This is a genomic window from Micromonospora sp. NPDC005254, from assembly GCF_042872525.1.
Lineage (GTDB): Bacteria > Actinomycetota > Actinomycetes > Mycobacteriales > Micromonosporaceae > Micromonospora.
Map to the genome: position 1 here is coordinate 410059 of NZ_JBIAKM010000004.1, position 115343 is coordinate 525401.

98 protein-coding genes, 2 tRNA genes and 1 pseudogene (2 of these 101 only partly in view) are annotated in these 115343 nt (G+C 71.0%); 41 read left to right on the forward strand and 60 right to left on the reverse strand.

Annotated features, from left to right (window positions below; all coding sequences use genetic code 11):
- Positions 1-765, reverse strand: the 5' portion of a protein-coding gene (locus ACFYPR_RS15140) for a helix-turn-helix transcriptional regulator (RefSeq protein ID WP_354854929.1). 111 nt of this gene lie to the left of the window's left edge; the window shows 765 of its 876 coding nt (coding positions 1-765); it begins with the start codon at positions 763-765; the stop codon falls past the left edge of the window.
- A 625-nt stretch (positions 766-1390) separates the two neighbouring features.
- Here ACFYPR_RS15140 and ACFYPR_RS15145 point away from each other — a divergent pair.
- Positions 1391-1675 (forward strand): hypothetical protein, encoded by a 285-nt coding sequence (locus ACFYPR_RS15145; RefSeq protein ID WP_354854927.1) that lies wholly within the window; start codon positions 1391-1393, stop codon positions 1673-1675.
- Positions 1676-1771: 96 nt separating this feature from the next.
- The gene (locus ACFYPR_RS15150; protein WP_355063280.1) at positions 1772-2212 is read left to right on the forward strand and encodes a hypothetical protein; all 441 of its coding nucleotides are present in this window, start codon (positions 1772-1774) and stop codon (positions 2210-2212) included.
- A 7-nt stretch (positions 2213-2219) separates the two neighbouring features.
- Here the strand turns inward: ACFYPR_RS15150 and ACFYPR_RS15155 are convergent, their stop codons facing one another.
- Both ACFYPR_RS15155 and ACFYPR_RS15160 read right to left on the reverse strand, forming a co-directional pair.
- Positions 2220-3038 (reverse strand): PASTA domain-containing protein, encoded by an 819-nt coding sequence (locus ACFYPR_RS15155; RefSeq protein WP_387180883.1) that lies wholly within the window; start codon positions 3036-3038, stop codon positions 2220-2222.
- Between the two features lie 165 nt (positions 3039-3203).
- Positions 3204-3905 carry a PASTA domain-containing protein gene (locus tag ACFYPR_RS15160; protein WP_355063284.1) on the reverse strand — a complete coding sequence of 234 codons (702 nt, stop codon included), beginning with the start codon at positions 3903-3905 and terminating at the stop codon, positions 3204-3206.
- A gap of 122 nt (positions 3906-4027) precedes the next feature.
- On the opposite strand from ACFYPR_RS15160, the gene ACFYPR_RS15165 reads away from it, so the two are divergent.
- Positions 4028-5497 carry a hypothetical protein gene (locus ACFYPR_RS15165; RefSeq protein ID WP_387260432.1) on the forward strand — a complete coding sequence of 490 codons (1470 nt, stop codon included), beginning with the start codon at positions 4028-4030 and terminating at the stop codon, positions 5495-5497.
- A gap of 31 nt (positions 5498-5528) precedes the next feature.
- Here the strand turns inward: ACFYPR_RS15165 and ACFYPR_RS15170 are convergent, their stop codons facing one another.
- On the reverse strand, positions 5529-7007 hold the full coding sequence (locus tag ACFYPR_RS15170; RefSeq protein ID WP_354854917.1) for a glutamate--cysteine ligase: 1479 nt from the start codon (positions 7005-7007) through the stop codon (positions 5529-5531).
- A gap of 285 nt (positions 7008-7292) precedes the next feature.
- Positions 7293-7874, reverse strand: a complete 582-nt coding sequence (locus ACFYPR_RS15175) for a YceI family protein (RefSeq protein WP_354854915.1) — start codon at positions 7872-7874, stop codon at positions 7293-7295.
- Between the two features lie 99 nt (positions 7875-7973).
- Between ACFYPR_RS15175 and ACFYPR_RS15180 the strand changes: the two genes are divergently transcribed.
- A complete protein-coding gene (locus ACFYPR_RS15180) occupies positions 7974-8474 on the forward strand; it encodes a MarR family transcriptional regulator (RefSeq protein WP_354854913.1) in 501 nt (166 codons plus the stop codon).
- 340 nt (positions 8475-8814) lie between these two features.
- On the opposite strand, the gene ACFYPR_RS15185 is transcribed toward ACFYPR_RS15180, so the two are convergent.
- The 3 genes from ACFYPR_RS15185 to ACFYPR_RS15195 form a co-directional block, all read right to left on the reverse strand.
- Positions 8815-11508, reverse strand: coding sequence for an ATP-binding protein (locus ACFYPR_RS15185; protein WP_387180876.1), 2694 nt, complete (start codon positions 11506-11508; stop codon positions 8815-8817).
- 228 nt (positions 11509-11736) lie between these two features.
- A complete protein-coding gene (locus tag ACFYPR_RS15190; protein ID WP_387260434.1) occupies positions 11737-12885 on the reverse strand; it encodes an acyl-CoA dehydrogenase family protein in 1149 nt (382 codons plus the stop codon).
- 75 nt (positions 12886-12960) lie between these two features.
- Entirely contained in the window at positions 12961-14493 is a 1533-nt protein-coding gene (locus ACFYPR_RS15195; protein ID WP_354854908.1) for an acyl-CoA carboxylase subunit beta, read from the reverse strand.
- A gap of 163 nt (positions 14494-14656) precedes the next feature.
- Between ACFYPR_RS15195 and ACFYPR_RS15200 the strand changes: the two genes are divergently transcribed.
- Positions 14657-15229, forward strand: coding sequence for a snapalysin family zinc-dependent metalloprotease (locus ACFYPR_RS15200; protein ID WP_387180872.1), 573 nt, complete (start codon positions 14657-14659; stop codon positions 15227-15229).
- 55 nt (positions 15230-15284) lie between these two features.
- Here ACFYPR_RS15200 and ACFYPR_RS15205 read toward each other — a convergent pair whose 3' ends face one another.
- The 5 genes from ACFYPR_RS15205 to ACFYPR_RS15225 all read right to left on the reverse strand — a co-directional run bounded on the left by ACFYPR_RS15205 (position 15285) and on the right by ACFYPR_RS15225 (position 23150).
- Positions 15285-16196, reverse strand: a complete 912-nt coding sequence (locus ACFYPR_RS15205; protein WP_387181466.1) for a hydroxymethylglutaryl-CoA lyase — start codon at positions 16194-16196, stop codon at positions 15285-15287.
- Positions 16197-16337: 141 nt separating this feature from the next.
- Positions 16338-17675, reverse strand: coding sequence for a biotin carboxylase N-terminal domain-containing protein (locus tag ACFYPR_RS15210; protein WP_355063296.1), 1338 nt, complete (start codon positions 17673-17675; stop codon positions 16338-16340).
- A gap of 97 nt (positions 17676-17772) precedes the next feature.
- On the reverse strand, positions 17773-18372 hold the full coding sequence (locus ACFYPR_RS15215) for a TetR/AcrR family transcriptional regulator (protein WP_355063298.1): 600 nt from the start codon (positions 18370-18372) through the stop codon (positions 17773-17775).
- Positions 18373-18489: 117 nt separating this feature from the next.
- The gene (locus ACFYPR_RS15220; RefSeq protein ID WP_355063300.1) at positions 18490-21360 is read right to left on the reverse strand and encodes a hypothetical protein; all 2871 of its coding nucleotides are present in this window, start codon (positions 21358-21360) and stop codon (positions 18490-18492) included.
- 2 nt (positions 21361-21362) lie between these two features.
- Positions 21363-23150 (reverse strand): HSP90 family protein, encoded by a 1788-nt coding sequence (locus tag ACFYPR_RS15225; RefSeq protein WP_355063302.1) that lies wholly within the window; start codon positions 23148-23150, stop codon positions 21363-21365.
- 121 nt (positions 23151-23271) lie between these two features.
- On the opposite strand from ACFYPR_RS15225, the gene ACFYPR_RS15230 reads away from it, so the two are divergent.
- Positions 23272-24528, forward strand: coding sequence for an MFS transporter (locus ACFYPR_RS15230; RefSeq protein WP_355063304.1), 1257 nt, complete (start codon positions 23272-23274; stop codon positions 24526-24528).
- A 17-nt stretch (positions 24529-24545) separates the two neighbouring features.
- Here ACFYPR_RS15230 and ACFYPR_RS15235 read toward each other — a convergent pair whose 3' ends face one another.
- Complete coding sequence (locus tag ACFYPR_RS15235; RefSeq protein ID WP_355063306.1) at positions 24546-25703, reverse strand: FAD-dependent oxidoreductase; 1158 nt, start codon at positions 25701-25703, stop codon at positions 24546-24548.
- Positions 25704-25810: 107 nt separating this feature from the next.
- Between ACFYPR_RS15235 and ACFYPR_RS15240 the strand changes: the two genes are divergently transcribed.
- From ACFYPR_RS15240 to ACFYPR_RS15250, 3 genes are all read left to right on the forward strand, one after another.
- Positions 25811-26392 (forward strand): TetR family transcriptional regulator, encoded by a 582-nt coding sequence (locus tag ACFYPR_RS15240; protein WP_354854890.1) that lies wholly within the window; start codon positions 25811-25813, stop codon positions 26390-26392.
- Between the two features lie 68 nt (positions 26393-26460).
- Positions 26461-27018 carry a SigE family RNA polymerase sigma factor gene (locus ACFYPR_RS15245; RefSeq protein ID WP_355063308.1) on the forward strand — a complete coding sequence of 186 codons (558 nt, stop codon included), beginning with the start codon at positions 26461-26463 and terminating at the stop codon, positions 27016-27018.
- The gene (locus ACFYPR_RS15250; RefSeq protein WP_354854886.1) at positions 27015-28196 is read left to right on the forward strand and encodes a hypothetical protein; all 1182 of its coding nucleotides are present in this window, start codon (positions 27015-27017) and stop codon (positions 28194-28196) included. Before ACFYPR_RS15245 ends, ACFYPR_RS15250 begins: the two co-directional genes overlap by 4 nt.
- A 40-nt stretch (positions 28197-28236) precedes the next feature.
- Here the strand turns inward: ACFYPR_RS15250 and ACFYPR_RS15255 are convergent, their stop codons facing one another.
- The 4 genes from ACFYPR_RS15255 to ACFYPR_RS15270 all read right to left on the reverse strand — a co-directional run bounded on the left by ACFYPR_RS15255 (position 28237) and on the right by ACFYPR_RS15270 (position 30908).
- Positions 28237-29139 carry a sulfurtransferase gene (locus tag ACFYPR_RS15255; protein ID WP_363935644.1) on the reverse strand — a complete coding sequence of 301 codons (903 nt, stop codon included), beginning with the start codon at positions 29137-29139 and terminating at the stop codon, positions 28237-28239.
- Between the two features lie 72 nt (positions 29140-29211).
- Entirely contained in the window at positions 29212-29658 is a 447-nt protein-coding gene (locus ACFYPR_RS15260; protein ID WP_354854884.1) for a hypothetical protein, read from the reverse strand.
- A gap of 2 nt (positions 29659-29660) precedes the next feature.
- Complete coding sequence (locus ACFYPR_RS15265) at positions 29661-30428, reverse strand: SGNH/GDSL hydrolase family protein (protein WP_354854882.1); 768 nt, start codon at positions 30426-30428, stop codon at positions 29661-29663.
- 249 nt (positions 30429-30677) lie between these two features.
- Positions 30678-30908 carry a winged helix-turn-helix domain-containing protein gene (locus ACFYPR_RS15270; protein WP_355063311.1) on the reverse strand — a complete coding sequence of 77 codons (231 nt, stop codon included), beginning with the start codon at positions 30906-30908 and terminating at the stop codon, positions 30678-30680.
- Positions 30909-31395: 487 nt separating this feature from the next.
- Between ACFYPR_RS15270 and ACFYPR_RS15275 the strand changes: the two genes are divergently transcribed.
- The 6 genes from ACFYPR_RS15275 to ACFYPR_RS15300 are packed head-to-tail and all read left to right on the forward strand — an operon-like array spanning position 31396 to position 37042.
- Positions 31396-32538 carry a transporter substrate-binding domain-containing protein gene (locus ACFYPR_RS15275; protein ID WP_387260441.1) on the forward strand — a complete coding sequence of 381 codons (1143 nt, stop codon included), beginning with the start codon at positions 31396-31398 and terminating at the stop codon, positions 32536-32538.
- The gene (locus ACFYPR_RS15280; RefSeq protein ID WP_354854878.1) at positions 32424-33623 is read left to right on the forward strand and encodes a hypothetical protein; all 1200 of its coding nucleotides are present in this window, start codon (positions 32424-32426) and stop codon (positions 33621-33623) included. The genes ACFYPR_RS15275 and ACFYPR_RS15280 overlap by 115 nt, the downstream gene beginning before the upstream one ends.
- 53 nt (positions 33624-33676) lie before the next feature.
- On the forward strand, positions 33677-35446 hold the full coding sequence (locus tag ACFYPR_RS15285; protein WP_387260444.1) for a proline--tRNA ligase: 1770 nt from the start codon (positions 33677-33679) through the stop codon (positions 35444-35446).
- A 56-nt stretch (positions 35447-35502) separates the two neighbouring features.
- On the forward strand, positions 35503-35928 hold the full coding sequence (locus ACFYPR_RS15290) for a CBS domain-containing protein (protein WP_354854874.1): 426 nt from the start codon (positions 35503-35505) through the stop codon (positions 35926-35928).
- 29 nt (positions 35929-35957) lie between these two features.
- Complete coding sequence (locus tag ACFYPR_RS15295; protein WP_387260447.1) at positions 35958-36386, forward strand: SufE family protein; 429 nt, start codon at positions 35958-35960, stop codon at positions 36384-36386.
- A gap of 20 nt (positions 36387-36406) precedes the next feature.
- Positions 36407-37042 (forward strand): DsbA family oxidoreductase, encoded by a 636-nt coding sequence (locus ACFYPR_RS15300; protein WP_387260450.1) that lies wholly within the window; start codon positions 36407-36409, stop codon positions 37040-37042.
- A 52-nt stretch (positions 37043-37094) separates the two neighbouring features.
- On the opposite strand, the gene ACFYPR_RS15305 is transcribed toward ACFYPR_RS15300, so the two are convergent.
- From ACFYPR_RS15305 to ACFYPR_RS15330, 6 genes are all read right to left on the reverse strand, one after another.
- Entirely contained in the window at positions 37095-37643 is a 549-nt protein-coding gene (locus ACFYPR_RS15305) for a YbaK/EbsC family protein (protein ID WP_354855012.1), read from the reverse strand.
- An 83-nt stretch (positions 37644-37726) separates the two neighbouring features.
- Positions 37727-37921: a hypothetical protein gene (locus tag ACFYPR_RS15310; protein ID WP_354854870.1), complete on the reverse strand. Its 195-nt coding sequence runs from the start codon at positions 37919-37921 to the stop codon at positions 37727-37729.
- 37 nt (positions 37922-37958) lie between these two features.
- The gene (locus ACFYPR_RS15315) at positions 37959-38738 is read right to left on the reverse strand and encodes an SDR family oxidoreductase (RefSeq protein ID WP_387260453.1); all 780 of its coding nucleotides are present in this window, start codon (positions 38736-38738) and stop codon (positions 37959-37961) included.
- A gap of 81 nt (positions 38739-38819) precedes the next feature.
- On the reverse strand, positions 38820-39473 hold the full coding sequence (locus ACFYPR_RS15320; RefSeq protein ID WP_387260454.1) for a GAP family protein: 654 nt from the start codon (positions 39471-39473) through the stop codon (positions 38820-38822).
- A gap of 44 nt (positions 39474-39517) precedes the next feature.
- Positions 39518-40915, reverse strand: a complete 1398-nt coding sequence (locus ACFYPR_RS15325) for an MFS transporter (RefSeq protein WP_387260457.1) — start codon at positions 40913-40915, stop codon at positions 39518-39520.
- Between the two features lie 58 nt (positions 40916-40973).
- On the reverse strand, positions 40974-41234 hold the full coding sequence (locus tag ACFYPR_RS15330; RefSeq protein WP_363935658.1) for a hypothetical protein: 261 nt from the start codon (positions 41232-41234) through the stop codon (positions 40974-40976).
- A 215-nt stretch (positions 41235-41449) separates the two neighbouring features.
- On the opposite strand from ACFYPR_RS15330, the gene ACFYPR_RS15335 reads away from it, so the two are divergent.
- Positions 41450-45946: an HAD-IC family P-type ATPase gene (locus ACFYPR_RS15335; RefSeq protein WP_387260460.1), complete on the forward strand. Its 4497-nt coding sequence runs from the start codon at positions 41450-41452 to the stop codon at positions 45944-45946.
- Here the strand turns inward: ACFYPR_RS15335 and ACFYPR_RS15340 are convergent.
- A complete protein-coding gene (locus ACFYPR_RS15340) occupies positions 45928-46281 on the reverse strand; it encodes a hypothetical protein (RefSeq protein ID WP_387260463.1) in 354 nt (117 codons plus the stop codon). The two genes, ACFYPR_RS15335 and ACFYPR_RS15340, sit on opposite strands and share 19 nt — an antisense overlap.
- Entirely contained in the window at positions 46257-47447 is a 1191-nt protein-coding gene (locus ACFYPR_RS15345) for an MFS transporter (RefSeq protein WP_387260465.1), read from the reverse strand. Before ACFYPR_RS15345 ends, ACFYPR_RS15340 begins: the two co-directional genes overlap by 25 nt.
- Before the next feature lie 127 nt (positions 47448-47574).
- Between ACFYPR_RS15345 and ACFYPR_RS15350 the strand changes: the two genes are divergently transcribed.
- Positions 47575-48195, forward strand: coding sequence for a CGNR zinc finger domain-containing protein (locus ACFYPR_RS15350; RefSeq protein WP_387260468.1), 621 nt, complete (start codon positions 47575-47577; stop codon positions 48193-48195).
- 132 nt (positions 48196-48327) lie between these two features.
- Positions 48328-48759: an NUDIX domain-containing protein gene (locus ACFYPR_RS15355; RefSeq protein ID WP_355133923.1), complete on the forward strand. Its 432-nt coding sequence runs from the start codon at positions 48328-48330 to the stop codon at positions 48757-48759.
- 35 nt (positions 48760-48794) lie between these two features.
- Here ACFYPR_RS15355 and ACFYPR_RS15360 read toward each other — a convergent pair whose 3' ends face one another.
- On the reverse strand, positions 48795-49613 hold the full coding sequence (locus tag ACFYPR_RS15360) for an alpha/beta fold hydrolase (protein WP_387260471.1): 819 nt from the start codon (positions 49611-49613) through the stop codon (positions 48795-48797).
- Between the two features lie 107 nt (positions 49614-49720).
- Between ACFYPR_RS15360 and ACFYPR_RS15365 the strand changes: the two are divergent.
- From ACFYPR_RS15365 to ACFYPR_RS15375, 3 genes and pseudogenes are all read left to right on the forward strand, one after another.
- Positions 49721-50110 (forward strand): annotated as a pseudogene (locus tag ACFYPR_RS15365) (cation transporting ATPase C-terminal domain-containing protein); the annotation flags it as partial.
- Positions 50111-50159: 49 nt separating this feature from the next.
- The gene (locus ACFYPR_RS15370; protein ID WP_387260472.1) at positions 50160-50825 is read left to right on the forward strand and encodes an MBL fold metallo-hydrolase; all 666 of its coding nucleotides are present in this window, start codon (positions 50160-50162) and stop codon (positions 50823-50825) included.
- 9 nt (positions 50826-50834) lie between these two features.
- On the forward strand, positions 50835-51293 hold the full coding sequence (locus ACFYPR_RS15375; protein WP_387180826.1) for a hypothetical protein: 459 nt from the start codon (positions 50835-50837) through the stop codon (positions 51291-51293).
- 9 nt (positions 51294-51302) lie between these two features.
- On the opposite strand, the gene ACFYPR_RS15380 is transcribed toward ACFYPR_RS15375, so the two are convergent.
- A complete protein-coding gene (locus ACFYPR_RS15380) occupies positions 51303-51611 on the reverse strand; it encodes a hypothetical protein (protein ID WP_354854856.1) in 309 nt (102 codons plus the stop codon).
- A gap of 141 nt (positions 51612-51752) precedes the next feature.
- Between ACFYPR_RS15380 and ACFYPR_RS15385 the strand changes: the two genes are divergently transcribed.
- Entirely contained in the window at positions 51753-52481 is a 729-nt protein-coding gene (locus ACFYPR_RS15385; RefSeq protein WP_354854855.1) for an LPXTG cell wall anchor domain-containing protein, read from the forward strand.
- A gap of 192 nt (positions 52482-52673) precedes the next feature.
- On the opposite strand, the gene ACFYPR_RS15390 is transcribed toward ACFYPR_RS15385, so the two are convergent.
- The 6 genes from ACFYPR_RS15390 to gyrB form a co-directional block, all read right to left on the reverse strand.
- A tRNA-Ala gene (locus ACFYPR_RS15390) sits at positions 52674-52749 on the reverse strand.
- A 42-nt stretch (positions 52750-52791) separates the two neighbouring features.
- On the reverse strand, positions 52792-52920 hold the full coding sequence (locus ACFYPR_RS15395; RefSeq protein WP_007453934.1) for a DLW-39 family protein: 129 nt from the start codon (positions 52918-52920) through the stop codon (positions 52792-52794).
- 42 nt (positions 52921-52962) lie between these two features.
- A tRNA-Ile gene (locus ACFYPR_RS15400) sits at positions 52963-53036 on the reverse strand.
- Positions 53037-53188: 152 nt separating this feature from the next.
- Positions 53189-54094, reverse strand: a complete 906-nt coding sequence (locus ACFYPR_RS15405; protein ID WP_354854853.1) for a DUF3566 domain-containing protein — start codon at positions 54092-54094, stop codon at positions 53189-53191.
- Between the two features lie 4 nt (positions 54095-54098).
- Positions 54099-57881, reverse strand: coding sequence for an intein-containing DNA gyrase subunit A (gyrA, locus tag ACFYPR_RS15410; protein WP_387180821.1), 3783 nt, complete (start codon positions 57879-57881; stop codon positions 54099-54101).
- A gap of 131 nt (positions 57882-58012) precedes the next feature.
- Positions 58013-59959: a DNA topoisomerase (ATP-hydrolyzing) subunit B gene (gene gyrB / locus ACFYPR_RS15415; protein ID WP_354854851.1), complete on the reverse strand. Its 1947-nt coding sequence runs from the start codon at positions 59957-59959 to the stop codon at positions 58013-58015.
- Between the two features lie 522 nt (positions 59960-60481).
- On the opposite strand from gyrB, the gene ACFYPR_RS15420 reads away from it, so the two are divergent.
- Entirely contained in the window at positions 60482-61036 is a 555-nt protein-coding gene (locus tag ACFYPR_RS15420; RefSeq protein ID WP_387260474.1) for a hypothetical protein, read from the forward strand.
- Here the strand turns inward: ACFYPR_RS15420 and ACFYPR_RS15425 are convergent.
- Entirely contained in the window at positions 61021-61521 is a 501-nt protein-coding gene (locus ACFYPR_RS15425; protein ID WP_387260476.1) for a MarR family winged helix-turn-helix transcriptional regulator, read from the reverse strand. The two genes, ACFYPR_RS15420 and ACFYPR_RS15425, sit on opposite strands and share 16 nt — an antisense overlap.
- A gap of 90 nt (positions 61522-61611) precedes the next feature.
- Between ACFYPR_RS15425 and ACFYPR_RS15430 the strand changes: the two genes are divergently transcribed.
- Entirely contained in the window at positions 61612-61839 is a 228-nt protein-coding gene (locus ACFYPR_RS15430; protein ID WP_354854848.1) for a hypothetical protein, read from the forward strand.
- An 11-nt stretch (positions 61840-61850) separates the two neighbouring features.
- On the opposite strand, the gene ACFYPR_RS15435 is transcribed toward ACFYPR_RS15430, so the two are convergent.
- From ACFYPR_RS15435 to dnaA, 5 genes are all read right to left on the reverse strand, one after another.
- Positions 61851-62411 (reverse strand): DciA family protein, encoded by a 561-nt coding sequence (locus ACFYPR_RS15435; protein WP_354855010.1) that lies wholly within the window; start codon positions 62409-62411, stop codon positions 61851-61853.
- A 118-nt stretch (positions 62412-62529) separates the two neighbouring features.
- Complete coding sequence (recF, locus tag ACFYPR_RS15440; protein ID WP_355133905.1) at positions 62530-63663, reverse strand: DNA replication/repair protein RecF; 1134 nt, start codon at positions 63661-63663, stop codon at positions 62530-62532.
- A 16-nt stretch (positions 63664-63679) separates the two neighbouring features.
- On the reverse strand, positions 63680-64552 hold the full coding sequence (gene gnd, locus ACFYPR_RS15445; protein WP_354854844.1) for a phosphogluconate dehydrogenase (NAD(+)-dependent, decarboxylating): 873 nt from the start codon (positions 64550-64552) through the stop codon (positions 63680-63682).
- 40 nt (positions 64553-64592) lie between these two features.
- Positions 64593-65726, reverse strand: coding sequence for a DNA polymerase III subunit beta (gene dnaN, locus ACFYPR_RS15450; protein WP_354854842.1), 1134 nt, complete (start codon positions 65724-65726; stop codon positions 64593-64595).
- 795 nt (positions 65727-66521) lie between these two features.
- A complete protein-coding gene (dnaA, locus tag ACFYPR_RS15455; protein ID WP_387260479.1) occupies positions 66522-68474 on the reverse strand; it encodes a chromosomal replication initiator protein DnaA in 1953 nt (650 codons plus the stop codon).
- A 498-nt stretch (positions 68475-68972) separates the two neighbouring features.
- Between dnaA and rpmH the strand changes: the two genes are divergently transcribed.
- The 9 genes from rpmH to ACFYPR_RS15500 all read left to right on the forward strand — a co-directional run bounded on the left by rpmH (position 68973) and on the right by ACFYPR_RS15500 (position 77547).
- Positions 68973-69110, forward strand: coding sequence for a 50S ribosomal protein L34 (rpmH, locus tag ACFYPR_RS15460; protein WP_007453904.1), 138 nt, complete (start codon positions 68973-68975; stop codon positions 69108-69110).
- A 34-nt stretch (positions 69111-69144) separates the two neighbouring features.
- A complete protein-coding gene (gene rnpA, locus ACFYPR_RS15465; protein WP_354854839.1) occupies positions 69145-69561 on the forward strand; it encodes a ribonuclease P protein component in 417 nt (138 codons plus the stop codon).
- Positions 69558-69851 carry a membrane protein insertion efficiency factor YidD gene (yidD, locus tag ACFYPR_RS15470; RefSeq protein ID WP_354854837.1) on the forward strand — a complete coding sequence of 98 codons (294 nt, stop codon included), beginning with the start codon at positions 69558-69560 and terminating at the stop codon, positions 69849-69851. The genes rnpA and yidD overlap by 4 nt, the downstream gene beginning before the upstream one ends.
- Positions 69848-70834, forward strand: a complete 987-nt coding sequence (gene yidC / locus ACFYPR_RS15475) for a membrane protein insertase YidC (protein WP_354854835.1) — start codon at positions 69848-69850, stop codon at positions 70832-70834. The genes yidD and yidC overlap by 4 nt, the downstream gene beginning before the upstream one ends.
- 215 nt (positions 70835-71049) lie before the next feature.
- Positions 71050-71670 carry a R3H domain-containing nucleic acid-binding protein gene (locus ACFYPR_RS15480; RefSeq protein WP_355063344.1) on the forward strand — a complete coding sequence of 207 codons (621 nt, stop codon included), beginning with the start codon at positions 71050-71052 and terminating at the stop codon, positions 71668-71670.
- A gap of 211 nt (positions 71671-71881) precedes the next feature.
- The gene (gene rsmG / locus ACFYPR_RS15485) at positions 71882-72592 is read left to right on the forward strand and encodes a 16S rRNA (guanine(527)-N(7))-methyltransferase RsmG (RefSeq protein ID WP_387260648.1); all 711 of its coding nucleotides are present in this window, start codon (positions 71882-71884) and stop codon (positions 72590-72592) included.
- A 261-nt stretch (positions 72593-72853) separates the two neighbouring features.
- On the forward strand, positions 72854-74173 hold the full coding sequence (locus ACFYPR_RS15490) for a ParA family protein (RefSeq protein ID WP_354854831.1): 1320 nt from the start codon (positions 72854-72856) through the stop codon (positions 74171-74173).
- 27 nt (positions 74174-74200) lie between these two features.
- On the forward strand, positions 74201-75229 hold the full coding sequence (locus tag ACFYPR_RS15495) for a ParB/RepB/Spo0J family partition protein (RefSeq protein ID WP_387260482.1): 1029 nt from the start codon (positions 74201-74203) through the stop codon (positions 75227-75229).
- 1313 nt (positions 75230-76542) lie between these two features.
- Complete coding sequence (locus ACFYPR_RS15500; RefSeq protein ID WP_387260484.1) at positions 76543-77547, forward strand: hypothetical protein; 1005 nt, start codon at positions 76543-76545, stop codon at positions 77545-77547.
- Between the two features lie 92 nt (positions 77548-77639).
- On the opposite strand, the gene ACFYPR_RS15505 is transcribed toward ACFYPR_RS15500, so the two are convergent.
- Both ACFYPR_RS15505 and ACFYPR_RS15510 read right to left on the reverse strand, forming a co-directional pair.
- Entirely contained in the window at positions 77640-78641 is a 1002-nt protein-coding gene (locus ACFYPR_RS15505) for a D-alanine--D-alanine ligase (RefSeq protein WP_354854826.1), read from the reverse strand.
- Positions 78642-78648: 7 nt separating this feature from the next.
- On the reverse strand, positions 78649-79962 hold the full coding sequence (locus ACFYPR_RS15510) for a PLP-dependent aminotransferase family protein (protein ID WP_355063350.1): 1314 nt from the start codon (positions 79960-79962) through the stop codon (positions 78649-78651).
- A gap of 286 nt (positions 79963-80248) precedes the next feature.
- Here ACFYPR_RS15510 and ACFYPR_RS15515 point away from each other — a divergent pair, with 286 nt between their 5' ends.
- On the forward strand, positions 80249-80914 hold the full coding sequence (locus tag ACFYPR_RS15515; protein ID WP_234588686.1) for a GNAT family N-acetyltransferase: 666 nt from the start codon (positions 80249-80251) through the stop codon (positions 80912-80914).
- A gap of 11 nt (positions 80915-80925) precedes the next feature.
- On the opposite strand, the gene ACFYPR_RS15520 is transcribed toward ACFYPR_RS15515, so the two are convergent.
- The 7 genes from ACFYPR_RS15520 to murJ form a co-directional block, all read right to left on the reverse strand.
- Positions 80926-82089, reverse strand: a complete 1164-nt coding sequence (locus ACFYPR_RS15520; RefSeq protein WP_354854821.1) for an N-acetylmuramoyl-L-alanine amidase — start codon at positions 82087-82089, stop codon at positions 80926-80928.
- A 169-nt stretch (positions 82090-82258) separates the two neighbouring features.
- Entirely contained in the window at positions 82259-82582 is a 324-nt protein-coding gene (gene trxA, locus ACFYPR_RS15525; protein WP_007453873.1) for a thioredoxin, read from the reverse strand.
- A gap of 31 nt (positions 82583-82613) precedes the next feature.
- Positions 82614-83564, reverse strand: coding sequence for a thioredoxin-disulfide reductase (gene trxB, locus ACFYPR_RS15530; RefSeq protein WP_354854819.1), 951 nt, complete (start codon positions 83562-83564; stop codon positions 82614-82616).
- Positions 83565-83747: 183 nt separating this feature from the next.
- A complete protein-coding gene (locus tag ACFYPR_RS15535) occupies positions 83748-84740 on the reverse strand; it encodes a hypothetical protein (protein WP_354854818.1) in 993 nt (330 codons plus the stop codon).
- The gene (sigM, locus tag ACFYPR_RS15540; protein WP_387260487.1) at positions 84737-85441 is read right to left on the reverse strand and encodes an RNA polymerase sigma factor SigM; all 705 of its coding nucleotides are present in this window, start codon (positions 85439-85441) and stop codon (positions 84737-84739) included. The genes ACFYPR_RS15535 and sigM overlap by 4 nt, the downstream gene beginning before the upstream one ends.
- A 43-nt stretch (positions 85442-85484) precedes the next feature.
- On the reverse strand, positions 85485-87092 hold the full coding sequence (locus ACFYPR_RS15545; RefSeq protein ID WP_355063354.1) for a protein kinase family protein: 1608 nt from the start codon (positions 87090-87092) through the stop codon (positions 85485-85487).
- A gap of 444 nt (positions 87093-87536) precedes the next feature.
- A complete protein-coding gene (murJ, locus tag ACFYPR_RS15550) occupies positions 87537-89294 on the reverse strand; it encodes a murein biosynthesis integral membrane protein MurJ (RefSeq protein WP_387260490.1) in 1758 nt (585 codons plus the stop codon).
- 126 nt (positions 89295-89420) lie between these two features.
- Between murJ and ACFYPR_RS15555 the strand changes: the two genes are divergently transcribed.
- Positions 89421-90881, forward strand: coding sequence for a CCA tRNA nucleotidyltransferase (locus ACFYPR_RS15555; RefSeq protein ID WP_355063358.1), 1461 nt, complete (start codon positions 89421-89423; stop codon positions 90879-90881).
- 65 nt (positions 90882-90946) lie between these two features.
- Here ACFYPR_RS15555 and ACFYPR_RS15560 read toward each other — a convergent pair whose 3' ends face one another.
- Both ACFYPR_RS15560 and ACFYPR_RS15565 read right to left on the reverse strand, forming a co-directional pair.
- Entirely contained in the window at positions 90947-92479 is a 1533-nt protein-coding gene (locus ACFYPR_RS15560) for an SPFH domain-containing protein (protein WP_354862700.1), read from the reverse strand.
- Positions 92480-92509: 30 nt separating this feature from the next.
- Positions 92510-93031 (reverse strand): hypothetical protein, encoded by a 522-nt coding sequence (locus tag ACFYPR_RS15565; protein ID WP_387181457.1) that lies wholly within the window; start codon positions 93029-93031, stop codon positions 92510-92512.
- A 157-nt stretch (positions 93032-93188) separates the two neighbouring features.
- Between ACFYPR_RS15565 and ACFYPR_RS15570 the strand changes: the two genes are divergently transcribed.
- On the forward strand, positions 93189-93668 hold the full coding sequence (locus ACFYPR_RS15570; protein WP_387180789.1) for a methylated-DNA--[protein]-cysteine S-methyltransferase: 480 nt from the start codon (positions 93189-93191) through the stop codon (positions 93666-93668).
- 83 nt (positions 93669-93751) lie between these two features.
- Here ACFYPR_RS15570 and ACFYPR_RS15575 read toward each other — a convergent pair whose 3' ends face one another.
- Both ACFYPR_RS15575 and ACFYPR_RS15580 read right to left on the reverse strand, forming a co-directional pair.
- Positions 93752-94831 carry an inositol-3-phosphate synthase gene (locus ACFYPR_RS15575; protein ID WP_355133873.1) on the reverse strand — a complete coding sequence of 360 codons (1080 nt, stop codon included), beginning with the start codon at positions 94829-94831 and terminating at the stop codon, positions 93752-93754.
- A gap of 23 nt (positions 94832-94854) precedes the next feature.
- The gene (locus ACFYPR_RS15580) at positions 94855-95490 is read right to left on the reverse strand and encodes a PadR family transcriptional regulator (protein WP_354862695.1); all 636 of its coding nucleotides are present in this window, start codon (positions 95488-95490) and stop codon (positions 94855-94857) included.
- A 174-nt stretch (positions 95491-95664) separates the two neighbouring features.
- On the opposite strand from ACFYPR_RS15580, the gene ACFYPR_RS15585 reads away from it, so the two are divergent.
- The 3 genes from ACFYPR_RS15585 to ACFYPR_RS15595 all read left to right on the forward strand — a co-directional run bounded on the left by ACFYPR_RS15585 (position 95665) and on the right by ACFYPR_RS15595 (position 99871).
- Positions 95665-96120, forward strand: a complete 456-nt coding sequence (locus ACFYPR_RS15585) for a DUF5318 domain-containing protein (protein WP_354862693.1) — start codon at positions 95665-95667, stop codon at positions 96118-96120.
- A 197-nt stretch (positions 96121-96317) separates the two neighbouring features.
- On the forward strand, positions 96318-99158 hold the full coding sequence (locus ACFYPR_RS15590) for a transglycosylase domain-containing protein (RefSeq protein ID WP_387260493.1): 2841 nt from the start codon (positions 96318-96320) through the stop codon (positions 99156-99158).
- Positions 99159-99343: 185 nt separating this feature from the next.
- Positions 99344-99871 (forward strand): DUF2690 domain-containing protein, encoded by a 528-nt coding sequence (locus ACFYPR_RS15595; RefSeq protein WP_354855757.1) that lies wholly within the window; start codon positions 99344-99346, stop codon positions 99869-99871.
- A gap of 74 nt (positions 99872-99945) precedes the next feature.
- On the opposite strand, the gene ACFYPR_RS15600 is transcribed toward ACFYPR_RS15595, so the two are convergent.
- Positions 99946-100794, reverse strand: a complete 849-nt coding sequence (locus tag ACFYPR_RS15600; protein ID WP_354855758.1) for an AfsR/SARP family transcriptional regulator — start codon at positions 100792-100794, stop codon at positions 99946-99948.
- A 399-nt stretch (positions 100795-101193) separates the two neighbouring features.
- Here ACFYPR_RS15600 and ACFYPR_RS15605 point away from each other — a divergent pair, with 399 nt between their 5' ends.
- The gene (locus ACFYPR_RS15605) at positions 101194-101730 is read left to right on the forward strand and encodes a DUF2690 domain-containing protein (protein ID WP_354855759.1); all 537 of its coding nucleotides are present in this window, start codon (positions 101194-101196) and stop codon (positions 101728-101730) included.
- A 73-nt stretch (positions 101731-101803) separates the two neighbouring features.
- Here ACFYPR_RS15605 and ACFYPR_RS15610 read toward each other — a convergent pair whose 3' ends face one another.
- Both ACFYPR_RS15610 and ACFYPR_RS15615 read right to left on the reverse strand, forming a co-directional pair.
- Positions 101804-104767 (reverse strand): hypothetical protein, encoded by a 2964-nt coding sequence (locus tag ACFYPR_RS15610; RefSeq protein ID WP_387260497.1) that lies wholly within the window; start codon positions 104765-104767, stop codon positions 101804-101806.
- 11 nt (positions 104768-104778) lie between these two features.
- Positions 104779-106293 (reverse strand): hypothetical protein, encoded by a 1515-nt coding sequence (locus ACFYPR_RS15615; RefSeq protein ID WP_355063368.1) that lies wholly within the window; start codon positions 106291-106293, stop codon positions 104779-104781.
- Positions 106294-106561: 268 nt separating this feature from the next.
- On the opposite strand from ACFYPR_RS15615, the gene ACFYPR_RS15620 reads away from it, so the two are divergent.
- Positions 106562-108070 (forward strand): glycosyltransferase family 87 protein, encoded by a 1509-nt coding sequence (locus ACFYPR_RS15620; protein ID WP_387260500.1) that lies wholly within the window; start codon positions 106562-106564, stop codon positions 108068-108070.
- Positions 108071-108206: 136 nt separating this feature from the next.
- Here the strand turns inward: ACFYPR_RS15620 and ACFYPR_RS15625 are convergent, their stop codons facing one another.
- The 4 genes from ACFYPR_RS15625 to ACFYPR_RS15640 all read right to left on the reverse strand — a co-directional run.
- Positions 108207-108533, reverse strand: a complete 327-nt coding sequence (locus tag ACFYPR_RS15625) for a hypothetical protein (protein ID WP_354855763.1) — start codon at positions 108531-108533, stop codon at positions 108207-108209.
- A 164-nt stretch (positions 108534-108697) separates the two neighbouring features.
- Positions 108698-112672 (reverse strand): SGNH/GDSL hydrolase family protein, encoded by a 3975-nt coding sequence (locus ACFYPR_RS15630; RefSeq protein ID WP_354855764.1) that lies wholly within the window; start codon positions 112670-112672, stop codon positions 108698-108700.
- A gap of 364 nt (positions 112673-113036) precedes the next feature.
- A complete protein-coding gene (locus ACFYPR_RS15635) occupies positions 113037-115283 on the reverse strand; it encodes a hypothetical protein (protein ID WP_387180769.1) in 2247 nt (748 codons plus the stop codon).
- Positions 115280-115343, reverse strand: partial view of a deoxyribonuclease IV gene (locus tag ACFYPR_RS15640; RefSeq protein ID WP_355063374.1) — the 3' portion only. Its footprint extends 728 nt past the window's final position; 64 of the gene's 792 nt are visible here — the last part of the coding sequence; its start codon lies beyond the right edge, outside the window — the gene reads right to left on this strand; its stop codon occupies positions 115280-115282. The genes ACFYPR_RS15635 and ACFYPR_RS15640 overlap by 4 nt, the downstream gene beginning before the upstream one ends.

Below are 115343 nucleotides of genomic sequence, written 5' to 3' on the forward strand. Positions count from 1 at the left end.
GAAGCTGTACTTCTGCAGTTCGTCGCTCTTCTCAAGGAAAAGCCCACCCGTGGCGTTCTCCGCGTACACGACATCCGGATCACCGGGCTCGGGAAAACTGAGGATCGTGAAGGTCCCGTCCATGCCGGCGTGCGCACCCACCTCGAAGGGGAGGATCTGGAGCGTCACGTTCGGCAACTCGGCCACCTCGACCAACCGCCTGAGTTGGCCGCGCATCACCTCGTCCCCGCCCACCGGCCGACTTACCACCGCCTCATCGAGCACCACCCACAGATCGACCGGATCGTCCTGGGTCAACAACGACTGACGGCCCAGACGGACACGCACCCTCTGGTGTACCTGATCGGCGGTGAAGTCCGGACGGGCGGCTCGGATCATCGCCCCGGCGTACTCCTCGGTCTCCAACAGGCCCGGAACGACCTGCTGTTCGTACGCCCGGATCGAACTCGCCGCCGCCTCCAGCCCGACGTACGCCCCGACCAGCACCGTGCTGTACGGGTGCCACCAGCCCTTCTGCCGCGCCTCCCGGGCGATCTGGACGAGTTCGTCGCTCTCGGCACCCACGACGCCGTAGATCCTCAGCATGTCCCGCACGTCGCGCGGGGTGGCCGTGGTGTGCCCCGTCTCGATCCGGGAGATCTTGGACGCCGAGCACTCCAACTGCTCGGCGACAACCTCGATGGTGATCCCGGCCGACTCCCGCTGCCGGCGCAGCTCGGCGCCGAGCCGCCGCCGTCGGATCGTCGGGCTGCGCCGCTCACTCATTGCGCGGCCTCGGAGTCTCTGGTCCTCGCCGCTGGTTGCTCGACCCCACTCTCGGGCTACCTCCGGTCGACGCGCCACTGGCTGCCGCTCACCGGGGGCGCGACCGTCGACCGGCGAGCGTTCGCGACGAGGGGTGGTGCCGGTCATCGGCCGGCCGCGACGGGCGAAACCGGCCCTCAGTGTGCCGTCCGTACGCGGATGGCTTCAAGCGCCGCTTTGCGTGGCGGACTCACGTATCGGCAAAAGTCGACGTGCAACTTGCATGAAGCACGTCGCTGATGCAGTCTGTCCGTATGGCACGGATCACTCAGCGTCTCCGTCTGCTCTCCGGGTGTGGTGACCCCACCGACCCCGGATGGCCGGGCGGGGCGCGGGCCCGGCCGGCGCCACTCAGACCTGCGCCGGGGTGATGACCCCACCGCTGCAAGCCAGCTGACTGCGGCGGTGGGCGCGGTTCCCGGAAGCAGTCAGGTGATGGTCGGGTGGCGGCACGCCACCAGCGGGTACGGCCCGACCACCATCACGCACCAACCGGTCCACGAGGCGCGATCCCGTCACCGGGCCGAGACATCCCAGACCAGTCACCCGCCGGCACGACGCCGGCTCTCCCTCCCCAGGAGCCCATGTGCTTCCCCGCTCCGGTGACGTTCTGCACGTGACTCGCGCGGCGAGTGTCCAGTTCCTCAGGCCGATCATGTTCCGGGTGATCCGGGTGCTCGACTGGCCGACCTACGACGGTTGGCTCTGGCTCGACGGCTACGAACTCAACGCCGCCGGCGATGCCGTCAACCGACGGTCGATCTTCGTACAGCGGGAAGGGCTGCGACAGGTGCAGGCCGCGCCGGAGCCCCGCCCGCACACCGTACGGACCCGACGACCGGTCGCCCGTACGCCGGTCAGAGTCGGCTGACCAGCGCGAACCGCCGCGGGTAGGCGTGCCGTCGCCATAGAATCGGTACGCCCACCCCGGCATGTTCCACCGCACGTCCAGGACCCTGAGCCTGGGATGGTCATGGTCAATCAGCCCGCCGTGCGGCGGCACCACCGCTCCCGTATCACCTACGCTCTCGGACTGCTCGCTCTCCTCGGCGCCGTGACCACCATCGTGGTCCTGGTCCGCGACCCGGCGTTGTCGTCCACCCGGCTGGCCGTTCCGGTGCCGGCTCCGGAGATCACCGTGGTCGACGCCGACCCGCCCGCCGACGAACCCGGCTGGATCAGCGCCGATGCCCCCGACGGACGCGTCGGAGCGTCCGACCCGGCCGGCCCGGCCGCCGGGGCCGGCGCCGGCGGTCAGTCCGACGGACCGCAGGAACTCAGCGACGCCGCACCGGCGGGGCACACCGCCACGGACGTCCGCCGCTCGCTGTTCTGGTCCGGGATCTTCGGCCTCACCATCTCGCTCGCCGGCCTCGGCCTCGTCGGCACCCGCCGCCGGATGTGGTGAACATCGGTCACGGCGTGGTCGTCACCGTCGGGCTCGGGCTGGTCGGGCTGGTTGCGGTCGAGGGCCGCGCCTGGGAGATCACCAGCAGCACCTCCTCGTCGGTCCGCACCGTCGCGCCGGCCTCCGGATCGGTGCTGACCACCGTCCCCGGCGGCAGCTCGGACGGGCGGTACACCACTCGGTAGCTCAGGCCGAGCCGGTCCAGCAGCCTCTCGGCGGTGGCCTGCGGCAGGCCGGCCAGCGGTGGCACCGGTAGCCGCGCTTCCTCGGTGGTCGCCGCCGGGCTGCTCGGCGTCGCGCTGCTGGGCGCCGCCGAGGTCGGGGCGCTGCTGCTCGGCGGGGCGCTGGCACTGGCCGGCGGGACAGACGGCGTCGCCGGGTTGTCGGGGTCGTCGTCCCGGGCGTTGAGCACCACCCACAGAGCCGCCCCGAGCAGCCCGGCGAGCAGCAGAGCGAGTACGCCCCAGAGGATCGGCAGCCACCAACGCCGGCCACCCTGCTCCTCGACGTACCAGTCCGCAGTCGGTTCGGCCGGTCGGGGCGCGCGCACCTCGGCCCGCCCGGACCACGGCGGCGGCGTCGACCGCTCCACCGGCATCCGCGCCGTCCGGTCACCCGACGGCTCCGCGGCGGCCCGGTCGATCGGCATCGTCTCGTCCGGCGACCCACCACGACCAACCGAAACAGCCCGGTCGATCGGCATCGTCTCGTCCGGCGACGCGGTGCGGTCCGGCGGCTGCGGCCGGTTGCCGCCGGGGGGCGGCAGGGGGCGCGTACGGTCGTCCTCGGGCTCCCCGGCGGGCGGCTCCTGGCGGTCGTCGCTCATCGCACGTCCTTTCCCGAACCGGGCGGGCGCCGTGGCCCTCGACCGTCAACCTAACCGCCCACGTCGACATCGGCCGGTATCGGTGCCGCGAGCCGCGTGCCGCAGTCGGGTCAGCTGGTGTCCGACGGGCCAGGCCGGGTGCGTCGACGCCGCAAGCGGTGCGGGTCAGAGGGTGGGCTTCACGGTCGGCTGGCTCGGCGGGGGCGCCGCCCCGCACCAGATGCTCACCTCGTCGTTCCAGCGGGCCGGGCCGTCCTCGGCCGGCTCCTGCCGGCTGACCTTCCCGCTGCGCCCACTGCGGTAACGCGGGTAGAGCCCCTCCTCGACCAGCTCATCGGCGGCCTCGGCGCAGTCGTCGCCGACCACGTCCGGCACCTCGGCGGCGGGGGCCGGACCGGCCACCTGGAGCTGGACAGTGGTGCCCCGGGCCACCTCGGTGCCCACGGCCGGCGAGGCGCTCTCCACCGTGCGGCCGGTGCCGCCGCCGAAGACCAGACGCCAGCCCAACCGCTGCTTACGCAGCATCTCGCGGGCCTGCACGAAGTCGGCGCCGACCACCGGTGGCACGGTCAGCCCGGTCCCCTTCGTCGTGGAGGCGGTCGTCCGTGGGGCGGACGGCGTGGTCCGGCCGGTGGTCGGCCGGGACGAGGTGGCCCGGCCGGTCGGCGTACCGGCCGTGGTGGCCACCGCCTGCGGGTTCGCCGGAGATTCGCCATCGTCGCCGGCCAGCAGCCAGCCACCTGTCGCACCGACCACGGCCAGCAGCACCGCGACCAGCCCGCCACCGAGCAGCACGCTGGCCCGGCTTCCACCGCCGCCGGCCTGGCCGCCGGCGGAATCCTGCCGACCCGTGTTCGCGTCCGTCATACCGCCCACCGCCTCATCACCGGCGACCGTACCGTTAGCCGCCCATCACGTTGTGCCGACGGTCCATACCGGCGGGTCACCACGACTCGCCGCACCGACGACGGGACGTTACGCTGCCCGGCATGGCCAGACGGGGCTGGGGAGTATCGATCGTGACGGCGATCGGGGTCGCTGCCGGCGCGGGCGCCGCGCAGCTCGGCTTCGGCTACGGGCTCGGCGTCATCACCTGGACGCCCACCGACGCCGGGGCCAACGACACGGCCTGGGCGGATGGCCTCGCCTGGGCCAGCTGGCTCGCCGCCAGCTCGACAGTGCTCGGCGCGGTCTGCGCGCAGCGACTGCACCAGCGTGCCGTACCCCCAGCGGTTGACCAGCCGGCCACCGGCGCCGAGCCGACGGCACCCGCCCCGGCGACCGAGACGGCGCTGCCGCAGCCGGCGGCGCCCGACGAGGGACGGCCGGCCCGGGTCGAGGGCGCCGAGGCGGCGCGGGCCCGGCCGACCTCGGCGGTCGATCGATCGGCACCGGTGGCCGACACGCCGCCCGACGAGCCCGGCGGCCTGTTCCGCAGGCTGTCGCTGGCGCTCGGCGCCGGGCTCGGTGGACTGGTCACCGTGCTGCTGGTCGCCGTACCGGCCCGGGTCGCCGCGGGTGCCGACAGCGGCACGCCGCAACGGGTCGCCGCCCTGCACGCGGTGCTGGGCATTCTGATCGGCGTGTTCGTCGCGCTCTGGGCGCTGCGCTCCCGCACCGCCGCGCTGAACGTCACCGCGACGGCCGCCTGGCTCTGGCTGCTCGCGGTGGTCTCGGTCATCGACGGGGTACGCGTCGGGCGCGGGCTCACCGGCGCTCAGCTCGGCACCTGGCAGCTCGACCCGGACCACGCGCGGTACTGGATCGGGGGCCAGCTCTACTGGCCCGGCGCGCTGCTGGCGCTCGTACCCGCGCTCCTGATCGGTGCGCTCGCCGCTCGGGGCGCCGCGCGGTCGGACGGGCACCGGATCGGCGCGGCGGCCTCCGGCGCGGCCGGTCCGCTGCTCGTCGCGCTCGCCTACCTGACCACGGTGCCGCGCTGGGTCACGCTGGGGCCCGCACAGTTCTCCACCCAGCTCATCGCCCCGTACGCGGTGATCGCCGGTGTCGGCGGCTCGGTGCTGGCCGCCGTCCTCGCCGAGCGGGCCGGCCGCAGGCGCGTTGCCCACCGACGGTCAGCCGCCGCCGGCACGCAGCCCGCACCGACCGCCCCGATGGAGCCCGATCCGACCACCCGCCCGGGCGCTCGGATCGGCAGCACCTCGGCCGGCGCGACCGTACCGACTCCCGGTGGCCGGGCGACCGGCGCTGGGCCGGACGGCGACGGGCCGGCGACGGACACCTCGACCGGTACGGCGCCTCGGCGCGGCAGGACCACGTCGCCGGTGACCAGGTCGGAGGCCCGGTCGGGCGATGCGAACGCCGCACCCCGGGTACCGACGCCTCGGCCGTCCCCGGACGACACGGCTCTGGCCGAACCCGCCACCACCGGGCCGACCGAGGACCCGGCACCCCGGCGTGCCCGTCCGCCCCGGAGGAGCACCCGCCCCACCGACTGACTCCCGGTCCGACCCCGCCGGCGGGTTGCGCTCAGTCGACGGGCCAGGTGTGGACCGGTTCGTTGGAGCGCTGGAGTTCCGCGTAGCGCTGCACCATGTGGTGCAGGGCGGCGCTGCGGTCCATGCCCCGGTGGCGCTCCGCCGCCCAGACCGCCTCGGTCTGCCAGACGGCGCCGTTGCGGCCGGTACGACAGCGTTGCTCGATGATGCCGAGCAGCCGGTCCCGCTGCGCCGGGTCGACGCCGAACCCGTCCAGGCCGGTCGCGGCGACGGGCAGCAACTGCTCCAGCACCAGCTTGGTGACCGGTACGTCACCGAACCGGGGCCAGTGCAGCACGGCGTCCAGACCACGTCGGGCCGCCGCGTGGAAGTTCTCCTCGGCCGAGCTGAAGGTGAGCTGACTCCAGATCGGCCGGTCCGCCTCGGCCAGACCACGGACCAGCCCGAAGTAGAAGGCCGCGTTGGCAAGCATGTCCACCACCGTCGGACCGGCGGGCAACACGCGATTTTCCACCCGCAGGTGCGGGCGGCCGTTCATGATGTCGTAGACCGGGCGGTTCCAGCGGTAGACGGTGCCGTTGTGCAGCCGCAGCTCGCCCAGTTGGGGCACTCCGCCGGCGTGCAGCACCTCCACCGGGTCCTCGTCCTCGCAGATCGGCAGCAGCGGCGGGAAGTACCGCACATTCTCCTCGAACAGGTCGAAGATCGAGGTGATCCACCGCTCACCGAACCAGACCCGGGGGCGTACGCCCTGAGCCTTGAGTTCTTCCGGGCGGGTGTCGGTGGCCTGCTTGAACAGGGCGATACGGGTTTCGGCCCAGAGTTGGCGGCCGTACAGGAAGGGCGAGTTCGCTCCGACCGCCACCTGCACACCGGCGATGGCCTGGGACGCGTTCCAGTAGTCGGCGAAGCTGTCCGGCGCGACCTGGATGTGGAACTGGAGACTCGTGCAGGCCGCCTCGGGGGCGATCGAGTCGGTGTGCGTCTGCAACTGCTCGACGCCACGGATGTCGAGTTCGATGGCCTCGCCCCGGGCGCCGACGATCTGGTCGTTGAGCACCCGGTAGCGCTCGTTGGTGGAGAGATTGTCCTCGACCAGGTGACCCTCGGTGAGGGTGGGCAGAATGCCGACCAGGACGATCTTCGCGTCGGACTTGGCCGCGCGCTCGTCGGCCCGGGTGAGGCTGCTACGCAGGTCGTGTTCGTAGTCGGCGAGACCGGCGCCCTCGATCAGTCGGGGTTCGGCGTTCAACTCCAGGTTGAACTGCCCCAGCTCGGTCTGGAACAGCGGATCGGCGATGTCGGCGAGGATCTCCTCGTTGCGCATCGCCGGCTCGGCCCGCGAGTCGACCAGGTTCAGCTCGATCTCCAGGCCGGTCATCGGCCGGTCGGCGTCGAACCCGAAGTCGTCGAGCATCAGGGCGAAGACGTCCAGACACCGCCGGACCTTCTGCCGGTAGCGGACGCGGTCCTCCCGGGTGAAGGCGCCCTGCGAGACGTCCCTGCCCATGTGTCCTCCCGACAACCGGCGCGGTCGGGATCCTGCCGTCCCGGAAAGCGCATTGTGAACCATCCACGTTAAGAGCGCTCGCCTGGCCAGGGCCAGAGGCCGACGACGGTGATCCGACGCTGGCCGGAGCGGATGCGCTCGTGGCGCCATCTCTACCCCGTCGCTGCCGCGCCGGACCCCGTGGCGGTGCCAACAAGTCGTGACAATTCACACGCCCTCGGTACGGACGACGCCGGGCCCGCGCCGACGTGCGGCGCGGGCCCGGCGTACCGGTGATCCGTGGGATCAGGCCTGGCGGACGGCCTCGCCCTCGATCTCGATCTTGATCTTCTTGCCGACCAGCACGCCACCGGTCTCCAGGGTGACGTTCCAGGTCAGGCCGAACTCCTCGCGGTCGATCTCGGTGCTCGCGGAGAAGCCGAAGATGTCCTGGCCGAACGGGCTGCGACCCACGCCCTCGAACTCGACCTCCAGCTCCACCGGACGGGTGACGTCCTTGATCGTCAGCTCACCGGTGAGCACGAACTCGTTGCCGCGGCGGGACTTGACGCCGGTGCTGCGGAACTCCAGGGTCGGGTACTTCTCGACGTCCAGGAACTCGGGGCTGCGCAGGTGCGCGTCCCGGTCGCCCTGGGTGGTGTCGATGCTGGCACCCTGGATGGTGGCGACGACCGAGGACTGCAGCGGGTCCTCGGCGACGGTGATGGTGGCGGTCGCCTCCTTGAACTCACCGCGGACCTTGCTCACCATCATGTGCCGGGCGACGAAGCCGACCCGCTTGTGCGCCGCGTCCAGCACGTAGGTGCCGGCCGTCGGGATGGTGAGGCCGTCCCAGTCGCGGGTAACCGCATCGATGCTGCTGGTCATGCTGGTGTCCTCCAGAAGATTGTTTAGTAGCCCAACGACTGCTTGAGCAAATATAACCGCAACAACATTCCCTCTGTCAAGGACTGGTAGGGTTAACGAGTGACCAACGTGTTCGACGACCCCCGGATCACCGCGGTTGGCCTCCTCTACGAGGTCCACGCCGGGCTCTCGGCCCGGTTCGCCGCCCAACTCGAGGAGCACGACCTCTCCACGGTCGAGTTCGAGGTGATCACTCGACTGGCCCGCTCACCCGGTAACCAGCTGCGGATGACCGACCTCGCCGCGCAGACGTCACTGTCCACCAGCGGGGTGACCCGTGTGGTGGACCGGATGGAACGCGACGGGCTGCTCACCCGCCGAGCCTGCCCGAACGATCGCCGCAGCTCGTACGCGGTGGTCACCGCGGCCGGCATGCAGCGGCTCGACGAGACGCTGCCCGGCCATCTGCGGATCATCGAGCAGTGGTTCACCGGCCAGCTCGACCCCGAGGCTCTGGCGGCACTGCTCGACGGCCTGCGCCGAGTGCGGGACGCCGTCCATCCCGGTGCCACCGCCGGCAGCACCGACCAGGAAGTGGCCGACGACTGCGACCCGGCCTGACCGTTGACACCCGGGCCTGACCGACCGTGGCCGCCCGACCTCACCGGACGGCGGCCACCCGTGTCGCCAGCGGCGGTCGAGCCGTGTCGGGGCGACGTCCGGGCGGTCGACCGAGGCGTGCGGCGGGTGCCGGCAGCACCGGCAGAAAGACCGGCAGAACTGACTTTGCAGACCGGACAAACCTCTTGAAGAGCACCTTCCACCCCGGCAGCGGTGGCAGGCTTTCGTCCACCGGGGAATCACCGGGGGGTGACGGCGCGGGCGAACAGCGAGGGGTAGCACCAAGGGGGCTCTTCGCTCGCGCCACTCTCCATCGGGCCGGCCACCGACGGGCGCCCAACTAGCGCTCGACGGACCCGCCCCGCGCGGCCATCAGCGCATAGAGCAGCCCGGACTCCTGCGGCAGCAACCGGATGCCACTCTCCTCGCAGACCCGGTCGAGACGATCGAGAACCGCCGGGTCCGACGTGCTCGCGGCGAGGCCCACCAGCGCCTCCACCACGTCCCGCCGATCGTGACCGGCCTCGGCAGCGGCGGCGAACCACTCCGCCGCCAGTTCCCGGTCACCCCGGTGCAGTGCCAGGTTCCCCTCGATCAGCGCACAGATACCCGCCTCCGGCCCGCCCCAGGACAACACCGTGTCGTCCGAGCGCGGTCGCGGGAGTCCGACCCGCTCCACCCACTGCTGGCCCGCCACGACAACTGTCGCCTCGGCGCCCCCCGCGCGCAGCTCGGTCAGCACCTCGGTCGCCTCCGTGGCACGCCCGTCCTGCGCGAGCGCCAATCCGACCGTCCCGAGCACCCGCCGTCGATGCCCCGGGTCACCCAACTCGAACAGTGCCGACGCCGCGCGCCGGCCCTGGTCGACGGCATCGGCGTACCGGCCCTCCAGGCGGGACACCTCGGCCCGGTTGGCCCAGGCCAACACCCGCAACCGCTGCTCACCGCCCTCGGCGGCGAGCCGGTCCACGGCAGCCAGCCGACGGCGTGCCGCGCCCAGGTCACCGATGCGGATCTCGTGCCAGGCGAGGCTGTTCTGCGCCACCGCCAGCTCCCGGGTCCGCCCGTTGCGGGCGGCGAGCCGGAGCACCGCCTCGGCCTGCTCCCGGGCCTCGTCGTGCCCGCCGACGGTGGTCAGCAGCGCGCCGAGCACGCTGCGCGCCTCCAGCTCGCCGGTCACGTCGCCGGCCTGTCGGAACGCCTCCAACGCGGCCCGCGCCGTCGGCAACTCGTCGACCTCGGCACCGTGCTCGGCGGCGAGCCGGGCCACCCCGAGGCTGGCCCAGCCGCGAAGGATCGGGTCCGCGTCCGCGGTTCGGGGGTCGGCCAGCAACCGCCGCAGCCACTGCCGCCCGGCGACATCGCGCCCCCGGAAGCGCCACCAGCGGGGCAGGCAGGCCGCCAGACGGAGCGCGGTCAGCGGGTCGTCGGTGGCCGCGTGGGCCAGCGCCGTGCTGATGTCGCTGCTCACCTCGTCGAGCCGGTGCACGGCGTCGAGCATCCGGGGGCCGGCCAGGTCGGAGGCGGTCCGCGCCACGAGGCGGGCGACCACCTCCGCATGCCGACGCCGTACGCAGGTCAGCTCACCACTGCCCACGGCCTGCTCGATGGCGAAGTCACGAACCGCGTCGAGCAGGCGGAACCGGAACGGCCCGGTGCCGCGAACGCTCAGCAGGCCGAGCTCGACGAGGCGGTCCAGCAGCGGGACCGGATCGATGGCGACCGTACCGTCCCGGTCGGCCTCGTCGGCGAGCATCTCCTCGGCCAGCTCCACCGACCACCGGTTGCCGAACATGGCAAGCCGCCGCAGCGCGTCGCGCTCATCCGGCGCGAGCAGTCGGTAGCTGGTCGCCACCGCGTCCCGCAGGGTCACCGCCACCGCCGCCCGGGTGGCATCGGTGGCATACGGGCGGCGGGTGGCCGCCTCCGGCCCGTCCCAGCGGTTACGGGCCGCCGGGTCGGCCGAGGTGGTCAGGTCGAGCACGCGATCGCCGTACCGATCGAGCAGTTCGGTGAGGTCGAGCAACCGGCCCCGGGCGGCCATCAGCTCGATGGCCAGCGGCAGGCCGCCCAGCCGACGGACCAGGGCGGCCAACGCCGGCAGCTCGTCCGGAGTCGGCGGCTCCCGACGGACCTGGGCGAGCCGCGCGGTGAACAGCGCGACCGCCGGCCACGAGCCGAGCGTGGCCGGCCCGGAGTGCTCGGCGTCCGGCGGCGGCACCTCGAGCGGGGCTAACGGCCAGACCCGTTCACCGGGCAGCCCGACCGGGTGCCGTCCGGTGACCAGCACCCGCAACGACGGCAGCACGATGCCCAGCCGGTGCAGGGTCTCGGCCACCGGGCCGGGGGCGCGCTCGACCGCGTCCATGACCAGCAGTGCCGGCCGTCCGGCGAGCCGGGCGACGAGTTCCGGCAGCCGGGCCGCGCCGAGGACGGTCATCGTGGCGGCGAGCACGTCCGGTCCGTCCGAGCCCTCGCCGACCAGCACGCCGGCCACACCGCCCGGATGTGCGCGGGCGGCTGCGTGGGCAACGGCGAGCGCGAGCGCGGTCTTGCCGACCCCGGCCAGCCCGACCAGGCTCACCAGTCGGGGGCCGCGTTCCGCGGTCAGCATTCCGGCCAGCTCGGTGACGTCGCGGTCGCGGCCGATCAGGGCTACCGGTGGGGGGAGGGCCACCCGAGCGGCGGCCCGGGCGGCTCCGGCTGTGGACGTGACACCGGCGCCAACCCCGAGCGTGCCCGAGATGACGTCCGGCCGGGGCGACTCACCGCCGGCGGCGCCGCGGGCCGTCGCCAGGAACGCCGCCCGGGTCGCGCCGGCCAACTCCAACGCCGTGGCCAGCAACTCGACTGTGGTGCGCTGCGGCCGGACCGACCGGCCGCGCTCCAGGTCCCGCACCGTCCGCACGCCGACCCCGGCACGGGACGCCAGCTCCGCCTGAGTCAGGCCGGCCGCGCGCCGGTGCGCACGCAGCAGTTCCGGCAGCCCGCTACGACCGGCCGGGCTCCGCGACCGATCATGCTCCGGAGTCATGGCCACGAAGAGTACGGATCGACTCCGACCATCGGCAGTCGAACGTCGGTCTGCCGACGTCCGCTCGCCGAAAATCCGACAGCCGAACGGCTGGCCGGCCCACGACGGCAAGCCGGCGTCAGACAGCAAGCCGGCGTCGAACGGCCGGCCGGTGGCAGACGGCCGGCCGGTGGCGGGCAGGGAGAGGCGGAGCGGGACCGGGCCGCGTCCAGGTGTGGTGTGGGTGGTTCAGAGACCCAGGTCGCGGGCGATGATCATGCGCTGCACCTCGCTGGTGCCCTCGCCGATTTCCAGGATCTTGGAGTCCCGCCAGAACCGGGCGACCGGGTACTCGTTCATGAAGCCGTACCCGCCGTGGATCTGGGTCGCCTCCCGGGCGTTGTCCACCGCGATGGTGCTCGCGTGCAGCTTCGCGATGGCGGCCTGTCGCTTGAACGGCTCACCGGCCAGCATCCGGGCGGCGGCGTCGTAGTAGGCCAGCCGGGCGGTGTGCGCCTTCAGCTCCATGTCGGCGATCTTGAACTGGATGGCCTGGTTGGCGCCGATCGGGCGGCCAAACGCCTCCCGCTCCTGCGCGTACTTGATCGACTCGTCGACGCAGCCCTGCGCGAGGCCGACGGCCAGTGCGGCGATCGCGATCCGGCCCTCGTCGAGGATCCGCAGGAACTGGGCGAACCCTCGGCCGCGGGCACCGAGGAGGTTGGCGGCGGGCACCCGACAGTCGTCAAAGGTCAACTCGTGGGTGTCCGAGGCGGTCCACCCGACCTTGGAGTAACCGGGGGCCACCGTGAATCCGGGCGTACCGGTGGGCACGATGATCGTCGACAGCTCCTTGGAGCCGTCCGCGTTCATGCCGGTCACGGCGGTGACGGTGACCAGGGCCGTGATGTCGGTCCCCGAGTTGGTGATGAACGCCTTCGACCCGTTGATCACCCACTCGTCGCCGTCCAGCACGGCGCGCGTCTGGGTGCCGGCGGCGTCGGATCCGGTGCCCGGCTCGGTGAGACCGAAACCGGCCAGCGCCTCGCCGCTGAGCAGCTTGGGCAGCCAGGTCGCCTTCTGCTCCTCGGTGCCGAAGCGGTAGATCGGCATCGCGCCCAGTGAGACCGCCGCCTCCAGCGTGATAGCCACGCTGGAGTCGACCCGGGCCAACTCCTCCAGGGCCAGGCAGAGCGCGAAGTAGTCGCCGCCCATGCCGCCGTGCTCCTCGCCGAAGGGCAGGCCGAACAGGCCCATCTTGCCCATCTGCCGGATCACCTCGTACGGGAAGGTGTGCTGCTCGTAGTGCTCGGCGATGACCGGGGCGACCACCTCGCGGGCGAAGTCCCGCACGCTCTCCCGCAGCGCCGTTTGTTCGTCGGTGAGCCGGAAGTCCATCTCATCCTCCTGTGTGGACGGCCGCCCCGGCGCTCGTGACGCCGCAGGCGGATCGCTGTGGGGGTGGGGCGAGGGTCAGACCGGGGTCACGCCGTGCCGACGCCGGGAGAAGTGCCGGTCCTTGGTACGCGCAGCGGCGAAGCGGCGGACCAGCTCGCCACGCAGGTCGTGCGGCTCGACGATGGCGTCCACCACCAGCTCGCTGGCGAGCCGGACGACGTCGATGTCCTGCTCGTACTCGGCCCGCTTGGCGGCCACGAAGGCGGCCCGCTCGTCCGCGTCCTCGATCGCCGCGATCTTGTTGGCGTAGACGGCGTTCACGGCGGCCTCGGCGCCCATCACCGCGATCTTCGCGGTGGGCAGCGCGATTGTCGCGTCCGGCTCGAAGCCGGGGCCGGCCATCGCGTACAGGCCGGCGCCGTACGCCTTACGGACCACCACGCAGATCTTCGGGACGGTCGCCTCTGAGATCGCGGTGATCATCTTGGCGCCGTGCCGGATGATGCCCTGCTTCTCCACGGCGCTGCCGACCATGAAGCCGGGTACGTCGCTGAGGAAGAGCAGCGGCACGTTGAACGCGTCGCAGAGCTGCACGAACCGGGTCGCCTTGTCGGCCGAGTCGACGAAGAGCACGCCGCCCTTGAACATCGAGTTGTTGCCGAGCACGCCGACGACCTGGCCGTCGAGGCGGCCGAACCCGATGGTCAGCTCCTTGGCCCACAGCGCCTGGATCTCGAAGAAGGAGCCCTCGTCGAGCAGGCCCTTGACGTACCGCCGCATGTCGAACGCCTGCCGCTCGCTGGCCGGCACGAGCGCGGCCAGGTCGGCCTTCGCGGGCGCGGCGACCGCCGGCGCGGCCGGCGGCGCCTGGGTCCAGTTCGCGGGCAGGTACGACAGGTAGGTCTTCACCACGTCGAGCGCGTCGGCCTCGGTCTTGCAGAGGAAGTGCCCGACGCCGGACTCGGCGGTGTGCACCTTGGCGCCGCCCATCGCCTCCAGGGTGGTCTTCTCCCCGGTGACCATCTCGACCATCCGGTCGGAGCCGAGATACATGCTCGCGTTGCCGTCGACCATGGCGACCACGTCGCAGAACGCCGGAATGTACGCCCCACCGGCGGCGCTCGGGCCGAACAGCGCGCAGACCTGCGGGATCGAACCCGAGGCGCGGACCTGGTTCCAGAAGATCTTGCCGGCGCCACGCCGGCCGGGGAAGAGGTCGACCTGGTCGGTGATCCGGGCGCCGGCGGAGTCGACCAGGTAGACCATCGGCACGCCGGCGCCGTACGCCCGCTCGATGATCCGGATGATCTTCTCGACGGTCCGGGCGCCCCAACTGCCGGCCTTGACGGTGGAGTCGTTGGCCATCAGGCAGACCTGCCGCCCGTCGATGGTGGCGGTGCCGGTGACCACGCCGTCGGCGGGCAGCCCGTCGGCGAGCGCGTTGGCGTAGAGGCCGTCCTCGACGAACGAACCCTCGTCGACCAGCAGCGCGACGCGTTCGCGGGCGAAGAGCTTGCCCTTGGCCTCGTTGGCCGCGTGGTATTTGTCCGCGCCGCCGGACCGGGCCCGCTTGCGCAGTTGCTCCAGCGCCTCACCGTCGAGCGTCACGCCGACTCCCTCGCCCGTACTGACCTGAACGATCGTTAGGCTATCGCATTCGCGCACCTCCCGGCGACCCACGACCGGCCGACGCTTCTTCGAACGAAACATTGAAATCTATTAATCTCTGTGGATAGGCTCCTGGCACCCCCTCCCGGATAAGGAGTCAGCGATGACCTCACGACTCGGTCGGCTCGCCGTCGCGTTTGTCGCGACGGCAGTTGCCACGCTCGGCGTCACGGTCGCCAACCCCGCGCCCGCGTCCGCCGCGATGACCATCTGCTACAACACCAGCCAGGCAGGCGCCTACGCCGGCACCGCCAACCAGGCCGCCTCGATCTGGAACAACGCCACCACGAACCTGACGCTTACCGCGAACTGCGGCTCCAACCTGCGGATCTACCAGATCACCGGCGGCGGCTCCTACGCCGTGCGGACCAGCCTCGGCAACGGCCGGGTCTACATCGACACCCAGCAGGCGGCGCAGTACAGCCCGCTGCGGATCATGACCCACGAGATCGGGCACATCCTCGGCCTGCCGGACAACTACAACGGCAACTGCGCGATCCTGATGTCCGGCGGCAGCGCCGGCACCAGCTGCACCAACCCGTACCCGAGCACCGCCGAGGCGAACCGGGTGAGCAGCCTCTTCGCCGGCACCCTCAGCGCCACCGAGCGCAGCGCCGGCCGCAGCGCGGACATCTTCCGGGACAGCTGGCCGAGCGTGCTCACCCCGGTGAGCTGACCGACCTGGCACGAACGAAGGGGCCGGCGTGTTCGCCGGCCCCTTCGTCGCGTCCTCAGCTCGGCGTCGGCGTCAGCCGGGTACGCGGGCCCGCCCGCAGCACACCGGACGGAAGCTTCTTGCCGAGCAGCTCCTCGGCCAGCTCGGCCACCTCGATCAGGGCAGCCAGGTCGATGCCGGTGTCGACGCCCATGTCGTGCAGCATGTGCACGGCCTCCTCGGTGGCGAGGTTGCCACTGGCCCCCGGGGCGTACGGGCAGCCGCCCAGGCCGCCGACGCTGGCGTCGAACTCGGTCACCCCCAGCTCCAGCGCGGTCAGCAGGTTGGCCAGCGCCGTACCCCGGGTGTTGTGGAAGTGCAGCAGCACCGGCACGTGCGCGTTGCGGTCGCGTACCGCGGTCAGCAGGTCACGGACCCGACGCGGAGTGGCCATGCCGGTCGTGTCGCCGAACGCCACCCGGTCCGCGCCGTCGCGGACCACGCGGTCGACGATGCCGGCGACCCGCCACGGGTCGATGTCCCCCTCGTACGGGCACCCGAAGCTGGTCGCCACGATCACCTCGACCCGCGCGGACGCCCCGTGCAGGAGGTCGATCAGCTCGGCGATGTCGTCCAACGACTCGTCGGTCGAGCGGTTGACGTTGCGCCGGTTGTGCGTGTCGCTGGCCGACACCACCACCTCGATCTCGGTGAACCCGGCGGCCAGGGCCCGCTGCGCGCCCCGGGTGTTCGGCACCAGCGCCGAGTAGCGCACCCCGTCGGCCTTCGTGGCCCGCCGCCACACCTCGTCGGCGTCGGCCATCTGCGGGATCGCCAACGGGTGCACGAACGACACCGCCTCGATCCGGCGTACGCCGGTGCCGGAGAGCGCGTCGAGCAGCCGCACCTTCGCGTCGACGGGAATCGGCTCCTCGTTCTGCAGCCCGTCCCGCGGCCCGACCTCACGAATCGACACGAAATCTGGCAGTTCAGCCAAGGGGTCACCTCACTGTGACAGAGCTGTGCTGGGGTTCTCCCAGCATGCCACCCCCCAGTGTCGATCAAGAGGTTCGCGTCATCCGGGACCGAAATCCTGACGCGAACCTCTTGATCAACGATGACGTCGGGGTCAGCGCATGCGGGAGACGATGCCGGTGTCGTACGCGCCGCTGAGGAACTCCTCGTTCTCCAGCAGCTCGGCGAAGAAGGGGAGGTTGTTCTTCGGGCCTTCGATCTGGAAGGCGGCCACCGCCGCCTTCGCGCGCTCCAACGCCTCTTCGCGGGTGTCGCCGCTGACGATCAGCTTGGCCATCAGGCTGTCGTAGAACGGGGTGACCGTGTTGCCGCCGGTGTAGCCGGAATCCACCCGGACGCCCGCACCCGTGGGCTCCACCCAGGTCTTCACCACGCCGGGGCCGGGCAGGAAGCGCTTCGGATCCTCCGCGTTGATCCGCATCTCGATCGCGTGCCCGCTCGGCGTCAACGCGTCCGGGTCGAACGTCGGCGCCAGCCCGGACGCCACCCGCAACTGCTCCTCCACCAGGTCGATCCCGTAGACGTACTCGGTCACCGGGTGCTCCACCTGCAACCGCGTGTTCATCTCCAGGAAGAAGAACTCGTTCGTGGTCGGGTCGAGCAGACACTCGACAGTTCCCGCGTTGCGGTAACCCACGGCCTCACCGGCGCGCACCGCCGCGGCCAGGAAACGCTGCCGCAGCTCCGGCGAGACCGCCGGGGACGGCGACTCCTCGACCAGCTTCTGGTTGCGCCGCTGCACCGAGCACTCCCGTTCGCCGAGCGCCACCACCCGACCGTCGGCCAGGCCGAGGATCTGCACCTCCACGTGGCGCACCCGGGGGAAGTACCGCTCGATCAACACCGAGCCGTCACCGAACATCCGCTCGGCGAACGCGCGCACCTTGTCGTACTCGGAGCGCAGCGCTGCCTCGTCGACGGCCACGCCCATGCCCATGCCCCCGCCACCCGCGGCGGCCTTGACCATCACCGGGTAGCCGATCTCCGCAGCGGCGGCGACCGCCGCGTCCAGGTCGGCGGCCGGGTCGGTGGTGCCGGGCGCGACCGGGACGCCGGCCGCCGCCATCAGGTTCCGGGCATTGATCTTGTCGCCCATCGCGGTGATCGCGTCCGCGCCGGGCCCGACCCAGATCAGCCCGCTCGCCTCGACGGTACGGGCGAACTCGGCGTTCTCCGACAGGAACCCGTAGCCGGGGTGGATGGCCTGTGCGCCGGTCGACTTCGCGGCGGCGAGGATCGCCTCGACGTTGCGGTAGCTCTGGGCCGGGTTCGGCGGGCCGATGAGAACGGCCTCGTCCGCCTCGGCGACGAAGGGCAGGTCGGCGTCGGCCTCCGAGTACACCGCGATCGCGCGGATGCCGAGCCGCTTGGCGGTCCGGATGACCCGGCGGGCGATCTCGCCCCGATTGGCGACCAGCAGTGACTCGATCATGTTTCCTCCCGGCGTCCGGATGGTGGGACGATGCCAGGGAACCACGACCGGCCCACTCCTGACGAGCCGGGGCTCAGGCGAGCAGCGCGGCCAGGGCTCAGGCGAGCAGCGCGGCCAGGGTGGCGCCGCGCAGCAGCTCGGCGCGACGCCGACGGTCCACCTCGCCGCCCAGGAACGGGGTCGAGTTCATCAGGCCGAACGCGGCGTGCGCCAGCACCCGCGCCTCACCGTCGGGCATGCCCGGGTGCAGCGCGGTCAGCACCGTCACCCACTCCTCGACGTACATCCGCTGCAGGCGGCGGATCCGTCGTCGCGGCTCCTCCGGCAGGCGGTCCAGCTCGTGCAGGTGCAGTGCGATCACCGCCGGGTTGGCCAGCGCGAACTCGACGTGGAAGTCGATCAGCGACTCCAGCGCGCTGCGCGGGTCGTCCGGATGCCCGGCGGCGCGTTCCCGGCCGCCGGCCAACAGCCCCTCGCTGACCGGGATCAGCGCGGCGGCCAGCATGGCCTCCTTGCCGGCGAAGTGGTGGTAGAGCGCGGGGCCGGTCACCCCGGCTGCCGCACCGATGTCGTCCATCGACACGCCGTGATAGCCACGGGCGGCGAACAGACCGACCGCGATCTCCAGGATCTCGTCCTTGCGGGACCGGCGCCGGCCCGCACCCGCCGCACCCCGTGCCTGCTGTTCCACCGTCACGGGGCAAGCGTAGACCGCGAGCCGACCGCGGTGGGGCGGCGGTTACCGGTCGGTTGCGTGCGCCACGCCACCGGTCGGCCCCCGCTCGGGCGGGGGCCGACCGGTCGGGGAAGAGGTCTACTCGTCCGGGTCGAGGTCGTGCTCCGCGCGCAGCGCGGCGGCCTCCGTGGGTCGATCCAGCAGGTCCAGGGCGCGGGCCAGCAGCCAGGCCGTCTGGCGGACCGGCCGCGAGCCGGCCGGGAGCCCACCGAGTACGCGGCGCAGCAGCGGCTCCGCCTCGGCCGGCCGGTCCAGGCGCAGCAGCAGCTCACCGACGAGAATCTCGACCTGGGCCGCCTCGCCGAACGCCTCGATCGACCGGAGCCGGTCCGGCACCCCGGCGAGCCGGTTCAGCGCCTCGTCCGGCCGCCCCTCCCCGACCAACACCCGCGCACCGGCCTCGGCCGCCATCGCCAGCTCGTACGTCACCGGCGGCTCCGGCTCCGGCTGCCCGGCCAACGCGGCCGCCAACCCGTCCACCAGCTCGATGGTCCGGACCGCCGCCGGTCGGTCGTCGGACCAGAACCAGGCGTACGCCTCCCTCCGGCGGGCACGCAGCTCGTCCAACGGCAGGTCGGCCAGCCGGTACGCCGTGGCGGCGGCGGCGAACCGCTCGGCGGCAACCGCGTCCCGGTCGGCGTCGTAGAGGATCCCGCCGGCCTCCTCCAGCACCTGCGCCCGGTGCGGGAGGTTGTCCGGGCCGTCCAGGTTGGTGGACAACTGCTCCAGCAGGGCCAGCGCCGGATCGATCTCGCCGAGCCCGGCGTACACGCCGGCCAGCAGGTGCCGACAGCGGTCGGCCTCCGCCTGGGCGCCCAGCCGGTCCAGGCCGAGCACGGCCTCCTCGGCGACCTCGGCCGCCTCGGCGAGCCGGCCCACCATCCGGTACGCGTTCGCCAGCTCCCAGCGCAGGAACGCGTCCCCCTCGGCGCCGCGCTCCACGCAGAGCGTCACCGCCTCGACGAAATCGTCCACCGCGTCGGCGGGCCGACCGGCGGAGAGCAGCGCCCGCGCGCGGGCGACCCGGACGGGCAGCTCCGCGTCCGCCGGCGCCACCCGCAGCGCCTCGTCGCAGGCGGCCACCGCCTCCGCCGGGTCGTCGACCGTCCGCGCCCAGGCCAGGCAGGCCGCCGTGAGCAGTTCACCGATGCCCAGCTCACGACCAATGCCGCGAGCCTCCTCGGCGGCGGCGCGGGCCTCGTCGACGCGGTCGGACTGCTCCAGCAGGTGTGCCCGGTGCAGCGCGATCCGAGCCGCCAGGTGCCGGTCGCCACCCGCGTCGGCCGGTGCCCGGTCCAGCGCCGCGAGGGCGTCCGCCCATCGTTGCTGGTGCAGCAGCGCCAACGCCAGCCGGTCGTGCCCCGCGGCCCGCTGCCGGGCGTCACCGAGCCGGTCCAGCACCTCGGCGGCCTCCCGAACCAGCGCGAGCCCCTCCTCGGCGTGCTCGTCGTCCCTGGTCAGCAGCACGCCGAGCCGCCCGGCGACCACCTGGGCGGGCACCTCCTCGCCCGCCGAGCGGTACAGGTCCAGCGCCGCCCGGTTCAACTCGACCGCGCCCTCGATGTCGTCCTCGTCGCCGCGCTCGGCGGCCCGCAGCGCCAGCCGGTGCGCGACCGTACGCGCCGGCAGGTCGGCGGAGCCGAACCGGTCGTCGCACGCGGCCAGCGCCGCCTGGAACGTGGCCCGGTCGTGTCGGCCCCAGCTCTCCTCGGCGAGGGTCAGCAGCTCGTCCGCGTCGGCCTCGGCGGGCAGGGTGACGGCGGGCGCCTCGGCCCGATCCCGGCCACCTCGGTCGACGGACGCGGGCATGCCCGCACCGAGCGCGACGGTTGGATCGGCCGGACGGCGGCGGACGCTCGCGGAGAGCGGCAGGTGCTCGCCACTGGGCCGGACGGCGAGCCGGCGGGCGATCCACTCCGACTGGTGCGTGGTGCCGTTGCGGGCGTCGAAGCGGGCGGCCAGCGCGGTCGCGGTCCCGGCCAGCTCGTCGGCCAGCGTCGGCGCGGGCACCTCGGCGGCCGGCCGGCCCTCGGCGGCCCGGCGGTACACCGTCGCCGCACCAGCCTGACGCAGCGCGGCCGCGGCGGTCGCCGCGAAGTGCATGGCGGCGGCCGGCGACGGCGGCCGGTCCAGCCAGTCCAGGTGCCGCTCGACCAGCTCGACCGCCCGCGCCTCGTTGCCGGTCAGCGTGCAGAACTCGATGTGGTCGCCGATGTCCCACAGGTCGGCGAGGTTGCCGCGCAGCTTGCGGTACGCCTCCCGGTGCGCGTCGCGCGCCGACTCACCTCGGCCGGTACGCAGATAGGGCAGAAGGAGCGCCGTGAGGATCGCCTGCGGCTGCTCGGTGCAGGTCAGTCTGCCGGCGAGCACCGGCTCGGCCAGTGCCACCGCCTCGGCGTCCCGCCCGGTGTCGGCGAGGTAGCCCACCTGACTCGTCGGGTCACAGCCGGCGCAGTCGGACAGCTCGTCGCGGGGTGTGGTCTGCCAGAGCCGGTACCAGTGCGCGGCGGCCTCGGCGTCGCCCACGTGGTCGGCGACCCGGAACCGGTGCTTGTGGACGGTCTGCAGGCTGTGCCCGCCGGCCCGGTAACGCCGCTCCATGTCGTCGAGCACCGCGTACGTGCGGTCCAGCGGCACCTCGGGGAACTTCAGCAGGCCGGACACCATGTACTTGAAGTGCCACAGCAACTGGTGCAGGTGGCGCTGGTGGTAGGGCTGCGGGTCGCGGTCGAACTCGGACAGGCACCAGGAGAAGGTCACGAACGACTTCGCCGGCTCACCGCCGTAGACGTACCCGGTGGTGGCCTGCATCCGGGTGACGAAGGCGAGGTGCCGGTCGTCGGCGGCGTCGACCCGGCGCAGCAGTTGCTCCAGCGCGGCGATCTGCCCCGCCCCGTACGGCATGTCGGCGATGCCACGCAGCACCCGCCACAGGTCCTCGTCGCTCATGGTCACTCCCGTCCCGGCACGGCCCGGCCGAGCAGGCCGAGGAAGGAATCGTTCAGCAGCGCGGCGTCGGCAGCGCGGATCGGATGGTGGCCGAGCAGCAGCGCCTGCCCGTACAGCGCCTCGATGGCGAGGCCGACCAGCTCCGGGTCGCCAAGCATCGTGACCCGCCGGACCAGCGGGTTGCGGTGGTTGAGCACCAGTTGCGGGCGGTCCGGTGGGGCGGTGGCGGCGAGCGCGTCGAGCACTCCGCCCCACAGCTCGTCGGCGCGGTCGCGGCTGGCGGCGAGCTGGTCGTTGAACGCCGCCGACCGGCTGACCAGGTAGAGCGCGGGCAGCGAGACCGGGTCGTACGCCCGGATGACCACCTCGCAGCCGGACCGTTCGACGGCCCGCTGCGCGGCGGTGAGGAACGGCCGCAGCGCCAGTTCGACCTGCGGGTCGAGAGCCTCGAACCGGGTGGTGAGGTCGCTCGGCTCCAGCCGTTCGATAAGCACCGACCGGTCCACCGCCGGCAGCCGCTCGATCAGCTCGGTGTCGTACGTGTAGCCGGCGTTCACCACCGCCAGGTCCTGTGCGGCGGCCACGGCGGCGAGTTGGCGGAACTCGTCGAGGCTGGCCGCGTAGCGGAGCACCCCGTGGCGTTCGCGGAACTCGGCGAGCGTGAGCGTGCCGACGTTGGTGTCCATCGGCCACCACCTGTCGACCAGCCGGAGCATCTCGTCGTCGTGCAGCGCCAGCGCCTTCACGCCGAGGTGGTGCACCTGGAGGAACTCGGCCAGCCGGTGCGGGTCGTGTCGCGCCAGCCGGACCAGCCAGCCGCGTACCTGGTCGCCGAGCGCCTCCCGGGTCGCGGTGAGCAGGGTGTCCTCGTAGAGGGCCTCGCGGCTGGCCGTCGGGCGCAGCTCGGTCGCGTCGACCACGCAGTGCGCGAAGAACGCCCAGTCCGGCAGCAGGCTGTCGGCGTTCTCGGTGAGCAGCATCCGCTTGAGGTAGACGCGGTGCCCGGCCCGGGCCGCCGGGTTCACCGGGGTGGGCAGGATGACGGCGACACCGGTCAGCCCGGCCTCCGGCACGGCCAGCGGCAGCACGTCGAACGGCTCCACGCCGAGCGTCTCCCGGGCGTACCTGATCAGCGCCGCGCGGTCGAGCGGTGCCCCCGGCGCGGTCGCCCACGGGGGTTCGCCGGTGGTGGTGACCGTGTCGCCGACCCGGACGGTGACCGGCAGCAGCGAGCCGAAGAGCCGCGCCAGGTCGGTGACGGTCGGGGTGGCGAACCACTGGTCGGCGTCGCGGCGGGGCACCAGCGTGACAGTGGTGCCCGGCTCGACGCGGGCGGCCTCCGGCGGTGCCACGGTCACGGCGTAGCGGCCGTCGGCGTACCCGGTCCACCGGACCGTGGGGTTGTCGCCGTGCCGGGTGAGCACCTGGATCTCGTCGGCGACCAGGAAGCAGGAGAGCAGGCCGATGCCGAACTGGCCGAGGAACTCGTGCCGGGAGAAGCCCAGCTCGTCGCGTTTGGAGCTGCGGCCGATGGTGGCCAACAGCTCGTGCACCTGCGCCTCGGTCAGGCCGACGCCGGTGTCGTGCACCCGCAGGGTGCCGTCGCCGGTGATCTCCGGCGGCTCGATGCGGACCAGCGCCGGTGCGTCCGGCTCGGTCGTACGCCGGGCGGTGATCGCGTCCACGGCGTTCTGGAGCAGCTCACGGACGTAGACCCGTGGGCTGCCGTAGAGGTGATGGCTGAGCAGGTCGACCACGCCACGCAGGTCGACCTGGAAAGTGTGGTCCACGCCTGAGTTCTCCCCGGTCCCGATGCCGGCGCCCACCGTACCGATGATCACCGACGGCCCGCGTCCCCCTTTCGCCCGGCGGCTTGACCCTCGACCCGGTCGAGAGGGCACGTTCGGCGGCATGACCTCCTCCGCTCTGGGCCGGGATTTCCGGCTGCTCTGGTCCGCCGCCGTCTCGTCCCGGCTCGGGGACGCGCTGCGCACGCCGGCGCTGGCCCTGCTGGCCGCGACACTGACCCGCGACCCTCGGATCATCGCGGCGGTCACCGTGGCCGGGCAGCTTCCGCCGCTGCTCTTCGGCCTGCTCGGCGGCGTGTACGCGGACCGCTGGGACCGCCGACGGACGATGGCCTGCATCGACGGCGTACGCGCGGCGGTGGTGGCGGCGCTGGCCGTGGCGGTCGTCCTCGACCGGGCTGCCGTCGTGACGCTGCTGGCGGCCGCTTTCCTCCTCGCCGCGTTGGGCACCCTCTTCGACTCGGCCTCGTTCGCGCTGCTGCCCACGGTCGTGTCGCCGGCCGCGCTGCCCCGGGCGAACGGAAGGCTCCAGGCGGGGAGCGCGGTGGCCGGCGGCTTCCTCGGTGCGCCGGCCGCCGGTGTCCTCTTCGCCACCGCCCCCGCGCTGCCGTTCGCCCTGGACGCCGTCACCTTCGCGGTGGCGGCCCTGCTCGTGCTGGCCCTCACTCCGACGCCCGCCGTGGTCACCGGGCCGACCGTTGGACGCCTGTCGGTGTGGAGCGAGATCACCGAGGGGATGCGCTGGCTGCGCGGCGACCGGACACTGTGGCGGGTCACCCTGCTGGCCGCCGCGAGCAACCTGGCGATCAGCGGTCTGATGGCGGTGATGGTGCTCTACGCGCTGGACGTGCTGCGCGTGCCGCCGGCCGGATACGGACTGTTCGCGGCGGGCGCCATTGTCGGCGGCGTGGGCGGGGCGCTCGGGGCGGGCCGGCTCGCCGCCCGGCTCGGCACGGTGCCCGCGCTGCGGGCGGTGCTCGCCGTGCAGACCGTCGCGCTGGTCGTGTTCGCGCTGGCCCGGCAACCGGTGCCGGGCGGGATCGCGCTGGCCGTCTTCGCCGCCGGCACCGTCGTGTGGAACAGCCTGTCGGCGTCGTACGGGCAGCGGCACGTGCCGGGCGGGCTGCTCGGTCGGGTGGGTGCCGCGCAGCGGATGGTCGGGCTGCTCACCGCACCCGTCGGCGCGGCGGTCGCCGGGCTGGCCGCCGCCGCGTACGGGACGGTGCCGGTGGCGGGCGCCGCGGCCGGCACGTTCGCGCTGGTCACGCTGGCGGCGTGGCGAACGCTGCGGCCGGTCGCGTCGGTGTCGCCGGTGGTCGCCCCCACCGACGACAGCACAGCACCCCAGCCGTCGCGCTGAGCAGCACGTCGTGCACCTCAGCCCGCGCCGCGTTCCGCGTGGGACAGCCCGGACAGGCGCAGCGCGATCCGCTGCCGGACCGGGGGTACGGCCCCGAGCAGCCGGAGCAGCGCGTCCCGGGCCGGTCGGCGGGCCGGGGAGGTGGTGGCCAGCCGGGTCAGCCCGGCGGCGAAGCTCATCACGTCCTCGGCCATCGGGCGCTGCCGGGCGGTGTAGTCGTCGAGCAGCGTCTCCGGGCTGCCGGCGAGCACCTCGGCCAGGGCGGTGCCGAGGGCCACCGCGTCGCAGATGCCGAGGTTCATGCCCTGCCCGCCGGCGGGGCTGTGCACGTGCCCGGCGTCCCCGGCCAGCAGCACCGGCCCGGCCCGGAAGGTGTCGGCGATCCGGTGGTGCACCCGGAACCGGGAACCCCACAGCACCTCGGTCACCCGGTCGGGTCGGCGGGTCGGGCCGCGCTCGTCGAGCAGCGCCTGAAGGTACGCCCGATCCGGCTCGGGCGGCGCCGTCGGCACGGCGGCGACCAGCCGGACCACGCCGTTCGGCAGTGGCGCCCAGACCAGCGGCCCGGGGCGGGCGAGGAACAGCGCGGCCTCGTCGCGGGGCAGCGCGCTGTCGACCCGCACGTCGGCGAGCACGAAGGACTCCTCGTCGCTGGGGCCGGCGAAGCCGATGCCGGCCGCCTGCCGGACGGTGCTGTGCAGGCCGTCCGCGCCGACCACGTACCGGGCGCGCAGGTCCACACCGTCGACCCGCGCGAGCACCCCGGCGGCGGTCGGGCTCAGGTCGGTCAGCCGGCACGGCCGTCGTGCCCGGACGCCGAGGTCGGCCAACTGCCCGACGAGCACGGCCTCGGTGACCGCCTGGGAGACCAGCAGGGCGTAGGGGAAACGGGACGGCAACCGGTGGAACGGAACCGACAGCAGCGTCCGGTCCCGGTCGCGGACCGTGAAGCGCGGCGCACGCACCCCCTGGGCCACCAGTGGCGCCGCGACGCCGATCCGGTCCAGCACCTCCAGGGTGTACGCGTGCACGACGGCCGCGCGGGACGTCTGTGGCGGTTCGGCCTGCTGGTCCAGCACTGTCACGTCGATCCCGCGACGGGCCAGCGTCAGTGCGGTGGCGAGGCCGGTGGGGCCGGCACCCACCACCAGGACGTCGGTGCTCGTGGGCAGCATGGCCACCTCCGGAACGACTGTTGCCAACGGGTGTTGGCAAACGGTTGTTGGCAACGCTAGGACGGCGGTCGTTGTGTGTCAACAACCGTTGGCATACGGTCGTTGACATGACCGCGCCCGCCCACCCGACCCACCCCCGCCGATCGGACGCCACCCGCGCGGCGATCCTGCGAGCAGCCCGCGAGCGGTTCGCCGCCGACGGATACGAGCGCGCCACGATCCGGGCCATCGCCGCCGACGCCCGGATCGACCCGTCGATGGTCATGCGGTACTACGGCAGCAAGGAGGGTCTGTTCGCGGCGGCGGCCGAGTTCGACCTCCGCCTGCCCGACCTGGCCGCCGTGTCGTCCGAGCAGCTCGGCGAGGTGCTGGTCCGGCACTTCCTCGCCCGGTGGGAGGGCGACGAGACGCTTGTGGCGCTGCTGCGGGCCGCCAGCACCAACCCGGGCGCGGCCGAACGGATGCGCGGCATCTTCGCCGACCAGCTCACCGCGGCCGTGGCCACGTTCGGCACCGACCCGGCGCTGACCGCCCGGCGTGCCGGCCTGGTGGCCAGCCAGATCCTGGGCCTCGCCTTCACCCGCTACGTCGTCCGGCTCCCACCGATGGTGGACGTCGACCCGGAGGAGCTGGTCTCCTGGGTCGCGCCGACCCTCCAGCGCTACCTGACCGGGCTGCCGCAGACCTGACCCAACCTTTTTCCCCTCCCCATGCGTCTGTCGGGTGACGCGCACCGTGGCGGCCGGAAGGGGTGCGGATGGGATCGACGGCGAACGACGGCCGCGACGGCTACCTCGCCTTCGTGGAGAGCAACCAGCACCGCCTGCTGCGTGCGGCCTTCCTGATCTGCGGCAACCGGCACCAGGCCGAGGACCTTCTCCAGGACGCCCTGCTGAAGCTGGCGCTGCGCTGGACCTCCGTCCGCGACGGCGATCCCGCCGCCTACGTGCGGGCCATCCTCTACCGGGACGCGGTGTCGTGGTGGCGGCGTCGACGCCGGGAGTGGCTCAGCCCCGCACCGCCGGAACAGGTGGCCCCCGACCGTGACGGCGCGCTGCGGCTGACCCTGCACGACGCGCTGGGGCTGCTGCCGCCCCGGCAGCGGGCCGTGCTGGTGCTGCGCTACTACGAGGACCTGACCGAGGTCGCCACGGCGGAGGCGCTCGGGGTGACCGTCGGCACCGTGAAGAGCCAGTGCCACATGGCGCTGCGCCGGCTTCGCGAGGTGGCCCCCGATCTCACCGGAGATGGCCGATCGAGCCGGGGCGCGACCCGCTCCGGCGACCCGACCGCCGACCTGGAGGTGAACCAGTGAACGAGCGGGATCTGCGCCAACTGTTCGCCGTCAGCGTGGAGGACGTGCTGCCCAGCAAGCCCGCGACGGCCGGCTGGGACCGGGCGCGGCGCACGCGTCGTACCCGACGGGTGCTCGGCGCGGCAGTCCTGGCCGTGGTGCTGGTCGGCGGTGGCACGGTCGCCGTCCGCCGGCCGTCCCCCGGTCCGCCCCTGAACCACACGGTGGCGCCGACCGTCGAGCCCACCCACGCCGATCCCGTGCAGCGTCCGCCGACCGAGCTGACGTACCCACCCGATCCGCTGAACAGGCTGAGCGGCCCGGCGACCGTGCCGCTGTCCGAGCGACCGGTCCAGCGGGCGTTGGCGCTGTTTCAGCCCGTCGACGAGGAGAACCGCGCGGACGGCCCGGTCCGGATCCTCGGCGACGACGGCGTCGTGCGCGGTCTCGACGTGGTGACGCTGGCGCCGACCCGGGACGCGGACGGCAACGAGGCGACCGCCGTACAGCCGGGAGTGTTGTCGCCGGACGGGCGTTGGGCGGCCTTCCCGCAGACCAACGAGCTGATCATGGTTGACCTCACCGCGGCGGGCGTACGCCGGATCCCGCTCGACGGCTACCTGGAGCTGGTGGTGTGGGCGCACGACCGGGTCCTGGTCGGCGGCGGCAACCGGACGTACGCGGTGGAGCGCGACACCGAGGCGGCAGGCACCATCGACGTGTCGGCCTGGAACGTGGTGGCACCCGACCCGGAAGCCGGCCGCGAGGCGGCGCTGATCGAGATGATCGGCGAACGGGGCAGCCTGACGCTGCGCAACCGGTCCGCCCGCGAGGCCACGATCCGCTCCGAGCAGCGGATAACCGACGGCGTGCTGCCGTCACCGTACGAGGTGAATGAGTTCTACGGCCGGGGTTGGCTGCACGGCGGTCGCCTGGCGAGGGCCGCCATGATCACCAACAACGACATCGACGGCGCCGAGGGGGTGGCCGTGCTGGACTCCCGTACCGGCGCGGTGACCCACCTGCTCGACCTCGGTCGGGATCGCGCCAAGGGCTGCTGCCCGGTGTTGGGCTGGGACAACAAGGGAGCGGTGCTGCTCAGCCTGGAACCGGCCGCCCTGGCTCGCTGGGACCCGGAGACCGGCGAGATCACCGGGATCATCCGGGACCTACCCGGCGTGCTGGCGCTGGCCGGCTGAGAGTCGTCGAGCCCTCAGCCGGTTAGCTCCGCAGAACCGGTCAGGCGGCGATGCCGCCGGGCTGGTCGCCCTTCACCACGGGCGCCCGGACCAGGTTGCCCCACTCCGTCCACGAGCCGTCGTAGTTGCGCACCTGCGGGTAGCCCAGCAGGTGCCGCAGCACGAACCAGGTGTGGCTGGACCGCTCACCGATCCGGCAGTACGCGATCACGTCGTCGTCCGGGCTCAACCCGAGCTGGTCGGCGTAGATGGCCTTCAGCTCGTCGGCGGACTTGAACGTGCCGTCCTCATTCGCCGCCGACTTCCAGGGCTTGCTGACCGCGCCCGGGATGTGCCCGCCGCGCAGCGCGCCCTCCTGCGGGTAGTCGGGCATGTGCAGCATCTCGCCCGTGTACTCGCCCGGGGACCGGACGTCGACCAGCGGCCGGCCCACGGCGATGTGCGCCATCACCTGCTCACGGAACGCCCGCAGCGGCGCGTCGTCCCGCAGCGGCACGGGGTAGTCGGCGCGGGGCCGGGTCGGCTTGTCGCGGGTCACCTCGCGCCCCTCGGCGATCCACTTCTGCCGGCCGCCGTCGAGCAGGCGCACGTCGGCGTGGCCGAAGAGCGAGAACACCCAGAGGGCGTACGCGGCCCACCAGTTGAAGTTGTCGCCGTAGAAGACCACGGTGTCGCCCCGGCCGATGCCCTTCGCGGCACACATCTCGGCGAAGCTCGTCGCGTCGAGGTAGTCCCGGGTGACCTGGTCGTTCAGGTCGAGGTGCCAGTCGACCTTGACGGCACCGGGGATGTGACCGGATTCGTAGAGCAGGACGTCCTCGTCGGACTCGACCACGACGAGGCCCTCGTCGCCCAGGTGCTCGGCCAACCAGTCGGTGGTGACCAGCCGCTGCGGGTCGGCGTACGACTGGAGGCGGGGATCAGGATCGTTCGGCACAGACATGATCCCCAAGTTACGCCGCAACACCGCCCGACGGTCGGCCATCAGATGCGACGCGGCCCACGTGAGGCGTGCTCACGCCCGCCGGTGGACGATCCGGCCGGCGGCCACGGTCGCGATGCAGGCGCCGTCGGCGTCGTGCGCCGACAGGTCGGCGCGTCCACCCGGATGCAGGCTCGGCACCACGGGCGCCGGCAGCACCAGCAGGTCGCTCCGGTCGACGGCGGCCCGCAGCGCCGGCTCGGCCAGGTGTTCCGCCAGCACCGCCGTCACTCCGCTACGCAGCAGCGCGTGCACCCGCTCGCGCGGGGTGGGTGCCGCCGGCAGCGGGCCGTCGTGCAGCAGGCCCGGACCCAGCACGCCGTCCCACCGGCGGACCCGCACCCCCGCGTACGTCTCGCTCAGCTCGGCCAGCGGACCCACGGCCTCGACCCGGTCGCCGTCCACCAGCACGGCGTGCTCCGGAACCGGCTCGCCGTCCCGTTCACGGCGCAGCAGCGGCGCGGTGTGCAGGGTGCGCACGGTCAGTCGACGAGCGGGCCGAGCAGCGGACGCTTCGCGGTCACCGTGTCACCGGACGACCGGCCGGTGAGCCGCCGCCTGATCCACGGGGCCAGGTACTGCCCGGCCCAGCGCAGGTCGGCCGCGCGGGCGGCCAGCCACGGCGACGGCGCCGGGTGCGGCGGGACCATCAGCCACTCCTCGTCGCAGCCCACGCCGAGCGCGTTCAGCACCTGCCCGGCGACCCGCCGGTGCCCGGCCGGGGAGAGGTGCAGCCGGTCGGTGCTCCAGAGCATCGGGTTGAGGAACGTGTCGTCGGCGTACAGGTCGACCAGGATGGCGCCGTGCCGCTCGGCGGTCTCACCGACCGCCTGGTTGAGCAGTTGCACCCGGGGAGCGACGAGACGTTGACCGGGCAGCCGTGCCATCACGTCCGCGAATCGGAAGAGCAGCACGTCCGCGCCGCCCGAGCGCAGCTGCCGAACGACCTCGTCGAAGCGGGAGACCAACGTGTCCGGGTCGAAGGTGCGCCGCAGCACGTCGTTGCCGCCGGCCGCGAAGCTGATCAGATCGGGCTTCATCGCCACCGCGGAGGGCACCTGCTCGGCGACGACACCGGGAAAGAGCCGGCCCCGGATGGCCAGGTTCGCGTACCGGAAGTCGGGGCCCGCCTCGGCGGCGAGCCGGGTGGCCACCAGGTCGGCCCAGCCCCGGTAGGTGCCGTCCGGGTACGCGTCGTCCATACCCTCGGTGAAGCTGTCCCCGACCGCGACGAAACTGCGCCAGCGCACCCGCGCCCCCTCACGCCACCCGTTGCCTGCGGCGACCAGTCTTTCACCGGAGGCACCACGGCCGGTGCCCCGACGGGCCGACGTGGCGGAGGTCATGCGCGCGCATGATCGAGCGCCGTGATCGAGCCGAGCGCCGGGCTCGAGCGCCTTGATCGACACGGGGTCGCTGATATGGCGGCATCGGAGTCGAGTTAATACCCCGACTTCGGCGAACTCGTGTCGATCAAACGCAACGTCGGGCCTCTGACATCACTGGCCCGGCGCGTTCTCCTTGACGTACACGCCGGCGCCGGGCAGCGACTCCGTGAGGCCTTGCATCTTCAAGATGAGGAAGACCCGGTCCGCGACAAAACTGGAGACTTCGTACTGTTCACACAGCTCAGCCCGGCTCGGCAGGCGCGAACCCGGCGGAAACTCCCCGGACTGGATCCGCTTGATCAAGTCTTCGGCAACGCGCTGGTAGGCGTACTGCGGCGGCACTGGCGGTTCCCCTATCGGTCGGCACCTCCCACTCAATCACCCATGGCGAGTGCCTGACTAGCAATGGTTAGCCATGGCAGGTTTCCCGTAGCGCCCCTATCGGTCGGCAACTGACGGGGTGCCGGATAGCGGTCCGGTCACCAGATCTGAGATCGGTGGCCGGGCCTGCCCATCTTGCGGGAGGGTGCCGTGATCGAGCGCGAACTACCCCGGTCAGAGTGGGTGCCGATGCTGGCCAAGCAGATCATCCGGCGGCATTGGAATTTGGGCTCTTGCGAACGGTGCCACGGGCGGGCCGAGACTGCGGGGCGCTCGGTTGGGCCCGGGATCGGATCAAGGCGTACCGCCTCACCGGCAATCGTTCGGACCGGACCTAGAGACCCACTGAACGCTGTCGCCAATCCGGCTGGTGGTGGAGTGCCGTGGCTCGCATTGAGGCCGCACAATGAGGGGCCGGTCACCGGACCGCGCAGTGGGGAGGGCCCAGTTGAGTCAGGCAAGCGAGCCGAGCCCCCCCACCGGGCCGGCCCCGGCGGTGCCCCCATCGTCGCGCACCACGCGGACCCGCCAGATCCGACTCGTGGGGCTCATCGTCGCGCTGGCCGTCCTGGCCGCCGCCCTGGTCCCGATCGTCCTCGCGATGGGCCCGCCGACCCGGGACGAGTTGCTGGAGGACGCCGGCCTCAAGGGCAAGCAGCAGCTCGTCATCGGCGTGAAGGACGACCAGCCGGGCATCTCGCAGCGCCTCCCGAACAACGTCTGGAAGGGCTTCGACGTCGACATCGCGTACATGATCGCGAGCTACCTCGGGTTCGACCACTCCCAGGTGCGTTTCGTGCCGATCGAGAGCGAGGACCGGGCCCGTCGACAGGCCCAGGACGGCGAGGGGTTCGTCATCGTCGACCTGGTCATCGCGTCGTACAGCATCAACGACAAGCGCAGGGAGGAGGGTGCCGTCTTCTCGGCCGCGTACCTGAACACCGAGCAGTCGGTGGTGACGTTGAAGAGCTACCAGAAGCAGGTGAGCAGCCTGGAGGATCTGCGTGGGCTGACGGTCTGCTCGCTGACCACCTCGACGTCCATCCAGCGCCTCGCCGAGGCCGGCGCCTCGCCGGTGGGTCGAAACAGGATCAGCGAGTGCATCCAGGAGCTGTACGACGGCAAGGTGCAGGCCGTCACCACCGACGCGGCGATCCTCGCCGGCTTCGTCACCGGCGACCAGCCGGACGGCGACGGTCAACACTTCCCGGTGACCCTCAAGAACGTCAAACCGCTGCGGCACTGGGACATAGGCTCGTCGCCCCAGGAGCGCTGGGGCGTCAACACCGGCCCCAACCAGGCCCTGCTCGACCTGGTCGACCTTGCGCTCTACAAGTCGGCCAAGGACGAGAACGACTCGGCCTGGGAGAACGCGTACAACGCCAACCTCCGTTGGCAGCAGGGATACAACCTCCCGCAGCCGGTCGCGGAACAGCAGCAACCCGATCCGAGGAAGGTGGAGGTGCGACAGTGGCCGTGGGAGAGGATCGCGCTACCGCCCCCGGCGTACCCCGGATCACCACCAGCTCCGCCAAGGCGGTCCGCCCGCGCCGGATGGCGGGGGCGCGGCAGGCGCAGCAGTGGCTGCTGACCCTCCTTCCCACCTTCCCCGTCCTGCTCCTGGTGCTGCGACTGTGGCAGCTCAGCCAACAGGACATGTCCACGATGCTGCTGCTGGTCCAGTACGTCAGTCCGCTCGGCCTGCTCAGCGCGCTGCTGATCGCCCTGGTGTGGGCGTTCCCCGTGGTCGTGCTCACCTTCGGCGTCCTCGGTCGACTGCTCCGGCTCAGCGCTCCGGACCGGTTCGACCCGGAACGGTCACTACTGGCCTCCGGGACGGCACGTACCCCCGGTTGGGTGATCAGCGCGGCGGTCGCGCTGGGGGCCCTCACCTGGCAGCTCCGCTTCCTGCCGTCGCTGCTGATGCTCGGCCTCTGGCTGCTCGCGCTGCGCACCCGCTACCTGCATCCTGACCAGCCGACCCGGATCCTGCTGGTCAGCGTGGCCCTGCCGCTGGCCGCGGCGGTCCTGGCGTACACCGTGCTGGGCCCGGCCATCTGGACGGCGTATCAGGATGGCGAGGTGGCCACGGCCGCGCTGCTGGCGGTGCCGCCCGCCGCCACCGTGCTGCTCACCGGCCCGATCCCCGGCTGGATCGCCCCGACGCTGACCCACGGTCTGGCGTTCACGGTCGCCGCCGTGCTCCCGGTGGTGATGGGCGCGGTCTTCCTCCGGGTGCCGCTGCTGCCCACCGCCGCGGTCGAGGTGGTCCCGAAGCAATCGGCCTCGCCGGCCCCGGACGTCACGGCCTCGGCAGCCCCGGGCGGCCCGGCCTCGAGCGCGTCGGCTGCTCCGACGAACGGCGGCACGGCAGGCCTGGACGGTGGGGACGGCCCGCCGACGGCCAACGGCGGCCCGGAGGTGGTGCTCGGCGCGCTCATCACGGTTACCGACACGTCGACGATCATGCTGGACCGGACCGCCACCGTGCGGTTCCTGCCGAACGGGTGGGTCGAGTCGCAGGTCCTCTGCCCCCAGCCGGCGGCGGTTCCGTACAGCCTGGTGTCGGTGCGGGGCTGGCCGGTGGAGGAGACCGCGCTCAACTGGATGATGCCCCGGCGGCCGGTGGCCGACCCGGACGTCCGCTGCGAGGGCCGCCTTCCCGGCGACACGTGACCCGGGACCGAATTGGATCGCCGCACCGGGACCGGCGGTCTTAGGCTGCCCGAATGCTGCTACGCATGTCGACCCTGTTGCTGCGGACCCTGCGCGAGGATCCGGCCGACGCGGAGGTGCCGAGCCATCGGCTGCTGCTGCGCGCCGGTTACATCCGTCGCGCCGCACCGGGCGGCTACACGTGGCTGCCGCTGGGCAAGCTGGTGCTGGACCGGATCACCGAGGTGGTGCGTGCCGAGCTGACCGCGATCGGCGACCAGGAGGTGCACTTCCCAGCGCTGCTGCCCGCCGAGCCGTACCGGACGAGCGGCCGGTGGACGGAGTACGGCGACCTCCTCTTCACCCTCGCCGACCGGCGCGGCGCCGAGCACCTGCTGGCACCCACCCACGAGGAGATGGCGGCGCTGCTGGTCAAGGACCTGTTCACCTCGTACCGGGATTTCCCGGTGACGCTGTTCCAGGTGCAGACGAAGTTCCGCGACGAGGCGCGGCCCCGCGCCGGTGTGCTGCGCGGCCGGGAGTTCCTGATGAAGGACGCGTACTCCTTCGACCTGGACGAGGCGGGGCTGCGGGACGCGTACGCGCGGCACCGGGCGGCGTACCAGCGGATCTTCGACCGGCTGGGCCTGGAGCACACGGTGGTGCACGCGATGTCCGGCGCGATCGGCGGCTCGGCGTCGGAGGAGTTCCTGGCCGCGACCCCGGTCGGCGAGGACACGTTCGTCGGCTGCACCGCGTGCGGCTACGCGGCCAACACCGAGGCCGTCGTCACCCGGGCACCCGCCGCCAGCGACCTCGCCACCGCACCCGCGACGCAGGTGCACGACACCCCCGAAACCGCGACGATCGCCAGCCTGGTCGAGGTGGCGAACGCCCGCCGGCTCGGGGACCGGGACGACTGGACCGCCGCCGACACCCTGAAGAACGTCGTGTTGACCGTGCGTCAGCCGGGCGCCGAGCGGGCCGAACTCCTGGTGATCGGGCTGCCCGGTGACCGGGAGGTCGACCTGAAGCGGCTCGCCGCCGCGCTGGAGCCCGCCCAGGTGGCCGTCTTCGACGAATGGGCCGGGCATCCGGAGCTGGTGCGCGGCTACATCGGTCCGCAGATGCTCGGCAAGCTGGGCATCCGTTATCTGGTCGACCCTCGCGTGGTGACCGGCTCCGCGTGGCTGACCGGGGCGAACGAGCCGGGTCGCCACGCGACGGGCGTGGTCTGCGGGCGGGACTTCACGCCCGACGGCACGGTCGAGGCAGCCGAGGTGCGCGCCGGCGACCCGTGCCCCGACTGCGGCGACGGCGAGCTGGCCATCCGGCGGGGCATCGAGATCGGGCACATCTTCCAGCTCGGTCGCCGCTACACCGACGCGTTCGCGGTCGACGTGCTCGGGCCCGCCGGCAAGCCGGTCCGGCCCACCATGGGCTGCTACGGCATCGGGATCTCCCGGGCGGTCGCGGCCATCGCCGAGCAGCACCACGACGACCGGGGACTCATCTGGCCGGCGGCAATCGCGCCGTGTGACGTACACCTGGTGGTCGCCGGCAAGGGCCCGCAGCTCGACGCGGCGCTGGACCTCGGCGGGCGCCTGGCCGCCGCCGGCCTGCGGGTGCTGGTCGACGACCGGACGCACGTCTCGGCCGGGGTGAAGTTCACCGACGCGGAGCTGATCGGCATCCCCCGCACCGTCGTGGTCGGCCGCCGACTGGCCGACGGGTACGTGGAGTTGCGCGAGCGGGCCGGCGACGGGCGCGCGGAGCTGCCGGTGAACGGTGTGGTGGAGCGGATCGTTGACGCGGCCCGCCGGGAGCGTGCGAACCTGGTGTAGCCACCGCGTCACGGGGTAGTGCAGTCGGATCGGGTGATACGTCTTCGGAGGATCTCATGACCGGTTACCGGGTCAGCGACGTGATGACCAAACAGGTCGTGTACCTGTCGGCCGAGACCACCCTGGACGAGGCGGCCAGGGTGATGAAGGAGGCGGACATCGGCGACGTGGTGGTCACCGACGGCGCCACCCTCGCCGGCATGCTCACCGACCGGGACATCGTGGTGCGGGCGGTGGCCGAGAACAGCTCACCGGCGGCCACCACCATCGGCTCGATCGTCACCCGCGAGGTGGTCATGATCGAGCAGCACTGCACGGCGGGTGAGGCTGCGGCGCTCATGCGGGACCGCGGCATCCGCCGCGTGCTCGTCTGCGACAGCGACCGCAAGCTGGTGGGAATCGTCTCGCTCGGTGACCTGGCCATGCAGCTCGACCCGACCAGCGCGTTGAGCGAGATCAGCGAACAGTCTCCGACCACGTGAGCCGTCGGCGCCAGCGGTAGCCTCGACACATGGCTGACATGCCGGCCCGACTGGCCGAGATCGTCGACGAGTTCGCCGCCGCGCCACGCGACCTGGTGCTGGAGATGCTGCTGGAGTACGCCGACGTCATCCCGCCGCTGCCCGCCGACGCCGCCGGGCACGAGGGCATGGAGCAGGTGCCCGAGTGCCAGACCGCGTTCTTCCTGCGCGCCCGGGTGACGCCGGACGGGACCGTCGAGACCCTCTTCGACTGCCCGCCGGAGGCGCCCACCACCCGGGCGTTCGCCGGGATCCTCGCCGAGGGTCTGACCGGCGCGAGCGCCGAGGAGGTGCTGGCCGTGCCGGACGACCTCTACCAGCGGATGGGCCTGGCCCAGGCGATCAGCCCGCTGCGGGTCCGCGGCGGCACGGCGATCCTTGGCCGGCTCAAGCGGCAGGTCCGGGAACAACTCGACTGAGCCGGCAGTTGGCACCGATCATGGAGATTGAGATCTACGCCGACGTCGTCTGCCCGTGGTGCTACCTGGGCAAGCGTCGCCTGGACGAGGCGCTCGCCCGCTACGACGGCGAGGTGACCGTCCGGTACCGGCCGTTCCAGCTCGACCCGTCACCGGTACCCGAGCCGCGCCCGGTCATCGACGCGCTGGCCGACAAGTTCGGCGGCCCGGAGCGCGCGCGGCAGATGGTCGCGCGGGTGACCCAGGCCGCGGCGGGTGACGGGCTTCGGCTGGACTACGACCGTGCGGTGGCCGCCAACACCTTCGACGCGCACCGGCTGGTCGGCTACGCCGCCGAGCGCGACCGGGCGGCCGAGATGGTGGACGCCCTGTACCAGGCACACTTCACGAAGGGCCTCGACATCGGTTCCCGGGAGGTGCTGGCGACGATCGCCGGCTCGATCGGCCTGGACGCCGCCGACGCACGCCGGTTCCTCGACTCCGACGAGCGGACCGCCGACATCGCCGCCGAACTGGCCGCCGCCCGGGATCTGGGCATCACCAGCGTGCCGACCTTCGTGCTTGCCGGGAAGTACGCGGTCAGCGGCGCCCAGGAGACGTCCACCCTCCTCGCCGTGCTGGCCGAGGTCGAGCAGCGGGAGGCCGCAGCACGCTAGACATCGACCAGGTCGATGTTTCACGTGCAACGGTATCGATGTCGGTGCCTGGTCAGGCCGGCCTGGCCAGCCCTTCGACCACCTGCGCGCCGGGCAGCGCGCCCAGCGCCGGCCCCGGCAGCGCGATCTTGCTGTGCCGTACGCCGGACCCGATGATCACGTGTGGGGTGGCGATCACCCGCGCGTCCACCAGGATCGGCCACTGGGCCGGTAGCCCGATCGGGGTGATGCCGCCGTACTCCATGCCGGTCAACTCGACCGCGTCGGTCATCGGGGCGAAGCTCGCCTTGCGCACGTCCAGCGCCCGCCGGGCCACGCCGTTCACGTCGGCCCGGGTGGTGGCCAGCACGATGCAGGCCGCGTAGCGGACCACACCCTCGCGCTTTCCGGCCACCACGACGCAGTTGGCCGACACGTCCAGCCCCACCTCGTACGCCTCGCAGAACGCCGCCGTGTCGGCGAGATCGGCGTCGATCGGCGCGACCAGGACGTCGTCGACGTCCACCGGCGCGTTGGCCGGCCACTGGGCGATGGCCTCCGCCACCGGCGCGGCGAGCAGATCGAGGCGGGCACGGGCCGGTTCGGTCTTCAGCGTTCCCATCACGGGTGCGATCCTCGCACCCGCGCCGCCGGATCGCCCGCCGACTCCCGAGCCGTCTCGCGACACCACCTCCACGTCGCGGCTCAACTGCCGGCGAGGAACGCGTTGTCGCGCAGGAAGGAACGGTCGCGGGCGGCCGCCAACTCCTCCTCGCGTCGGGCTTTGGCCCGCTGCAGCTCCAGGTCCTCCATCGCGTGCCGGACACCCAGCCGGATCACGCCGTAGAGGAAGACGAAACCGAAAACGTAGAGGATCACCGTGGTGACGACAACGAACATGACGTCACCGTAAGGCGAACGTGAACCGGTATCCCTCTCATCTCCGCGCGGTTCCCCCGTACGTGTCCGCGAGGTGGTCGGCCCAGGTACGCACACCGCGAGGCAGCGCCTCGGTGACCAACCCACCGGCGCGCAGTTCGCGCCCGAGGCGGCCGGGGATTCGTACCGGCAGCAGCGGTCGGCGTGACCCGCGCGCCTCCCGCCAGGCACGGACCGCCTCGTCGAAGCGGAGCACCTGCGGCCCACCGAACTCCTCGATGCCCCCGAGCGGGCCGGCGGCCACCCGGGCCGCGAGCCGGGCGGCCACCTCACCCGGGTCGACCGGCTGGGCGAGCACCGCCCGGTCGCCGAACACCGGGCCCAGCCGCGCGCTGGTCGCCAGCAGATCGTCGAGGAACTCGGGGAACTGGGTGGCGCGCAGCACCGACCACGGCACCGGGCCGGCCGCGACGACCTGCTCGGCTGCCAGCTTGTGCCGGTAGTACGGGATCGGCACCCGGTCCACCCCGACGATCGAGATGTAGACCAGGTGCTGGACGCCGGCCGCGCCGGCGGCGAGCACCAGCCGACGGGTGCCCAGCACGTCCACCTGGTGGGTACGCCCCCGGGGCGAGGACGCCAGGTGCACCACCGCGTCCACCCCGGTCACCGCCTCGGCCAGCCCGTCGCCGGTGGCCAGGTCGGCCACGACCCACTCGACGTCCGAGCCAATACGCGGCCGGCGGCTGCTGGCCCGGACGCTCATCCCGTCGTCGCGCAGCCGCGCCAGCACGTGGCTCCCCAGTCGACCACCCGCCCCGGTGACCAGAACCCTCATCGTCTCCTCCTGTTCCGCCCTCGCACGTACCGCGCCGTCGGGCTGATGACGACACCGCGACCGGACACGTGACCGGCTGCCTCACCCCGAATGGATCAGGTCCAACACGGTCAGGAGCGCGAAGAACGCGATCACGATCTCGTTGACGATCCAGGAGTGCCCCTCGGCCCACTCCCGCATCCGGGCCAGCACCCGCGCCGCCTTCTGCCCGAGCAGCACCAACGCCAGCAGCGGCACCGCGAGCAGGAGCACGGTGAGCAGCACGAACGGCACCAGGTGCCACCAGGGGAGGTTGTGTCGGGCCACTGTCGCGCCGACCGTCGCCATGGTGAGGTCGTCGGTGGGTGTCACCGCGAAGAGCAGGGCGCCCATCCGTGCGGCCCAGCGCGGATCGGCGTGGCTCACGCTGCCCAACCAGCGCGGCGGCCCGGACCGGTTGCGGCGCAGCCAGACCACCAGGGCCAGGCACACCAGCAGCGCGAGCACCACCAGGTCGATGACCGGACCGCGATCGATCCTGCTGGCGGCCGCGCTGGCGTCGGTCGCCAACCCGCCCAGCAACCGGGTCAACAACCAGCTCACGGTCACCCCGACGGCGACCACCAGGCCGGCGCCGGCGAGGAAGCCCAGCGACGCGGCCCGGGGCCGGTCGGACGAGGCGAGGAAGACCGCCACGACCAGTTGCGTCCCGGCGACCATCACCACGGCCAGCGGCAGGACGGTCAGGAGGTTCATCGCCTGCCATCCTCGCGCCCGCCCGGTGCGGACACGTCGAATCCTCAGCCGATCACCCGCCCGGCCGTGTGGTCTGCGTCCATCACCACCCGGCCGGCCAGCAGCGCGCCGACCAGTGCCAGACCGGCCGCCACCGCCAGGGTCACCACGTAGCTCGCGGGGCCGGGCGCACTCCCGGCAGCCAGTACGGCACCGGTGAGCGCCAGCACAATCGCCGCGAAGAGCGAGTCGCCCAGTTGTAGCGACGAGCTGTTGCGCCCCTGCTCGCCGGGCGCGGACAGCTCCAGGGTGAGCACCGACAACGACGGGTACAGCAGTCCCATACCGAGCCCCGCCACCGCCCAGCCCAGCACGGCGACGGCCACCGGCAGCTCGGGTCGGACGGCCAACGCCACCGTCGCGGTGCCGGCCGTGATGCAGCACAACCCGACGCGGGGGAAGCTGGCCCGGGAGGCCGGCACGGGAAAACGGCCCTGCACCCAGGAGCCCACCGACCAGGCCAACGCGCCCACCGTGAGTACAAGCCCGGCGGCTGTCGGCGACAGCCCTCGCTCCCGGGAGAGCATCAGCGGGATGACCACCTCCGCGCCGACGAACGCCGCCGACGCCAGACCGCGCAGACCGACCACGGTGGGCAGCCCGCGGGCCGCCCGGAGGAACCCCGGCGGCAGCAGGCGCGGAGCGCAGACCAGCAGGCCGGCCAGGGCGAGCGCGATCACCGCCAGGGCCGTGACGCCGCGCTGCTGTCCCCCGATGTGCAGCAGTGCGGCGCTCACGCCCGCCCCACAGGCCCAGCCGATGCGGGCCATCGCGCCGGCCGGCGGCCGGCTCGGCACGGTCCCGTCGAGCGACCGCAGGCCCGGATGGATCAGCAGCACCGCCGGGACGGCCACCGCCGGCACCACGAGAAAGACCCACCGCCAGCCCAGGTACTCGACAATCAGGCCGGCCAGCGCCGGCCCGACCAGCGACGGTACGACCCACGCCGCAGCGAACGCGGCGAAGATGCGCCGATGCAACTCCTCGGGGTACGCCTGCCCGACGATCACGTAGAGCGCCACCGAGAGCAACCCCGAGCCGAACCCCTGCACGACCCGTCCGACCACCAACGCGGTCATCGTCGGCGCGGTCCCGGCGATCAGCAGCCCGACCACGAACCAGCCGACGCCGTGCCACATCGGTCCTCGGGGCCCCCGTGCGTCACACCAGATCCCGGAAACGACCATGGCCAGCACACCGGCGGCGAACGGGCCACCGAACGCGATGCCGTACAGCGCCAGCCCGTCCAGGCTGCGCGCGACGGTCGGCATGGCCGTGCCGACCGCCAACGCCTCGAACGCCAGCAGCGACACCAGCGCGACGCTGCCCACCGTCATCGCCCGCAGCCGGGGTGCGAACAACCCGGCGGGGACCGGAACGGGGGTGGCGTTTCGGCTCGACATGCACCGAGCCTGCGACCTCAACCCGGATTCATGTCAACCGGGGGTGACCCGGCTCTCGTCAGGCGTCCTGGAGCGCCTCCCCGACGCCGCGTACCAGTCCCGAGAAGTGCTGGTCCGCCAGGAGATGCCCGGCGGTGATCACCAGGGCGAGCGGCCATTCGATCACCTGCAACGCGGCCAGCACACCGAGCCCGGCGTAGTAGGCGATCTTGTCCGGTGGTGGCACCGCCACCTCGCCCACCATCGGCAGCTCCACCCGTCGGCTGTACATCCGAACGTTCTCGTGTGAACCGTTGAGGTGTCGTGTCAGCGTGCTCATTCCGGCCTCCCCGTGTCCGGTGATGGTCGTCGGATTCCACCGTCCACCCCGTCCATGCGCGGCCAGCCCCGCAAAGTTCCGGTGGTCCGAGGGGCATAACGGACGCCAGGTCGGGAAGCCAGGCCGCCGGACGTGAGGCGGTGGGAGGGCGAGATGACCGACGGCACAAGCGACAACGGGGAGTCGGGTCGGCGTCCGTCCGGCCGTACGCCTCGATGACGGCGGCGGGTCGCGCCGCCGGCCGCCTCCTGCCGTCCATCGGCGTGCCGCACCTGGTCGGGGAGGCGTCCCGGACCGTCGGGTCGGCGGCGACCCGGCTGGCCCGGACGGTCGGGCTGACCCGGCGTCGGGTCTGGTCGCGCCCCGGCCGGCACCACATCGAGGTGCACGGCGTCTGCCAGGACGGTGGCGACCGGTTGGCCCGGCAGGTGGAGGCCGCGCTGGAGCGGTTGCCCGGGGTGGCCTGGGCCCGGGTGAACGCCCCGTCCGGCCGGGTGGTGGTGGCCGTGCAGGCGCCCGAGCCGCGGCTGCGGGACCTCATCGCCACGATCGGGCGGATCGAGGGAACCTGCGACCACGAACCGGATCCGGAGATCCCGCCCCCGCATCCGCCGGAGGAGGGGCCGCGTACGCCGCGCACCCTGGGCGCCCTCGCCTCGGACGCACTGGGCCTGACCATCACGGCGGCCACCCGGCTCCTGCCGTTCGCGCCGCTGCCCGGCGAGGTCGCCGGCCTGCTGGCCGCTGCGGACCTGCAACCGAAGCTGCACGCCTTCGTCGGCAGGCGGCTGCGCTCCGACCCGCGCGCCGACGTCATCTTTCCGCTGGCCGAGGCGGTGGTGCAGGGTCTGACCGGCCGGTGGACGGGGATAGTGCTCGACGGCGCCCAACGGATGGTGCAGTGGGGGGAGGCGCGGGCCCAACTCGCCGCGTGGGAGAAGGCCGAGCCGCGGCTGACCGGCGACCCCGAGCGCGCCACCGCGCGGTGGCCCGCGGTCGACCGTCCCCGCCCGAAACCGGACGGCCCGGTCGAGCACTACATCAACCGTATGTTGACCGCCGGCGTGGCTGCCGCCGCGGCGGCGACACCGATCGCCGGGCGCAAGCGAGCCGCCGCGCTGGGCCTGTCCGCGCTGCCCAAGGCGCCGGGCAGTGGGCGAGAGGGGTACGCGGCACAGCTCGGCCGGATCCTCGCCCGGCGCGGGGTGATCGCGATGGACCGTGGCGTGCTGCGCGAGCTGGACCGGATCGACACGCTGGTGCTGGACGCGGCGGTGCTCGGATCGGAGCGGGGCGTACTCGCCGACCTGGCTCCGGCGGCCGAGGTGGACGTCGACGAGGTGGCGGAGCGGGCGTTCGCGCTGTTCGACCCGAGCGACCCGACCGGTTCACCGGAGCTGGACGGCTGGCGGCTGGCACCCCTGGACCAGTTCCCGGCGGGCGATCCCGGCGACGTGCCGGACGGCGAGCGGCTGCGCGCGGCCGGCGGGCAACTGCTCGGGCTCACCCACTCGGGTCGGCTCACGGCGCTGCTGCGGGTCGAACCCGAACCCGCGCCGGGTGTCGACAGCCTGCCGGCCGCTGCCCGCCACGCCGGCCTGAAGCTGATCGTGGCCGGCGGCGACGAGCAGCGGTACGGCTTCGCCGACGCGCTGCTGCCCGGCGGGGACCATTTGGCCGACACGGTACGTGCGTTGCAGCGCGACGGGGCGGTCGTGATGCTGGTCTCCGGGGACCGGGCGGCGCTCGGCGCGTCCGACTGCGGCCTCGGGATGTCCGCTCCGGACGAGCTGCCGCCGTGGGGAGCGCACCTGCTGGTCGGCACCGACCTGCGAGTGGTGGCCCTGGTCATCGAGGCGACCGGGGCGGCCCGGCGGATGACGCGGCAGAACATCCGGCTCGCCATGGCGGGCACCGGCCTCGGGGCGCTGGGCGCGTTCACCGCCCCACCGACCCAGCTGCCCCACAAGTCGCTCGTCGCGGTCAACGGCGCGGCCGGCCTGGCCTTCGCGAACGGGGTCTGGCGGGCCAGCCGGTTGCCCGACCGGTCGGACACGCCGGTGCCGGTGGCGACCGCCTGGCACCTGATGCCGGTCCGGACCGTGCTCGACCAGCTGGGCACCACGCCGGACGGGCTGGCCAGCGCGGAGGCGCAGCGCCGACACGACGGCCAGGGGGCGGGCGGCGGCGACACACCCGCCGGTGGTGGCCTGCTGCGGGCGTTCCTGGACGAGCTGTCCAACCCGCTCACCCCCGTACTGGCCGCCGGGGCGGTGCTCTCCGCGTCGTTCGGCTCGCTTGTCGACGCCGCGCTGGTGGGCAGCGTCATCGGTGGGTCGGCCCTGATCGGGGCGGTGCACGAACGCAACACCGAACGGTCGCTGGCGGAGCTGCTGTCGCGTTCGGCGGTGACGGCCCGGGTCCGCCGGGACGGCGTCGAGCGAATCGTCGCGGCCGAGGACCTCGTCCGCGGAGACGTCATCACCCTCGAATCGGGAGACTCGGTGCCGGCCGACTGCCGGGTGCTCGAATCGGTGGGGCTGGAGGCGGACGAGTCGTCGCTGACCGGCGAGTCGCTGCCGGTCGCCAAGAGCAACCGGGCGGTCGTCGCCGCGGCCATCGCCGACCGGCACTCGATGCTGTACGAGGGCACCACCGTCGCCGCCGGCCAAGGAACCGCCGTGGTGGTGGCGACCGGCGTCGACACCGAGTCCGGACGCAGCCTGGCGCTGGTCCGGCAGGCACCCCCGACCAGCGGGGTGGAGGCCCGGCTCGGCTCGTTGACCAGCGCCGCCATTCCGTTGGCCGCGGGTTCGGCGATCGCCGTGGCCGGGGCGGGGCTGCTCCGGGGCGTACCGCTGGCCGAAACGGCGGCGACCGCCGCGAACCTCGCCGTCGCGTCGGTGCCGGAGGGGCTGCCGTTCCTGGTCAGTGCCGCGCAGCTGGCCGCCGCCCGGCGGCTGGCCGAGCACGGCGCGTTGGTCCGCAACCCCCGCACGATCGAGGCGTTGGGCCGGGTGGACGTGCTCTGCTTCGACAAGACCGGCACCCTCACCGAGGGCCAGTTGCTGCTCGCCGGGGTCGGCGACGGCGTCGGCGACCGGTACGCCGCGGTGGACCGGCTCGACGACCGACTCCGACTGACCCTCGCCACGGCGCTGCGGGCCACCCCCGCCGCGGCCAAGCCGGAGGAGTTGGCGTTGCAGACCGACCGGGCGGTCTGGCGGGGCGCCGCCACGGCTCAGGTGGTGGAGCAGACCGGCGCCGCCGGCTGGCGGGCGGCCGGCGGGCTGCCGTTCGAACCGTCCCGCGGCTACCACGCGAGCATCGGCGAGACCGAGGGCCGCCTGCTGCTGAGCGTCAAGGGCGCCCCGGAGACGGTGTTGCCACGCTGCGCGACGCGGCGTGCCGACGGCCGGCAGGAGCCGCTGGACGACGCCGGCCGCGCGGAACTGCACCGTCTGCTGGCCGACCGGGCCGGGGCGGGGCACCGGATCCTGGCCGTCGCGGAGTGCGAGGTGGACGCCGCGCACATCACCGACGCCGACGTCCGAGGTCTGACCTTCGTGGGGTTCCTGGCCCTCGCGGACGGGGTCCGGGAGAGCGCAGCCCCGGCGGTACGCCGGATCCGGCAGGCCGGGGTGCACACCATCATGATCACCGGCGACCACCCGGCCACCGCCGAGGCGATCGCCGCCACCATCAGCGAGCACAACGAGCAGCGGGTGGTCACCGCCACCGAACTCGACCAGTTGGACGACGACGCGCTCGCCGAGCGGCTGGCCAACACCGACGTGGTGGCCCGCTGCACCCCGGCGCACAAGGTGCGCATCATCCAGGCGTTGCAGAAGTGCGGGCGGACCGTGGCGATGACCGGCGACGGCGCCAACGACGCCCCGGCGATCCGGCTGGCCGACGTCGGCATCGCCCTCGGCCAACGCGGCACGCCGGCGGCCCGCGCCGCCGCCGACCTGGTGGTCACCGACGACCGGTTGGAGACCATCATCGCCACCCTGGTCGAGGGTCGCGCGATGTGGTCGTCGGTCCGCCACGCGCTGAGCATCCTCGTCGGCGGCAACCTCGGCGAGATCGCGTTCAGCGTGCTCACCGCCGCGGTGACCGGCCGTTCCGCCCTCACCGGGCGGCAACTGCTGCTGGTCAACCTGCTCACCGACCTGGCGCCGGCGCTGGCCATCGCGGTCCGCCCACCCGCCTCGGACCGCACCGACGGTCTGCTCCGGGAGGGCCCCGACACGTCGCTCGGTGAGACCCTCAGCAGGGAGATCGGGCTCCGTGCGGCGTCCACCACGCTGGGCGCGACCGTCGGCTGGACGTTGGCCCGGTACACCGGCCGCCAGCGGCGGGCCGGAACGGTCGCCCTCGTCTCGCTCGTCGGCACCCAGCTCGGCCAGACCATCCTGGCCGGCGGCACCAGCCCGGCCGTGCTGGCGTCCACGGCGGCGTCGCTGGGAGTGCTGGTCGTGGTGGTGCAGACGCCGGGGGTGAGCCAGTTCTTCGGCTGCACGCCGCTCGGCCCGGTGGGCTGGACCATCGGCGCCGGATCGGCGCTCGGTGCCACCTTCGCCAACGGCGCGCTCACCAAGTTGGTGGAACACCTGCCGCCGGCCCGACCCGACCTCGCCGGCGCTGCGGCGTCACCTGCATCCGAGAGCGCTATACCTCAGAGTCATATTCATACCTCAGAGTCATAACGCTCGACGGGACACGGCCAAGCCGCCAACCTGCGGCTAGCTCTCCTGGCGCAAGGGTCGCGGGCCGGTCCCTGTTCCGCCCAGCAAAGACCACCGCGAAACTCCACCCCCGGGATGTGCTCGACGAGCCGGCCGATGTCCACCACACTCGCCAATGAATCGGGAAGATCCGTCCGCAGCTCCTCGGCTGCCGTCTCGAGGTCGTCCTCCTCTGTGGACCAGTCGATGTCGGCCAGGTCGGCCACCGCGCGAGCGGTGACCGTCGCGGGATCGGTGACGATCACCTCAACCCGGCAGTACAGGTGCATGGTTACCGGCGTTGGTTGTTCGAACATCCAGTGATCATCACAAGTCTGGATCTCGTCCGTGGCCCGCCGTCGCCGGCTGGGACCATGAGCCGCCAGGTGAAGGCACCGGTGACCATCACCAGAGCGACGACGCCGAGCAGGGCTCCGATCAGCACCGTGCTGTGCACGCCGTGGCTCGGTAGCGCGAGTCCGGCGACCAGGGCGCCACCGGTGATGCCGACGTTGACAGCGGCGGAGACGGTGGCGGCGGCGAGGTCGGAGCGCCCGGGCGCCACCTGCAGCACCACGCCACCGAGCGCTGCGGTGAACGCCGCGAACGCCAGTCCGGCCAGAGCAAGCAGGCTGACGGCAGCCGACGGCCGGTGGCCGAGCGCGTACAGCCCGAGCAGTGCCACCGACTGCAGCGCGACGGTCACGACCAGCGCGAGCCACGGGCTGCGGTCCACCACCGCTCCGACAGCGAGGATCCCAAGCACGCTGGCGACACCGCGCGCCAGCAGGATGGCCCCGACCGACGTGGCGGAGAACCCGCTGACCTCGGTGACGAAGAGGGCGACATAGGTGTAGGCGGCGATGGCCCCGGCGGTCGTGAGGACGGCCACCGCGACCAGTAGCCAGAAGCGGTAGACGTCGGGCGTCGCACCCCGGGCGGCATGTCCCTGGTCGGGCGGCGTCGAGGGCAGCAGCGTGGCCACCGCGACGAGCACAATCGCGCCGAGGCCGGCCACCGCCAGGAACGACATCCGCCAGCCGGCCCGTTCGCCCAGCCAGGTGCCCGCAGGCACCCCCAGGAGCAGAGCGACGTTGCCTCCGGCGAACACGATCGCGACCACCCGCCCGCGTAGTCCGGGTCGGAACAGCCCGGCCGCGGTCGGGACCACTACCGCCCAGAACAAGGCATGGGTCGCCGCAGTTACCATCCTGGCCGCCAGCAGCAGCGGGAACGTGCTCGCGAACACGGTGGCCGCAGTGCTGACGACGAAGCCGGCCAGCAGCGCAGACAGTAGTCGCCGGCGAGGGACCTTCCTGGCCAGCACCGTCAACGGGATCGAGGCGACGACGACCACCGCGCCGTACGCGGTGACGAGCATGCCCACTTGCGACGGTGTGACGGCCAGGTCCGCGACCATCGGGATCAGCAGCCCGATCGGCAGCGCCTCGGCGGTGGTGTAGAGGAACGTCCCCCCGGACAAGCCGATCAGTGCTCCCACTGCCCGCCTGTGGCCCATCCAACGCTCCCATCGTTACCGGCTAAACGACCTATGCCGGCAACAGGCTGGGCGTACCCCAGCACGGGGTCAACTGGTAAAGTGGGCTTTGATGGAAACAGTTGAGGGCGTCAAGCGGATGCACCTGGTGGGCGGCAGTCTCGCCCTGGACTTCATCAACACCCGCACCGGTCCACCCGGCGGACCCTCGGACGACGACGTGCTCACCGGCTATCCCGAGCTGGTCGCCTGGGGCGCGTACGCGGGCGCCCTCACCGACACCGAGACGGCAGCGTTGCACCGGCTGTCTCGCAACGATCCAGACGGCGCTCGCGCCGCCTTCGCGCGAACGCTGCGAACCCGCGACAACCTCGACGAGGTGTTCCGACCGCTGGCCGCCGGAAAGAGTCCGAGCGCGCGTGCGCTGGCCCAGTTGCGGGACGACGAAGCAGACGCGCTCGGCCACGCACAACTTGAGCGTGGGAGCACGTTCGTGTGGGCCTGGCGGGAGGACCGGACGCTTGCCCGGCCGCTACGGCCCGTTGTGCACGCGGCGGTCCAACTGCTCACCGCGGGGGCGCTGGACCGAATCAAAGGATGCGGAGGCTGTCGCTTCATCTTCATCGACGAGAGCAAGAACCGCAGTCGCCGCTGGTGCAGCATGGACGACTGCGGAACCGCGGAGAAGATGCGCCGCTACGTCGCCGCGCGCCGCACACGTGCAACGCGGTGAGCGCCCAGCCCACCACGCCGATCCGCATGGACATTGCCTGTTGAGGTGCCAGGAGGCAAAGGACTACGAGTGCGTGGCGGAGGCGATCGCCGCAGCCGCCGCTTGAGCGCGATCATGGGAACGGTTCTGCCAGTGAAGCGACCGCAGAAGGTTGTGGCCTACATCGTCCGCGAGGATCGGCTGCTGGTATTCGTCCATGCCGACGACGGACAGTTCGATCAATCCGGCCTCCAGGTTCCTGCGGGCACCGTTCGTTATGGCGAGCTACCTGAACAGGCTGTGCTGCGCGAGGCATCTGAGGAAACCGGCCTGCACGGACTACGCATCGAGCGGTACCTGGGGGCAGCAGAGTGGGACATGCGTCCGTACGTCGATGCGGTTCATGTGCGGCATTTCTTTCAGCTATCCGTCGAGGACGCCGAGGTTCCGAAGCGGTGGATCGTTGAGGAACACGCCGATGGCACCGACAAGCCGATCCGCTTCGAGCTGTACTGGCTGCCTCTGGCGCAAGGACACGTCCTCGCCGCCGGCCAGTCTGCCCTGCTCGGCAGGCTCTTTGATTGACGGTCTTGGGGCGCCAGTTTGAAGGTCGAAGATCACTATCCGTGCGCCGACAGGAAGGCATTCAGTCGGGTCGAGACGGCTGTGGGGTCCTCGAGCCACGGGAAATGTCCCGCCTCGGGGATGGTGGCGAGCGTGGCACCGGGGAGGATGTCGAGGAGTCTTCGGGTGTTGGCCAGTGGTCGTGGGTCTTGCTCACCATGGATTATCAGAGTCGGAGCGGTCACCTTCGCGGCGAGCGTGGTCGCGTCGGGCAGGCCGGACGCAAGTGCTCGGTTGGCCTGCCAGTTGATCTCAAAGGGGGCCGACGCAGCGGCCCTCGCCCACACCTCGGCCCTCGACGGGTCGGCATAGTCCGGTAGCCAGCACAGCATGCGGAACTCGACTTCCTCCTCCCAGCTCCGCTTCCGGCGCTCCAGCTCATCACGGCGTTCCTGCTGTCCGGCGGTGAGGCGGTTGGCGACTTCTGCGTGGTACGGCGCCCGCCACGCCGTCCCCGGCCCAACCCCGCCGCAGTAGATCACCGCCTGCACGTGTTCGGGATATGTCCAGGCGTATGCGAGGACGAGAGTGGCTCCCCACGAGTGGCCAAAGACCGTCCATCGGTCATAACCCCAGTGTCGACGTAGGGCATCGAGGTCGGCGAGTGCCCGGTCGAGCCTGTAGTCATGCGGTCCGGTCGAGCGGCCGCAGCCTCGCTGGTCGTACCGATGGACATGATGGGCCGGATCCAACATGGCTGAAATCGGGCCGAGGTAGTCCCAGAGCCCGGGCCCTCCATGGCAGAGGACAACGGGCGATCCACCGGCGGGTCCGGAACTCAGTGTCCAGAGACGCGCGCCGTCGTCGACCGTCACCGCGCACTCCCCGGTCTCGCCCACCGGCACAGACTCCAGGGATGGGAACCTGCGGTCAAGCGTGGCTGGCACGAGTGTGCTGGGCGAGAAGACAGCGTGACCGCTTGGCTGTACGGATGGCTGCACTCGCGACCGCCGACTGGACGTTGGCCCGGTACACCGGCCGCCGGCAGCGGGCCGGAGCCGTCGCCCTCATCTCCCTGGTCGGCACCCAGCTCGGCCAGACCATCCTGGCCGGCGGCACCAGCCCGGCAGTGCTGGCGTCCACGGCGGCGTCGCTGGGAGTGCTGGTCGTGGTGGTGCAGACGCCGGGGCTGAGTCAGTTCTTCGGCTGCACGCCGCTCGGCCCGGTGGGCTGGACCATCGGCGCCGGATCGGCGCTCGGTGCCACCTTCGCCAACGGCGCGCTCACCAAACTGGTGGAGCACCTTCCGTCGGCACGACCCGACCTCGCGCAGCCCACTCCCGGGACCGAGGGGACGGCCACGGACGGCTGACGCTTGAGCGGGACCGGCTGGGGTACCGGAGCCGGGGGAGGTGGGCACGATGGCCGAGCATCCACAGGTGACGTTCATCGGCACCGCGACGACAGTGCTGCGGATCGGCGGGTTCACCCTGCTGACCGATCCGAACTTCCTGCACCGCGGTCAGCGGGCGTACCTCGGAAAGGGTCTGTGGTCGCGCCGACGCACGGACCCTGCGCTGCGGATCTCCCAGCTTCCCCACCTGGACGCCGTGGTCCTGTCCCACCTGCACGGCGACCACTTCGACCGGGTGGCCCGCCGGGAGCTGGACCGGGAGCTGCCCATCGTCACCACGCCCGCCGCCGAACGCAAGCTGCGCCGCTGGGGCTTCCACGCCGCCGAGGGCCTGCCGACCTGGTCGTCACGAGAGCTGCACCGCGACGGTACGACCCTGCGGCTGACCTCGATGCCCGGCAAGCACGGCCCCGGCGCGCTGGACCGGCTGCTGCCTGACGTGATGGGCACGATGATCGACGTGGAACGCGGCGGGCGGCGCGAGTTCCGGCTGTCTTCCGCTCCCCGCTGGCGCACTTCGTCGACGAGGCCCGCCGCCGGGGCTGGGTCAAGCAGGTACGCACCCTCGCGCGCGGCGAGACCGCGTCGCTCGCCCCGCCCTCCTGAACGGCGGATCCGGCGAGCGGGTGGGATTGGCAGTGGGCCGGGCACCCTCATTGATCTCGCTGACTAGCCTGACGCCATGCCGTCGTTCTTGGCCAATGGAACTCGTCCGAAGGCCTGGCCGGCCCTACCGCTGGCGCTGCTGGTGCCGTGCAGCCTGCTGGTACTGATCGGTGTCACCGACGACCGCGAGCCGCCCCCACCGGCCGGCGTGCTGATGCCGGCGACGGTGGTCGCGGTGGAACCGGCCCAGACCGCCCAAGGCCCCTACGTGCTGGTACGCGTCGACACGGCCGACGGGCCGACCACCTGCGGCATCTACGAGCGGTCGTTCCCCGAGCGGCGGCTACCCCCGCTGTACCAGCGACTGACAGTCGACTACACCCCGGCCAGCTGCATGCCGATGCCGGTCAACACCGAGCTGCCCCGAGGCGTGATCGTCGCCATGGGGGCCACTGGGTTGACGGCGTCGCTCTTCTGGCTCTGGGCCGGTCCGCGCTTTCAGCGCTTGGACCGCCGGCGGCGCTCCCGCTTCTGACGCCCTCCGTCACCGCTCTTCGGCACGGAACGGGTCCCGGGCCGGCCCCTGTTCGGCCCAACACAGACCACCGCGAAACTCCACGCCCGGTATGCCGTCACCGAGCTGGCTGATGTCCACCACAGCCGCCAGGGAGGTGGCGAGGTCCGACCGTAGTTCCTCGACGGCCGTCTCGAGATCGTCCGCCTCTTCGGACCAGTCGATGTCGGCCGCACGCAGGTCGGCGATCGCGTGACCGGTGACCGCTGCGGGGTCGGTGACGACCACCTCGACCCGACAGTAGATGTGCACGGTGACGGAGGTTGGTTGCTCATCCATCCACGGATCATGACAAGTGCGCTGCCCGACCCGACAGGCAATTGCCGAAGCGGTCAGTGAGCGAGCCTTCCGGGGCCTCGCCAATCCCCAGACGACGGTAATATCCCCAGTCTTTGATCTACAACGGGGAGGAAGATCCACATGCGATGGAAGATCCCGGCCGGCGTGGCAATAGCGCTGGCCTTTATGGTTCCGGCGGCACCGGCGGTGGCGCAGACCGGGTCGCCCGGGCTCAACGAAACCTGCCAGACGGTCGAGCGCAAGACGTACAAGGACATCCGCGAGCTCTTCACCATCGACCTGGACACCGCCACCACCACCCAGCTCCGGGTGCTGACGGCCCAGATCCTGTACGCCGCGAACACCGAGTCCCTGCCCACCCTGCCTGACGTCATTCAGAAGAAACTCGATGGCAGCTCGGACGATCTCCGCGCATTCCTCAAGAAGGACGTGCAGACCGTCTGGTCGGTGAATCTGCGGGTCAAGGTGGACCAGACGTTGACCGGCGCCGGCCCCAAGGTGAAGAAGGCCGCGCAGACGACGCTCGACGACGCGACCACCGATGGCTACCTGGCTTACCTGAACGAGGGCCTGTACGCCGCGCGTGCGCTCGACTGCGCGTCGCAGCCCACCCCGACGCCGACGACGACGGCCTCGTCGCAGCCCACTCCGACTCCGAGCGCCACGACGACCGTCACTCCGACCGCGGCCACCTCCACGAGCCCGGTCGCTGCCGGCGGCGAGGGCGGCGGACTGCCGCTGACCGGTGCCGACACCGCGACCGTGGCCGGCATCGGCGGTGCGCTCCTGCTCGTCGGTGGCGCGAGCTTCGTGCTCGCACGGCGACGCCGCTCCCGCTTCGTGGCGTAGCTCGATCTGACGCGCCCGGTCCGACACTTCGTCGGGCCGGGCGCGTTGGCGTTCAACGACGTCATGCTGGTTGGTCAGGAGTCCGTTCCGCGGTGACGCGGGAGTCGCCGGCTCAGATCGTTGACAGCGCAGCAGCTCGACGCTCGGCGTGTCATGCCGCTCATGCGGGGCGCGGGGCCGAGGGGGAAGTGATGGTGGAGCCCAGGGGACTCGAACCCCTAACCCCTGCCTTGCAAAGGCAGTGCTCTGCCAGTTGAGCTAGGGCCCCGTGAGCGGCGGCGGCGGTGCGTCGCTCGCCGCCGGCCGGACGTCAGCGCAGGTCGGGCGCGGTGGTCGCCTCGTGCCACAGGGCACGCTCGTCGTTGGCGGCCTTGACCTTGTTGAAGACGACGGCAGCCACGCCGACGACGCCGGCCAGGATCAGCAGCTTCTTGAACATGGGGCGACCCCTCGCGCTCGACTAGCGTCGGACGATGTGCGGTGGGGCTAGATGGAATCGAACCATCGACCTCAGAGTTATCAGCTCTGCGCTCTAACCGACTGAGCTATAGCCCCGCGTTGCGACGAGCAAGATTAACCCATCCGCTCTGCCGGCCCCAAATCGGGGTCCGAACCTGCGAGCCGGGCCGTCGCCGCCTGCAAAACCTAACCGAGTACGGGGCGCCGGAGCGACCGCATTCCGCGGTGCCCCGGCGCCCCGGTCACACTCAGTCCCGCTCGGCGAGCGTCAGCTCGATCCCGCCGACCAGGTCGGCGCAGACGTTGTAGACGAATGCTCCCAGCGTGGCCAGCGCGGTGAACAGCACCACGTTGACCAGGCCGATCAGCGCCGAGCTGAGGATCACGCCCTTGGCGGTGATCTGGAACCCGTTGGTGCTCTGCCCACCGCCCGCGTTGACCAGGTCGCTGAGGCTGTCGTTGACGCTCTGGAACACGCCCATCGCGTCCAGCGCCAGGTAGAGCACCGACGTGGCGACCACCACGACGATGAACAGCACCACCGAGACGGCGAACGCGAACTTCATCACGGACCAGGGGTCGATCCGCTTGAGGTTCAGCCGGGCCCGGCGCGGTCCGCGGGACGCCGCCGAGCTGACCGAGGTACGCGCGGCGCGTACCGCCTCACCCACGCGAGCGGCCCCGACGGCCGACGCGTTGCCGATCCCCGGCGGCAGGCCACCACCGCTCGCGGGGCGACCGCCAGCGGCCGTACGCCCCGAGTCGGGCTGGGTCATGCCCGGCGTGATCCGCGGCTGGGTGCCGGTGGCCCCGGTCGATGTCGCCTGACCGGGCCGGGTGTTGATCGGCTGGGTGGTCGTCGGCCGAGCCGGAGTCGGGGCGGCCGCCGCGGGGGCCACCCCGGCGGACGTCGGTGCCTCGACAGCCGACGTCTCGGCCTTGGCGTCGCCCGATCCCCCGTCCTCGCCGGGCTGCTCCGGCGGAGGTGTCATGCCGGGAGCCCGGGTGAATTTCGGGGCAGGCGCGTCGGCGGGAACCGTGGCCCGGCCCACGGCCGCGCGGCCGGTCGCTGGTGTGCCGCCCTTGGCGGCCTCCTCGTCGACCGGGTTGGCCGAGGTCCCCGTGTTCCCCGACTTCGCCTGTGTCTCCGTCATTCAACTAGTCCTGTTCGTCAGGCTCGTCGGCATTGCGAGCAATCGCCACGATAGTCACGCCGTCCGGGAGGTCCATCAGCTTGACCCCCATTGTGTTCCGGTCACGCGTACGGCGTACAGGCTTCACCGGAGTCCGGATGACACCACCGTTGCTGGTGATCGCGAACAACTCGTCGTCTGGGTCGATCACCACGGCACCGACCAGACCACCGCGCCGTTCGGTGATCTTCGCAGTCAGCACGCCCTTACCTCCCCGGCCCTGCACCGGGTATTCCTCGATCGGGGTACGTTTCGCGTATCCCCCGTTCGTGGCCACCAGGACGTCCAAACCGTCCCGAACGACCTCCATGGCGAGCAGGACGTCGTCGTCCGTGAAGCGCATGCCGATCACGCCCGAGGTGGCCCGGCCCATCGGCCGCAGCGCCTCGTCGGAGGCGTTGAACCGGATCGCCTGCGCCTTCTTGGAGACCAGCAGCAGGTCGTTCTCCGGCGCCACCAGCGCAGCACCGACCAGCTCGTCCTCATCGCGCAGGTTGATCGCGATGATTCCGCCGGAACGGTTGGAGTCGAACTCCTCGAGCCGCGTCTTCTTCACCAGGCCGTTCTTCGTGGCCAGTACCAGATAGGGGGCTACCTGGTAGTTCGGGATTTCGATGATCTGCGCGATCTGCTCGTCGGGTAGGAAGGCGAGCAGATTGGCCACGTGTTGGCCCTTGGCTACCCTACTGGCCTCCGGCAACTCGTACGCCTTGGCCCGGTACACCCGACCCTTGTTCGTGAAGAACAGGATCCAGTCGTGCGTCGAGCATACGAAGAAGTGGCTCACTATGTCGTCCTGCCGCAGCGTGGCGCCACTGACGCCCTTGCCGCCGCGCCGCTGCGAGCGGTACAGATCGACCTTGGTCCGCTTGGCGTACCCCGTCCGGGTGATCGTGACGACCACGTCCTCCCGGGCGATGAGGTCCTCCATCGAGACCTCGCCGTCGAACGGAATGATCTGCGTACGCCGCTCGTCGCCCCACTTGGCGACGATCTCGCCCAGCTCCTCCGAGACGATCCGGCGCTGCCGCTCCGGCTTGGCGAGGATGTCCTTGAGGTCGGCGATCTCGATTTCGAGCTTGGCCAGGTCGTCGACGATCCGCTGCCGCTCCAGGGCGGCGAGGCGGCGCAGCTGCATGTCCAGGATCGCGGTCGCCTGGATCTCGTCGATCTCCAGCAGCCGGATCAGGCCCTGCCGGGCGTCGTCCACGGTCGGCGAGCGCCGGATCAGGGCGATCACCTCGTCCAGCGCGTCCAGCGCCTTGCCCAGACCGCGCAGGATGTGCGCCCGCTCCTCGGCCTTGCGCAGCCGGAACGCGGTCCGCCGGCGGATCACGTCGATCTGGTGCTCGACGTAGTAGCGGATGAACTGGGCCAGGTTGAGCGTGCGCGGCACCCCGTCGACCAGCGCCAGCATGTTGGCGCCGAAGGTCTCCTGGAGCTGGGTGTGCTTGTAGAGGTTGTTCAGCACCACCTTGGCGACCGCGTCGCGCTTGAGCACCAGCACGATCCGCATGCCCGTACGCCCGGAGGACTCGTCGCGGATGTCGGCGATGCCGGCGAGCTTGCCCTCCTTGATCAGCTCAGCGATCCGCTCGGCCAGGTTGTCCGGGTTGACCTGGTAGGGCAGCTCGCTGACGACCAGGCAGGGCCGACCCCGCTTGTCCTCCTCGACCTCCACCACGGCCCGCATCCGGATCGAACCACGACCCGTGCGATACGCGTCCTGGATGGCGGTAGTGCCGACGATCAGGCCGTGGGTCGGGAAGTCCGGGCCCTTGACGATGCCGAGCAGGGCTTCGAGGGTGGTCTCCTCGTCCTCCTCAGGGTGCTCCAGGCACCACTGCACCGCCGCGCCGATCTCCCGCAGGTTGTGCGGCGGGATCTTGGTGGCCATGCCGACCGCGATGCCCTCGGAGCCGTTCACCAGCAGGTTGGGGATCCGCGACGGCAGGATCGTGGGCTCCTTGGCCCGGCCGTCGTAGTTGTCCTGCAGGTCGACAGTGTCCTCGTCGATGTCCCGCAGCATCTCCATCGCGAGGGGGTCGAGCTTGCACTCGGTGTTGTGGCTGACGAACCCGTCCGAGACGAACGAGTGGTCGTCGGTGTCCACCCGGACGCTGTAGACCGGCTGCACGCCGGCGTCCGTGATCTGCGCCACCTCGGCGTAGTAGAACCGCCCGTCGACCAACGGCTCGACCACGTCGAGCACCTCGGAGTTGGTGATCCGGGCCGCGATCTCGTCGCGGTCGCGTTCCCACCGCTCGACCCGGTCCACGTTGTGCCGGCGCAGCCAGTCCCGCTCCGTCCAGCGCTGCGCGCCGTGCTCACGGATGAAGTCGGCGACCAACGGCACGTGGTCGCTGGAGAGCGCCGTGCTGCTCGCCGGCACCTGGGCCAGCTCGGCCTCCAACTTGGCCTGCTTCCGACCGAGGAACCCGACGTGCGCGGCGAAGATTCGGGCGTCGCGACGGTTGGTCACCACGACCTTGATCTCGCCATTGTCGTAGCGGGTCTGCCGGCTGATCACACCGAACTCCAGCAGCAACTGCTGGACCTCGGCCGCCAGGCGCTCGCTGCGGGTCGAGTACGAGATCTGCATGGTGTTGCGCGGCAGCAGCGACGACGAGCCGTCACCCTCGAACAGCGCCTGGAGGAACGCCCGCTTGACCGCGGCCGGCCCCTGCCAGACGAACTCGGGAACGAACTTCGCGGCGCTACGAGCGCCCACAAGGTCGCCGAGAAGGCTCGTCCGCAGCGCGCTGAGGTCCTGCACGTCGAGTTCGTGCAGAGTGCTGCCGGAGGCGATGACCCGCTCGCTGGCGTAACGCGGACCGCCCACCGCAAGGTCGTAGGCCGCGAGAACCCGGACGAAGAACTCCCGGTCGACGTTGTTGAACCCGGCCCGGTTCGGGGAGACCCAGCCCTCGCTGACGAAAGCACCGGCGAGGACAGCAGCCTCGACGTGCTCCAGCATCGGGTAGCCGATCTCGTCCGGCACGCTGCGCTGGAGGACGACCCGGTCGCCGGGGGCGATCTCGGCGAGCAGCTTCCACAGCAGGGTCGGCACGCCGGCGACGTCCACCAGGCAGAGCACCGGGTGGTTGTGCGTGCCAGTCAGCTCGTACCCCTCGCGGGTCCGCAGCCGCAGGGTGGGGTGCTCGCCGGAGTGGAAGAACTTCGAGGCGCGGACCAGGTCGCCGTTGCGGTCGCGGACCTTCAGGTCGATGTCGGTCTCGCTGGACGGCGCGGCGTCCGCCACCATGTCCGCGATCCGCACGCTACCATCGGCAGTACGAATACGGACATTTCCCGAAATACAGTAACGCATCGCCGCAGCCGGATCATTACCCGGCGAGCCGAAGTTGCCGTTGCCGTCGACCAGTGGGTAGCGCAGCGACCAGGGCTGCGCCATCCGGACCAGCGCGTCGTAGATCGCCGAGTCGCCGTGCGGGTGGAACTGACCCATCACGTCGCCGACGACCCGGGAGCACTTCACGTAGCCGCGGTCCGGCCGGTAGCCGGAGTCGAACATCGCGTAGAGGATCTTGCGGTGGACCGGCTTGAGCCCGTCCCGGACGTCCGGCAGCGCGCGCCCGACGATCACGCTCATCGCGTAGTCGAGGTAGGAGCGCTGCATCTCCACCTCGAGGCCGACCGGCTCGATCCGGTCGTGCGCGACCACGGCGGCGAGTGCCTCGGCGGGAACCTCGGGCTCGTTCGGTGTGGACTCGGGGGAATCGGTCACTGTATACCCTTATCAGACTCAGAGTCGTTTTCGTGCTGTGGATAACGGCTGTGGATACCGACCAAGCTGTGGATAACTCTGTGGACCGGCGAACCGGCCGGGTGGTTGCCCGACCGGCCCGCCGAGGTCCGTCAGATATCCAGGAACCGCACGTCCTTGGCGTTGCGCTGGATGAACGACCGGCGCGCCTCGACGTCCTCACCCATCAGGACGCTGAACAACTCGTCCGCGGTTGCGGCGTCGTCGAGCGTGACCTGACGCAGGGTACGCGTCGCCGGGTTCATCGTGGTTTCCCACAGCTCGGGATAGTTCATCTCGCCGAGGCCCTTGAAGCGCTGGATGTCGTCCGGCTTGGCGTTCGGCTTCTTCTGCTGGCGCAGCGCGATGAGCCCGTCCCGCTCGCGGTCGGAGTAGGCGTACTGCGCGTCGTCGCCCTTCTTGTTCCACTTGATCTTGTAGAGCGGCGGAGCGGCCAGGTAGACGTGACCCAGCTCGACCAGCGGACGCATGAAGCGGAACAGCAGGGTGAGCAGCAGCGTCTGGATGTGCTGGCCGTCGACGTCCGCGTCGGCCATCAGCACCACCTTGTGGTAGCGCAGCTTCTCCATGTCGAAGTCGTCGTGGATGCCGGTGCCCAGCGCGGTGATCAGCGCCTGGACCTCGTTGTTCTTCAGGACCCGGTCGATCCGGGCCTTCTCCACGTTGAGGATCTTGCCGCGGATCGGCAGGATCGCCTGCGTGCGCGGGTCCCGACCCTGCTTGGCCGAACCACCGGCCGAGTCGCCCTCGACGATGAACACCTCGGACTCGCGCGGGTCGGTGGACTGGCAGTCGGCCAGCTTGCCCGGCATCGAGCCGGACTCCAGCAGCGACTTACGCCGGGCCAGCTTGCGCGCCTGCTGCGCGGCGATCCGGGCACGGGCCGCCTGGGACGCCTTCGTGATGATCATCTTGGCTTCGGCCGGGTTGCGGTCGAACCAGTCGACCAGCCGGTCGTTGCAGACCCGCTGCACGAAGCTCTTCACCGGGGTGTTGCCGAGCTTGGTCTTGGTCTGGCCCTCGAACTGCGGGTTGGCCAGCTTGACCGAGATGATCGCCGCGAGCCCTTCCCGGATGTCCTCGCCGGAGAGCTTCTCGTCGCCCTTGAGCAGCTTCTTGTCGGTGCCGTACCGGTTCACCACGCTGGTCAGCGCGGACCGGAAGCCCTCCTCGTGAGTGCCGCCCTCGTGGGTGTTGATCGTGTTGGCGAAGGTGTAGACCGACTCGCCGTACGACTCGTTCCACTGCATGGCGATCTCAACCGACATGCCCTCCTCCTCGGCCTCGAACTCGACCACCGTCTTGTGGATCGGGTTCTTGGAGGCGTTGAGGTGCCGGACGAAGTCGGCGATGCCGCCCTCGTAGAAGAAGGTGACCTCGCGCTGCCGGCCGTCCTCCTCCTCGGCCACCCGCTCGTCGAGCAGGTGGATGCGCAGGGCACGGTTGAGGAAGGCCATCTCCTGTAGGCGCCGGTAGATGGTCTGGAAGTCGAAGTCGACCGTCTCGAAGACGTCGGGGTCCGGCCAGAAGGAGACCGCCGAGCCGGTGCGGTCGGTGGCCTCGCCCTTCTCCAGCGGGCTCGGCTTGGAGTTGGTGTAGTGCTGCCGCCACACGGAGCCGGACTTGTGGATCTCGACGAACATCCGCGTGGAGAGTGCGTTCACGACGGAGACGCCGACGCCGTGCAGACCGCCGGAGACCGCGTACGCCTTGCCGTCGAACTTGCCGCCGGCGTGCAGGATGGTCAGCGCGACCTCGACACCCGGCTTCTTCAGCTTCGGGTGCAGGTCGACGGGGAAGCCTCGGCCGTTGTCGGTAACCCGGACGCCGCCGTCGGCGAGCAGCACCACGTCGATGGTGTCGCAGTATCCGGCCAGCGCCTCGTCGACCGCGTTGTCGACGACCTCCCAGACGAGGTGATGCAGACCGCGTTCGCCGGTGGACCCGATGTACATACCGGGCCGCTTGCGAACCGCCTCCAGCCCCTCGAGAACGGTGATCGACTCTGCGCCGTACTCCTGCTTGTCCTGCGCTGCCACCCTCGGCCACTTTCTCGCGTCGTCGGCGCCGGGAGGGCGCGTCGGGCGCGGGTTCGGCGGACAGGACGCGACGTCGACGCGTGGACCGGTGCCCGAGACCTCCGGACAGCGGGTCGAACGCGCCGGTCGCCGCGGTTGCCCGCGGATCGCGATCGGCTCAACCCGGAGTGGAGAATGATGCTGGGGCCACCGGCCCCGTCCCTCGCCCCGCACCGGGTCTTCGTCTCACTGTCAATCCTACTGTGCGCGGAGGACAGAACCACCACTCGGCACCCTCAACGAGGCGGCTGAGATGTCCGTAGCCGGCAGAACCCCATTACCCTCGACTCCCCCCACACGCCAGGCTTTGATCGGACGCGCCGCCCCCGGACGGGTTGACCCGCGCTCGGGCGGGTCGGGGGTCGCGGCCGGACCGTCCGTGCCGTACGTTTGCGGCGCCCCGGAAGCGGCCTTGATCTTTACCGGCCGGAACCGGGACGATCGACCCGATCGACCCGACACGTGCTCTCTAAGAGGTGACAGATGGGGCTGGACAACGTCGCGGTGCACTGGCCGCGGACCGGCCGCTTCTACGATCCGGTGGCGCCGGCCGAGTTCGTCGACTTCGGCGAGATCGTCGACCTGCCACGGATCTCCGCGCCGACGGCGGCGCTGGCCGAGCTGATCGCGAAGACCGGCACCGTCCGGGCGACCGCGTACACCGAGCTGGTGGATCTCCTGCTCGGCCTCGAAGGTGTGTTGTATGCCACAGACGCCGCCGCCGAGGACGAGGATCCGGTGATCGACCCGGACGGCTGCGCCTGGATCGCCGGCGGCATCGAGCGGTTCGTGGCCGGCCACCGGGAGTACGGCGAGACAATCACCTTCGACTCGGTGAGCACGGTGCTGCGGGCGCTGCTCGGCGACGGCCGGTTGGCCGAGCAGCAGCTGCGCTGGCTGGAGACCCGACTCGACGCGCTGCGCGACGAGCGCGGTGATCCGCCGCAGTGGAACTTCACCTGTGCGGAGCTGGGCGTGCTGGCGGCGTTCTACCGACGCTGCGCCGAGCGCGGCTTCGCCGTCTACGCCGACGCCTGAGCGGCCGTCCCGCTCTGCGGGGCGGCCGGGTCGCCGCCGGGCCGGTTGGCCGCCGCGATCACCTGCGTGAGCACCGCGTGCAGGTGCTGCAGGTCCTCGACGGGCAGCCCGAGGCGTTGCACGATCGCGGCCGGGATCCGCTCGGCCTGGGCGCGCAGCGCGGCACCGGTGGCGGTGAGGGTGACGGCGAGGCTGCGCTCGTCGGCGGCGTCGCGTTCCCGGCGCAGGTAGCCGGCTGCTTCGAGCCGCTTGAGCAGGGGCGACAGGGTGCCCGGGTCGAGCTGCAGCAGGCGGCTGAGGTCGCGGCCGGACAGCGGCGCGTGCTGCCACAGCGCCAGCATCACCAGGTACTGCGGGTGGGTCAGCCCCATCGGTTCCAGCAGCGGCCGGTAGACGGCCACCACGCTGCGTGCGGCGACCGACAGGGCGAAGCAGACCTGTTGCTCCAGCGCCAACGGATCGACGCCCTCCGGCTGCCCGCTCATCGGTTGCTCGCTGACTGCATGCTGACTATCGTAGCTATCGTTGGTGTGCCAATCATTGGTGTGGCAACTGATCGCGTGGAGGGACTGCGGATGAGCGAGGACGGCACGGCGAACAGGACGCCGGGCGAGGGTGGTCGCCTGATGCGGTGGACGTTCCGGAACCTCGCCGGCCCGGCCGACGGGGTCGCGGGCGCCGTGCAGGGTGGCTCGGCCGAGGCCCGCGAGGCGTGGAAACGCGACCTGGCCGAGCGCAAGCGCTACACCCAGGAGCAGCGCGAGCGCAAGCGGGCGGCCCGCGAAGCCGACCGGCGGCGCTGAGAGGGCCGGGCTCAGCCGTACGTGTCGCGCGGCCCCCGACCGCGCACCCGGCGCGGCCCCTTCTGCCAGGACGGCGCGGCCGGGCCGTGGATGTGCAGCTTGCGCACCACGTTGTGACCGACCTCCTGGGCGATCTGCTTGAGCAGCGAGCCGGCGAGCAGCCGCAGCTGGGTCGCCCAGGCCGTCGAGCGCGCCTCCACGGTCAGTTCGCCGTTCTCCAGCTTGACCGGCCGGCTGTGCTGGGCGACCTCGGCGCCGACCACCCGCTCCCAGGCGCCGAACACGGTGGCCTCGGCGGCGGGCTGCTGCCAGCCGCGCGCCTTGACCAACCGGTTCAGCACGGCGCTGAGGGGTTGCGGGTCGCGCGGGTCGGGGCCGGGGCCCGAGTAGCCACGCAGCCGCCGTCCCGAGCCGCTGGCGCCGTCCGCGCCGCTCCCGGGGGTACGCCGGGTGCGCGCCGCCGCCTGCCGGCGGGACAGCGCCGCGTCGAGCACCGCCCGGGCCAGCTCCGGCCCGGTCGCACCGTCCGCCGGCCCGCCGCCGTCGACACCGGCCGCGCCGCTTCCGGCCACGACCGGACCGCCGGCGCCGTCTCCGGTCGCTCCCGACCGTGCGGTACGCGCGTTCGCGGCCTCACCGGCCTGCCGGCCGCTGCCGGTGCGGTTGGCGCCTGACCGCCTGGCGTCCGGTTCATCCGACACGTCGTACCGTCCCCTCGCCGACCTGATAGCGGGTGCCGCGCAGCGCGGCCGGCACGTCGTCGTCCACGGCGCAGGTGACCAGCAGCTGACTCGCCCCGCCGACCAGCTCCGCCAGCCGCTCCCGGCGCCCGGTGTCCAGCTCGGCGAAGACGTCGTCGAGCACCAGGACCGGCTCGATACCGTCGGCGCGCAGCAGGTCGTACCCGGCCAGCCGCAGGGCGAGCGCGAAGGACCAGGACTCGCCGTGGCTGGCGTACCCCTTGGCGGGGAGCGGACCGAGGGACAGGGCCAGCTCGTCGCGGTGCGGGCCGACGAGGGTGGTTCCCCGTTCGATCTCGGCGGTGCGGGAGGCGGCGAGCGCGGTCGTCAGCGCCTCGGCCAGCGTGGCCCGGTCGGTGGTCGGCTCGGCCAGCTCGATCGACGGCCGGTAGGCGATACCGGCCGCGCCCCGTCCGGCGGCCACCGCGTCGTACGCCTTGGCGACGTGCGGGGTGAGCGCGGCGACCAGCTCCAGCCGCCCGGCGAGCAGCTCCGCGCCGTGCTGGGCCAGGTGGGTGTCCCAGACGGCGAGGGTGCCGAGGTCGCCGCCCCGGGAGCCGCCGGTCTTGCGGGCGAGGTACGCGGTACGCAGCAGAGCGTTGCGCTGCTTGACGACCCGCTCGTAGTCGGCCCGTACTCCCGCATAGCGGGGTTGCCGGTTGACCAGGAGGTCGTCCAGGTAGCGACGGCGCTCGGCCGGATCGCCGCGGACCAGCTCCAGGTCCTCCGGCGCGAAGAGCACCAGTCGCAGGGCGCCGAGCACGTCCCGCGCCCGGCGCGCCGGGGAGCGGCCCAGCCGCGCCCGGTTGGCCCGGCCCGGCACGATCTCCAGCTCAACGAGGAGTTCCCGGCCGTCGTGGATTACCGCGCAGCGGATCACCGCCGAGGTGGCGCCCATCCGGACCAGCGGCGCGTCCGTGGCGACCCGGTGCGAATCCAGGGTCGCCACGTAGCCGAGCGCCTCGACGAGATTGGTCTTGCCGACGCCGTTGGCGCCGATCAGGACGTTCGCCCCCGGCTGGAGGTCGACGGCGACCCGCTCGTACGAGCGGAAGTCGACCAGTTCCAGCCGCTGGACGTACACAGGGTGTGGATACCGCTCAGCGCTTGTGGACGGCGTGGCCACCGAACTGCTGGCGCAGCGCGGCGACGGCCTTCATGGCGGGTGAGTCGTCCTGCCGGGAGGCGAACCGGGCGAACAGGGAGGCGGTGATGACGTTCAGCGGGACGGCGAGACGGACCGCCTCGTCGACGGTCCAGCGACCCTCGCCGGTGTCCTCGGTGTAGCCGCTCAGGTCGGCCAGCTCCGGATCCTCGTCGAGGGCCCGGTCCAGCAGGTCGAGCAGCCAGGAGCGGACCACGGTGCCCTCGCGCCAGGACTTGAACACGCCCGGGACGTTGGTCACCAGCTCGGAGGCGGTCAACAGCTCGTAGCCCTCGGCGTAGGCGTGCATGAGGCCGTACTCGATGCCGTTGTGCACCATCTTCGAGTAGTGCCCGGCGCCGACGGGGCCGGCGTGCACGAAACCGAACTCACCCTCCGGCTTGAGCGCCTGGAAGATCGGCATGAGCCGGTCGACGTGCTCCTGGGCGCCGCCGACCATCAGCCCGTAGCCGTTCTGCCGGCCCCAGACGCCCCCGGAGACGCCGACGTCCACGTAGCCGATGCCGCGCTCGTTCAACCGCTCGGCCCGGGGGGCGTCGTCGCTGAAGCGGGAGTTGCCGCCGTCGATGATGATGTCGCCCTCGCCGAGCACCCCGGCGAGTTCGTCGATCGTGGCGTCGGTGACGCCGGCGGGCACCATGACCCAGACCGCCCGCGGCGATTCCAGCTTCTGCGCCAGCTCGGCGAGGCTTGCCGCGTCGCTCAGCTGCGGGTTGTGATCGAAACCGACCACCTCGTGGCCGGCAGCCCGCAACCGCTCGCGCATGTTGCCGCCCATCCGGCCGAGTCCTACCAGGCCGAGCTGCATTTGTTCCTACCTCCGTGGATCTGGGTGTTGCTGGGCGCGATCAGCGAGACACGCGGATCGGCATGATGAGGTACCGATACCCCGGAATGGTCTCGCCATCCTCGCCGGCGGGTGAGATCACCGCGGGTTTGAAGGCGTCGACGAACGACAGCACGGCGGTCTGCGAGCCCAGGTTCGCCAGGCCGTCGATGAGGTACTGCGGGTTGAAGCCGATGGTCAGCGCGTCACCGGTGAAGGTGGCCTCCATCGCCTCGCTCGCCCGTGCCTCCTCGGAGCCGCCGGCCTCGACCACCAGCCCGTCGGCGCTGAAGCTGAGCAGCACCGGGGTGGTGCGCTCGGCCACCAGGGCGACCCGCTTGACGACCTCGATCAGGGTGCTGACCGACACCCGGGCCTCGGCGTTGTGGGTGGCCGGGAAGAGCGAGCGCACCGGCGGGTAGTTGGCGCCGTCGAGCAGCCGGCTGGTGGTGCGACGGGTGCCGCCGGCGAGGCCGACCATGCCCTCGCCCGCCGCGCCCTGAGCGAGGGCGAGGGTGACCTCGCCGCCCAGCGGGCCGAGCGCCTTGGCGGTGTCGTTCAGGGTGCGGGCCGGGACCAGGGCGTTGATGCTGACCTCGGGGTCGTCGGGCCGCCACTGGATCTCGCGCAACGCCAGCCGGTACCGGTCGGTGGCGAGCATCGACAGCGTGTTGCCGGAGAGCTCGACGCGGACGCCGGTCATCATCGGCAGCGTCTCGTCCCGGCCGGCGGCGATGGCCACCTGGGAGACCGCTGTGGCGAACGCCGCGGCGTCGACGGTGCCGGCGCTCTGCGGCATCTCGGGCAGGGCGGGGTAGTCCTCCACCGGCATGGTGGGCAGGGTGAACCGGGCGCTGCCGCAGACCAGTTCGAGGTGGGCGCCGACCGCAGCGATGTCGACCGGCTTGGCCGGCAACGCTTTGGTGATCTCGGCGAGCAGGCGACCGGAGACCAGCGCGGCGCCGTCGGCGTCACCCTGCACCTCGACGGTCACCTGACTGGAAACCTCGTAGTCGAAGCCGGAGACCCGCAGGTTGCCGTCGGTGACGCGGAGCATCACCCCGGCGAGCACCGGTACGGATGGCCGGTTCGGCAGGCTCTTCGCGGTCCACGCCACGGCCTCGGCGAGCGCGTCGCGCTCCACTCGGAACTTCATCAATGCCTCCGCGTCGACGTCAGCGACAACTCTCTCATGCCGACCGCTGCCTACCGTCCCGCCCGACCGTGCGGGTACCCATCGCACCTTAGGGCGCAGGGACATCGGCTGTGCGCCCGACCCCGTGGATCGTGTCGATGCTGACCGGCCTGTCCGGCAGCATTCGGCCCGATCCACAGAAAGCCCAACGGTGATGATTGATTTTTGTTCTCTTAGAAGAGATAACCCATCGTCTTCATCGCACCTGTGCAAACTGTGGAGAACTCGGGTCTGCGCAGCTCAGACAGGTTATCCACCGGTGAGTTGGCTGTGGAGAACCGGGGGTACAACTGCCTCGGGTGTCCACAGCCCGGCGACGACGGCCGGTTGTCCACCGTTGTCCACCGGTTGTCCACCGGTAATCCACCGACTTTCTCCCCATGCCTGTGGACGACCGAGAAGATCACCATTGCCGTTGTCCCCAGAACCTTCAACAGCTCGTACACAGGTCGACGATCATCGGTGGACAACCTCGTCGTTGTCCCCAGCCGTCCACAGCGTCGTACACAGGGTTTCTCCACAGCCTGTGGGTAACTGGCGGAGGACGGACCGTAGTTATCCACCGACGGTGGATAACGAGCTGTGGACAACGAGTGAGTATCAAGGTGGACACGGCGTCGATCCTGTGGTCTGCACCATGTCGAGGGTCAAGCCGAAGCCGCCCGGGAGGCGAGCCGAGGCCCGCCGGAGTCGAAAAAAAGAACGCCCGGCCGGATCTCCGGCCGGGCGTGTCCGCCGCGTCGTGCGACGTATCCCTCAGGTGTTCTGCTTGATTCGGTTGGTCAGCTCGGCGATCTGGTTGTAGAGCGAACGCCGCTCGGCCATCTGCTGGCGGATCTTGCGGTCCGCGTGCATGACCGTGGTGTGGTCCCGGCCGCCGAACGCCTGCCCGATCCGGGGCAGCGACAACTCGGTCAGCTCCCGACACAGGTACATGGCCACCTGGCGGGCGTTGACCAGCACCCGGGAGCGGGACTGGCCGCGCAGGTCCTCCAGGCTCACCCCGAAGTAGTCGGCCGTGGAGACCATGATCTGGTCCGCCGTGATCTCCGGGCCGGCGCCGTCCGGGATGAAGTCCCGCAGCACCTCCTCGGCCAGCGACAGCTCGACGGTCGACCGCGTCAGGCTCGCGAACGCGGTCACCCGGATCAGCGCGCCCTCCAGCTCCCGGATCGAGTTCGACACCCGGGAGGCGATGAACTCCAGCACGTCCGGCGGGGCGTACAGCCGCTCCTGCGCCGCCTTCTTCTGCAGGATCGCGATCCGCGTCTCCAGATCCGGCGGCTGGATGTCAGCGAGCAGGCCCCACTCGAAGCGCGTCCGCAGCCGGTCCTCCAGCGTGGCCAACTGCTTCGGCGACCGGTCCGAGGTGATGACGATCTGCTTGTTGGCGTTGTGCAGGGTGTTGAAGGTGTGGAAGAACTCCTCCTGCGTACGCTCGCGGTTCTCCAGGAACTGGATGTCGTCGATCAGCAGGATGTCGACGTCGCGGTAGCGCCGCTGGAACGCGCTGGTCTTGTCGTCCCGCAGCGAGTTGATGAAGTCGTTGGTGAACTCCTCGGTCGAGACGTACCGCACCGACCGGGCGTTGCCGAGCGTCGTGGCGTAGTGCCCGATGGCGTGCAGCAGGTGCGTCTTGCCCAACCCAGAGCTGCCGTAGATGAACAGCGGGTTGTACGCCTTCGCCGGCGACTCGGCCACCGCCACGCTCGCCGCGTGGGCGAACCGGTTGGACGAGCCGATGACGAACGTCTCGAACATGTACTTCGGGTTCAGCCGGTTGCCGCCGGTGTCGGTGCCGGGCAGTCGGCGGTCGTCGCGGCCGCCCGCGCGGTGTTCCATCCCACTGCGGCCCGGACCGCTGTCCGTCGCACCGTCACGGGGCAGCGAACGGATCACGTGCTGGTCCCGGGGGGACGCGGCGTCCTCGCGGTAGCGGGGCTCGTAGGGCCGGGTGTCGGGGCCGGGCGGGTCGAGGCGGGCCGCCTGTTCGTCGTACCCGCGCCGCTCGGGCGCCGGTCGGGGCGACCGCATCGGCTCCACGAAGGCCGCGCTGAAGAGGGCCTCCTGCCCGTCCCGGCTGGCGGGGATCAGGCCGGACCGGTGCCCGTCGACGGCCGACGCGGGAGGCGGACCCGCCGGCGCCGGCGGTACGGCGCTCGCGGGTGGGCGCTGCTGCTCACCAATTGCCTCGTCGGCCACACCTCGCCCGGTGTACTCGTCGCCGAGCGGGGCGGACGGCGGATCCTCGACGTCGAGCAGCCCCGGCTCGGGGGTGCTGCGGTAGACGGTGCCGGCCGGGCGCCCGGTGGCGTCCTCGGCCACCCGCACGGTCACGGCCACCTGGATCGGCCGGCCGAGCCGGCGGGTCAGCGCCTCGGTGATCGCCGGGCGGAGCCGCGACTCGATCACGTCCCGGGTGAACGCGTCCGGTACGGAGAGCAGCGCGGTGTCCTCGACGATCGCCCGGAGCCGGGTCAGCCGGAGGTAGGCACGTTGCTGGGCAGAGATGATCTCGTCGGCGAGCTCGTCGGTCGCCGCCAACCACACCGCGGCAAGGTCGGTCGTACCGGCCACCGTCGTGCCACCCCCTCGCCTCTGCTCCCGGCCGCCGCTGTCTGCCAGCCGGCCGTCCCGGGCCCGCCGCGTGCGCGGGTGGAACAACACCCACCCGGACAGCTGACCAGCGGTCGTCCACAGGTTATCCACAGCCTGTGTACCGACCGATTGTGGCCGCCCGCCGGGCGCGGGTGGGACCTGCCCCCTGCCTGGACGTGCGCTGAAGCGGGTTCACCGTGCCGAACGATTCACCAGCGTGTCCGGTCTTGCCTGCGCGCGACGACCGGAGCTTCCGACGCTCACCGCAATCGGGCACGGTAACAGCGTTGTCCCTGCCCCATCAACCGGCGACGCGGCAGCGGCCTTGTCGGCATCAGCGAAAACCGCCCCTTCGGTCCCGGGCGCGTCCCGATGTCCCCCGCTGTGGGTGTTTGACGGTCATTGCACCCCTGCGTAGGCTGGAGCGGCTGCTCTCTCGTCCTCTGCTAGGGTGATGGGTGCTTGCTGTCCGCGGTCGCATCCCCGCACCGCCGAGGTTCGGCTCCGCAGGGCAGCACCGATCGGTGGCCACCGTCGAGGTGGCCTGGACCACCCCACGACCCCGGCGATCCCGTCGCGCGGGGCGCGTACGAAAACGGAGAGCCTGACGTGAGCAAGCGCACCTACCAGCCGAACAACCGCCGGCGCGCGAAGACCCACGGCTTCCGGCTGCGCATGCGCACCCGTGCCGGCCGTGCCATCCTCTCGAGCCGCCGCGCCAAGGGTCGCACCACCCTGTCGGCCTGAGCCGACCGGGCCGGTCCGGGGGACGTGGGCAGTCGTGCTGGCCGCCGCACAGCGACTGCGGCGTAGCACTGACTTCGCCGCAGCGGTTCGCGGTGGCCGTCGCGTCGGCCGGGGCGCGGTCGTGGTCCACCTGACCATGCCGTCGGCCACCGGGACCAGCACAACGACCTCGCCGGAGCCGGCGCGGGACACCGTTGCGGAGCAGCCCTCCGCTCCGGCCCGCGCCGGCTTCGTCGTATCCAAGGCCGTCGGAAACGCGGTGGTCCGCAACAAGGTCCGGCGTCGACTGCGGGCGTTGGTCCGGGAGCGGCTGGACGCGCTGCCCGCCGGCAGCACCCTTGTCGTCCGGGCGCTGCCCGCCGCGGCCGAGGCGTCGTATCCCCGGCTCGCCGCGGATCTGGACTCCGCCATCGCGGTTGCCCGCACGCCCCGGGAGAGGCGGTCCCGGTGAGCACCGACCCGACCGCCCCGCGCCCGACGTCAACCGGTGCCAGGGTGCTGATCGCGCCCATCATCGCGTACCGTCGGTGGATAAGTCCGGCACTGCCGGCTCGCTGTCGGTTCTACCCGTCGTGCAGTGCGTACGCCCAGGAGGCGGTGGCCCGGCACGGCGCGCTCCGGGGAGCCGCGCTGGCGGTCCGGCGGCTGTTGCGCTGCCACCCCTTCCACCCTGGTGGACATGACCCGGTGCCGGAGCCGGGCGGTCGCCGCCGTGCCGATGTGACTGGAGCACCGAATTGAGTCTCGACTGGATCTACTACGCGATTTCGTGGATCCTGCTGACCTGGCACTCCGCCTGGGACGCCATCGGGGTGCCCATCGACGCGGTGATCGGCACCAACTTCGCCTGGATCCTGGCCATCGTCTTCCTGGTGGTCTCCGTCCGGGTGATCCTGTTCCCGGTCTTCGTCAAGCAGATCAAGTCTCAGCGGGCGATGCAGGCACTGCAGCCCAAGGTCAAGGAGCTGCAGGAGAAGCACAAGGGTGACCGGGAGACGCTCCAGAAGGAAATGATGGAGCTCTACCGGAAGGAAAAGGCCAACCCGCTCATGGGCTGCCTTCCGATGTTCCTCCAGATCCCCGTCTTCCTCGGCCTCTTCCACGTGCTGCGCCGCCTCGACCCGGCCAAGCAGAGCAAGACCCTCTACGGCTGGACGGTCGAACAGTTCGACAGCGCGTCGAACGCCAAGCTGTTCACCGCCCCGATCGCCGGCAAGTTCGGCTCCAGCGCCGACGAGCTGGCCCGTCTCGGCGCCAACGGCACCACGGTCAAGATCATCGCCGGTATCCTGGTCCTGGTCATGATCGCGACCACCTACCTGACCAGCCGTCAGATGATCCTCAAGACCGGGTGGGCTGAGGACCCGCAGCAGCGGATGATCCAGCGGCTGATGCTCTACGGCATCCCCGCCTCGCTGTTGATCTCCGGCTCGATCTTCCCGATCGGTGTGATCATCTACTGGGTCACGAACAACCTCTTCACTCTCGGGCAGCAGCAGTGGGTGCTGCGGAAGTTCCCGCCGCCGGTGACCGCCAAGAAGGCCACCGCCCCCGCGGCCACTCGCAACCCGGTGCAGCCCGCCAAGTCGGGCGGCCTGTTCGGGCGCGGCAAGGCCGCCCCCACGGCCCCGGTCAAGGCGACCGCGCCGAAGGTGGCGGGCCCGAAGCCGGGCGCCAAGCCGGCCAACCCGAAGAAGAGCCGCCCGGCCAAGCGGCAGGGCTGAACCCCGTAGGGCTCGTCGCCGGGCAACCGGCGGCGGCCCGACCCCGCACCGCGCAGCCGCCGTACGGCCGGCGCCGGGCGGAACCGGCCGCGCACGACGCGGTCACGGGCGACACTGCCCGTACAGACGTGCCCGTGGGCACCGGCGACCTCCCGCCGGCCCCCGGGAAACCAGCGGACCCGACGGTCCGGCCGAGCGAGTACGGAGATGAGACCGTGACCGAGACCAGCATCCCCCGCGCCGAACAGTCCCTGGACGAGGAGGAGACCGCGACGCTCGCGGTCGACGGCGACGACACCGAGGACGACGAGACCGAGGCCGACGGCGACGACACCGAGGCCGCCGCCGGTGGTCGTGAGAAGAAGGCCGTGGGCGAGTCCGACCTGTTCCGGCAGAGCGAGATCGCGGCCGACTACGTCGAGGGGCTGCTCGACATCCTCGACTACGACGGCGACATCGACGAGCTGGTCGCTGGCGGCCGTCCGGTGGTCGAGGTGGTCGGTGCTCGACTGCAGAACCTGGTCGGCCAGCGCGGCGCCACCCTGGAGGCGCTCCAGGAGCTGACCCGGCTCGCCGTCTTCCGGCAGACCGGTACGCCGAGCCGCCTGCTGCTCGACGTCGGCGGCTACCGGGCGAACCGCCGCAAGGAACTCGCCGCCGTCGCCAAGAACGCCGTCGAGAAGGTCAAGGAGTACGGCGAGCCGGTGCGCCTGGAGGCGATGTCCGCGTTCGAGCGCAAGTGCGTCCACGACGTCGTCAACGCCATGTCCGGCGTGGAGAGCGAGTCGGAGGGCGTCGAGCCCAACCGGCGCATCGTCGTGCGACCGGCGGACTGACCGGGTGACCCACGACGACACCACGGCTGACGCCGTGACCGGCCCGGGCGGCACGCCGTCCGGGCCGTCCGCTGTCCGGCGTGCCACTGCCGACACCGACCCGACGGGGTACGACGAGGCTGCCGCCGGCCCGTCCTCGGCTCTCTCGGCCGACGGTTCGGCGCCACCGGCCGCCTCGGCCGACGGCACACCGTCGCCGTCGGACGTCGCGCTGCCGCCCGAGCTGGCCCCGGCCGCACTGACCCTCTTCGGTGACCGGCTCGACCTGGCCGCCGCGTACGCCGAAATCCTGGCCACCGACGGTGTGGTCCGCGGTCTGATCGGCCCGCGCGAGGCGCCCCGGATCTGGGACCGTCATCTCCTCAACTGTGCCGCGGTGGTCGAGCGCATTCCGACCGGGGCGAGCGTGCTCGACGTGGGCTCCGGCGCCGGTCTGCCCGGTCTGGTGCTGGCCATCGCGCGCCCCGACCTGACAGTCACCCTGATCGAGCCGCTGGCTCGGCGGACGTCCTTCCTGATCGAGGTCGTTGAGCGGCTCGGCCTGACCAGGTCGGTACGGGTGTTCCGCGGCCGCGCCGACGAAGCCGCCAGCGGATCGAGTGGCCGGGAACCGATCAGCGGCGACGTGGTGACGGCCCGCGCGGTCGCACCGCTGGACCGGTTGGCGGCCTGGTGCCTCCCGCTTGCCGTGCGGGGTGGGCGGCTGCTGGCGCTCAAGGGATCGTCCGCCGCTGCGGAGATCGAGGAGCACGCCGACGTCGTGGCGCGGCTCGGTGGCGGGGAAGCCGCCGTACACCTCTGTGGTGTTGGGGTGATCGACCCGCCCACGACCGTGGTGGAGATCGTCCGTGAGCGGATGGTCGGTCCGGCCCGGCCGGCTGCCAGTAAGCGCTCCCGCGGCGGGCGAGCTCGCCGCCGCTGACCATCGCGCCATCGGGCGTCCGGTCGGAGGGTTGCCTCGTTGTACCGGTACGGATGGACGAGGGAATGAGAACCCGACGTGGACCGGCCGCGCCCGTCCGCCGTAGGCTGACCGCGCGTCGATAATGTGGAGCGGCCGACGGACGTCGCGGACTCCGACCGCTCCCGAGGGGCCGTACGCTCCGGGGTGCGAGCGCGAGCGCGGGTGTGGCCAAGTTGACCGGGGCGCGGACCGACCATCCGAAGCGGGCAGGGATGACAGGTGCATGACGACGGCAGGTACGACGATCCACGCGTGACCGGGTCAACCAGCGACCCTGTTTCACGTGAAACCGACTACCCCAGCTGGTCGCCCGGTGCCACCGGGGCGTCCACCCCTCCGGCGGACAGCGATCCGCTGGTATCGCGGGACGACCCGGCGGTTCACCTCGCCGGGTTGGAGACTCCCGAGCCGACGGCTGGTCGTCGAGCATCCGACGGACCCAGTCGACCGGTCAACGCCGCCGAGGTGCGACAGCCGCTCGGCCGGCGGAACACGGCCGCGGCGGTTCGCTTCGAGCCGGCAGTGCCGCACCAGCCGACCGCAGCGGCGGCACGCGATGCGGCGCCGGTGGTCCCGGACGTACCGGTCACGTCGACCGAGTCGCTGGCCGCGGTCGCGGCCGATCCCACGTACGTTTCACGTGAAACCCCGACGCGCGAAGAGGATGACCCACCGTTGGCTATGGAGGCGATGCGCGCCGTGCAGATCCTGAATCCCAGTGGCGAGGTGACCATGCCTCGACCGGACCGGACCCGGGTCATGTGCGTCGCCAACCAGAAGGGCGGCGTGGGTAAGACCACGACCACGGTGAACCTCGCGGTGGCACTCGCCCTGCATGGCAACCGGGTGCTCGTGGTCGATCTCGACCCGCAGGGCAACGCCTCGACCGGCCTCAACGTGCCGCACCACACCGGCATCCCCGACGTCTACGACTGTCTGATCAACAGCGTGCCGCTCTCCGAGGTGGCGCAGGCGGTCGAGGGCATCCCCAACCTGTGGTGCGTACCGGCCACGATCGACCTCGCCGGCGCGGAGATCGAGCTGGTGTCGGTGGTGGCGCGGGAGTCGCGCCTCGACCGTGCGATCGCCGCCTACCCGGGCCAGTTCGACTACGTCTTCATCGACTGCCCGCCCTCGCTCGGCCTGCTCACGGTCAACGCTCTGGTCGCCGCGCAGGAGGTGCTGATCCCGATCCAGTGCGAGTACTACGCCCTGGAGGGGCTCAACCAGCTGATCAACAACATCAACCTGGTGCGGCAACACCTCAACCCGAAGCTCGACGTGTCCACCATCCTGCTCACCATGTACGACCGGCGTACCCGCCTCGCGGACGCGGTCGAGCAGGACGTCCGGAACCACTTCGGCGACAAGGTCCTCCAAGCGGTCATCCCCCGCAACGTGCGGGTCTCCGAGGCACCCAGCTACGGCCAGTCGGTGATGACCTACGATCCCGGTTCGCGGGGCGCCACGAGTTACTTCGAGGCCGCCCAGGAGATCGCCGAGCGGGGCGTCAAGGAGCCGGTGGGTCGGAATGCGTAGTGGGGACAAGTCGCTGGGAGGCGTGGCATGAAGAACCGTCCTCGGGGCGGTCTGGGACGGGGCCTGGGGGCGCTCATCCCGACCGGGCCGGTGCCGGGTGCCGCCGGCACCGTGACGGCCGAGCCGGAGAACGGGCACGTTGACGTCGACGACGGTGCGACGGCCGGGACCCAGTCGACGGCTCCCGCCGTGTCGACAGTCCACCAGCCCGAGCCCACGCTCAGTCCCGTGCCGGGTGCCCGGTTCGCGGAGATCCCGGTCGACGCGATCGTGCCGAACCCGAAGCAGCCCCGCCAGGTCTTCGACGAGGAGGCGCTGGAGGAACTGAAGACCTCGATCCAGGAGGTCGGTTTCCTCCAGCCGATCGTCGTGCGTCAGCTCGACGACGAGAAGTACGAGCTGGTGATGGGCGAGCGCCGTTGGCGGGCTGCCCAGGCGGTGGGCCGGGAGAACATCCCGGCGATCGTCCGGGACACCCGCGACGACGCCATGCTCCGCGACGCGCTGCTGGAGAACATCCATCGGGCCAACCTGAACCCGTTGGAAGAGGCCGCCGCGTACCAGCAGTTGCTGGAGGAGTTCGGTGCCACCCACGAGGAGTTGGCCCGCCGGATCGGCCGCAGCCGGCCGCAGATCTCCAACACGATCCGGCTCTTGAACCTGCCGGCCCAGGTGCAGCGCCGGGTTGCCGCGGGCATCCTGTCTGCCGGCCACGCCCGCGCGCTGTTGAGCCTCGACGACTCGGAGGCCCAGGAGCAGTTGGCGTTGCGCATCGTGGCCGAAGGGCTGTCGGTGCGGGCGACCGAGGAGATCGTGGCTCTCGCCCTGAACGACGGCCCCGCGAAGGGCCAGGCCGCCAAGCGGCGACCGAAGCCGCACGCGCCCGCCCTGTCGGATCTCGCCGATCGACTGTCGGACCGCTTCGACACCCGGGTGAAGGTGGACATCGGCCGGAGCAAGGGCAAGATCACGATCGAGTTCGCCACGGTGGACGACCTGGAGCGGATCGTCGGCATCATCGGCGTGCCGCAGGAGGAGGAAGAGACGGAGGACTGAGCGTCCCGTCTCCCATTACGGCCGCGCGTCCCCTCGGGGTGCGCGGCCGTTCCGCATCCGTCCTCGTTTCACGTGAAACGGCACCACGCGCTCAGCGGTCAGAACCTGTTCGCTCTCGGCTGGCCAGCCCCCGGCCCCGGGTGCCGGCTCGGCCGCAGGTGCCTGGCGGCGAGCGCATGAACCGGTGCCATCTCGGTGCGGCACACGAGAGTTCGGTAAGTCGAAGTGGTCGACCCCTCGGCGACGCGCTGCCCGTACCTAGGCTGGGATGGTCGACGCCTCAGCGGCGCGGTGCCAGGACTGGGCCGCGATAGTCGGCCCCTCGGCGGCGCGGTGCCAGATCCAGGCCGGGACGGTCGGCCCTCGGTGGCGCGGCGCCCAGACCTAGACCGAGATGGTCGGCCCCTGGGCGGCGCGGCGCCAGAACCGGGCCGGGACGGTCGGCCCTCGGTGGCGCGGTGCCAGAACTGGGCCGGGACGGTCGGCCCCTCGACGGGGCGCTGTCGGATCCTGGGGAGTCGACGGGCCCGAGAGGCCGAGCGCCGGCTGCGCGAAGCGCAGCGTGGGTCGACCGCGAAGTCAGTGTGGGCCCACGCTCGCGAAGCTGGCGAGCGTGGCGCGGAGTGAGCGCCGACGGTCGCGCGATGTCCGTGCGGGTTCAGCCGTGCAGAGTCAGCGAGGACAGCAGCACCGAGTCAGCTGGAGCAGAGCACGGAACCGACCAGCCCACGGCGCGCGAGACCCGCGAGGGGCAGACCGGATGGCGGATGACCTACACGAGCGCCGAGGGGCGTTCGCAGGGCACCGGGTCGACCCGAGGCACCCCTCTCCGTCCTCGGGACGGCAGCGGCTCGCTGAGGGGCCGCACGGGGCACCTGTTCGTCTGCCCTGAAGGGCGTTCCGTCGCGGGGCTGAGCCAGAGCCACCCGTTTCACGTGAAACGGCGACCACGCAAGCACCGGCCCCGCCGGCACATGGCACACCGCCAAGGCCCCAACCCTCCGGGCGAGGCGACCTCGGTGCCGCCGGTACCAACACGGCGACGACGGGGTACGCCGGCAACGACTGAGGGGCCGAAAAGTTATCCACACCCGTTGTCCACAGGCACCCCTCGTTTCACGTGAAACCCCGCGTGAAAGCGGGTGCCGGCCTGTGGATGACGGCCTGTGTTCACGTTCTCGGCAGCCTGTGGATATCGCTCCGGTGGTCAGCGCTGACGGGAACAGCGATCGACGATGAACGCTGATCGGGAGGGTCGGGACCGGTCGAACAGGTAGGGGACAGCGGTGCCAGACTCGGTTAGGGTCAGCGTCGTGCACGACACCCCTCCCTCAGTCCCGGACTTCACCCAGTGGCCCTCGTTTCCCTTCGAGGGTGACCTCCGCGTGAAGCAGCTCGACGACCCGGTCCCGGTCGAACCGCCACGCAAGGGCGAGGGCCTCCGGGAATGCACCGCCTGCAACGCTCCGGACGACGCCTACATCTGGGTGGGAGAGCGGTGGCGGGTCCGCGCCATGGACCGGCCGACCGGCCTGCCGATGGTGCTCATTCTGGAATCGCGGACCCACCTCGACCTGGGTGACCTGCCGAACCTGCTCGCCGCCGAGCTGGGCGTGATGACCGTACGTCTGGAGCGGGCCATCCGGTCGCTGGACGGCGTGGCGCGGGTGCACGTCAACCGATGGGGCGACGGCTCCGCCCACCTGCACATGTGGTTCCTGGCTCGACCGTACGGCCGGCTTCAGTTGCGAGGGACCTTCCTGTCCCTGTGGGATTCGATCCTGCCGCCGATCTCCGAGGCGCAGTGGCGGGAAAATCTGGCGCTCGTCGCTGCCTGGCTCGCCGAGTTCGGTGGCCGGCCGCTGGCCGAGCCGCCCCGCATCCAGTGGCAGGCGCCGTCGAGCCTGCTGGCCCAGTCCGCTGCGGCGGCTGCCCATGCCGCAGCCGCCCAGGAGGAGGTCGTGTCGGTCATCGAGGCGGCCGAGGAGATCCCGGAGCCAGCAGTCGAGAGCGACGCCGACGCCCCCGACCCTGGCGCTGACGGGGACGGCGGCCCGAAGACCCCGGCCCTGGACACCAGCCCGGGGGCCGCGTCCCCCGGCGCCACGGTAACCGGCGCCACGGCAGCGTCCGCTGCCGCGTCAACGCACTCCGACAGCTCGATTGCCGAAGCCGTGGCCGAATCCGCGACGGCCCCCGAAGACGCCCCCGAGTCGGCAGGCGATCAACGCGGCCCGGTCATTCCGTCCCCCCACAGCGCCCCCACCATCGTCACCGACGACGGGCGCATCCCACCCGACGTACGCGCGCCACGCTGACCGCCGGTTCGGCCGTGGGTTGGCGAGAGGTCCGCGGATGCGGCACCCGCCGACCGCACGGCCGGCGGGAGTGCGATGGGTCGAGGTCAGGGTCAGGCCGTGCGGCGGGCGGCGGCCCGGGTCACCAGCGAGCCGAGGAGGCGGCCGAAGTCCAGGCCGGCGGCCTGGACGGCCAGCGGCAGCAGCGACGTCTCCGTCATGCCGGGCGAGACGTTGACCTCCAACACGTGCGGCTGGCCGGCGGCGTCCACGATCACGTCGACCCGGGACAGGTCCCGCAGACCGAGCGCGGTGTGCGCGGCGAGAGCGACCTCGGCCACCGAGGCGGCCACCTCCGGCTCCAGCCGGGCCGGAGCGTGCCACGTGGTCCGACCGGCGGTATAGCGGGCGGCGTAGTCGTACACGCCGTTACGCGGCACGATCTCCACCGGCGGCAGCGCCTGCGGGCCGTCCCCGAGGTCGATCACGGAGACCGCCACGTCCATGCCGGGCACGTACCGCTCCACCAGTGCCGTCGAGTCGTACGCGAAGCAACCGACCATCGCGGCCGGAAGTGACGCGGCGTCCCGGACCACCGCGGCGCCCAGACCCGAGCCGCCCTGCGTCGGCTTGACCATGAGCGGAAGACCGAGCCGGTCGGCGATCCGGTCCAGCACGGCGACCGCGCCCAGTTCGGAGAAGCGGTCGTGCGGCAGGGCCACCCAGTCCGGCGTGGGGATGCCCGCCTCGCGCAGGACCGCCTTCGCGGAGGGCTTGTCCCAGGCGAGCCGGGAGGCCCGGGCGTCGCAGCCGACGTACGGGATGCCGCACAGGTCCAGCACTCCCCGCAGCGAGCCGTCCTCCCCGGTCGCGCCGTGCAGGGCGATCACGACCGCGTCCGGCGGGTCGGCCGCGAGGGCGGGCAGGAGTGCCACGTCGGCATCCCGCAGCTCGGCCTCGACGCCCACGGCACGCAGAGCGTCGAGCACCCGACGACCGGAGCGCAACGACACGTCCCGTTCGTAGGAGAGCCCGCCGGCGAGCACCAGCACACGCAGGTCGGCCGCGACGGCGGAATCGGTCACGGAGAAGCGCTCGGCAGCGGTCGTACCCATGCCGGCATCATGCCAAGTCGGGACCCGGCACGTCGGAGCCGGGCCGGCCCCGCCGGCCGGCGGCACCGCCCACGGCGCCGAAGACGCGGCGCGTCGCGATCTCCTGCTCCATGACGCCGGCCAGTCGGCGGACGCCTTCGCGGATCCGCTCCGGGGGCGGGAAGCTGAAGTTCAGTCGCATGGCGCCGGTGCCCGTGCCGTCGGCGTAGAAGCCGGTGCCGGGCACGTAGGCGACCCGGGCGGCGATGGCGCGCGGCATCATGGCCTTCGAATCGAGCCCGTCCGGCAGGGTGGCCCAGACGAAGAGGCCACCGGCCGGGGTCGTCCAGCTGGTGCCCTCGGGCATCAGATCGGCCAGCGCGTCGAGCAGTGCGTCGCGGCGTTCGCGGTAGACCTCGCGGTAGACCTTGAGCTGTTGCCGCCACGGCATGGTGCCGAGGTAGGTCGCCACGGCGGCCTGCGCGTAGCCGCTGGGGCAGAGGATCTGCGCCTCGCTCGCGATGACCAGCTTGTCGCGGACCGCGTGGGGCGCGAGGATCCAACCGACCCGCAGGCCGGGCGCGAACGTCTTGGAGAAGGTGCTGAGGTAGAAGACACCGTCGCGCCGCCGGGCCCGCAGCGGTGCCGGGGCCTCACCCTCGAAACCCAGCTGGCCGTACGGGTCGTCCTCGATCACGAGCAGGCCGGCGCGCTCGCAGATGTCGAGCACGCGTTCCCGGCGCTCCTCGCTGAGCGTCACGCCGGTCGGGTTCTGGTAGGTGGGGATGGTGTAGAGGAACTTGACCCGCCGACCGGCACGGGCGAGGTCGGCGATGGCCGTCTCCAACGCCTCGGGGATCAGCCCGTCGGCGTCCATCGGCACGTGCACCACCTGCGCCTGGGCGGCCTGGAACACCCCGAGCGCGCCGACGTACGTCGGGCCCTCCGCGAGCACCACGTCACCGGGGTCGAGGAAGAGCCGGGCCACCAGGTCGAGCGCCTGCTGCCCGCCCACCGTGACCACCACGTCCTCGGGCGAGGCGCCGCACGCGGCGTCGATCCCGGAGAGGGACATCACCTCGCAGATCCGCTCGCGCAGCTCCAGGGTGCCCTGCCCGATGCCGTACTGCAGGGTGGTCACACCGTGCTCGGAGCCGAGCCGACCCAGCATCTCGCCGACCGCGTCGAGCGGCAGCGCGGCGATGTACGGGGCGCCACCGGCGAGGGAGACGACCTCGGGTCGACTGGCCACCGCGAAGAGTGCTCGGATCTCGGAGGCGGTCATCCCGCGTACCCGCCGGGCGTACCGGTCGGTGTAGTCGTCGAGTGTCGTGCCGGTCATGACCTCACCTCGATCGCAGCTCGGGTGGCTCCCGCCCCGGGTACCCCGCACGCTCCTGACCATGGCGGACGGGACACCGAATGTCGATCCTAGTCCGCCCAGGCCAGCCTGCCTCCGCGCCGGGACGGATCGACCACATGGCGGACCGTCCCCCGGTGGGGTGGGCATTTGCGCGTCCCCTCCCGTCCGGTCGATCGGCGGCGTACGATCGCTCGTCGGGGGCAGGAAGGCGGCGCTGTCGTTCCATGCCGGCCTCACCACCGAGCCTATTGTGGGGATGCGCCATATGTCGCGACGTCTGGTCAGCCTGACCCTCGACACGCTGGAGGACCTTCCGCGCCCCTGCCGCCAGTGCGTCTACTGGGAGCTGGATCCGGTCTCGGCCGACCGGGCCTGCGCCGCCGGTGACCCGGGCCTGGAGAAGGAGGCGTGGGTCTCCCAGACCCTGCTGGAGTGGGGCTCCTGCGGCAAGCTCGCGTACGTCGACGGCATGCCGGCGGGCTTCGTGATGTACGCGCCGCCTGCCTACGTGCCCCGCTCGATGGCCTTCCCGACGTCGCCGGTCTCCGCCGACGCCGCCCTGTTGATGACCGCCAACGTGGTCGCCGCGTTCGCCGGCGGCGGGTTGGGCCGCATGTTGGTGCAGGGCGTCGCCCGGGACCTGACGAAGCGGGGGATCAAGGCGATCGAGGCGTTCGGCGACGCCAAGTTCGGTGACGCGGACGATCCGGCCGGCGGGTGCGTGGCACCGGCCGACTTCTTCCTCTCCGTCGGCTTCAAGACGGTACGTCCGCATCCCCGGTTTCCCCGGCTGCGCCTCGAGCTGCGCACGGCGCTGAGCTGGAAGTCCGACGTCGAGTACGCCCTGGAGAAGCTGCTCGGGTCGATGAGCCCGGAGACCCTGCTCCGGCCGGTCCGGCCCGCCCCGGCCACCCGCTCCACCAGCGGCTGACGCGCTCGCCGTCAGTCGACCACCGTGCCGGCGGTCACCACCGCCCGCAGCTCGCTGACGTCGAGGGAGCCGGTCGGCACGTCCCGTTCGATCGGGTAGTACATCCGCTGCACCGCGGCCACGATCGCCTCCACCACCCGGTCCCGAAACCGGGGGTCGACGAGCCGGGCGCGGTCCACGGGTGAGGTGAGGTAGCCGACCTCGACCCGGACCGCCGGCATCCGCGTCAGCCGCAGCAGGTCCCACGCCTTGGCGTGCGTACGGCAGTCCCGCAGCCCGGTCCGCGCCACGATCTCCCGCTGCACCAACCCGGCCAGCCGCTCACCGGTCGCCGACGTCACCCCGTTGTCGGTGCCGTAGTGGTACGTCGCCACCCCGTCCGCGTCCGGATTGGCGTGCCCGTCCAGGTGCAGCGAGATGAAGACGTCGGCGCCGAGCGAATTCGCCAGCAGCGCCCGGTCGGTGTCCGGCAGGCACGTGTCGGGCGCGGGACCGCGGGTGAGCTGAACCCGCACCCCGGACGCGGCGAGCCGCCCCTCCAGCCTGCTCGCCAGGTCGTGTACGAGATCCGCCTCCGTCCAGCGCAGCGGCCCGTCCGGCACCACCATGCCCGGGTCGGTGCCACCGTGGCCGGGGTCGATGACCACCGTCTTGCCGACCAGCGCCGGCCCGGACTGGCGGATCGCGTCGGACTCGCGAAGCCACTGGGGGCGGCCGCCGACGACCTTGCGACCGATCCGGCGCAGCGCGTCCATGGTGTGCGGCCCGCAGGAGCCGTCGGGGGTGAGCCCGACCTCGCGCTGGAACTGCGCCACCGCACGGGAGGTCCGGATGCCGTAGATGGCGTCGGCGCGGCCGACGTCGTACCCCATCTCCAGCAGTCGTTCCTGCAGCGACCGGACGTCCTCGCCGGTGAGCGGCTCGGGGATCGCGTGATAGAGGGTGCGGGCGCCGAGCCGCCAGCGGGCGGCGTCCAACGCCCCCCAGGTCTCCGAGCCGACCCGGCCGTCCACGCTGAGCCCACGGGACTGCTGGAACGCCCGGACCGCGCGTTCCGTGTCCAGGTCGAACTCGTCGGTGTGCGGACCGGCGGCGGCGAGCAGGTCGAGGCCGGTGAGGATGGTACGGATCTCCGTGACCGCGGGTCCCCGGTCTCCGGCTCGGATCGGACGCACGCACGACCCCCTCTGCACGAATCTGGCTGGCCGGGCGGCCCCGGCTTGAGGTTATGCGTTCCGGGGCGACCAGGTGGCTCGGCCTGGAAAAACGCCGTTCGTGCCGGCCGGGAGACAGCGAACCCCGCACCCGACGGGCGGGTACGGGGTTCGGTGGTGTCTCTGCGGATCAGAGGGCCGACTCGATGAGCCGGACCAGCTCGCCCTTCGGCTTGGCGCCGGCGATCGACTGCACGGGCTGGCCGTTCTTGAAGACGGTGAGGGTCGGTACCGACATGACCCGGTAGGCGCGGGCGGTCTCCGGGTTCTCGTCGATGTTGAGCTTGACGATGGTGACCTGGTCGCCCATCTCGCCCGCGATCTCCTCGAGCAGCGGCGACACCTTGCGGCACGGCCCGCACCACTCGGCCCAGAAGTCCACCAGCACCGGCTTGTCGGCCTGCAGCACGTCAGCGACGAAGCTCGCGTCCGTGACCGCCTTGGTATTTCCCACTATTGCCCTCCTCCGGGATGTGTTTCCTGTTTCAGCTGAGCGTCGCGATGAACCGCTCGGCGTCGAGCGCGGCGGCGCAGCCGGTGCCGGCCGCGGTGATCGCCTGGCGGTAGGTGTGGTCGACCACGTCACCGGCGGCGAAGACGCCGGGCACGCTCGTCCGGGTGCTGGGGGCCTGGACCTTCACGTAACCCTCGTCGTCCAGCTCGACCTGGCCCTGGAAGAGCTCACTGCGCGGGTCGTGACCGATGGCCACGAACACACCGGTCACGTCCAGCACCTTGGTCTCGCCGGTGTGCACGTTGCGGACCCGTACGCCGGTGACCTTGCCGTCGGCGCCCAGGACCTCTTCGACGGTGCTGTTCCACTCGACCTTGATCTTCTCGTTGCTCAGCGCCCGGTCGGCCATGATCTTGCTGGCCCGGAACGAGTCGCGCCGGTGGATGATGGTCACCGAGTCGGCGAAGCGGGTGAGGAAGCTGGCCTCCTCCATCGCCGAGTCACCACCGCCGACGACGACGATGTGCTGGTTGCGGAAGAAGAAGCCGTCACAGGTGGCACACGAGGAGACACCGTGACCGAGGTATTCCTGCTCACCCGGCACACCCAGCGGACGCCAGGCCGAACCGGTGGAGAGGATGACCGAGCGGGCCCGGTAGGCCGTCTCGCCGACCCACACGGTGCTCACCGCGCCGGCGCCGGAGTCGCCGGTGTCGACCAGCTCGACCCGGGTCACGTCGTCGGTGAGGAACTCGGCGCCGAACCGCTCGGCCTGCTTGCGCATGTTGTCCATCAGCTCGGGGCCGAGGATGCCGTCGGCGAAGCCGGGGAAGTTTTCCACCTCGGTCGTGGTCATCAGCGCGCCACCGGACTGCACGCCCTCAATGATCAGCGGCTTCAGGTTGGCGCGCGCCGCATAGACCGCAGCCGTGTAACCGGCCGGGCCGGAGCCGATGATGATCAGGTTGCGGACCTCGTCCACTGCCGTCTCCCGAGTTGTGTGTGTTCGGCGTCGGCGCGCGCACCGATGCTGATCCGAGTGCCGACGCCTGGGGGGTGCCGGCAGCTGACTTCCAGAACGTCATCGTACGAAGCGGGGATTCCCGAGCCGGGTATCGGCGTGGGTCAGGTCACGTGGACGCTCATCGCACCGACGACCGCGGATTCACCCTACCCGCGCCGAATACCGGCTGTCCGAGCCGGACCCGGGTACGCCACACTCGGGGCCGCTCACCCAGGCCCAGCGGGCCCCGGTCGCGTCGGTGAACCGGATCACCAGCGCCTGCTCGCCCTGGAACCGCGCGTAGTCGATCACTTCGACGACCAGCGGGGCCGAGCCGTGCTCCGCCGCCACTGCCGACAGGCAGTCGGTCAACGCCGCCTCGCCGCTCAGCCGAGCCAGCTGGTCCGACCCGTCGGGGGCGGGCCGTCGACCCCCTTCGGCGTCCACCCCGTGCTGCTCGCGGGGGCCGCCGCTGCTCTCCCCCAGCAGCGGCGACGGCCGTGTGGTCGCTGTCTGGCCGAGGGTCTGCGGGGTGTAGTCGGTTCCGCTGTGCAACGCCGGCCCGGAGGTGCGGGCTGCCCCGGCCGCTGCCGCAACATCGGGTGCGCTGGCCGGACGGTCCATGGCACCGCTGTCCGTGGTGTTCGTCGAGAGTTGGTGCAGGCCCAGACCGACCGCGACGACGGCGACCGCCGCGGCGGCCACCGGAGCGGCGGTCCGAGCCCAGCGGCGCTGCCGGCGACCCGGGCCGGTGGCTCTGCCGCGACCCGACTCGGTCGGCGACGGGCCGCCGGGGCGACGCCCGCCCTGTGCCGGGACACTGACCGGCGTCGCGGGAGCACCCGGCTCGGGCGACCCGGTGGCGCCGGTGAGGGTGGCCGAGGCGTCGTCCGTCGGGGTGTCGGCCGCGGCCAGCGCGGCGGCGATCCGTTCGGCGACGGCCGGGGGCAGCTCCGGGGAGGGCTCGGCCCAGCGGGCCAGCTCGGCGCGGACCTGCGTCACCGCGGGAGCAAGCAGCGCGTACGCCTCGGCCCAGGCCGGGTCCGCGTCGACCAGCCGGGCGATCTGGGCCTGCTGTGGTGTGCCGTCCAACGCGCCGCCGAGGTAGTCAGCGAGCAGGTCGGTGTCGACCTCCCTGAACCCCTCGTTCGTCACGCGTCCTCCTGGCTGGTGTCCTGCCGGTACCGAACCGACCCCGATCCGACGCCCTCGGCCGGGCGCAGGTTCCCCGGCGTGACGCCGGGCACGTCCGCGTTCCGGCCGGCCGGGGCCGGCTGCGATGGCGTCGCCGGCCGCAGATGCCCGAGCAGCACCGCCAACCGTGCCCGACCCCGGGCACAGCGGCTCTTCACCGTCCCCTCGGCGACACCGAGGATGCGGGCTACCTCGGCCACCGGGTAGCCCTGCACGTCCACCAGCACCAGGGCGGCCCGCTGCTCGATCGGCAGCGCGGCGAGCGCGGCGCGGACGACCAGCGCCGTGTCATGGTCCTGTGCCGGCGCGGCCGGCTCGACCCCGCCGGTGCCCGATCCGTCGCCGGACCGGTTGCCGTCGGGCAGTGGAACGGTGGGGTGTGCCTGCCGGCGTCGGATCCGGTCCAGGCACGCGTTCACCACGATGCGGTGCAGCCACGTGGTGACGGCGGAGTCGCCACGGAATCGGCCGGCCGCCCGGTGTGCCGACAGCAGGGCGTCCTGGAGAGCGTCGGCGGCCTCCTCGCGGTCACCGAGCGTCCGCAGGGCCACCGCCCAGAGCCGGTCGCGGTGCCGGTGGAACAGCACCGCGAAGGCGTCCCGGTCACCGGCGACGTGGGCGCGCAGCAGCTCGAGGTCCGTTGCCGCGTCGCGCCCGTCCATCACCACGTCCAGCGGATGCGGTGCCCGGGTCGTGCTGGCCGGATCACGAACCCTGGACCGTAATCTCCTGCACGCCGAGCCGGAAGCCGTCCTCGTCGCCGATGGCCGGCAGCTCGGTGAACCAGAGCAGCAGGTAGCGGTACTTCTCGTCGGCGTTGAAGCCGTTGAAGGTCATCGTGGTGCCGTCGTGCTCCTTCAGGACACCGATCTCGGTCTTGTAGTTCGCCACCATCTGCTTGTCGCCGTTGGAGGTCGACGGGTAGCCGGACGTGCCGGCGAGCAGCTTCGCGGTGGCGCCTCGACCGGAGAGCACGGCCTGCACCGACTTCACCGTGTGCGGCGAGCCCAGGTCCAGCCAGACACCCATGCCGGCCTTGAGGTTCCCGTACGTGGCGTTCGGATAGCGGTCGGTCTCCCAACCCTTGTCGTTGTCGCCGTCGATGATCTTGTCGGCGCCGCCGAGTTCGTCGCGCTTGCTGCTGTCCGGGTCGATGATCCGGATGCCCTGCACGCCGAGGTTGCGGACCGTGGCGGCGGCCGGGGTGGCCTCGCCGGCCGGAGCGCTGGCGGTGGGCGTGGCCCCGGCGCTGTTCTGCGGGTCCTTGTCGTCGCCGCCCAGCGCGCTGATGCCGATGAGCAGACCGACCAGGGCGACCGCCAGCAGGCCGGCGATGCCGATGGCGACCTTGCGACCACCGGCCGCGGCCAGCGGCGACGGCTCGTCCTCGGTGTCGGCGGCGAACCGCAGCGGCCCGCCGTTGTCGAGGTAGTGCTCCTCCTCGGCGGGCACGTCCAGCCGGGCCAACTCGGCCGCCAGCACGTCGGACGACGGCGGAGCGATCTCGGCGTCGAGCAGATCCATGGTCAGGTCGTCCAGGTACGCGGGCACCCCGGCCCGAACCTGGCGGGGCGCCGCGAGGGCGCCCCCGGCGTCCCGGACCGCGTCCGGGATGGCGGCCCGACCATGGCCGGCGGTGGCGCCGCGCAGCGGCGCCTCGGCGTGCGGCCAGTGACCGGTCAGTGCGAAGTAGAGGACGCCGCCGACCGCCCGGATGTCACTCTCCTGGCTGTCGTCACCGTCGGTGCGTGCGTCGGCCAGGACCACGCGACCCTCGTCGCTGATCATCACGGTGCCGGGGTGGACGTTGCCGTGCACCATCCCGGTGGCGTGCACCGCGGCGAGCGCGCTGGCGACGGCGTTGCCGATCGCGGTGGCCCGCGCCGGGTCCAGCGGACCATCGGCGGCCAGGTCGCGCAACGACTGCCCGTCCACCCACTCACGGACCACGTACGCCCGCTCGGCCTCGTCGATCGCGTCGTAGACGCCGACCAGGTTGGGGTGGATGACGCGGCTGGCCGCGACAGCGGCCTGGAGCATCTCGGTGGCGGAGTCGCCACCCGGGTAGCGCAGCACCACCGCGACGGGGCGGCGCAGGATGACGTCGACTCCCCGCCATACCAGCCGACCCGCGCTGTCGTTGTTGATGTGCTCGACCAGCTCGTAACGTTCGGCGAGGATTTCACCGGCCGTGGGAGCACCGAAGGTCATGACCGGAGGAGCGCTCTCGTCCGCCTCCTGACCCTCGCCGACCTGGGTCACCCGTCCTCCCTCGGTGATCGTGTCGATCGATGGACCCGCACTGCTGGGCATGTGGCTTCCCGCTCTGCCGTCGAAGGAACCGGCCAACCGGTGTCGACGCGCAGCGTCGGCGCCTGCCGTACCCGTCGAGAGCGACCTTACCCGGGTTGCCCGTCTCCCCGACATGTCATCTTCTTGCCGTACCCGGCGGGGTGCCGGGAGTCGGGGAAGTCGTCCGGTTACGACCGTTGTCAGCCACGTTGCTGGCACATGTACTAGCCAATCTACGGCTTCACCGCAAGTGACCGACGCCGGGGCCGGGCCTGGCGTGGTGACCTCGCCAACCGCCTGTTCCCGCCGATCGGGCGACCACGCTCAGCCGTACGGTTGGTTATCCACAGGTCGATCCGGTTGTTGACCGGCGAATCGCGGAGTTATCCACAGGTGCATCCCCAGCCTGGTGATCCGTGGTCACGTTCCGTGTGGCTACGACTTTCGGTGCCCGGATCCTTGCGGTCAGCGACCGAGGCGGCGGCGGACCATGCCGACCACCTCGGTGATCTCCCCGATCCGCAGCACCATGGCGAGACCGAGGTACGTCCCACCGATCGCCGCGCCACCGATCACGAGCTGGACGATGGCCTCCAGGCGGGTCGGCGTGTCGTCGCCAGGCAACAGCTTGACCACGAGCAGGCCGACCAGCGCCGCGCCGAGTGACGCGACCAGGACCCGACCGCCGGTACGCATGATCTCCCCGAGGCCGATGCGCCCGACCCGGGGGCGCAGCAGCCAGGCGGAGCCGACCGCCGCCGCCAGGTAGGAGACCGCGTTGCCGATCATCATCCCGGCGCCGGCGAAGCTGGCGGAGAACGCGACGAAGAGCACGATCTGCACGCCGATCCGCAGCGCCACCACCGGAATGTTGATCAGCGCGGGGGTGCGGGTGTCCGGCAGGGCGTAGAAGGCGAAGGTGAAGAGCTGGCTCACCGCGAACGGAACCAGCGCCAGCGCGGCGGCGAGCAGCACGACGGAGGTGGCGGTGGCGTTGTTCTCGTTGAACGCGCCGAACCGGAACAGCGTGAACGCGATCGGAGTGGCGAGGACGGCGTAGCAGACCGCGATCGGGGCGAGCACCGCCGTGACCGTGCGGGTGCCGCGCGACAGGTCGGCGGCGACGTCGGCGTACCGGCCGTCGGCGGCGGCGGCGCTCATCCGGGGCATCAGCGCGGTGATGATCGAGACGGCGATGATCCCGTGTGCGGTCATCAGCAGCAGGAAGACGTTGTTGTAGATCAGCGGGCCGGCGGCGTTCTCCTTGCCGGCCCGGTTCAGCAGGTTGAACAGCACAATGAGGCCGACCTGGCTCACGGCGACGTAGCAGATCATCCACGCCCCGAGTCGGCCCAGCTCGCGTAGGCCGAGCGCGCGGAAGTCGAAGCGCAGCTTCCAGCGGAAGCCGACCTTGCGCAGCGCCGGCAGCAGACCCGCCGCCTGGACCGCGACGCCGAGCAGGGTGCCGCCGCCGATCAGCAGGATCCGCCCGGTGGTCATCTCCTCCGGGCGGACGATCTCCGCGCCGAACACGGCGATGTAGAGACCCGCCGTCCCGATCACCACGAGGTTGTTCAGGATCGGCGCCCACATCGGCGCGGCGAAGTGCCCCCGGGTGTTGAGCACCGCGCTGATCAGCGCGCTCAGTCCGGAGAAGAAGATCATCGGCAGCATGAGACGGGCCAGCCCCGTGACCAGCTGGGAATAATCGCCACTCGCCGGGCCGCTGCCGTAGAGCCACGTCAGCGTCGAGGCGAAGGCGACCGCGAGCAGCGCCGCGACGCCGAGGGCGAGCACCGCCAGGGTGAGCAGCCGTTGGGCGTACGCCTGGCCGCCGTCGACGTCGACCTTGCGGCGACGCACCAGCACCGGAATCAACACGCTGGTGAGCACGCCGCCGAGCAGGAACTCGTAGACCATCCCGGGCAGGATCTGCGCGGTGGTGTACGCGTCACCGACCAGCGCGCCGCCGAGCGCCGCCGCGATGACCAGGTTGCGCAGGAAGCCCGTACCCCGGCTGACCAGGCTGCCGACCGCCATCACCGCGCTGTTGGTCGCGGCGCTCGCCTCGCCCACCTGCTCCTGCGGTGGGGCGGTCGACTCCATGGCCGGCTGGTTCAGTGGCTCGGCCGAAATGAACGTGGCGCCGTCGGAGGGGCGGACGTTGGCTCCCGCACCGCCGTCCTGCGCGGCGTTCGCGCTGCGGTAGAGCCCGCCGCTCATCTCCAGCCTCCCAGGGGTACGTCGAGCCGGGCGCCGACCCGCACGTCACAGACCATAGTCAACCCCTGCCCGATACCCGCGCCCGGCGGATCGGATCACACCCCGGCCCGATAAGCTGGCGATCCCATGTCCGAAGCCTCCGCTCCTCACGCCGCCGACCGCCGCGAACTCACCGCCGCGCAGCGCAACGCCGTCGCCGAACTACTCCGGGTCTCTCCGGTCGCCGACGAGTTGGGCCGCCGCTTCGTCCGCGCTGGTCACGAGCTGCACCTGGTGGGCGGTTCGGTGCGGGACGCCCTGCTCGGCCGGCTCGGTGACGACCTGGATTTCTGCACCGACGCCCACCCCGACGAGACGCTGCGGATCATCAAGGGCTGGGCCGAGTCGATCTGGGAGACCGGCCGGGAGTTCGGCACCATCGGCGCTCAGCGCGACGGCCTCCGACTGGAGATCACCACCTTCCGCGCCGAGTCGTACGACCAGGTCAGCCGCAACCCGGTGGTGGTGTACGGCACCAGCCTCGACGAGGACCTGAAGCGGCGCGACTTCACCATCAACGCGATGGCGGTCAGCCTGCCGGAGCACCGCTTCACCGACCCGCACGGTGGGCTGGACGACCTCTCGGCCAAGGTCATCCGTACGCCGAGCACCCCGCGGGAGTCGTTCGGCGACGACCCCCTGCGGATGCTGCGGGCGGCCCGGTTCGCCGCTCAACTGCGCTTCGCCGTGCACCCGGACGTGCACGCGGCGATGACCGAGATGGCCGCCGACCTGGACCGGATCACGGCCGAGCGGGTGCGGGACGAGTTCACCAAGCTGCTCTGCGGCGCCGACCCGATCACCGGGCTGCGGCTGCTGGTCGACACCGGGCTGGCCGAGCGGTTCCTGCCGGAGCTGACCGGCCTGAAGCTGGAGATCGACGAGCACGCCCAGCACAAGGACGTCTACGAGCACACGCTGACGGTCGTCGAGAACGCGGTCTCCTTCGAGGAGGACGGCTGCGACTTCATCCTGCGGATGGCCGCCCTCATGCACGACGTGGGCAAGCCGGCGACCAAGTCCGTCGGGCCCGACGGCCGGGTCAGCTTCCACCACCACGAGGTGGTGGGCGCGCGGCTGACCAAGGCCCGGATGAAGGCCCTGCGCTACCCCAAGGAGATCACCGCGAAGGTGACCGCGCTTGTCGCGCTGCACCTGCGTTTCTACGGGTACGGGCGGGGCGAGTGGACCGACTCGGCGGTGCGCCGCTACGTCGCCGACGCCGGTGACCTGCTGCCCCGGCTACATAAGCTGACCCGCTCCGACTGCACCACCCGCAACCGGCGCAAGGCCGCCCAGCTCGCCGCCGACTACGACGCGTTGGAAGACCGGATCGCCCGGATCGCCGCCGAGGAGGACCTGGCCCGGGTTCGCCCCGACCTGGACGGCAACGCGATCATGGAGCTGCTCGGCGTACCGCCGGGGCCGGTCGTGGGGCGGGCCTGGAAGCACCTCAAGGAACAGCGCCTGGAGCACGGCCCGCTGGACCGCGACGCCGCCGAGGCCGAGCTGCTGCGCTGGGCCCGCGCCGAAGGCCTGATCCCCTGACGTTGGCTGGCGCGGCCGGGGCGTCGCTCCCGGAGTGAGAGCGACGCCCCGATCGGCGTTACCTACTAGCGCGTCTCGACGGCCGTTCCGTCCACGGACGGGCTCTTGCCCGCGGGGGTGCCGTTGCCGCTGGGCGTGGACGCCGAGCCCAGCCGCGCCAGCAGGCCGGCCAGGTCGATGCCGGTCAGGTCGCTGCCGAGCTGCAGTCCCTGGGCGACGTTGCCGGCCACCGACTTCGTCAGCGACGACGCGCCGTCGGTGGAGATGACGGTCATCTTGTCGATCGCCCCGATCGGAGCGCTCGCCGCCTCGACCACCTGCGGCAGCACCTTGACCAGGAGGTCCAGCACCGCGGCCTCGCCGTACGCCGCGAACGCCTCGGCCTTGCGGGCCATCGCGTCGGCCTCGGCCTGGCCTCGGGCCAGGATGGCCGCCGCCTCGGCCGTACCCTCCCGCTCGACCGCCTCGGCGATCGCTGAGCGCCGCCGCTGCTCGGCCTCACCCTCCTTGGCGCCCTCGATCGCGTTCGCCTCGGCCAGCGCGGCCCGCCGGGCCCGCTCGCCCTCACCGGTGAGCCGTGCCTGCTCGGCGGATGCCTGCGCGGCGGCGATGACCGCCTGTCGCTGCGCGTCGGCGCTCAGCACCGCAGCGTTGCGGGCCGCCTCGGCCTCCTGCTCCACCTTGTACCGGGCGGCGTCGGCCGGCTTGCGCACCTCGGTGTCCAGCTGACGCTGCTTGAGCTCGGCGTTGCGCTCCGCCACCTTCTGCTGCTCGGAGAGGATCGCCTGGTCCCGCTCCGCCTGGGCGAGCGGCCCGGCCGCGGCCGACTTGGCCTTGGCCGCGTCGATCTCCGCCTGGATGCCGGCCTGCTTGAGGGCCAGGTTCCGGTTCGCCTCGGCGATGGCCTCCTCGGCGAGCAGTCGCTCCTGCTCGGCCTGCTGCCGGGCCCGCGCCTCGGCGATCGCCGCGTCCTTGAGCACCCGGGCCGCCTCGGGTCGCCCCAGATCCTGCAGGTACGAGCCCTCGGCGAGGATGTCCTGGAGTTGGAAGGTGTCGAGCACCAGACCCTGGTTGGTCATCGAGTGCTCGGCCTCCTCGGCCACGGCGCTGGCGAAGGCCGCCCGGTCCCGGATGACCTCCTCGACGGTGAGCCGGCCGACGATCGAACGCAGTGCGCCGGCCAGCACCTCCCGGGTGAAGTTGTCGATCTCGTCCTGCTGGTGCAGGAACCGCTGGGCGGCCGCGCGGATCGCGTCCTCGGTGCCGCCGACCTTGACGATCGCCACGCCGTGCAGGTCGGCGCGGATGCCCTGCTTGCTGACCGCGCCCCGGATGCCGACGTCGATCCGCCGGCTGGACAGGTCGAGCGACTGGAGCTTCTGCACCACCGGGAGCACGAAGACCGAGGCGCCCAGCACCACCTTCTGCCCGGAATTGTCGGTCGACCGGGCACCGTCGGCGGTCTGCGTGGTGCGGCCCTTACGGCCGGTGACGATGAACGCCTCGTTCGGCCCGGCCACCTTGATCCGGGACAGAACGAAGAACACCAGGACGAGCGCGAGGAGAACCGCGCCGCCGACAGCTATCAACAGGGGCATGGAGGGGAAGTCCCGTCTGCGAGGAGGAAATCAGTAGGTTTCGACGTGCACGCTGGTCTCGCTGAGCGCCTGTACGACGAAGATCTGAGCGCCGACCGGGATCGGCTGGTCGGCGCGGGCGTTGAGCTTGACCGGCTGGCCGGCCACGCGTACCCGCACCTCGCCGTACCCGTTTACCGGCACCGGGGTCACCACCAGGCCGAGCGCGCCGACCATGTCGTCGCGGGTGGGGGTGGGGTCGGTGCGCATGTTGCGCGCCGCCCGACTGAGCCGCGACGCCAACCACGCCGTGGGCACGGCCGCGAGCAGGCCGCCGGCCGCCGCACCCGCGATCAGCGCGGGGGTACGCGCGCCGAGCAGCTCGTTGACGATCGCCCCGCCGAACCCGAACGCGCCGGCGAACCCGGCGACCGTCTCGGTGGAGATCGGCCCGTCCACGTCGGCGTGCCCGAAGTGCAGCAGCTCGCTGCCGAGCAGGGCGAGTGCCAGCACCCCGACACCCGCCGCACCGATGATCAGAAAGATGAGCGTCCCCGTGGCCACGACCCGCACGGTATCGACGTGGTGCAAGGTTCAACAGTCACCAAGGCGCGATGATGAGCTACCGATGCGGGTCGCTGCCGCCGCGGTCCGGCGGCTGATGAGTGGCTTTCGGCTCGACGCTGGTAGCCGGGCCGGCGAAGGGGTCCGCGACAGGGACAATGGGTTGATGCGCTGGACCGTGCTCGACTCACCGATCGGCGAGTTTTCCGTGGCCACCGACGGCACGGGTGTCCGCGGAGCCCACTTCGGCCGAGTCGAGGGGGCGGCCGACGAGCCCGACGACCCGCTGTCCTGGCAGACCGTCGCCGAACTGCGGGCGTACTTCGCCGGTGAGCTGAGCGCGTTCACCGTGCCCGTGTCGCCTCCGCCCGGCTCCGAGTTCGAGCGGGCGGTGTGGCGGGAGATGACGCGCATCCCGTACGGCGAGACGTTGACCTACGGCGAGGTGGCGCGGCTGGTCGGGGATCCCGGGGCGGCGCGGGCGGTGGGGGTGGCCTGCAACCGCAACCCGATCCCGGTGATCGTGCCCTGTCACCGGATCGTCGGCGCGGGCGGCAAGCTGGTCGGCTTCGGCGGGGGCCTGCCGCGCAAGGTCAAGCTGTTGGAGCTGGAGGCGAGCGTCGCGCTGCGGCACGCCTGGTCCTGAGCCCGTATGTGACGGTGGGCGGAACGCGGCGAGGGCCGGGTCCCTGACGGACCCGGCCCTCGGCCGTGCTGATGCTCAGCGGGTCAGCGCTCGACCTCGCCAGCGATGAACTCCTCCACGGCCTGGTGGGCGTCGTGGTCGGCGTACTGCACCGGCGGGGACTTCATGAAGTACGACGAGGCCGACAGGATCGGGCCGCCGATCTTGCGGTCCAGGGCGATCTTCGCGGCGCGGACCGCGTCGATGATGACGCCGGCCGAGTTCGGAGAATCCCACACCTCGAGCTTGAGCTCGGCGTTGAGCGGGGTGTCGCCGAACGAGCGGCCCTCCAGGCGGATGTACGCCCACTTGCGGTCGTCCAGCCACGGCACGTGGTCCGACGGGCCGATGTGCACGTCGCTCTTGCTCATCTCGTGCGGGATCTGCGAGGTGACCGACTGGGTCTTCGAGATCTTCTTCGAGACCAGGCGGGTGCGCTCCAGCATGTTCATGAAGTCCATGTTGCCGCCGAAGTTGAGCTGGTACGTGCGCAGCAGCTCGACGCCGCGGTCCTCGAAGAGCTTCGCGAGGGCGCGGTGCACGATGGTGGCGCCGACCTGGCTCTTGATGTCGTCACCGACGATCGGCAGGCCCGCGTCGGTGAACTTCTGGGCCCACTCCGGGTCGGAGGCGATGAAGACCGGCAGGGCGTTGACGAACGCGCAGCCGGCGTCGATCGCGGCCTGGGCGTAGAACTTGGCGGCCTGCTCGGAGCCGACCGGGAGGTAGCAGACGACGACGTCGACCTGCGCGTCGCGCAGCGCCTGCGTCACGTCGACGGGGGCGGCGTCGGACTCCTCGATGATCTCGCGGTAGTACTGGCCCAGACCGTCGAAGGTCGGACCGCGCTGCACGGACACGCCGGTCGGCGGCACGTCGCAGAGCTTGATGGTGTTGTTCTCGCTGGCGACGATCGCCTCCGCGAGGTCCATGCCCACCTTCTTGGCGTCCACGTCGAATGCCGCGACGAACTCCACGGCGTTGACGTGGTAGTCGCCGAAGGCGACATGCATGAGACCCGGGACGCGGTCGTTCGGGTCGGCGTTCCGGTAGTACTCGACGCCCTGAACCAGGGACGAGGCGCAGTTACCCACACCGACGATGGCGACGCGGACGGAGCCCATAGCGTCTGCCTCCTTCTTTTCTGTCACGGCCGCTCTTTCCTGGTCTCTCCAGGTGGAGGCGGGCTGTTGTCTTCTCGTCGGCCACCGGCCGTCCCGTGCGGGACCGTCGGGGCTCGGCCGGAGCGCTCGTTGGCGATGAGCTCCTCCAGCCAGCGGACCTCACGCTCACAGGCGTCCAGGCCGTGGCGCTGCAGTTCCAGGGTGTAAGCGTCGAGGCGCTCGGCCGCCCGGCCCAGCACGTCGCGAAGCCCTTCGCGACGTTCCTCGATCTTGCGGCGGCGACCCTCCAGAATGCGGAGGCGGGTCGCCTGGTCGGTCCGGGCGAAGAACGCGAAGTGCACACCGAAACCCGTGTCGTCGTAGGTCTCGGGCCCAGCCTGTGCGATCAGCTGGGCGAAGCGTTCCTTGCCCTCCGCGGTGATTTTGTAGACCACCCGACCACGTCGGCTGGTCAGCGCGGGAACCTCCTCGGCGGTGGCGGGCGTCTCGGCAGCTTCGGTGATCCATCCCGCCGCCTGCAACCTGCGCAGGGTCGGGTAGAGCGAGCCGTAGCTGATCGCCGCCCGGATCGCGCCGAGTTTGGCGGTCAGCTCCTTGCGCAGCTCATAGCCGTGCATCGGAGACTCCTGCAGGAGGCCGAGGATGGCGAATTCGAGCACGAGCCACCCTCTCTTTACCCTCCGGCGCGGAGCGGTAACCGCCGCGATGTATCGGACCGATACATCGCACGTTAGCGGGTCGCGTGGGCCAGGGCAAACCCGGTTCCGGGGTCCCGCCGTCACGGATCGTGACCGTGGTCGCCTCGTCGGGCCGGACCGCGTACCCTTCTCCGCATGCGTACGCAGCGCCAGGTCGTCGACTACTCGCTACAGAAGCGAGCGGTGCTGCGTGAGCTCCTGGCCGGCCGGGTCGGCACGTACGACGTCTGCGACGCCTCGCCGTACCTGAAGAACGCTGCCCGGTTTCACGGTGAACCGACCGACCGCCGCTGCCCCATCTGTCGCAGCGAGAACCTGACCCTCGTCCACTACATTTACGGGGACGAACTCAAGCAGTCCGCCGGACAGGCCCGCACACTGGCCGAGTTGCCCGTGCTGGCGATGACGCTACGTGAGTTCCAGGTCTTCGTGGTGGAGGTGTGCCTCGGCTGTGACTGGAACCATCTCGTCGAGCAGTACCTGCTCGGCCGGGACGGTCTCACGGGTGACGGCGACGGTGCTGGCGCTGGCGAACAGAACGCGGCGGGCGCCGAAGGCGCGGGTCGGCGGAGGCGAGAGGCGCAACGGTGATCTCAGTTGGTTCGACCGGCCCCGGGGCTGTGGACATGACCCGGGACGGCCGACCAATCGTTGGTCCGATTGGCCCGATTGATACAGCAATGACCTTGGCGAGCCGGCACCCCCGTGCCGGCGTCCCGGGTGAAGCAACTCACGGCAACCCGGTGGCGGCGCAGTCGCGCTCCACCGCGACCGGCAGGGTGTGAAGAATGAACTCGTACGGCGATCCCAGTTCTGCGCGTGGGCGGGCCCAGTACCCGGGCCCGAACGGCGACCCCGGACCGGGCGCGGACGACGCGTACCGCCGACCCGGCGGTGACTCCCGCGCGGGCGGCTGGTCCGCCTCGGAGCCTGCGGCGCCCCCCGGCCGTGCCTCGGTGACACCGCCGGCAGCGGGCGGTCGCGCGTCGGTGGGCGGTTCGGCTGCCGTGCCGCCGCGCGGCGGTGCCGCGGCCGGGTCCGCATCGGTGGGCTCGGCCACGCCGGGCCGGAGCGGCCGTGCCTCGGTGCCCGTGTCGCCGGAGCCGGGTGTGGCCGCGGGCCGTGCCGGCGCGGGCCGGGCCTCTGTTCCGGTGTCCCCGGCGCCGGGCGCGCCCGCAGGTCGGGCGCGGGTCGGCACCGCCGCCGTCGGCGCCGCCTCGGCGGGCCGGGCCAGCGTCGGTTCCGCGTCGGTGGGTGGCCGTGCCGCGGTGGCCCGGGCGAGCGTCTCGCCGGTCTCCGGCGGACCGGGCGGCCCCGGAGGCCCCGGCGGACCGAACGGTCCGGGTCGCGGTGGCCGGGGCGGTCGCGGCGCGGGTGACCCGGCGGGGGCGGCTCGGGCCAAGAAGCGCAAGCGGATGAACCTGCTGATCGCCGGGTTCGCCGTCTTCATCATGCTCGCTGGCGTCGGTGTGGTCGGGTTCACCTACTACTCGACGAACGTCGTCATGCCCAACGAGTTGCCGCTGCCGCTGTCCACCACCGTGTACGCCAAGGACGGCAAGACCACGCTCGCCAAGCTGGGCAGCGAGAACCGCACCTTCGTCACCATCAACCAGATTCCGGAGCACGTGCAGCACGCGGTGGCGGCAGCCGAGGACCGGAACTTCTACCGGCACTCGGGCGTCGACTACAAGGGCATCGTCCGGGCCGCGTGGAACAACGTCTCCAACGGTGACAAGCAGGGCGCCTCGACGATCACGCAGCAGTACGCCCGCAACGCGTTCGAGAATCTCCAGGATGACACGTACGGCCGCAAGGTGAAGGAGGCCATCCTCGCCTCCAAGCTGAACGACGCGTACAGCAAGCCGGAGATCATGCAGCACTACCTCAACGTCATCTACTTCGGACGCGGCGCGTACGGCATCGAGGCGGCGGCACAGACGTACTTCGGCAAGTCGGCGATCAAGCTGACCCCCGCCGAGGGCGCGGTCCTGGCTGCATTGATCAAGCAGCCGGTCGCGACCGACACCCACAAGGGTTACGACCCGGCGGTCAACCCGACCGACGCCAAGACCCGGTGGGACTACGTGATCGACGGGATGAAGAAGGAGAAGTGGCTGGACCCCGCCACCCCGATCGAATACCCGAAGGTGCTGCCACCGAAGAAGGGCGGCAACGGCTTCGGCGTCGACACCCCCCGGGGCAACGTCATCAACTACGTCCGTCAGGAGATGGACGCGATGGGCCTCTGCTCCGACACCGGCGCGGAGGGCAAGACGAGCTGTGTCGACGCGCTGCGGGACGGCGGCTACCGGATCACCACGACCATCGATCCGAAGCTCCAGACGGCCGCCGAGAACGTCGCCATGCAGTCGAAGAAGGGCTCGGAGCTCAACGACCAGCCCAAGAACTTGATGGCGGCGGTGGTCTCGATCGACCCCAAGAAGGGCCGCGTACTCGCGTACTACGGCGGTGACAGCGGTGCCGACTTCGACTACGCCGGCAAGAATATCGACAAGAACGGCGACCTGACTGGTGGTCACCCGCCGGGCTCCTCGATGAAGGTCTACACCCTCGCCGCCGCGATCGAGGCCGGCATCTCCGTCAAGTCGCACTGGGACCCCACGCCGTACAAGCCCGAGGGTTCCAAGGACCCGATCGGTAACGCCGGCCGGACCAACCTCAAGTGCGGCAAGTACTGCACCCTCGAAGAGTCGACGGTCCAGTCGTACAACGTGCCCTTCTACTGGGTCGCCGACACCATCGGCGCCGACAAGGTCGTCGACATGGCCCGGAAGGCCGGCGTGACCACCATGTGGGACGTCAACCCACCGCGGGCCTACGACCTGTCGAAGAAGGAGAAGAACCCGTTCGACAACTACACCGGTTTCGGCAAGTACCCGCTCACCGTGTTCGACCACGCGAACGCGATGGCGACGTTCGCCAACGACGGCAAGTACATCAAGGCGCACTTCGTCATCAAGGTGGAGCAGCAGGACAAGGACACCGGTAAGTGGAAGGTCGTCGGCAGCGAGCGCATCAAGCCTGAGCAGCGGATCGACAAGAAAATCACCGATGAGGTGACCGGCGTCCTCAAGCAGATTCCCGCCCCCAACCATCTCTCGCTCGAAGACGGCCGTCAGGCCGCCGCCAAGACGGGCACCTGGGAGTACGACGACAAGGACAACGCCCACGCGTGGACGGTCGGGTACACCCCGCAGATTGCCACCGCCGTCTGGGTGGGTAGCCGGGACCCGAAGAAGCCGCAGATCCGTCTCGCCAATGGCAAGGACATCGGTGGCTCGACGCTGCCCGGTCCTATCTGGGAGAAGTACATGAACACCGCGCTCAAGGGCCAGGAGGAGATTCCCCTGCCCACCGTCACCGGCGAGGGCGACGTCACGAAGGGCAACGGCAAGGAGGCGCCACCGCCGCCGCCGACCGTTCCGGGTCAGCCCGGCGGCCAGCCCGGTGGGCCGGGGGCACCCTGTGACCCGCTGACCAACCCGTTCTGCCCACGTACCGACGGCAACCCCGGCGGCAACGGCCCCGGCGGCCCTGGCGGCCCCGGGAACGGCGGAAACGGCGGTGGTCTGCTGCCCGGCCTGCCACCGACCACACGGGACTGACCCGCACCACGCATGACGCCGCCGCCGGCCGGACGACTCGTCCGGCCGGCGGCGGCGTTTTGCTTTGCTCACCGTCCTGAGTAGGACGTTGATGATGACTATCCAGAACTGATGAGTGGTCGATGGGGCCGCGATGACGGCGGATGCCAGGCTGCCGTTGTCCCCTTCACCTGATCAGGAGAATCATGAAGCGACTGTTGTTCCTCCCTGGCCTCGCCTCGGCTCTCGCCCTGAGCTTCCTCGCCGGTCCCACCCCGGCCCAGGCCGCGCCGGCCCAGCCCGCGTCCGTATCCGACGTCGAGGCGGTGATCGCGGCGGGGCAGGGCACCCGGATCGACGCGGCGACGCTCGCCACGAGCGGCTGCGGATCGTCGTGCGACGGGAAGGATCCCTACTTCAAGATCTACTACAACGGCTCGAGCTACTACAAGTGCGCTGACGACGCGATCACCCAGTACAGCGTCTCGAACTCCTCCGGCAGCGTCAGCCTGCGCTACAGCCCTCGTTGTCGTACGGCTTGGGCGAAGACCGCCGCGAGCGACGTGATCTTCAAGGTGGTCAGCCGCTACACCAATGGCACGCAGCGGACGTCGATGAGCGCCTTCTACCCGTCCGAATACACGAACATGGTCAATGACGCAGGGCTGGAGGCGCAGGCCTGTTTCGACCCGACCGGCCCGGGTGAAGGCTGGACCTGCACCAGTTGGTGGTGAGTCGAGCAGATGTCCACTTGGAGGGGAACGCGCCGACCGGTGCGCTCCCCTCCAAGTGCGGATGTGCGTACAACTCAGTTGTTGAGGAACTCCAAGGCGTTGGTGAGCACCTTCAGAGACTGTGTCGTTTCAGTCAGTGCCCGGCGGAGCGCTTCAACTGCTCGGTCGGACTGAGGCGTCTCGGGATCCGGCGATGCGCCGACCAGGCGAAGGTGCATCTCCTGCACCGAGGCGCCCGGATTGATGCCCAGCTCGGTGGCGAGCCGCATCTTCAACTGGTGTAGCAGCATCAGCGCTTCACCCGTGCGAGACCTTAGATGCAGAGCCTCGGCGAGCCGGCAGTGCAGACCCTCGTGGTAGGGGTAGCGCTGGACCCAGGTGCGGAGATCGGCGGTGACGGCGCTGTGTCGGCCGCAGCTGAACTCCAGCTCCACCAACGTCTCGATGGCCCTGAGTCTGGATTCCTCCCAACGGAGAGCGTCTGCGCTCAAGGCGGGCGAATCGATGCCCTCCAAGGCGGAGCCCCGCCAGAGGCCGAGGGCCGCGTTGAGGTGGCTGGCCGCGCGATCGAATTGCCCGAGTCGCTGAGCGTACTCGGCTTCGGCGCAGAGCTTGCGGAACGTGAGGCCGTCGACCTGATGCTCGCTCACTTCAAGGGAATAGCCCCGCCCGACCCGGTTGATTTGTGGGTCATGCGTCTGCCCGAAGAGGCGCCGAAGCTTGCCGAGCCGATTCTGAACCTGCTGGCGTGCGGTGCTAGGTGGCTGCTCGCCCCATAAGACATCGATGAGCCGGTCGATCGGTACCGGTTGGTTGGCATCGATCAGAAGAGCGGCGAGAAGTCTGCGATTCCGGTCCCCACCTAGAGGTAGAACCATTAAGCCCGATTTAACGGTTAATGGCCCTAAAAACGAGATTTCCAATTGAGCCCCCGTGTTGCGTTCGGTGCTTTTGCCGTAGCAAGTTGTGACTCAGCATAGTCGGTCCTGGATGTCCGTCAAGCGTCTCTCAAGATCATCTGAGTGGAAGCTCGACGCCTGATATAGGCCTCATGCCCGAATGGCTCGGCGCGGTCCACAGCCCCGTACCGAGGGGATGGATTGCCTGGGTACAGCCATCCGTCCGGTCTTCCCGCAGGGCGCTTTCGTGCTGGCGTCGACGCTGCGGCTAACGGCCGCTCGGCGGCGCGGCACGCGCTGGTCGTCCGGCGCTGCGTCGGGTGACGCCATCAGGTCGATTGGCCGAACTGTGGAGAGCTGGTGACGGCTTGATGGCCGACGGTTGGATCCTCCACTCATTCCATCGACATTGGAGGTACTGCCGTGCTGAAGAGGAATCTCGTCCGACTGGGCGCCACGCTGCTGATCTGCCTGGGGGGTGCCGTCGTCGCCCCGCAAGCCGCGATGTCGGCACCGTCGGCGACTGACAGCTCGGCCACCACGATCAGGGCGCAGGATCTGGACCCCAGCACCGCCACGATGATCCCGGCCGCGGAGCTGGCCAGTGCCGGCTGCGGATCGACGTGCGACGGGAAGAACCCGGCCACCTACAAGATCTACTACAGCGGATGCACGTCGTGCTACCACTACTGCGCGGACGATGCGACGACTGTCGCGTCGAACACCAGCGGCATCAACCTCGAGCTGCGCTACAGTCCCCGCTGCCGCACCGCCTGGGCTCGGGTCGGGTCGGACTTCTACTACCCGACCGTCCGCAGCTACTACTCCGACGGTCGCGTCCGTACGTCGTACAGCGGTTTCGCTGACGCCTACTACACCCAGATGGTGAACGACGCCGGGCTTCTCGCGAGAGCGGAAGCCTCTGCGGGCCCCACCACCTGGTGGACGTCCAAGTACTGATTCTGCCGTTCCATCGCCGTGCGGGGTGCCGCATCGGGCTGCACTTTCGCAGCAGCCCGATGCGGCACTTACCTTATGAGCCGCCGCCGGGAACGAACGCCACGGCGTCGAACCCGATGGTCTTCTCGGTGGGTGCTGACTTGAAAGAGTCGAGCCTCACGCTGGCACCGGAGCGGAGGCTGAAGTTGCCGAGCCACACCCAGCCGCCCTTGTGGTAGTCCTGGTCCACCCGTACCTGACGGGTCCGGCCGTCGCCCGTCTGGACTTCGTAGATCGCGTCATTCACGCGAGCCCCGGTCATGGGGATGTAGGCATAGATTCCGGTCCAACCGGAGTACGACGCCGGCGGTCGCCACGTTCCGATCACCTGGAACTTGACCGACCCGCGTGCTCTGGTGAACCAGTGATGACCCCCAAAGCCGTTGTCCACCTGGTGAAGGTCGATCTTCGCCGTGTACTCGTTCGGCCATCCACTCCCGAACTCGAATTTCACCGACCCGTCATTGCGTGGTCCGACGCCGCCGCAACGCGGCATGCTGGTTCCGGATAGAACGTAGTCGACCACGATCGCGCCAGACGGCAGCTGACTGGCCGTGCACCGTGGTGGATTGTGCGTGCCATCTGCCGGCTCGGAGTAGTTGTCCGGTACGTCGTAGCGAATGCCCTCGTAACCGCAGGTCTCCTCGCAATCGCTCTTCCAGGTCACGGGTTTGTGGTACCAGCACTTCAGGTCATACTGGCCAGCGCTGTTCTTGTGTAGGCAGGGCCCCGGCTTCTCGCCCTCCAAACCCGGCTCGTTCGGTTGCACCCGCTGGAGCTGGTCACAATTGTTGGTGGAATCGCAGAACGTCCAGATCTGTGGCTTGGCCTCAGAGCGCCGCAGCCGCGCCTCGATCGGTTCGCCGTTCCAGTACGCCGTGCGAAAACCAACCCCGTCGTCGCCGGTATCGATCGACTGAGCAGCCCATCCGATGACCTTCTCCTGGTAGGGCCAGTCCTGTGGATGTGCCGCGTCGCTGAACACCGGCACGTTGTCGTCTGGGTCGAGCGGGTTCCGCACGTCCAGGAACGGGTGTCGCGTCGGGTCGTACCGCGGGTTGATGGGGTTGTTCCCCCAACCCACTCCCCAGGGTGAGCCATCACCCTTGTCCGGGTAGAAACCACTGTTGTACGCCCAGGCAGCGAAGAACCAGTTCTCGATCCGGGTCGGGTCGGCGTTGTTGATCCTCAGTCCTGCGTTGTACGTCTGGTTCCACTTGTCCTGCAGGATCTGCAAGCCCGCGGAAATGTTCGCCGCGTAGTCGAGTGCAATTGCCCGCTGGTGGGTGGCCGGTCTGGCGGTCTCGCCCGGCTTCTCCTTTCCGGCCTTGCGCATACCGTCGGTCACCTGGCTGACGCCGTAGCCGCAGTCGGCCTCGTCCCAGTGGATCCGCCAGTCATCGCTGGTGTCGGAGTCGTAGTAGCGGCGGCCGTAGTAGTTGCCGATCAGCGGGTTGCCATACTCGCCGGACTCCGTCTGGGATGCCTGCCACAGGTTGGATTCCTGAGCCAGGATGCCGAGCATGACCTGGGCAGCAACATGGCCGCCGCCGGCAAGCGCCCGGGGCGGGAACATCCCCTGGGGCGAGTAGGCCGGCAGGCCGAAGCCCCGGTAGTTGGCGGGACGGCTCTGGGTCAACGCCCCGAAGATGCCGTAGTCGACGGCCCACTCGATCTGACGAGGGCGCGGATGGTAGGCGAGTGTGGCGATGTCGTTGCGCGGCACGGAACACCACGGGTCCGGGTCCTGTGGCGTGTACGGCTCCAGCACGTCATCGGCCGCGCTGGGCCCCATCGATCTGCCACTCGACGACGGTCGGGACGCGCCGATGGCCGGACTGTCCGACGTGGGGGCCGTCTCCACAGGGTTCACCTGAAAGGCGACCTCACGGCCGGACTTCATGACGCGGGCACCCAGCCGGAGAGGTGCCGGGGTGCCGACTGACACTGTCGACCCGGGCAGGCTCTCCTCCGCCGTCATCGTCCGCTCGAAGGCCAGGTCACCGTTTGTGGAGATCTCTGCCTGAACTGGCACGCTCAGTCGGCGCACCGCCGCTGGTAGCGGTTTCACCGTCTTCGGAGTGCCCGTCAGGAATACCCGACCGCTGTCGCCGCGCTCCAGGCCGAATGTGCCGATCGGACCCTCGGCGAGAGTGGTGACCCTGCTGTCGATCTGCCGACGTGCTCGCATGGCGGTTCCATCCGCCTCCAGGAAGTTGAGCCCGCCGTCTTTGTCTGCTCGGATCGCGAACGGCACGCCTCGGCTCTTCGTCACCATCCGCACCCGGCCCGCAGTGTCGACTGCGGCGAGCCTGTCGCTCAGTCCGCCGACGAAGCCGTCCCGCGTCGACACCGCCGAGGTGAACTGGCCGTTGATCTTGACCTTGGACCCCAGCGTGCCGCGTTCGGCGTCAAGCCGCAGCAGTTGGGTGCCGGGCAACCCTTCGTCGCCCTCTTGCGTCAGTGCAGCCGACTCACCCGCACCGCAGCCCGGATTGAAATACGCGAGGCTCGTCGTGACCGGAAGTTTGGTGACCTTTCCGGTCTGCAGATCGACGACAGCTGTGAAACCGCCCCGCCCGCTCAACTCGGTCTTGTTGGTGAAGCTGCGTGGGGCGTAGACGACGACCGCGCGGCGCCCGGACGACGTGACGCAGGCATTGCCGATCCACCGGTCGGTGTCGAAGCCACCCTCACGCAGCGTCGCAACGGTACGCCACGCATAGCCGTCGGCGGCATCCGCCACCAGCACATGAAGGCCCTCGGCGTCGCCCGCCGTGGTCCATGCCCGGTCCGTTGAAGTGCGCCACGACGCGCCCAGCAACTTGTCCCGATCGGCGCTGGGAACCGCTTCGGCCGGCACACCGGCTCCGGCCTTCGGTTCTGTCTCCGGTCGGGCCTGTGCCGCCGGAACCTGCACCAGAGTGAGGCCCACCGCACCCGCAGTCATCAGCGCCAACCGCAGGGAGGTCCCCCTCCTGATGGGGTCAACTGTCATGCCAGTCTCCTTCATCGTCGGTCGTTGCGGACGGTCAGTTCGGTCATGTTGGGGTACGCAGCCGCAATCTTGTCGACACCCACCATGTCGTAGTTGAATGGGTTCTCGTCACGCCCACTGTGAATCCGCACGATGATCCCCTTGATCAGAATTCCGGACTCGGGTCCTTCCCTGGGTATGGTGTAGACGGCTCCACCCATGTCTCCATCGCCGAACGCGATGGAGCTGCACCCGATCGAATCGAAATCCTTGTAGAACGGGAAACCATTACATGGGCTTCCATCTTTCAGGATGTACGTGCGGCGATCAGGCCACAGGGTGCCGGGCTCGTTGATGTCGGCCTTGATCACCGATACACCCCTGGTCTCCTCCAGTTCTCCCTGGTAACTCTCAATCCATACGGTGTTGCTGCCGACGAACTCGGTCATCTCCACCCCGCAGAAGGTGCCGGTTTCGGCGCCCGAAACACAAACCTGTTGGCCGGCGATCGGCGACTCCCAGGCATCGATCTGCCAACCGTCCTGCGTCCAGCCGGTGCCGTCATAAACAGCCGGATCGGCACCACCCTTCGGCTTGGTCAAGGTGACGCCGCGGATTGGCTTATGCCAGGCTGCGTTGACGCCCGCCGTCTCGTTCACCACGTCCCCGCTGGGGTCGACGTAGGTCTGACCGGGAGTACCACAACTCGCCGGGCCGACCATCAGTTCGGTGTTCGTGGCGTCGTCCAGAATCGGGACGCCTGAGGTGCAGTGCCATTTCGTGTCGGCATCGACAACCTCGCCGGAATCAAGTCGAACACTCCAACCGCCATTGCCGCGGTTAGTGCTCGAGTTGATGATGTGTGCGCCTCCCCATGCCGGCGTCGTGTCATCCTGGCGGCTCGGACTGGGCCAGGTGACTGCGGCGGCAGCAACTCCAGCAGAGGTGCTGCGGCCATCTGACGTTCCGGTCCTCCCGCCGAGCGCGGGCAGATCCGGCTCGCGCCGCACCGTGACCGGCACGCCGACGTCCGGCAGCTGGAGAGAAGATTTGGCACCGCTCGACAGGGTGGCCGTAATTCCGTCGCCCCGCACGGTGTAGGCGACAGACCGTATCGACCGGTTGCCGCTGGCCCTGATCTTCTCGGCAGCTCGAGCGAGTTCGTGGGCCGCGTAGCGGGCGGGCTCCACCTTCACCGGAACGCGCGCACCCTCCTGATCAAGCACGCGGCGCACGTCCGCCGGGACTTTGCCCCTCCAATAGACAGTCACTGTTCCTTGCCGAAGCGCCACTCCCGCGAAGCCTGACTGCCTCGCCTCGCCGGCAGTGCGGATACGTACCGCCGCTGCGGCCAGCGGTGCCTCGGCGGCCATCCGCGCGCGTTGTGCCGGCGTCGCGCCCTGGGTGTCAGCCGAGAACAGCTTGTCCGCGGCCGCAGGCGTCCGTGACGCCCTGCCCGGCTTGTCGGTACTTCCCGCTGCCTCCGCTGACACTGGCAGTACGGCGAGTGCTGCACTGGCCACGCCGGCGGTGACCAGCCACCCCATGGTTCTTACCGAACCCTTCAATCCGATCCCCTCACCGTGATGACGGGCTCGCAGGGCTCAAACGAGTCGATGCTGTGGCCCGATTGGCGCGAAGTCTGTCCGGCTGTCTCATCAATCGATCACAGCTCGGACAGTCCGAGCGCGGGGAGCAGGTCAGGGTGCGGGCGGCGGCCGGCGGGTCTCGGGCCCTGATCACGCTGGGTTGCCACCTGAATGGACGGCTCGGGACACATGACGTACTACTGCGAGTACGGCAGGATGCCTCTCTATGAGCACCCAGTCGACGCCCGGCATCGACGACGCCGGAACCACCGACCACCCGTCCCGCTCCGATGGGTTCGTCCGCGGCCTCTCCGGCGCGATCGGCGGTCCGCTGGGCGACCACGCGACGGCCCTGGATCGGCCGGCCGGGCAGGAACGCCGGTTCTGGACCGCCGTCCGGATCGTCCTGGCGCTTGCCTGCCTCACGCTCGCGCTGCACTGGGTGCAGAAATCCCCGTGCCAGGACGGCGCCTGGCAGAAGAACGTCCAGTACACCCGGTTCTGCTACACGGACGTGCTCGCCCTCTACTACGCAGAGGGTCTCAACGAGGGCAAGGTGCCCTACCGGGACCACCCGGTGGAATACCCGGTGCTGACCGGCTACTTCATGGGGGCGCTGGGTCTGCCGGTGCACGCCATCGGCGACGGCGACCCGAGCATTAACCAGGGTCAGTGGTTCTACAACCTCAACGCGCTCGTGCTCGGTGCGCTCGCCGTGGCCACCGTGGCGGTGATCCTGGCGTTGCGCCGCCGACGACCCTGGGACGCCGCGTTGTTCGCGCTCGCCCCGGCGCTGGTGCTCACCGCCACCGTCAACTGGGACCTGCTCGCCGTCGGGTTGGCGGCGTTCGGTCTGCTGGCCTGGGCCCGACGACGACCAGCGGTGGCCGGCGTACTGCTGGGCCTGGCCGGCGCGGCGAAACTCTGGCCGCTGTTCCTGCTGGGGCCGATCCTCATCCTGGCGCTGCGGGCCAACCGGCTCCGCGCCGCGCTCACCGCGCTCGGCGCGGCGGTGGTGGCCGTGGTGCTGGTGAACCTGCCCGCCTACCGGGCCAACCCCGACAACTGGGGTCGGTTCTTCGAGCTGAACACCACCCGGCCGATCGACTGGGGGACGCTCTGGTACATCGGGCGCTACCTCGACGGCAAGGTCGGCAACGACCCCGGCCAGCAGGGCCCGTTCGAATGGTTGAACGCCAACATCCCCGCCCTCAACACCATCTCGTACGCCCTGTTCGGGCTGGCCTGCCTCGGCGTGGCCGTGCTGGCGCTGCGGGCGCCGCGCCGGCCGCGGCTCGCCCAGCTCGCCTTCCTGGTGGTCGCCGCGTTCCTCATCTTCAGCAAGGTCTGGTCCCAGCAGTTCGTGCTCTGGATGCTGCCGTTGGTGGTGCTGGCCCGCCCGAAGTGGGGTGCCTTCCTGGCCTGGCAGCTCGCCGAGGTCTGCTACTTCGTCGCCTTCTACGGGGAGCTGCTCGGCGCGGCGACCAGCCGTCCGGTCTTCCCGGAGGGCGTGTTCGTGCTGGCCTCGACGCTGCGGCTGGCGACCGTGGTGACCCTGTGCGTGCTGGTCATCCGGGAGATCCTGCACCCCGAGCAGGACGCGGTACGGACCACCTATGCCGACGACCCGGACGGCGGCGTGCTCGACGGCGCACCCGACGCCGGCTGGATCGACCGCTTCCGCCTACGCTCCAGCACCCCGACGACTGTCACCGAGGGGGACGTGCGGGTCTGACGCTGTGGCTTGTGCGTGCCGTACCGCGCTGGGATGCGGCACCTCCGTTACGTGCCGCCGCCGGGAGCGAATGGCACGGCGTCGGTTCCGACGGTGAGCACCTGCTCGCCTGACCGGAGCCGTACCGGAGGAGCGATCACTTCCGTAGGCCGACCGTCGTGTCCGCCTGGCCGAGTGTCCGGTCGAGGCCGGTGTCACAATCGGTGTCTGACATCGTCACCTCGGGCTCTGCACTCCGGGCGCCGCTGAACCGTACACAGAGCCGCACCGTCACCTCGGCGGGCGCGAGCCCTCCGGCGTTGCCGGTGCCGTCAAAGGCTACGTCCAGCCAGATCCGATCACCCGGCTCAGACCGGCGATCGAAGACGAACCCGTTGCGCTCCCCGCTTTCCACCAACTCGGCGATCGCACCGAGCAGCGCCTCCTGGCGCGGGGCCGACGGGTCGGCCAGCGCGTTCGCCATCGCCTGCCGGGACCGTTCCGCCTTGTCGCGGACCACAGCCGTGGCCTTATCCGTGGCCTCCTGCTCCTGGTCAGGGGCACCGCAGCCGAGGCTCGACGCGGCCAGGGCCGTGCCCGCGAGAAGGCCGAGCAGCCTTCTCGCGGGCACGGATGATGAAGGTCTGGTCAAAGCCCCATCTTTTCCTGCGTGACGTCGTTCATCACCTGAGCGTAGATACCGGCGCCACTGATCTTCGGGTGGAACGACTGCTGTGACACCCCGTAGACGTTCCACGAGTCCGGTATCGGGCTCTTGAGCGGTCCTTCCTCACCGGCGGTGAGGTCCTTGATGACACCGTTCACCGTTTCCGGTGAACCGCAGATGCCCTTGCCTGAGAAGCGCTGGATCGGGTTGCCAAACCACACCTGGACCCCCTCGGCCCTGACCTCGTTGACCGCCTCCTCCATCTTCGTCGCGAGGAGTTCGGCTGTGGAGTTGAGCCAGGGCAGTTCGGCGGCGCCGATACCGAGGACGCAATACCCTTCGACCAGCTTGGGATAGCCCATCAGCAGGATCTTGGCCGATGGCGCCTTTTTGTGGATCTCTCTGAGCACGATCTTGAGTGATTCCTTGACCGGCCCTTCGATGCGCTTTCTGGTGGCCGTGCTCACCGGCTCGGTGTCGCCCTTCAACGTGCTGTCCTGGCAGAGTTGGAGGCCGGACCCGTAGATGCATTCCTGGATCACCTTGCTGAACTCGGAGTCATTACCCCCGATAGACAGGGTGACCAGGGTGGTGTTCTCATCGAGGAAACCCTTGTCCAGTTGGGACACCTCGCCGTACGAGCCGCTGCCCGTCTTGTTGAACGCGTTCGCCGGCGGTGACTGCCCGGCGGGGACGGTACGGAAGGGCAGCAGGTTGTGAGTCCGGGCGCCCGAGCAGGCGTGGAACTGGTAATCCATCTGCGGATCCCAGGAATCGGCCCGGCTGCCGATCGATGCCGAGTTGTCCGACAGCACCGCCTGCCGTGACCAGGAGTACTTGGAGCGGTGGCAGTCGTTTTGGAACAGCGCGACATCGCCGTTGACTTGCTTGAAATCGGTCTCGCGGTAGTAGTCGGCACCACGGTTCTCCGAGGCTCCCTCGCCGGAGGAGTACGAGTCCCCGAGTGCCACCACCTGGTGACGCGGCTTCGCGTTCAGCTTCTGCACCGCGATCGCGTCCCACGCCACGTCCTCCACCCCGGTGCCGTCCTGGGTGTCGGTCGACAGCCGGACGCGGGGAGTGCCGGCGAATTTGAAGACACCCAGGGACACCCAGCGGTGCTCCTGGGTGCGTTGCAGCAGGACCCGCTTCTTGCCCTTGTCGAAGCCCTGTCCGAGGTCTACCTCGTACTCGGCCTGCCGGGTGTGCGCGCCCTGGTCGGGCATGTGCACCATCACCCGGGCCCAGCCCTGGAGTTGCTGGCTCAGCGACCACGTCCCGGACACCCGCAACTTGCCCCCCAGGTCATCGGGCCGGCGGGTGTGCGCGAACCAGAAGTGCCCCCCGAATCCGCCACCGATCTGGTGAAAATCGACCTTGGATGGGTAGTGGCCGGTGCTGTCTGCGGCGAAGTCCAGATTGAAGGTTCCGGCGTTCGTCCAGGGCCGTCCGCAGCCCGGCCGGACCGACGGGGTGCCGTCGACGACGTTGTCGATGACAAGAGCGCCGCTCGGCAAGCCCGACAGGCTGCAGTTTGGTGCGTAGCTGGTGGCATCCTCCTGGTAGGCGTACCCGGGATCGAATCGGAGCACCTCATTGCCGGCCTCGAAGCCCTCCTTCCACTTCACCGGCCGGTTGTACCAACATCTCAGGTCATACAGGCCTGCGGAGTTCTTGTGGGCGCAGGGGCCTGCGGCTTCGCCCACCACGTCCGGATCATTCGGAAGGTGCAACTCCCCTGGGTGGCAGTCGTTCGAGTCGTCGCAGAACTGATCGATCGGCGGCTTGACGGTGATCCGTTGCCGAGTGTCGTTCCACCAAGCGGCACGGAAGCCCGAGACCAACTGATCTGGGCCCTCCAGCAACTCCGGCGGGTGGCCGGCAAAACCGAGCACCTTCTCCTGGTACGGCCAGAACTGCGGGTTCGCCGCGTCGGCGTACGTGTACTCCAGGAAGGGCTCGCGGTCCGCCCGGAACCTCGGGTTGATCGGGTTGTTGCCCCAACCGACGCCCCACGGGGATCCGTCGCCCAGGTCCGGGTGGAAGCCACTGTTGTACGCCCAGAGAGCGAAGAACCAGTGCTCAAGCCCGCCGGCATCCCCGCTGTTGACGATCAACCCGGCATTTCGGGTCTGGTTCCACTTCGACTGCAAAATCTGCAGCCCGGCAGCGATGTTCGCGGCGAAATCCAGAGCGATGGCGCGTTGCTTGTACGCGGGCAGGGCTACCTCGCCATCCTTCTCCCGGCCCGCCAGCCGCATACCATCAGTGACCTGCGTGACCCCGTACCCGCAGTCTGCGTCTTTCCAGCTGATGTCCCAGTCGTCCACGTCGGTGTTGTTGTAGATGTCGCGGCCGTAGTAGTTGCCGATCAGAGGACTGGAGGTGACGCCCGGGACAGCGTGGAAGGACGCCTGCCAGAGATTCGACTCCTGCGCTGCGATGCCCAGCATGACCTGGGCCGGAACGCGGCCGCCGCCTACCAACTGGATCGGCGGGAACAGATCCTGAGGTCGGTAGGCAGACATGCCGAGGTTCTTCCAGTTGGCCTCCCGCTGCACGTAGAGCGAATTGGTGATTGCCTGGTCGATTGCCCACTCGACCTGGCGCGGCTTGGGCTGCAATGCCTGGTTGCGCGGATCGTTGCGCGGGACCGAGCAGTAGGCTTCCGCCTCCACGGGGTTGGTCGGTGAGCCTGCGGCGGCTGCCGAGGCCCGGCTACCCCCGCCGGCCGACGAGAGTTTTGGATGAATGCGCCTGCCCTCGGCGGCTTGGGCGTCCGAAGCGTCACCGGGTCGCACCTGGAAATCGACCTTCTTGCCGTTGGTCAACACGGTGGCCTGAATCTTCACCTGCCGCGGCGACGTCGGGTCCGGGACCGCAACCCGTGGGTCGGCCTGACCGGCCCAGCGGACCTCGGTCAACGCCAACTGCCCGTGCGAAGACAGCTGGGATCCGGCTGCCACCTCGACCTTCGACACGTTCTTCGGTAGTGCGTGCGTCCGGTCCGCTCGACCGGTGATGAAGGCCCGGCCACCAGCGCCAGGCGTGACGCTCAGCTTGGACAGTTGCCCTTCCGCGAGCGTTCGCGGTTCGTTCTTCGACTGAGGAACGGCAAGCCGGACCCGTACCCGGTCACCCGTGCGGTCCATGAACACGACACCGCCGCCGCCGTCCGCCTTGAGCTGGAACGGTGTTCCCGAGGTGGAGGCGACGGGCGTCAGCGTGCCGTCGCCCCGCACCTGCACCAGGCGCGAACTCCCGGCGGCCACGATGGTGCGCCCCACCGGCAGGGCAGAGGTGACCTCGGCATTGACCACGATCGGTCGTGAGAGCTCGCCTTTGCCGGCATCGAGGCGGAACAGTCGAGTACGGGTGGGCCCGTCGACCTGGTCGTTCGGTAGCTGGCCGCCCAGTTGGGTGAGGACCGCCGTCTCGTCCGCGCCGCAGCCCGGGTTGAAGTAGGCCAGCGATGACTGCACCGGCAGCTTGCGCACCGAGCCGGTCACCAGGTCGACAGTTGCCGTGAAGCCGCCGCGATCGAAAAGATCAGCTTTGTTGGTGAAGGCGCGCGGCGCGTAGACGACAACGAGCCGACGACCGGAACCGGTCAGGCAGGCGTTGCCGATCCACTGGTCCGCATCGAAGCCCGGCTCGGAAAGACTGGCCACGGTCCGCCACGTGTAACCGCTGCTGGCGGTCGCGGCGAGCACGTGGAAGCCGTCGCCGTCTCCCGACGTCGTCCACGCGACGTCCTGCGACTCCTTATAGCCTTCGGTCAGGAGATCAGCCCGACGCTGCGGATCGACAGTGAACGACGGGCTGTCCGCCGGGGGTGGCGGAGCAACCGGCGCGGCTGCTGCGAATGCCACGCCGTGCACCGACTGAGGAAGCAGCACCGCACAGGCCACCGCGGCGATGAGTAGTGCCGGAGATCGGGAACGTCGACGAGCCATCGGACTCCTCTCGGACTCGATGCGGCCGCATTCGTCTTCAGATGCCGTGCGAAAGGCCGGAACGTAAGGGCCGTGGTGGCTGAAGAACGCGCGGATGGCACCGGGGGATCAGGGAGCCCTCAGGGTGGGGTGAGTGGTCATTGCTATCTCATCGCCGTCACATCGGCCGACCGTCACGCGCCGTCGCTGAGCGTGGCTGCGGCCGATCCGGGTGCGCGGCCCGGGGTGCGTCGACCCCATTGGCTGCCAACGATGGATCTCCGCCGTGATACCGACGCCATCGGCAGGCCGCTGGGTGACCACGCCATGGCACTGGTCCGGCGGGCGGACGTGTTGCCAGGCAAACCTCAGGTAGCGAGAGGCGTCAGAGTCGGTAGACGACGGCGTCGCCGACGTCCTGGCGGGTGATGCCGAGCGACTCGACCGGCGCGTCGATGGTGATCTCCCACGGCGTGCCGGGCACCTGGCTGCGGAGCAGCACCACCGTGCGGACGCCGAACGTCCGCAGGTAGTCGACGCTCGTCTGGTCGGGGAACGACTGGCTCACCCGACGGACGTCGTCGAGCTGCCGAGGCGTGAAACCGCTGCCGCCGTTCACCACGTCCGGAAACCCGTCGGTCGACCAGAGCATCACGTGCTGGTCGATGCTTTGGTTGCTGGGCAGCACCAGCAGCGGTCCCTCTGCCGCGCGCATCGCCGCCGGCTGGGCCGGCACCACCGGATGCGGGGTGGCGTTCAGGCCCTCGAGTGTGACCAGCAGCAGCGGCAGCAGGGTGGCCATCCGCAGCCACGGCCCCGGCCAGGACGGGATCCGCTGCGCGGCCAGCTCACGGACCCGGTCGGTGAGGGCGGTGACCGCGCCCGCCGCGAGCAACGCGAGCAGCAACGTGGTCCACAGCATCAACCGGCCCGGGGTACGCAGCGCGTTCCAGCCCGGCGCGTGCTCGAAGAGCGGCACGTAGGTGAACGTGCCGTCGAAGAAGCGGGTGCCCATCGCGAAGGCCATCGTCACCAGCACCCCGACGAGCAACAGCAGCCGGTGCCGTAGCCGCCAGACCGAGAAGAACAGCCCACCGGCGGCCAGCGCGTAGAGCACGAAGCCCGGCAGCAGCGTCATCTCCGGATGCCACGGCAGCGCCGCGCGGGCGCCCTCGTGCAACCCACCCCAGACTCGTGATTCGGCCGGCGCGGTCACGAAGCCGGACGCCGGCGGCGAGAAGATGCTGATGTCGCGGATCGTCCGCTCGGCGTACGGGTGCAGTTCGGTCACCTTGAAGTACGGGAACGCCATCAGCAGGCCCACCCCGGCGAAGAACACCCCACCGACCACATCGGCCACGAGGAGGCGGCGGCCGAACGGCAGCGCCCGGCCGGACTTCAGCCGGCGAACTCCGAACAGCACCGCGACGACGAGCACCGCGCCGGCCAGGAAGTACGCGAACGGCAGGCCGATGCCGAAGCCGAGGCTGACCTGCCAGGCCGCCACCAGCCAGCCGGCGTACACCCAGCCGTCATGCCGCCGCTCCGGCCGGTAGCCGTGCCGTAGCGACCAGCCGTGCCCCCGCGCGAGCATCGCGAGCGCCAGCGGGATGCCACCGTTGGAGAGCACGTGCAGGTGCCCGGCCTGGGCCAGCAGCCACGGCGCGTAGGTGTAGCCGACCCCGGCCACGGCGGCGCCGATCCGACCGGCACCGAGCTGCCGGGCCAGGGCGTACGCCCCGAGCGTGGCGAGCGCGTGCGCCAGCACGAACACGATGTTGTAGCGCAGCACCGCGTCCTCGGGGCCGCTGCCGAGCATCCCGGCCGGGGCGTAGCCGAGCAGCGTGTCGGAGAACGCGAAGCTCCACAGCTCCGGGAAGAACGTGTTGGACTGCCACAGTCGCGCCGGGTCGGCCAGCAGGATGTGCCCGGACCACGCCATCTGCCACGCCTGCAGGCTCGGGTCCCAGGTGTCCTGCGGAAGCGTGTAGCGCGGGTAGCGCAGCGTCGGCCAGGTCATCAGCACGGCCAGCGCCAGCGCGCCGAGGGTGGCCAGGGTCCACTCGTGGACCAGGAACCGTCCGACGGCGCGGGCGGCTCGGCTGAGTCGGCTGGGCCGCGGCTCCGGCGCCGAGGCGAACGCCTCCCAGCGTTCGGCCTCGACCGGCTTCGCGTCGCCCGGCTTCGCGTCACCGTCGGCCTTCTGCGGACCGTCGGCGTCATCCGCCTTCGTACCCTCGGCCTCGTCGGCGTCCTTGACCGCGACGTCCTTGACCGCGACGTCCTTGACCGCGGCGCCCTTGACCCCGGCGCCCTTGACTGCGGCGCCCTTCGTGCTGCCGCGCTTCGCGGCGGATTTCCTGCCGCCGACCTTGGCGATGTCGTTCTTCGTGGCGTCGCGCTCTGGTCGGCCGTTCGGGGCGGTGGCGCCCTCGGCCCCAGCGGCGCCGGATGGCGTGTCATCGGCGCGGGTCGGGCGGTCCGCGTCGGTGTTGGCGGTCGCGTCGGTGGAAGACGTGGCGGTGGCGGAAGCCGGCGGGACGGGCGGGTCCCCGGCGCGCGTCGGCGCCGGTCGGCTCGGGGCGTCGTCGGTCGGAGTGGGCCGGGGGCTCCCGGGCTGTCCGGTGGTCATGCGGCCGGGCGCTCCGTCCCGAGCTGCTGGCGGAGGAAGTCGATGTCGGCCACCTGACCG

Excerpts from the sequence above, each read along its gene's own strand:
- ACFYPR_RS15150 (WP_355063280.1), top strand. The coding sequence starts at position 1,772 with ATGGTCATGGTCAATCAGCCCGCCGTGCGGCGGCACCACCGCTCCCGT.
- ACFYPR_RS15155 (WP_387180883.1), bottom strand. The coding sequence starts at position 3,038 with ATGAGCGACGACCGCCAGGAGCCGCCCGCCGGGGAGCCCGAGGACGAC.
- ACFYPR_RS15160 (WP_355063284.1), bottom strand. The coding sequence starts at position 3,905 with ATGACGGACGCGAACACGGGTCGGCAGGATTCCGCCGGCGGCCAGGCC.
- ACFYPR_RS15165 (WP_387260432.1), top strand. The coding sequence starts at position 4,028 with ATGGCCAGACGGGGCTGGGGAGTATCGATCGTGACGGCGATCGGGGTC.
- ACFYPR_RS15170 (WP_354854917.1), bottom strand. The coding sequence starts at position 7,007 with ATGGGCAGGGACGTCTCGCAGGGCGCCTTCACCCGGGAGGACCGCGTC.
- ACFYPR_RS15175 (WP_354854915.1), bottom strand. The coding sequence starts at position 7,874 with ATGACCAGCAGCATCGATGCGGTTACCCGCGACTGGGACGGCCTCACC.
- ACFYPR_RS15185 (WP_387180876.1), bottom strand. The coding sequence starts at position 11,508 with ATGACTCCGGAGCATGATCGGTCGCGGAGCCCGGCCGGTCGTAGCGGG.
- ACFYPR_RS15190 (WP_387260434.1), bottom strand. The coding sequence starts at position 12,885 with ATGGACTTCCGGCTCACCGACGAACAAACGGCGCTGCGGGAGAGCGTG.
- ACFYPR_RS15200 (WP_387180872.1), top strand. The coding sequence starts at position 14,657 with ATGACCTCACGACTCGGTCGGCTCGCCGTCGCGTTTGTCGCGACGGCA.
- ACFYPR_RS15210 (WP_355063296.1), bottom strand. The coding sequence starts at position 17,675 with ATGATCGAGTCACTGCTGGTCGCCAATCGGGGCGAGATCGCCCGCCGG.
- ACFYPR_RS15220 (WP_355063300.1), bottom strand. The coding sequence starts at position 21,360 with ATGAGCGACGAGGACCTGTGGCGGGTGCTGCGTGGCATCGCCGACATG.
- ACFYPR_RS15230 (WP_355063304.1), top strand. The coding sequence starts at position 23,272 with ATGACCTCCTCCGCTCTGGGCCGGGATTTCCGGCTGCTCTGGTCCGCC.
- ACFYPR_RS15235 (WP_355063306.1), bottom strand. The coding sequence starts at position 25,703 with ATGCTGCCCACGAGCACCGACGTCCTGGTGGTGGGTGCCGGCCCCACC.
- ACFYPR_RS15240 (WP_354854890.1), top strand. The coding sequence starts at position 25,811 with ATGACCGCGCCCGCCCACCCGACCCACCCCCGCCGATCGGACGCCACC.
- ACFYPR_RS15245 (WP_355063308.1), top strand. The coding sequence starts at position 26,461 with ATGGGATCGACGGCGAACGACGGCCGCGACGGCTACCTCGCCTTCGTG.
- ACFYPR_RS15255 (WP_363935644.1), bottom strand. The coding sequence starts at position 29,139 with ATGTCTGTGCCGAACGATCCTGATCCCCGCCTCCAGTCGTACGCCGAC.
- ACFYPR_RS15285 (WP_387260444.1), top strand. The coding sequence starts at position 33,677 with ATGCTGCTACGCATGTCGACCCTGTTGCTGCGGACCCTGCGCGAGGAT.
- ACFYPR_RS15290 (WP_354854874.1), top strand. The coding sequence starts at position 35,503 with ATGACCGGTTACCGGGTCAGCGACGTGATGACCAAACAGGTCGTGTAC.
- ACFYPR_RS15295 (WP_387260447.1), top strand. The coding sequence starts at position 35,958 with ATGGCTGACATGCCGGCCCGACTGGCCGAGATCGTCGACGAGTTCGCC.
- ACFYPR_RS15300 (WP_387260450.1), top strand. The coding sequence starts at position 36,407 with ATGGAGATTGAGATCTACGCCGACGTCGTCTGCCCGTGGTGCTACCTG.
- ACFYPR_RS15305 (WP_354855012.1), bottom strand. The coding sequence starts at position 37,643 with ATGGGAACGCTGAAGACCGAACCGGCCCGTGCCCGCCTCGATCTGCTC.
- ACFYPR_RS15310 (WP_354854870.1), bottom strand. The coding sequence starts at position 37,921 with ATGTTCGTTGTCGTCACCACGGTGATCCTCTACGTTTTCGGTTTCGTC.
- ACFYPR_RS15315 (WP_387260453.1), bottom strand. The coding sequence starts at position 38,738 with ATGAGGGTTCTGGTCACCGGGGCGGGTGGTCGACTGGGGAGCCACGTG.
- ACFYPR_RS15320 (WP_387260454.1), bottom strand. The coding sequence starts at position 39,473 with ATGAACCTCCTGACCGTCCTGCCGCTGGCCGTGGTGATGGTCGCCGGG.
- ACFYPR_RS15325 (WP_387260457.1), bottom strand. The coding sequence starts at position 40,915 with ATGTCGAGCCGAAACGCCACCCCCGTTCCGGTCCCCGCCGGGTTGTTC.
- ACFYPR_RS15330 (WP_363935658.1), bottom strand. The coding sequence starts at position 41,234 with ATGAGCACGCTGACACGACACCTCAACGGTTCACACGAGAACGTTCGG.
- ACFYPR_RS15335 (WP_387260460.1), top strand. The coding sequence starts at position 41,450 with ATGACGGCGGCGGGTCGCGCCGCCGGCCGCCTCCTGCCGTCCATCGGC.
- ACFYPR_RS15340 (WP_387260463.1), bottom strand. The coding sequence starts at position 46,281 with ATGTTCGAACAACCAACGCCGGTAACCATGCACCTGTACTGCCGGGTT.
- ACFYPR_RS15350 (WP_387260468.1), top strand. The coding sequence starts at position 47,575 with ATGGAAACAGTTGAGGGCGTCAAGCGGATGCACCTGGTGGGCGGCAGT.
- ACFYPR_RS15370 (WP_387260472.1), top strand. The coding sequence starts at position 50,160 with ATGGCCGAGCATCCACAGGTGACGTTCATCGGCACCGCGACGACAGTG.
- ACFYPR_RS15375 (WP_387180826.1), top strand. The coding sequence starts at position 50,835 with ATGCCGTCGTTCTTGGCCAATGGAACTCGTCCGAAGGCCTGGCCGGCC.
- ACFYPR_RS15380 (WP_354854856.1), bottom strand. The coding sequence starts at position 51,611 with ATGGATGAGCAACCAACCTCCGTCACCGTGCACATCTACTGTCGGGTC.
- ACFYPR_RS15385 (WP_354854855.1), top strand. The coding sequence starts at position 51,753 with ATGCGATGGAAGATCCCGGCCGGCGTGGCAATAGCGCTGGCCTTTATG.
- ACFYPR_RS15395 (WP_007453934.1), bottom strand. The coding sequence starts at position 52,920 with ATGTTCAAGAAGCTGCTGATCCTGGCCGGCGTCGTCGGCGTGGCTGCC.
- ACFYPR_RS15405 (WP_354854853.1), bottom strand. The coding sequence starts at position 54,094 with ATGACGGAGACACAGGCGAAGTCGGGGAACACGGGGACCTCGGCCAAC.
- ACFYPR_RS15420 (WP_387260474.1), top strand. The coding sequence starts at position 60,482 with ATGGGGCTGGACAACGTCGCGGTGCACTGGCCGCGGACCGGCCGCTTC.
- ACFYPR_RS15425 (WP_387260476.1), bottom strand. The coding sequence starts at position 61,521 with ATGAGCGGGCAGCCGGAGGGCGTCGATCCGTTGGCGCTGGAGCAACAG.
- ACFYPR_RS15430 (WP_354854848.1), top strand. The coding sequence starts at position 61,612 with ATGAGCGAGGACGGCACGGCGAACAGGACGCCGGGCGAGGGTGGTCGC.
- gnd (WP_354854844.1), bottom strand. The coding sequence starts at position 64,552 with ATGCAGCTCGGCCTGGTAGGACTCGGCCGGATGGGCGGCAACATGCGC.
- dnaN (WP_354854842.1), bottom strand. The coding sequence starts at position 65,726 with ATGAAGTTCCGAGTGGAGCGCGACGCGCTCGCCGAGGCCGTGGCGTGG.
- ACFYPR_RS15495 (WP_387260482.1), top strand. The coding sequence starts at position 74,201 with ATGAAGAACCGTCCTCGGGGCGGTCTGGGACGGGGCCTGGGGGCGCTC.
- ACFYPR_RS15505 (WP_354854826.1), bottom strand. The coding sequence starts at position 78,641 with ATGGGTACGACCGCTGCCGAGCGCTTCTCCGTGACCGATTCCGCCGTC.
- ACFYPR_RS15510 (WP_355063350.1), bottom strand. The coding sequence starts at position 79,962 with ATGACCGGCACGACACTCGACGACTACACCGACCGGTACGCCCGGCGG.
- ACFYPR_RS15515 (WP_234588686.1), top strand. The coding sequence starts at position 80,249 with ATGTCGCGACGTCTGGTCAGCCTGACCCTCGACACGCTGGAGGACCTT.
- sigM (WP_387260487.1), bottom strand. The coding sequence starts at position 85,441 with ATGGACGGGCGCGACGCGGCAACGGACCTCGAGCTGCTGCGCGCCCAC.
- ACFYPR_RS15545 (WP_355063354.1), bottom strand. The coding sequence starts at position 87,092 with ATGCCCAGCAGTGCGGGTCCATCGATCGACACGATCACCGAGGGAGGA.
- murJ (WP_387260490.1), bottom strand. The coding sequence starts at position 89,294 with ATGAGCGGCGGGCTCTACCGCAGCGCGAACGCCGCGCAGGACGGCGGT.
- ACFYPR_RS15555 (WP_355063358.1), top strand. The coding sequence starts at position 89,421 with ATGTCCGAAGCCTCCGCTCCTCACGCCGCCGACCGCCGCGAACTCACC.
- ACFYPR_RS15560 (WP_354862700.1), bottom strand. The coding sequence starts at position 92,479 with ATGCCCCTGTTGATAGCTGTCGGCGGCGCGGTTCTCCTCGCGCTCGTC.
- ACFYPR_RS15570 (WP_387180789.1), top strand. The coding sequence starts at position 93,189 with ATGCGCTGGACCGTGCTCGACTCACCGATCGGCGAGTTTTCCGTGGCC.
- ACFYPR_RS15575 (WP_355133873.1), bottom strand. The coding sequence starts at position 94,831 with ATGGGCTCCGTCCGCGTCGCCATCGTCGGTGTGGGTAACTGCGCCTCG.
- ACFYPR_RS15585 (WP_354862693.1), top strand. The coding sequence starts at position 95,665 with ATGCGTACGCAGCGCCAGGTCGTCGACTACTCGCTACAGAAGCGAGCG.
- ACFYPR_RS15590 (WP_387260493.1), top strand. The coding sequence starts at position 96,318 with ATGAACTCGTACGGCGATCCCAGTTCTGCGCGTGGGCGGGCCCAGTAC.
- ACFYPR_RS15595 (WP_354855757.1), top strand. The coding sequence starts at position 99,344 with ATGAAGCGACTGTTGTTCCTCCCTGGCCTCGCCTCGGCTCTCGCCCTG.
- ACFYPR_RS15610 (WP_387260497.1), bottom strand. The coding sequence starts at position 104,767 with ATGACAGTTGACCCCATCAGGAGGGGGACCTCCCTGCGGTTGGCGCTG.
- ACFYPR_RS15615 (WP_355063368.1), bottom strand. The coding sequence starts at position 106,293 with ATGGGGTGGCTGGTCACCGCCGGCGTGGCCAGTGCAGCACTCGCCGTA.
- ACFYPR_RS15620 (WP_387260500.1), top strand. The coding sequence starts at position 106,562 with ATGAGCACCCAGTCGACGCCCGGCATCGACGACGCCGGAACCACCGAC.
- ACFYPR_RS15625 (WP_354855763.1), bottom strand. The coding sequence starts at position 108,533 with ATGGCGAACGCGCTGGCCGACCCGTCGGCCCCGCGCCAGGAGGCGCTG.
- ACFYPR_RS15630 (WP_354855764.1), bottom strand. The coding sequence starts at position 112,672 with ATGGCTCGTCGACGTTCCCGATCTCCGGCACTACTCATCGCCGCGGTG.
- ACFYPR_RS15635 (WP_387180769.1), bottom strand. The coding sequence starts at position 115,283 with ATGACCACCGGACAGCCCGGGAGCCCCCGGCCCACTCCGACCGACGAC.